This window comes from Pseudomonas sp. P4_D7 (assembly GCF_056401755.1).
This window is the reverse complement of the sequence record NZ_JBFUIR010000013.1, coordinates 1-109,483: the sequence shown is the minus strand read 5'-3', so window position 1 is coordinate 109,483 and position 109,483 is coordinate 1. Positions and strand designations below refer to the sequence as shown.

98 protein-coding genes, 4 tRNA genes and 1 riboswitch are annotated in these 109,483 nt (G+C 59.2%); of the genes, 62 read left to right on the top strand and 40 right to left on the bottom strand.

Annotation, left to right across the window (positions count from 1 at the left end):
* Positions 1 to 79: 79 nt before the first annotated feature.
* Positions 80 to 868: an MlaA family lipoprotein gene (locus AC1DVF_RS11250; protein ID WP_034151542.1), complete on the bottom strand. Its 789-nt coding sequence runs from the start codon at positions 866 to 868 to the stop codon at positions 80 to 82.
* Positions 861 to 2,159: a serine/threonine protein kinase gene (locus tag AC1DVF_RS11245; RefSeq protein ID WP_099758388.1), complete on the bottom strand. Its 1,299-nt coding sequence runs from the start codon at positions 2,157 to 2,159 to the stop codon at positions 861 to 863. Before AC1DVF_RS11245 ends, AC1DVF_RS11250 begins: the two co-directional genes overlap by 8 nt.
* A gap of 224 nt (positions 2,160 to 2,383) precedes the next feature.
* Between AC1DVF_RS11245 and AC1DVF_RS11240 the strand changes: the two genes are divergently transcribed.
* Entirely contained in the window at positions 2,384 to 2,752 is a 369-nt protein-coding gene (locus AC1DVF_RS11240) for a hypothetical protein (RefSeq protein WP_257357719.1), read from the top strand.
* A 97-nt stretch (positions 2,753 to 2,849) separates the two neighbouring features.
* Here AC1DVF_RS11240 and AC1DVF_RS11235 read toward each other — a convergent pair whose 3' ends face one another.
* Positions 2,850 to 4,445, bottom strand: a complete 1,596-nt coding sequence (locus tag AC1DVF_RS11235; protein WP_477782462.1) for a glycoside hydrolase family 17 protein — start codon at positions 4,443 to 4,445, stop codon at positions 2,850 to 2,852.
* A gap of 286 nt (positions 4,446 to 4,731) precedes the next feature.
* Here AC1DVF_RS11235 and AC1DVF_RS11230 point away from each other — a divergent pair, with 286 nt between their 5' ends.
* The 3 genes from AC1DVF_RS11230 (at position 4,732) to AC1DVF_RS11220 (ending at position 7,790) form a co-directional block, all read left to right on the top strand.
* Positions 4,732 to 5,583 carry a glycine betaine ABC transporter substrate-binding protein gene (locus AC1DVF_RS11230; protein ID WP_093439901.1) on the top strand — a complete coding sequence of 284 codons (852 nt, stop codon included), beginning with the start codon at positions 4,732 to 4,734 and terminating at the stop codon, positions 5,581 to 5,583.
* 240 nt (positions 5,584 to 5,823) lie between these two features.
* Positions 5,824 to 6,135, top strand: a complete 312-nt coding sequence (locus AC1DVF_RS11225; protein ID WP_093439905.1) for a DUF485 domain-containing protein — start codon at positions 5,824 to 5,826, stop codon at positions 6,133 to 6,135.
* Positions 6,132 to 7,790 (top strand): cation acetate symporter, encoded by a 1,659-nt coding sequence (locus AC1DVF_RS11220; RefSeq protein WP_093439909.1) that lies wholly within the window; start codon positions 6,132 to 6,134, stop codon positions 7,788 to 7,790. The genes AC1DVF_RS11225 and AC1DVF_RS11220 overlap by 4 nt, the downstream gene beginning before the upstream one ends.
* A 1,036-nt stretch (positions 7,791 to 8,826) precedes the next feature.
* Here AC1DVF_RS11220 and gltA read toward each other — a convergent pair.
* Positions 8,827 to 10,116 (bottom strand): citrate synthase, encoded by a 1,290-nt coding sequence (gltA, locus tag AC1DVF_RS11215; RefSeq protein WP_039763648.1) that lies wholly within the window; start codon positions 10,114 to 10,116, stop codon positions 8,827 to 8,829.
* Positions 10,117 to 10,479: 363 nt separating this feature from the next.
* Here gltA and sdhC point away from each other — a divergent pair, with 363 nt between their 5' ends.
* From sdhC to AC1DVF_RS11155, 12 genes are all read left to right on the top strand, one after another.
* Positions 10,480 to 10,854: a succinate dehydrogenase, cytochrome b556 subunit gene (gene sdhC / locus AC1DVF_RS11210; RefSeq protein WP_016773673.1), complete on the top strand. Its 375-nt coding sequence runs from the start codon at positions 10,480 to 10,482 to the stop codon at positions 10,852 to 10,854.
* A complete protein-coding gene (gene sdhD / locus AC1DVF_RS11205) occupies positions 10,848 to 11,216 on the top strand; it encodes a succinate dehydrogenase, hydrophobic membrane anchor protein (RefSeq protein ID WP_003222999.1) in 369 nt (122 codons plus the stop codon). Before sdhC ends, sdhD begins: the two co-directional genes overlap by 7 nt.
* A gap of 3 nt (positions 11,217 to 11,219) precedes the next feature.
* Positions 11,220 to 12,992 carry a succinate dehydrogenase flavoprotein subunit gene (sdhA, locus tag AC1DVF_RS11200; protein WP_093439913.1) on the top strand — a complete coding sequence of 591 codons (1,773 nt, stop codon included), beginning with the start codon at positions 11,220 to 11,222 and terminating at the stop codon, positions 12,990 to 12,992.
* Between the two features lie 11 nt (positions 12,993 to 13,003).
* Positions 13,004 to 13,708, top strand: a complete 705-nt coding sequence (locus AC1DVF_RS11195; RefSeq protein WP_093440161.1) for a succinate dehydrogenase iron-sulfur subunit — start codon at positions 13,004 to 13,006, stop codon at positions 13,706 to 13,708.
* Between the two features lie 251 nt (positions 13,709 to 13,959).
* On the top strand, positions 13,960 to 16,791 hold the full coding sequence (locus AC1DVF_RS11190) for a 2-oxoglutarate dehydrogenase E1 component (RefSeq protein WP_093439917.1): 2,832 nt from the start codon (positions 13,960 to 13,962) through the stop codon (positions 16,789 to 16,791).
* Between the two features lie 42 nt (positions 16,792 to 16,833).
* A complete protein-coding gene (gene odhB / locus AC1DVF_RS11185; protein WP_099758392.1) occupies positions 16,834 to 18,054 on the top strand; it encodes a 2-oxoglutarate dehydrogenase complex dihydrolipoyllysine-residue succinyltransferase in 1,221 nt (406 codons plus the stop codon).
* A gap of 94 nt (positions 18,055 to 18,148) precedes the next feature.
* Entirely contained in the window at positions 18,149 to 19,585 is a 1,437-nt protein-coding gene (gene lpdA / locus AC1DVF_RS11180) for a dihydrolipoyl dehydrogenase (protein WP_007919881.1), read from the top strand.
* Between the two features lie 182 nt (positions 19,586 to 19,767).
* Positions 19,768 to 20,934 carry an ADP-forming succinate--CoA ligase subunit beta gene (sucC, locus tag AC1DVF_RS11175; protein WP_038363950.1) on the top strand — a complete coding sequence of 389 codons (1,167 nt, stop codon included), beginning with the start codon at positions 19,768 to 19,770 and terminating at the stop codon, positions 20,932 to 20,934.
* Positions 20,934 to 21,815, top strand: coding sequence for a succinate--CoA ligase subunit alpha (gene sucD, locus AC1DVF_RS11170; protein WP_038363951.1), 882 nt, complete (start codon positions 20,934 to 20,936; stop codon positions 21,813 to 21,815). Before sucC ends, sucD begins: the two co-directional genes overlap by 1 nt.
* Positions 21,816 to 22,135: 320 nt before the next feature.
* A complete protein-coding gene (brnQ, locus tag AC1DVF_RS11165) occupies positions 22,136 to 23,449 on the top strand; it encodes a branched-chain amino acid transport system II carrier protein (RefSeq protein WP_093439927.1) in 1,314 nt (437 codons plus the stop codon).
* Between the two features lie 195 nt (positions 23,450 to 23,644).
* Positions 23,645 to 24,382, top strand: a complete 738-nt coding sequence (locus tag AC1DVF_RS11160; RefSeq protein WP_095050220.1) for a DUF599 domain-containing protein — start codon at positions 23,645 to 23,647, stop codon at positions 24,380 to 24,382.
* Complete coding sequence (locus AC1DVF_RS11155; RefSeq protein WP_320337233.1) at positions 24,382 to 24,783, top strand: MAPEG family protein; 402 nt, start codon at positions 24,382 to 24,384, stop codon at positions 24,781 to 24,783. The genes AC1DVF_RS11160 and AC1DVF_RS11155 overlap by 1 nt, the downstream gene beginning before the upstream one ends.
* Positions 24,784 to 24,861: 78 nt before the next feature.
* On the opposite strand, the gene AC1DVF_RS11150 is transcribed toward AC1DVF_RS11155, so the two are convergent.
* Positions 24,862 to 25,098, bottom strand: coding sequence for a hypothetical protein (locus AC1DVF_RS11150; RefSeq protein ID WP_007919867.1), 237 nt, complete (start codon positions 25,096 to 25,098; stop codon positions 24,862 to 24,864).
* Between the two features lie 158 nt (positions 25,099 to 25,256).
* Here AC1DVF_RS11150 and AC1DVF_RS11145 point away from each other — a divergent pair, with 158 nt between their 5' ends.
* The 4 genes from AC1DVF_RS11145 to AC1DVF_RS11130 all read left to right on the top strand — a co-directional run bounded on the left by AC1DVF_RS11145 (position 25,257) and on the right by AC1DVF_RS11130 (position 28,966).
* Entirely contained in the window at positions 25,257 to 25,733 is a 477-nt protein-coding gene (locus AC1DVF_RS11145) for a PaaI family thioesterase (protein WP_093439939.1), read from the top strand.
* The gene (locus tag AC1DVF_RS11140; RefSeq protein WP_093439944.1) at positions 25,730 to 26,182 is read left to right on the top strand and encodes a PaaI family thioesterase; all 453 of its coding nucleotides are present in this window, start codon (positions 25,730 to 25,732) and stop codon (positions 26,180 to 26,182) included. The genes AC1DVF_RS11145 and AC1DVF_RS11140 overlap by 4 nt, the downstream gene beginning before the upstream one ends.
* Positions 26,183 to 26,264: 82 nt before the next feature.
* The gene (gene htpG / locus AC1DVF_RS11135) at positions 26,265 to 28,169 is read left to right on the top strand and encodes a molecular chaperone HtpG (RefSeq protein ID WP_026000821.1); all 1,905 of its coding nucleotides are present in this window, start codon (positions 26,265 to 26,267) and stop codon (positions 28,167 to 28,169) included.
* Positions 28,170 to 28,237: 68 nt separating this feature from the next.
* A complete protein-coding gene (locus AC1DVF_RS11130) occupies positions 28,238 to 28,966 on the top strand; it encodes a dienelactone hydrolase family protein (protein WP_093439949.1) in 729 nt (242 codons plus the stop codon).
* Between the two features lie 356 nt (positions 28,967 to 29,322).
* Here the strand turns inward: AC1DVF_RS11130 and AC1DVF_RS11125 are convergent, their stop codons facing one another.
* On the bottom strand, positions 29,323 to 30,189 hold the full coding sequence (locus AC1DVF_RS11125; protein ID WP_477782461.1) for a pirin family protein: 867 nt from the start codon (positions 30,187 to 30,189) through the stop codon (positions 29,323 to 29,325).
* Positions 30,190 to 30,250: 61 nt separating this feature from the next.
* Entirely contained in the window at positions 30,251 to 30,667 is a 417-nt protein-coding gene (locus tag AC1DVF_RS11120) for an OsmC family protein (protein WP_099758394.1), read from the bottom strand.
* Between the two features lie 128 nt (positions 30,668 to 30,795).
* Here AC1DVF_RS11120 and AC1DVF_RS11115 point away from each other — a divergent pair, with 128 nt between their 5' ends.
* Together AC1DVF_RS11115 and AC1DVF_RS11110 are read left to right on the top strand one after the other, a co-directional pair.
* Entirely contained in the window at positions 30,796 to 31,851 is a 1,056-nt protein-coding gene (locus AC1DVF_RS11115; protein WP_099758395.1) for an amidohydrolase family protein, read from the top strand.
* 130 nt (positions 31,852 to 31,981) lie between these two features.
* The gene (locus AC1DVF_RS11110) at positions 31,982 to 33,607 is read left to right on the top strand and encodes a methyl-accepting chemotaxis protein (protein ID WP_460090212.1); all 1,626 of its coding nucleotides are present in this window, start codon (positions 31,982 to 31,984) and stop codon (positions 33,605 to 33,607) included.
* A 265-nt stretch (positions 33,608 to 33,872) separates the two neighbouring features.
* On the opposite strand, the gene AC1DVF_RS11105 is transcribed toward AC1DVF_RS11110, so the two are convergent.
* The 3 genes from AC1DVF_RS11105 to purM are packed head-to-tail and all read right to left on the bottom strand — an operon-like array spanning position 33,873 to position 36,303.
* Entirely contained in the window at positions 33,873 to 34,586 is a 714-nt protein-coding gene (locus tag AC1DVF_RS11105) for a DUF3108 domain-containing protein (RefSeq protein ID WP_093439984.1), read from the bottom strand.
* An 8-nt stretch (positions 34,587 to 34,594) separates the two neighbouring features.
* A complete protein-coding gene (gene purN / locus AC1DVF_RS11100) occupies positions 34,595 to 35,245 on the bottom strand; it encodes a phosphoribosylglycinamide formyltransferase (RefSeq protein ID WP_093439988.1) in 651 nt (216 codons plus the stop codon).
* Positions 35,245 to 36,303, bottom strand: coding sequence for a phosphoribosylformylglycinamidine cyclo-ligase (gene purM / locus AC1DVF_RS11095; RefSeq protein WP_099758397.1), 1,059 nt, complete (start codon positions 36,301 to 36,303; stop codon positions 35,245 to 35,247). Before purM ends, purN begins: the two co-directional genes overlap by 1 nt.
* Positions 36,304 to 36,676: 373 nt before the next feature.
* Here purM and AC1DVF_RS11090 point away from each other — a divergent pair, with 373 nt between their 5' ends.
* The 5 genes from AC1DVF_RS11090 (at position 36,677) to AC1DVF_RS11070 (ending at position 41,342) form a co-directional block, all read left to right on the top strand.
* Positions 36,677 to 37,735, top strand: a complete 1,059-nt coding sequence (locus AC1DVF_RS11090) for a DUF2066 domain-containing protein (RefSeq protein ID WP_414926774.1) — start codon at positions 36,677 to 36,679, stop codon at positions 37,733 to 37,735.
* 34 nt (positions 37,736 to 37,769) lie between these two features.
* Entirely contained in the window at positions 37,770 to 38,843 is a 1,074-nt protein-coding gene (locus tag AC1DVF_RS11085; RefSeq protein ID WP_093440003.1) for an AI-2E family transporter, read from the top strand.
* 206 nt (positions 38,844 to 39,049) lie between these two features.
* Positions 39,050 to 39,754, top strand: coding sequence for a DnaA regulatory inactivator Hda (hda, locus tag AC1DVF_RS11080; RefSeq protein ID WP_007919828.1), 705 nt, complete (start codon positions 39,050 to 39,052; stop codon positions 39,752 to 39,754).
* A gap of 214 nt (positions 39,755 to 39,968) precedes the next feature.
* Positions 39,969 to 40,586: a C40 family peptidase gene (locus tag AC1DVF_RS11075; RefSeq protein ID WP_460127553.1), complete on the top strand. Its 618-nt coding sequence runs from the start codon at positions 39,969 to 39,971 to the stop codon at positions 40,584 to 40,586.
* Between the two features lie 219 nt (positions 40,587 to 40,805).
* Positions 40,806 to 41,342 carry a C40 family peptidase gene (locus tag AC1DVF_RS11070; protein ID WP_477782460.1) on the top strand — a complete coding sequence of 179 codons (537 nt, stop codon included), beginning with the start codon at positions 40,806 to 40,808 and terminating at the stop codon, positions 41,340 to 41,342.
* Positions 41,343 to 41,476: 134 nt separating this feature from the next.
* Here AC1DVF_RS11070 and AC1DVF_RS11065 read toward each other — a convergent pair whose 3' ends face one another.
* Positions 41,477 to 42,790 carry a PQQ-dependent sugar dehydrogenase gene (locus AC1DVF_RS11065; RefSeq protein ID WP_093440013.1) on the bottom strand — a complete coding sequence of 438 codons (1,314 nt, stop codon included), beginning with the start codon at positions 42,788 to 42,790 and terminating at the stop codon, positions 41,477 to 41,479.
* 66 nt (positions 42,791 to 42,856) lie between these two features.
* Positions 42,857 to 43,441, bottom strand: coding sequence for a hypothetical protein (locus tag AC1DVF_RS11060; RefSeq protein WP_122597294.1), 585 nt, complete (start codon positions 43,439 to 43,441; stop codon positions 42,857 to 42,859).
* A gap of 163 nt (positions 43,442 to 43,604) precedes the next feature.
* A riboswitch (cobalamin riboswitch) is annotated at positions 43,605 to 43,834 on the top strand.
* Positions 43,835 to 43,915: 81 nt separating this feature from the next.
* Between AC1DVF_RS11060 and cobO the strand changes: the two genes are divergently transcribed.
* The 14 genes from cobO to AC1DVF_RS10990 all read left to right on the top strand — a co-directional run bounded on the left by cobO (position 43,916) and on the right by AC1DVF_RS10990 (position 55,496).
* Positions 43,916 to 44,527, top strand: a complete 612-nt coding sequence (gene cobO, locus AC1DVF_RS11055; protein ID WP_003223053.1) for a cob(I)yrinic acid a,c-diamide adenosyltransferase — start codon at positions 43,916 to 43,918, stop codon at positions 44,525 to 44,527.
* Positions 44,524 to 45,906, top strand: a complete 1,383-nt coding sequence (locus AC1DVF_RS11050) for a cobyrinic acid a,c-diamide synthase CobB (RefSeq protein WP_460127559.1) — start codon at positions 44,524 to 44,526, stop codon at positions 45,904 to 45,906. The genes cobO and AC1DVF_RS11050 overlap by 4 nt, the downstream gene beginning before the upstream one ends.
* Positions 45,903 to 46,553: a 5,6-dimethylbenzimidazole synthase gene (gene bluB, locus AC1DVF_RS11045; RefSeq protein WP_460127561.1), complete on the top strand. Its 651-nt coding sequence runs from the start codon at positions 45,903 to 45,905 to the stop codon at positions 46,551 to 46,553. Before AC1DVF_RS11050 ends, bluB begins: the two co-directional genes overlap by 4 nt.
* Entirely contained in the window at positions 46,550 to 47,458 is a 909-nt protein-coding gene (gene cbiB, locus AC1DVF_RS11040) for an adenosylcobinamide-phosphate synthase CbiB (protein WP_093440029.1), read from the top strand. The genes bluB and cbiB overlap by 4 nt, the downstream gene beginning before the upstream one ends.
* On the top strand, positions 47,451 to 48,443 hold the full coding sequence (gene cobD, locus AC1DVF_RS11035; RefSeq protein WP_194934467.1) for a threonine-phosphate decarboxylase CobD: 993 nt from the start codon (positions 47,451 to 47,453) through the stop codon (positions 48,441 to 48,443). The genes cbiB and cobD overlap by 8 nt, the downstream gene beginning before the upstream one ends.
* On the top strand, positions 48,440 to 49,891 hold the full coding sequence (locus AC1DVF_RS11030; protein WP_460090220.1) for a cobyric acid synthase: 1,452 nt from the start codon (positions 48,440 to 48,442) through the stop codon (positions 49,889 to 49,891). The genes cobD and AC1DVF_RS11030 overlap by 4 nt, the downstream gene beginning before the upstream one ends.
* Positions 49,892 to 50,040: 149 nt before the next feature.
* Positions 50,041 to 50,562, top strand: a complete 522-nt coding sequence (gene cobU, locus AC1DVF_RS11025; protein ID WP_477782459.1) for a bifunctional adenosylcobinamide kinase/adenosylcobinamide-phosphate guanylyltransferase — start codon at positions 50,041 to 50,043, stop codon at positions 50,560 to 50,562.
* Positions 50,559 to 51,614 carry a nicotinate-nucleotide--dimethylbenzimidazole phosphoribosyltransferase gene (gene cobT, locus AC1DVF_RS11020; protein WP_477782458.1) on the top strand — a complete coding sequence of 352 codons (1,056 nt, stop codon included), beginning with the start codon at positions 50,559 to 50,561 and terminating at the stop codon, positions 51,612 to 51,614. Before cobU ends, cobT begins: the two co-directional genes overlap by 4 nt.
* On the top strand, positions 51,611 to 52,186 hold the full coding sequence (cobC, locus tag AC1DVF_RS11015) for an alpha-ribazole phosphatase family protein (protein ID WP_460090224.1): 576 nt from the start codon (positions 51,611 to 51,613) through the stop codon (positions 52,184 to 52,186). Before cobT ends, cobC begins: the two co-directional genes overlap by 4 nt.
* 1 nt (position 52,187) lies before the next feature.
* Positions 52,188 to 52,919 carry an adenosylcobinamide-GDP ribazoletransferase gene (locus AC1DVF_RS11010; RefSeq protein ID WP_477782457.1) on the top strand — a complete coding sequence of 244 codons (732 nt, stop codon included), beginning with the start codon at positions 52,188 to 52,190 and terminating at the stop codon, positions 52,917 to 52,919.
* A gap of 175 nt (positions 52,920 to 53,094) precedes the next feature.
* Positions 53,095 to 53,499: a MarR family winged helix-turn-helix transcriptional regulator gene (locus AC1DVF_RS11005; RefSeq protein WP_007919794.1), complete on the top strand. Its 405-nt coding sequence runs from the start codon at positions 53,095 to 53,097 to the stop codon at positions 53,497 to 53,499.
* Positions 53,500 to 53,552: 53 nt separating this feature from the next.
* A complete protein-coding gene (locus AC1DVF_RS11000) occupies positions 53,553 to 54,761 on the top strand; it encodes an MFS transporter (protein WP_093440060.1) in 1,209 nt (402 codons plus the stop codon).
* Positions 54,758 to 54,880, top strand: a complete 123-nt coding sequence (locus AC1DVF_RS10995) for a hypothetical protein (RefSeq protein WP_256573964.1) — start codon at positions 54,758 to 54,760, stop codon at positions 54,878 to 54,880. The genes AC1DVF_RS11000 and AC1DVF_RS10995 overlap by 4 nt, the downstream gene beginning before the upstream one ends.
* 55 nt (positions 54,881 to 54,935) lie before the next feature.
* Positions 54,936 to 55,496: a glutathione peroxidase gene (locus AC1DVF_RS10990; protein ID WP_414926784.1), complete on the top strand. Its 561-nt coding sequence runs from the start codon at positions 54,936 to 54,938 to the stop codon at positions 55,494 to 55,496.
* A 132-nt stretch (positions 55,497 to 55,628) separates the two neighbouring features.
* Here AC1DVF_RS10990 and AC1DVF_RS10985 read toward each other — a convergent pair whose 3' ends face one another.
* From AC1DVF_RS10985 to AC1DVF_RS10975, 3 genes are all read right to left on the bottom strand, one after another.
* The gene (locus AC1DVF_RS10985) at positions 55,629 to 56,900 is read right to left on the bottom strand and encodes an OmpP1/FadL family transporter (protein ID WP_034156220.1); all 1,272 of its coding nucleotides are present in this window, start codon (positions 56,898 to 56,900) and stop codon (positions 55,629 to 55,631) included.
* 147 nt (positions 56,901 to 57,047) lie between these two features.
* On the bottom strand, positions 57,048 to 57,530 hold the full coding sequence (locus tag AC1DVF_RS10980; protein WP_093440074.1) for a hypothetical protein: 483 nt from the start codon (positions 57,528 to 57,530) through the stop codon (positions 57,048 to 57,050).
* Between the two features lie 275 nt (positions 57,531 to 57,805).
* The gene (locus AC1DVF_RS10975; protein WP_034156218.1) at positions 57,806 to 58,030 is read right to left on the bottom strand and encodes a hypothetical protein; all 225 of its coding nucleotides are present in this window, start codon (positions 58,028 to 58,030) and stop codon (positions 57,806 to 57,808) included.
* Positions 58,031 to 58,992: 962 nt separating this feature from the next.
* On the opposite strand from AC1DVF_RS10975, the gene AC1DVF_RS10970 reads away from it, so the two are divergent.
* Positions 58,993 to 59,316 (top strand): SEL1-like repeat protein, encoded by a 324-nt coding sequence (locus AC1DVF_RS10970; protein WP_093440078.1) that lies wholly within the window; start codon positions 58,993 to 58,995, stop codon positions 59,314 to 59,316.
* A gap of 175 nt (positions 59,317 to 59,491) precedes the next feature.
* Entirely contained in the window at positions 59,492 to 60,856 is a 1,365-nt protein-coding gene (locus tag AC1DVF_RS10965) for a DNA recombination protein RmuC (protein WP_176470067.1), read from the top strand.
* 84 nt (positions 60,857 to 60,940) lie between these two features.
* On the opposite strand, the gene AC1DVF_RS10960 is transcribed toward AC1DVF_RS10965, so the two are convergent.
* Positions 60,941 to 64,411, bottom strand: coding sequence for a hybrid sensor histidine kinase/response regulator (locus tag AC1DVF_RS10960; RefSeq protein ID WP_477782456.1), 3,471 nt, complete (start codon positions 64,409 to 64,411; stop codon positions 60,941 to 60,943).
* A 222-nt stretch (positions 64,412 to 64,633) separates the two neighbouring features.
* Positions 64,634 to 65,176, bottom strand: coding sequence for a TetR/AcrR family transcriptional regulator (locus AC1DVF_RS10955; RefSeq protein WP_460090230.1), 543 nt, complete (start codon positions 65,174 to 65,176; stop codon positions 64,634 to 64,636).
* A 91-nt stretch (positions 65,177 to 65,267) separates the two neighbouring features.
* On the opposite strand from AC1DVF_RS10955, the gene AC1DVF_RS10950 reads away from it, so the two are divergent.
* From AC1DVF_RS10950 to AC1DVF_RS10935, 4 genes are all read left to right on the top strand, one after another.
* Positions 65,268 to 66,455, top strand: coding sequence for an MFS transporter (locus AC1DVF_RS10950; protein WP_477782455.1), 1,188 nt, complete (start codon positions 65,268 to 65,270; stop codon positions 66,453 to 66,455).
* 51 nt (positions 66,456 to 66,506) lie between these two features.
* Complete coding sequence (locus AC1DVF_RS10945; RefSeq protein ID WP_095051094.1) at positions 66,507 to 66,818, top strand: cupin domain-containing protein; 312 nt, start codon at positions 66,507 to 66,509, stop codon at positions 66,816 to 66,818.
* Positions 66,819 to 66,923: 105 nt separating this feature from the next.
* Positions 66,924 to 68,075 (top strand): TDT family transporter, encoded by a 1,152-nt coding sequence (locus AC1DVF_RS10940; protein WP_477782463.1) that lies wholly within the window; start codon positions 66,924 to 66,926, stop codon positions 68,073 to 68,075.
* Between the two features lie 99 nt (positions 68,076 to 68,174).
* Complete coding sequence (locus AC1DVF_RS10935) at positions 68,175 to 70,049, top strand: MFS transporter (RefSeq protein WP_477782454.1); 1,875 nt, start codon at positions 68,175 to 68,177, stop codon at positions 70,047 to 70,049.
* A gap of 112 nt (positions 70,050 to 70,161) precedes the next feature.
* Here AC1DVF_RS10935 and sugE read toward each other — a convergent pair whose 3' ends face one another.
* The 3 genes from sugE to rdgC all read right to left on the bottom strand — a co-directional run bounded on the left by sugE (position 70,162) and on the right by rdgC (position 72,630).
* Positions 70,162 to 70,476: a quaternary ammonium compound efflux SMR transporter SugE gene (gene sugE, locus AC1DVF_RS10930; protein WP_003223093.1), complete on the bottom strand. Its 315-nt coding sequence runs from the start codon at positions 70,474 to 70,476 to the stop codon at positions 70,162 to 70,164.
* Positions 70,477 to 70,595: 119 nt separating this feature from the next.
* Positions 70,596 to 71,561 carry a bile acid:sodium symporter family protein gene (locus AC1DVF_RS10925; protein ID WP_477782453.1) on the bottom strand — a complete coding sequence of 322 codons (966 nt, stop codon included), beginning with the start codon at positions 71,559 to 71,561 and terminating at the stop codon, positions 70,596 to 70,598.
* Positions 71,562 to 71,709: 148 nt separating this feature from the next.
* A complete protein-coding gene (rdgC, locus tag AC1DVF_RS10920; protein ID WP_064390914.1) occupies positions 71,710 to 72,630 on the bottom strand; it encodes a recombination-associated protein RdgC in 921 nt (306 codons plus the stop codon).
* 159 nt (positions 72,631 to 72,789) lie between these two features.
* Between rdgC and AC1DVF_RS10915 the strand changes: the two genes are divergently transcribed.
* The 4 genes from AC1DVF_RS10915 (at position 72,790) to AC1DVF_RS10900 (ending at position 73,324) form a co-directional block, all read left to right on the top strand.
* Positions 72,790 to 72,865, top strand: a tRNA-Val gene (locus AC1DVF_RS10915).
* A gap of 19 nt (positions 72,866 to 72,884) precedes the next feature.
* Positions 72,885 to 72,961, top strand: a tRNA-Asp gene (locus tag AC1DVF_RS10910).
* 191 nt (positions 72,962 to 73,152) lie between these two features.
* A tRNA-Val gene (locus AC1DVF_RS10905) sits at positions 73,153 to 73,228 on the top strand.
* 19 nt (positions 73,229 to 73,247) lie between these two features.
* Positions 73,248 to 73,324: transfer RNA gene (locus AC1DVF_RS10900), tRNA-Asp, on the top strand.
* Positions 73,325 to 73,438: 114 nt separating this feature from the next.
* On the opposite strand, the gene AC1DVF_RS10895 is transcribed toward AC1DVF_RS10900, so the two are convergent.
* The gene (locus tag AC1DVF_RS10895; RefSeq protein WP_460090233.1) at positions 73,439 to 74,605 is read right to left on the bottom strand and encodes a catalase family protein; all 1,167 of its coding nucleotides are present in this window, start codon (positions 74,603 to 74,605) and stop codon (positions 73,439 to 73,441) included.
* A complete protein-coding gene (locus tag AC1DVF_RS10890; protein ID WP_477782452.1) occupies positions 74,602 to 76,410 on the bottom strand; it encodes a di-heme-cytochrome C peroxidase in 1,809 nt (602 codons plus the stop codon). Before AC1DVF_RS10890 ends, AC1DVF_RS10895 begins: the two co-directional genes overlap by 4 nt.
* Positions 76,411 to 76,680: 270 nt before the next feature.
* Between AC1DVF_RS10890 and AC1DVF_RS10885 the strand changes: the two genes are divergently transcribed.
* The 7 genes from AC1DVF_RS10885 (at position 76,681) to AC1DVF_RS10855 (ending at position 84,762) form a co-directional block, all read left to right on the top strand.
* Positions 76,681 to 77,397 (top strand): FKBP-type peptidyl-prolyl cis-trans isomerase, encoded by a 717-nt coding sequence (locus tag AC1DVF_RS10885; protein WP_007919751.1) that lies wholly within the window; start codon positions 76,681 to 76,683, stop codon positions 77,395 to 77,397.
* A gap of 294 nt (positions 77,398 to 77,691) precedes the next feature.
* Complete coding sequence (locus AC1DVF_RS10880; RefSeq protein WP_007919749.1) at positions 77,692 to 78,147, top strand: YkvA family protein; 456 nt, start codon at positions 77,692 to 77,694, stop codon at positions 78,145 to 78,147.
* A gap of 112 nt (positions 78,148 to 78,259) precedes the next feature.
* Positions 78,260 to 78,601, top strand: a complete 342-nt coding sequence (locus tag AC1DVF_RS10875) for a helix-turn-helix domain-containing protein (RefSeq protein WP_093440125.1) — start codon at positions 78,260 to 78,262, stop codon at positions 78,599 to 78,601.
* Positions 78,598 to 78,969: a hypothetical protein gene (locus AC1DVF_RS10870; RefSeq protein ID WP_003223109.1), complete on the top strand. Its 372-nt coding sequence runs from the start codon at positions 78,598 to 78,600 to the stop codon at positions 78,967 to 78,969. The genes AC1DVF_RS10875 and AC1DVF_RS10870 overlap by 4 nt, the downstream gene beginning before the upstream one ends.
* Positions 78,970 to 79,377, top strand: a complete 408-nt coding sequence (locus AC1DVF_RS10865) for an SEL1-like repeat protein (protein WP_477782451.1) — start codon at positions 78,970 to 78,972, stop codon at positions 79,375 to 79,377.
* Between the two features lie 241 nt (positions 79,378 to 79,618).
* Positions 79,619 to 84,388 carry an RHS repeat-associated core domain-containing protein gene (locus tag AC1DVF_RS10860; RefSeq protein ID WP_477782450.1) on the top strand — a complete coding sequence of 1,590 codons (4,770 nt, stop codon included), beginning with the start codon at positions 79,619 to 79,621 and terminating at the stop codon, positions 84,386 to 84,388.
* Positions 84,385 to 84,762, top strand: a complete 378-nt coding sequence (locus tag AC1DVF_RS10855; RefSeq protein WP_093441580.1) for a hypothetical protein — start codon at positions 84,385 to 84,387, stop codon at positions 84,760 to 84,762. Before AC1DVF_RS10860 ends, AC1DVF_RS10855 begins: the two co-directional genes overlap by 4 nt.
* A gap of 43 nt (positions 84,763 to 84,805) precedes the next feature.
* Here AC1DVF_RS10855 and AC1DVF_RS10850 read toward each other — a convergent pair whose 3' ends face one another.
* Both AC1DVF_RS10850 and AC1DVF_RS10845 read right to left on the bottom strand, forming a co-directional pair.
* On the bottom strand, positions 84,806 to 86,596 hold the full coding sequence (locus AC1DVF_RS10850) for a bifunctional diguanylate cyclase/phosphodiesterase (protein WP_477782449.1): 1,791 nt from the start codon (positions 86,594 to 86,596) through the stop codon (positions 84,806 to 84,808).
* A gap of 134 nt (positions 86,597 to 86,730) precedes the next feature.
* Positions 86,731 to 88,815 carry a carboxy terminal-processing peptidase gene (locus AC1DVF_RS10845; protein WP_175559678.1) on the bottom strand — a complete coding sequence of 695 codons (2,085 nt, stop codon included), beginning with the start codon at positions 88,813 to 88,815 and terminating at the stop codon, positions 86,731 to 86,733.
* Positions 88,816 to 88,953: 138 nt separating this feature from the next.
* Between AC1DVF_RS10845 and AC1DVF_RS10840 the strand changes: the two genes are divergently transcribed.
* Positions 88,954 to 89,916 carry a zinc-binding dehydrogenase gene (locus AC1DVF_RS10840; protein ID WP_477782448.1) on the top strand — a complete coding sequence of 321 codons (963 nt, stop codon included), beginning with the start codon at positions 88,954 to 88,956 and terminating at the stop codon, positions 89,914 to 89,916.
* Positions 89,917 to 90,061: 145 nt separating this feature from the next.
* Here the strand turns inward: AC1DVF_RS10840 and AC1DVF_RS10835 are convergent, their stop codons facing one another.
* The 6 genes from AC1DVF_RS10835 to AC1DVF_RS10810 all read right to left on the bottom strand — a co-directional run bounded on the left by AC1DVF_RS10835 (position 90,062) and on the right by AC1DVF_RS10810 (position 95,419).
* Positions 90,062 to 90,715, bottom strand: coding sequence for an HAD family hydrolase (locus AC1DVF_RS10835; RefSeq protein WP_460098181.1), 654 nt, complete (start codon positions 90,713 to 90,715; stop codon positions 90,062 to 90,064).
* Positions 90,716 to 90,749: 34 nt separating this feature from the next.
* Positions 90,750 to 91,739 carry an ABC transporter ATP-binding protein gene (locus tag AC1DVF_RS10830; RefSeq protein ID WP_099758418.1) on the bottom strand — a complete coding sequence of 330 codons (990 nt, stop codon included), beginning with the start codon at positions 91,737 to 91,739 and terminating at the stop codon, positions 90,750 to 90,752.
* On the bottom strand, positions 91,736 to 92,536 hold the full coding sequence (locus tag AC1DVF_RS10825; protein ID WP_007916333.1) for an ABC transporter permease: 801 nt from the start codon (positions 92,534 to 92,536) through the stop codon (positions 91,736 to 91,738). The genes AC1DVF_RS10830 and AC1DVF_RS10825 overlap by 4 nt, the downstream gene beginning before the upstream one ends.
* A complete protein-coding gene (locus AC1DVF_RS10820) occupies positions 92,523 to 93,359 on the bottom strand; it encodes an ABC transporter permease (RefSeq protein ID WP_178087434.1) in 837 nt (278 codons plus the stop codon). Before AC1DVF_RS10820 ends, AC1DVF_RS10825 begins: the two co-directional genes overlap by 14 nt.
* Positions 93,360 to 93,364: 5 nt before the next feature.
* A complete protein-coding gene (locus AC1DVF_RS10815; RefSeq protein ID WP_477782447.1) occupies positions 93,365 to 94,171 on the bottom strand; it encodes an alkaline phosphatase family protein in 807 nt (268 codons plus the stop codon).
* Positions 94,172 to 94,351: 180 nt separating this feature from the next.
* On the bottom strand, positions 94,352 to 95,419 hold the full coding sequence (locus AC1DVF_RS10810) for an ABC transporter substrate-binding protein (protein ID WP_093441622.1): 1,068 nt from the start codon (positions 95,417 to 95,419) through the stop codon (positions 94,352 to 94,354).
* Between the two features lie 351 nt (positions 95,420 to 95,770).
* Here AC1DVF_RS10810 and AC1DVF_RS10805 point away from each other — a divergent pair, with 351 nt between their 5' ends.
* Complete coding sequence (locus tag AC1DVF_RS10805; RefSeq protein ID WP_064121017.1) at positions 95,771 to 96,484, top strand: UTRA domain-containing protein; 714 nt, start codon at positions 95,771 to 95,773, stop codon at positions 96,482 to 96,484.
* 483 nt (positions 96,485 to 96,967) lie between these two features.
* Here AC1DVF_RS10805 and AC1DVF_RS10800 read toward each other — a convergent pair whose 3' ends face one another.
* From AC1DVF_RS10800 to minC, 8 genes are all read right to left on the bottom strand, one after another.
* Positions 96,968 to 98,302 (bottom strand): amidohydrolase, encoded by a 1,335-nt coding sequence (locus tag AC1DVF_RS10800; RefSeq protein WP_477782446.1) that lies wholly within the window; start codon positions 98,300 to 98,302, stop codon positions 96,968 to 96,970.
* A 64-nt stretch (positions 98,303 to 98,366) separates the two neighbouring features.
* Positions 98,367 to 100,520, bottom strand: a complete 2,154-nt coding sequence (locus AC1DVF_RS10795) for a mechanosensitive ion channel family protein (protein ID WP_477782445.1) — start codon at positions 100,518 to 100,520, stop codon at positions 98,367 to 98,369.
* Between the two features lie 77 nt (positions 100,521 to 100,597).
* Positions 100,598 to 100,774 carry a hypothetical protein gene (locus AC1DVF_RS10790; protein ID WP_016982863.1) on the bottom strand — a complete coding sequence of 59 codons (177 nt, stop codon included), beginning with the start codon at positions 100,772 to 100,774 and terminating at the stop codon, positions 100,598 to 100,600.
* Between the two features lie 212 nt (positions 100,775 to 100,986).
* Positions 100,987 to 102,276, bottom strand: a complete 1,290-nt coding sequence (locus AC1DVF_RS10785) for a M18 family aminopeptidase (protein WP_007919200.1) — start codon at positions 102,274 to 102,276, stop codon at positions 100,987 to 100,989.
* 116 nt (positions 102,277 to 102,392) lie between these two features.
* The gene (locus tag AC1DVF_RS10780; RefSeq protein ID WP_007960625.1) at positions 102,393 to 103,028 is read right to left on the bottom strand and encodes an RluA family pseudouridine synthase; all 636 of its coding nucleotides are present in this window, start codon (positions 103,026 to 103,028) and stop codon (positions 102,393 to 102,395) included.
* A 90-nt stretch (positions 103,029 to 103,118) separates the two neighbouring features.
* Positions 103,119 to 103,373: a cell division topological specificity factor MinE gene (gene minE / locus AC1DVF_RS10775; protein ID WP_003223146.1), complete on the bottom strand. Its 255-nt coding sequence runs from the start codon at positions 103,371 to 103,373 to the stop codon at positions 103,119 to 103,121.
* A complete protein-coding gene (minD, locus tag AC1DVF_RS10770; protein ID WP_007913953.1) occupies positions 103,373 to 104,185 on the bottom strand; it encodes a septum site-determining protein MinD in 813 nt (270 codons plus the stop codon). Before minD ends, minE begins: the two co-directional genes overlap by 1 nt.
* Positions 104,186 to 104,354: 169 nt before the next feature.
* Positions 104,355 to 105,092 carry a septum site-determining protein MinC gene (gene minC / locus AC1DVF_RS10765; protein WP_026000431.1) on the bottom strand — a complete coding sequence of 246 codons (738 nt, stop codon included), beginning with the start codon at positions 105,090 to 105,092 and terminating at the stop codon, positions 104,355 to 104,357.
* Positions 105,093 to 105,209: 117 nt separating this feature from the next.
* On the opposite strand from minC, the gene AC1DVF_RS10760 reads away from it, so the two are divergent.
* Both AC1DVF_RS10760 and AC1DVF_RS10755 read left to right on the top strand, forming a co-directional pair.
* Complete coding sequence (locus AC1DVF_RS10760) at positions 105,210 to 106,142, top strand: lipid A biosynthesis lauroyl acyltransferase (RefSeq protein ID WP_093441635.1); 933 nt, start codon at positions 105,210 to 105,212, stop codon at positions 106,140 to 106,142.
* Between the two features lie 35 nt (positions 106,143 to 106,177).
* Positions 106,178 to 107,362, top strand: coding sequence for a patatin-like phospholipase family protein (locus AC1DVF_RS10755; RefSeq protein ID WP_093441640.1), 1,185 nt, complete (start codon positions 106,178 to 106,180; stop codon positions 107,360 to 107,362).
* 121 nt (positions 107,363 to 107,483) lie between these two features.
* Here the strand turns inward: AC1DVF_RS10755 and AC1DVF_RS10750 are convergent, their stop codons facing one another.
* Positions 107,484 to 108,269 (bottom strand): outer membrane protein OmpK, encoded by a 786-nt coding sequence (locus AC1DVF_RS10750; RefSeq protein WP_093441644.1) that lies wholly within the window; start codon positions 108,267 to 108,269, stop codon positions 107,484 to 107,486.
* 373 nt (positions 108,270 to 108,642) lie between these two features.
* Positions 108,643 to 109,428, bottom strand: a complete 786-nt coding sequence (locus AC1DVF_RS10745) for an outer membrane protein OmpK (RefSeq protein WP_099758422.1) — start codon at positions 109,426 to 109,428, stop codon at positions 108,643 to 108,645.
* Positions 109,429 to 109,483: the final 55 nt, after the last annotated feature.

Genomic DNA, 109,483 nt, shown 5'->3' with positions numbered 1-109,483 from the left:
CCCACATTGGATTCAGCTGATGCCATGAAAAAGGGCCATTCGACTCGCATCGAATGGCCCTTTTTTGTGCCTGCCGTTTTTACTCGGCGATCTGCAACTTACGCGCTTCGGTATACACGTAACGCACCTTCTCGTACTCGAACGGCGAGTTCATCTGGCCGTAGCGGAAGCTGGTCTGGTAGCGCTTGTCGACCGCGCGCAGGGCCCAGATTTCCGGGTGGTTGGAGCTGACTTCCGAGACGTTGAGGAAGTTGATCGCTGATTCGGCGGTGTAATCCACAGCAAGACCGGCGGTGTCGCGGATGTTCGACGGGCCGAGGATTGGCAACACGAAGTAGGCGCCGCCCGGTACACCGTAGAAGCCCAGGGTCTGGCCGAAGTCTTCGCTCTGGCGCGGCAGGCCCATGGCGGTCGCTGGGTCCCAAAGGCCGGCAATGCCGATGGTGGTGTTGAGCAGCAGGCGCGCGGTGGTTTCCATCGAGCGCTGACCTTTGAACTGCAACAGGCTGTTGACCAGGTTCGGCACGTCACCGAGGTTGTTGAAGAAGTTGCTTACCCCGGTACGCACAAAACTCGGCGTGATGTAGCGATAGCCATCGACCACCGGCAGGAACACCCATTGGTCGAAGCGGTAGTTGAAGTGATAAACCCGGCGGTTCCACGACTCCAGCGGGTCGTAGACGTTCAGCGCGTTGAGCGTCGAACGCTCGAACTCGCGCTGATCCAGCCCCGGGTTGAACTTGAGTTTGGACAGCGGCTCTTTGAAGCCGTCGCTGTCGACGACGACCGGCGCGTTGGCTTTACTGTTGTCGGCCTGGGCCACGCCTGCGCAGAGGAGCGCTGCCATCAGCAGGAGATATTTAGCCACGGAAGAACTCCAGCATGGCGTCGCTGTTGACGCGGTAGTTAAGGTTGCCGCAATGGCCGCCCAGTGGATAAACGGTCAGACGATCACCGAACGTTTTACGCAGGAAACCGAGATCGCCCGGGCCGAGGATCACGTCGTCGGCGTTGTGCATCACGGCGATTTTCGGGCTGTCATGCAGGTAATCCTTCAGCGCATACAGACTGACCTGATCGATCAGTTGCAGCAGGCTGCCGCCGTCAGTGCGCGCACGCCACATCGGGATCACCTGTTCGGTCAGGTAGCAGTCGAAGTCGCACTGCAGCGCACGCTTGAGGAACGGCGTGAGGCTGGTGCCTTCTGTGATCGGGAACTTCGGCGGGGTGATCAGGCCGCGACGGTTGATCAGATCCGAGGTGAAGGCAATGTCGGCCGCCGAGAAGCGGAACGAGGTGCCGATCAGCATCGCCATCTGTTCGTTGGTCAGGTGCTGCTTGGACTGCTGGAAGTCGTAGAGCAGTGCATCGTTGAGGTCGATGTAGCCTTTCTGCTGGAAGTAGCGGGTCAACTTCGACAGCACCAGTTCATAGAACGTGGTGCTGTTGTTGATGCCTTTCACCTCGGTTTGCACCAACTTGTCGAGGTTGGTCACCGAGGTGTAGAGGTTGACCGGCGGATTGAGCAGCAGGACTTTCTTGAAGTTGAAGCTGCGGCGCGTCTCGTCCAGATGCGCTACGAAGGCGGCATCAAGGGCGCCGAGGCTGTAACCGGTCAGGTAGTACTCGGTCACCGGCAGTTTCGGGTTCTGCGCGCGCACGGCCTGCATCACCCGATACATGTCTTCGGCGTCTTCCTTGGTCACGCCCGGGGTCGCGAAGCGCGAGGCGGCGCTGATGAAGTCGAAACTGGTCGGCGACGACAATTGCACGACGTGGTAGCCGGCCTTGTAGTAGAGCTTTTTCAGGTATTCGTTGAGGGTGCTGTCATAACGCGCGCCGGTGCCGGCGATCAGGAAGATCAGCGGTGCCGGTTTGTCCTGGGTGGCGATGCGATAGGTGAGTTTTTTCACCGCCCAGAAGTTATCCGGCAGGATGAACTCTCGCTCCGGGCGCAACGTCAGGCTGCGGTCCGACTGATTGATGTCGTCGTCCAGCGGCAATTCCGGGCGCAAGTCCGGCGGCGTCGTGGCGATGGTCGCCTCGAACGGGTTGGTCAGGGGGTAGCCATAACTGGCGGCATCGATATCCACCGCCAGTGCGGACGCACTCAAAATAAGGCCGCTGAACAGCGCGGCGAAGCGCAAGGAACGGAGCATGACTAGATCCCTTAGAGGAAGGTGCCGAATGAAGTTCGCAGGCTATGACCACCGGGGTTGCGCCAAAGTGCCATGCTGCGGCACCAAACAGGCAGAATTCGGAGTAATAGTAGCTGGACGATACACTTTGCACGCCCTGAATGAACAGTTAACAGTTGTTAGTTCTTGCACACGGCTGGCGGCAGATTAAGCTGGCCGCCGATTTCCAAAGATTGGAGTGTTTCATGTCCCGCCGTTTGCCCGTGATTTTGCTGCTCATTCTGTTGCCGTTGTGGCTGGCCGCCAGTTATGGCGCGCGTTATGGCTTTATGGAAGACGGAAAGTGGGTGGGCATCTGCGTGGATGAGGCCAGTCGCTGGGAATGTCAGGTGCGCTCGAACCTTGGGTTGATGATTCACTTCAAGGTGCTGGGCTGGACGGCGTTGGGTGCGGCGTTGATCGGTTTTGTCTTGCCGGGGCGGGCAGGGTGGTGGCTGGCGGTGCTGGCGCTGGTGTTTGGGGCGCCGGCGCTGGCGTTGTACAACACCACGTTGGCGGTGTTTGCGCTGGTGATTGCCGGGTTGCGTCTGGTCCGGGAGTCCCGCAGCGCCTGACAGTCAGTCTTCGCGAGCAAGCTCGCTCCCACATTTGGAATGCATTCTCCTGTGGGAGCGAGCTTGCTCGCGAAGAGGTCTTTAGCCTCGCTGAAAATCAGACCTTGCGAACGCGAAGGCAGCGCCACAAAGCAGCCACCATCAACACACTCACCAACGCCCAACCCCACGCCTGCTGATTCTGCAGGCCTTCCTGATACAACTGCGGCGCAATCCCCGCGCCGACAATAAACGTCAGCAGGGCAATTTCCCGACGCGGCACGCTCACCGGCCGGCACAGATAAACCAGCGCCGGCAGCACGAACGCCATGCTCGCAAAGCTGCGATAACGCGGATCGAAGACCATCTCCAGCATCATCACCGCTGCGGCAAAGCCTGCTGCCGCGACCAGCCAGCCGGCGCGGCGCTCCAGTAGATTGAACGCCCGCTCACGCCAGCCGGCACGCGCGCTCAGCGTCAGCGCAGCGTGCGCCAACACCAACAGGTTCAAAGCGGTCAGCAAGCCGACCCACAACCACTCACTGGCAAACCGCGTGGTTACCCGTGCGAGATCACCCCAGGCGCCAATCGAGCAAGCGGCGAGGGCGCCCAGCAGCGGCAACACCAACGCCGAGCGCGTAGTGCGGACGCGACCGCCAAGGATCAGCGTGCCAAGAAAAATCAAACCACCGACCGCCAGCCATTCCTTCCAATAGGGGACGTTGGTCACCGGCCCGGCCAGCACGCCCTTGTCGTGACGGTCGGCATCGAACAAGCCCCAATAGCCACCGACTGCGCCTTCACTGCCGCGCTTCCACGGCTGGTCGAAGGCTTCGATCAGGTTGTAATGCCAGCCTTCCTTCTCGGCCATCGCGACAAAACCACGAATGAATTTGGCCTCATTGACCCGACTCGGCAGGGCGGTTTCGCGCTGACGGCCTTCGCTCGGCCAGCCGGTTTCGCCGATCATCACGTCTTTCGGTGCGAATTTATTACCGAACACCTGGCGCACATCCGCCACATGCTGCAGGGCGACATCGATGTTCGACGGATCATCTTCCCAGTACGGCAGCAAATGAATTGTCAGAAAGTCCACCGCTGGCGCGACTTCAGGATGCTTGAGCCAGAACTCCCAGACATCGGCGTACGTGACCGGTTGCTTGACCTGACTTTTGACCTTGTTGATCAATCGGGCCAGTTGCGCGCCGGTGACTTCCTTGCGCAGCAGCGCCTCGTTGCCGACGATCACTGCACTGACCACATCCGCGTTGGCGTTGGCCGATTTGATCAGCAGGTCGACTTCCTTTTCGGTGTCCACCGGGTTGCTGTTGACCCACGCGCCGATCATCAATTTCAAGCCGTGTTTGCGCGCCAGATCCGGCAGCGCCTCAAGGCCCGTCATCGAGTAAGTGCGTATGCACTCAAAGCGTGTCGCCAGCAATGCGAGGTCGGCGTCCATGCGCTCCGGGCGCAGTTTGAACGGCACGTCGAACGGCGATTGGTCTTTATCGAACGGGGTGTAGGAGGCGCACTGCAATTTATGCGTCGGGGTCGCGGCGTCGGGCAGGATCACTGGTTGGCCGAGGCCGTACCAGAAGCCGCCGAGGGCAAACAGCCCGAGCAGGCAGGCGAAGAGATAAGGCAGAAAGGGGAAGCGGGAAGTCGCGGACATGGTCAGGCCGAGTGGCTGCAAAGCGAGGCATGTTACCTGCATTTATAGAGGGGTTGGTGACCGGCATGATTTGCACATGCAAAGTTCGGGCGGATTATTTGGCGTCATTTATATAGCCGCGATTAATGGCCTTCTGATGTCGTTTCTCGTTGCCTTGAGGTCGCTGACAGAGCAGGTCGCCTGCGGCGTCAGGTTGATGATCAAGGCATCAGTACTCCGCTGATGTTCGAGTTGGTTTGCGGTCAGGCGTGATGGGGGCGCTGTGCACCATAACAATACGTTGACGATGCCCGGCATCCGTCGGGCGCAGCATTTCGGGGAAGTAACGATGAAGATGCGACGACTTTTAGGCGCAGGTGCCGCTGTGGTGCTTGCGATGAGTTCCACTTTCGCCAGCGCAGAAAAACAGACCCTGAACATCGGTTACGTTGACGGCTGGTCCGACAGCGTTGCGACCACCCACGTAGCGGCTGAAGTGATCAAGCAGAAACTCGGCTACGACGTGAAACTGCAAGCCGTTGCCACCGGGATCATGTGGCAGGGCGTAGCCACCGGCAAACTCGACGCCATGCTTTCGGCCTGGCTGCCCGTGACCCACGGCGAATACTGGACGAAAAACAAGGATCTGGTCGTCGATTACGGCCCGAACTTCAAGGATGCGAAAATCGGCCTGATCGTGCCGGAGTATGTAAAAGCCAAGTCGATCGAAGACCTGAAAACCGACGACACCTTCAAAAACCGTATCGTCGGCATCGATGCCGGGTCAGGCGTAATGCTCAAGACTGATCAGGCGATCAAGGATTACGGCCTCGACAAATACAGCCTCAAAGCCAGTTCGGGCGCCGGCATGATTGCCGAGCTGACCCGTGCCGAGAAGAAAAACGAATCCATCGCCGTCACGGGTTGGGTGCCGCACTGGATGTTCGCCAAGTGGAAACTGCGCTTCCTCGACGACCCGAAAGGCGTGTATGGCGCAGCTGAAACCGTGAACAGCATCGGCAGCAAAGAGCTGGCAACCAAGGCGCCGGAAGTGGCCAAGTTCCTGAAGAACTTCCAGTGGGCGTCGAAAGACGAAATCGGCGAAGTCATGCTGGCGATTCAGGACGGTGCCAAACCTGAAGCCGCGGCCAAGGATTGGGTGGCCAAACACCCGGATCGCGTGGCTGACTGGACCAAATAACCGCCACACCGCCTAACCCTGTGGGAGCGAGCCTGCTCGCGAATGCGATCTGTCAGTTGATGCAAATATCGACTGATCCGACGCCTTCGCGAGCAAGCTCGCTCCCACAGTTGTTTTGTGTGTACCGGAAATTGGCAAAAGTGTCATGGCGTTCTACTACTAAGGTCGTCTGTTACCGCGCTCGCAGCCGCATACATTAGCTATGTTCCAACAATAATCTGTGCTGCGAGGATAAAAACAATGAACGACAGCATTTACCTCTCGATTCAAAACAGTCCCCGATTCAAGGAGCTGGTTCAGAAAAGGGAACGATTCGCCTGGATTCTCTCGGCAATCATGCTCGGGCTGTACTCCGCATTCATTCTGTTGATCGCTTACGGGCCGCAAGTGCTCGGGGCGAAACTCAGTCCTGAATCTTCGATTACCTGGGGCATTCCGATCGGTGTCGGTCTGATTGTCTCGGCCTTCGTCCTGACCGGTATCTATGTGCGCCGCGCCAATGGCGAGTTTGACGACCTGAACAATGCGATTCTCAAGGAGGCTCAGCAATGATCCGGCGTCTACTGGCTCTTCTGAGCATCTCGGCGTTCGCGCCTGCGGTCTGGGCCGCTGACGCCCTGACCGGTGAAGTTCACAAACAACCGCTCAATGTCGCGGCGATTGCCATGTTCGTGGTGTTCGTCGGTGCGACCCTGTGCATCACTTACTGGGCGTCCAAGCGTAACAAGTCGGCTGCCGACTACTACGCGGCGGGCGGCAAAATCACCGGTTTCCAGAACGGTCTGGCGATTGCCGGTGACTACATGTCCGCGGCKTCCTTCCTGGGGATTTCCGCSCTGGTGTTCACCTCCGGCTACGATGGCCTGATCTACTCGATCGGCTTCCTGGTGGGCTGGCCGATCATTCTGTTCCTGATCGCCGAGCGTCTGCGTAACCTGGGGAAATACACCTTTGCCGACGTGGCGTCCTACCGCCTCGGGCAAACCCAGATCCGCACGCTATCGGCCTGCGGCTCGCTGGTGGTGGTGGCGTTCTACCTGATCGCGCAAATGGTTGGTGCCGGCAAGCTGATCCAGCTGCTGTTCGGTCTCGACTACTACGTGGCGGTGATTCTGGTCGGTATCCTGATGTGCATGTACGTGCTGTTCGGCGGCATGCTGGCGACCACCTGGGTGCAGATCATCAAGGCGGTGCTGCTGCTGTCCGGTGCCTCGTTCATGGCGCTGATGGTGATGAAGCACGTCAACTTCGACTTCAACATGCTGTTCTCCGAGGCGATCAAGGTTCACCCGAAAGGTGAGGCGATCATGAGCCCGGGCGGTTTGGTGAAAGATCCGGTATCGGCGTTCTCCCTCGGCCTGGCACTGATGTTCGGTACCGCTGGCCTGCCGCACATTCTGATGCGTTTCTTCACCGTGAGTGACGCCAAAGAAGCGCGTAAGAGCGTGCTCTACGCCACTGGCTTCATTGGTTACTTCTACATCCTGACGTTCATCATCGGCTTCGGCGCGATCCTGCTGGTCAGCACCAACCCGGCCTTCAAAGATGCGGCGGGCGCTCTGCTCGGCGGCAATAACATGGCGGCGGTGCACCTGGCTGACGCGGTGGGCGGCAGTATTTTCCTGGGCTTTATCTCGGCTGTAGCGTTTGCGACCATTCTGGCGGTAGTGGCGGGTCTGACCCTGGCCGGTGCTTCGGCGGTCTCTCACGATCTGTATGCCAGCGTGATCAAGAAGGGCAAGGCTAACGACAAGGATGAGATTCGCGTTTCGAAGATCACCACGGTTGCGCTGGGTATTCTGGCTATTGGCTTGGGTATCTTGTTCGAAAGCCAGAACATTGCGTTCATGGTGGGCTTGGCGTTCTCGATCGCTGCCAGCTGTAACTTCCCGGTGCTGTTGCTTTCGATGTACTGGAAGAAGCTGACCACTCGGGGCGCGATGATTGGTGGCTGGTTGGGTCTGGTGAGTGCGGTGGGCTTGATGATCCTTGGCCCGACCATCTGGGTGCAGATTCTGCATCATGAGAAGGCAATCTTCCCTTACGAGTATCCGGCGTTGTTTTCGATGATCATTGCTTTTGTCGGGATCTGGTTCTTCTCGATTACTGACAAGTCGACGGCTGCGGATAACGAGCGGGCGCTGTTCTTCCCGCAGTTTGTGCGTTCGCAGACTGGGTTGGGGGCGAGTGGGGCGGTTTCGCATTGATGGTTTGATGGTTTTGTAATGTTGTGCTGAATGCCCCGGTTGAGAGATCGGGGCATTTTTATTGGGCGGTTATCGGCTAGAGCTGTGTACATATCCGTTGCTGCGGTAACGGCTGATTAGGGTTTCGCCCTTACGGCGACTCACTTTTTTTACAAACGCCTAAAAAAAGTAAGAAAAAAAACGCTTGCTCCTACGTGCGGCCCGCTCGCCGGGGCTCGGGGTTCCTTCGCTGCGGGATCGATCCGGGCGCAGCGCCTACGGTTTGCTTCGCTGCACCTCCTCTCGCTGTGTTTGGCTGCGCCAAACGGTCGCTGCGCTCCCCCGTCCGGATCAATCCCTCCACTCAGCCTTCCGACGTCGCCTTACAGATCAAGAGCTGCGGCCTAGCTAACGCTCATCCTGTTGAGTGGTGAAGAACACAGCGCGGTCGGCTGTGGTTTTGTGTTGGATTCGCCCCTCACCCCAGCCCTCTCCCGAGGGAGAGGGAGCCGATGGTGAGCTTTTCAAAATTTGTGTTCAACGCGGTATTGCACGTCGGCGTACCTCTCCCAAACACCTCGGTCAGTCCCCTCTCCCTCCGGGAGAGGGCCAGGGTGAGGGGCTCTTGATCTGGCTTGTGATCTTGCTTTGGCTTTGGCTTTGGTTTTTGATCTTTTGCCCCATCGGCAGGCCGAGCGTAGGTGTTCATCCGGGGGTTAGGCGCGCAGCGCCGTGCGGCGAAGCCGCATACATCGAGAGGAGGTGCAGCGAAGCAAACTGTAGGCGATGCCCCCGGATGGACACCGTAGCGAGGGAACACTGAGCCTCAGCGAAGTGCCGTACGCCAGGGGCAAAGCCTTTTGGGTTACCTTTTCGGCGTTTGGAAAAGGTGACTCGCTGTAAGAGCGAAACCGCCAGCGGCAACACCCGCAGCAACGGATATGCCCCCAATCCCAATCCCAATCCCAAAGCCCCAAATCCCAGACAAACAAAAACGGCCCCTATATAAATAGAGGCCGTTCCCGATACAACTTAAGACGTTATCGCAAGACAAATCTTATTTGCGGTCTTCCAGCTTGGTAATGTCACGCGACTCGTAGCCGGTGTACAACTGGCGCGGACGGCCAATCTTGTACGGGCTGGAGAGCATTTCTTTCCAGTGGGAGATCCAGCCAACAGTACGCGCCAGCGCGAAAATCACAGTGAACATGCTGGTCGGAATGCCGATCGCCTTGAGGATGATCCCCGAATAGAAGTCGACGTTCGGGTACAGCGAGCGCTCGATGAAGTACGGGTCAGTCAGCGCGATCTCTTCCAGGCGCATGGCCAGTTCGAGTTGCGGATCGTTGTTGATGCCCAGTTCCTTCAGTACTTCGTCGCAGGTCTGCTTCATTACAGTCGCGCGAGGGTCGCGGTTCTTGTAAACGCGGTGACCGAAGCCCATCAGTTTGAACGAATCGTTCTTATCCTTGGCCTTGGCGATGAACTTGTCGATGTTCGAAACATCGCCAATCTCGTCAAGCATGGTCAGAACAGCTTCGTTCGCACCGCCGTGGGCAGGGCCCCACAGTGCGGCGATACCGGCGGCGATACAAGCGAACGGGTTGGCACCCGAAGAACCTGCCAGACGCACGGTGGAGGTCGAAGCGTTCTGCTCGTGGTCGGCGTGGAGGATGAAGATCCGGTCCATGGCCTTGGCGAGCACCGGGCTGATCGGTTTGATCTCGCACGGGGTGTTGAACATCATGTGCAGGAAGTTTTCCGCGTACGTCAGGTCGTTGCGCGGGTACATCATGGGCTGTCCCATGGAGTACTTGTAAACCATCGCTGCCAGGGTCGGCATCTTGGCAACCAGACGGATCGCGGAAATTTCGCGATGCTGCGGGTTATTGATGTCCAGGGAGTCGTGGTAGAAGGCCGAGAGGGCGCCGACTACACCGCACATGACGGCCATCGGGTGGGCGTCGCGACGGAAACCGTTGAAGAAGGTTTTCAACTGCTCGTGAACCATCGTGTGGTTTTTCACGGTGCTGACGAACTGGGCCTTCTGTTCTGCGGTCGGCAGTTCGCCGTTGAGCAGCAGGTAGCAGGTTTCCAGGTAGTCCGACTTTTCAGCCAGTTGTTCGATCGGGTAGCCGCGGTGCAACAGAATGCCGTTGTCGCCGTCGATATAGGTGATCTTCGACTCGCACGAGGCGGTCGACATGAAGCCTGGGTCGAAAGTGAAGCGGCCCGTGGCCGTCAGGCCCCGAACATCGATTACATCGGGACCAACGGTGCCGGTTAAAATGGGCAGCTCGACGGGGGCTGCGCCCTCGATGATCAACTGCGCTTTTTTGTCAGCCATGTGGCCTCCTATTTATGCTTGAACCATCAGACAGACCCCCCACGCAGGGCCCGCACCACTATAGTGAGATAAATTCGAATGTCAATTTGCCTAAAGTCTTGCTCCAGAAGGCTTTAAGCGCACTTTTTCCTCGAAATTGACTGCCATTTACGCCTTTTATACGACTTGTGCAATCAGCTATTTGGGGTAGGTGATTGCGTTGTCATTAGTAGCCTAACTGTCTATACTCGGCCACCGACCGCCAAGGGCTTTTGGGCTTGCTTTCATTGGGGGTCGCATCCCTGGGTGGTGGTTACCTGACCAGTGCACTCCCCAACAACTTTGCCCTGATTGTTAGGGGCTCTTCAGTGTGAAAAAAAAGCCGTGAAAAGCCAACGACCTGTAAACCTAGACCTAAGGACCATCAAACTCCCAGTCACTGCTTACACGTCCATTCTTCACCGTATCTCCGGTGTCATCCTCTTCGTGTGCCTTGCCATCATGCTTTATGCATTGGACAAGTCGCTCAGTTCCGAGGAAGGCTTCGGTCAGGTGAAAGCGTGTCTGACCAGTCCGCTAGCCAAGCTAGTGATTTGGGGCATCCTGTCCGCTCTGCTGTATCACCTGGTAGCCGGTGTGCGCCATTTGATCATGGACATGGGCATCGGTGAGACGCTGGAAGGCGGCAAGCTGGGCTCGAAAATCGTTATCGCCGTTTCCGTGGTGGTAATCGTTCTGGCAGGAGTTTGGATATGGTAACTAACGTCACGAACCTGTCGCGTTCGGGCCTCTATGACTGGATGGCGCAACGTGTGTCTGCGGTCGTTCTCGCGGCTTACTTCATCTTTCTGATCGGATACGTCGTGGCCCACCCTGGCCTCGAGTATGCCCAGTGGCATGAACTGTTCGCCCACAACGGGATGCGTATTTTCAGCCTCCTGGCCCTTGTTGCTCTCGGCGCTCACGCCTGGGTTGGCATGTGGACCATCGCGACTGACTACCTGACGCCGATGGCGTTCGGCAAGTCCGCAACGGCGATACGTTTCCTTTTCCAGGCAGTATGCGGCGTTGCGATGTTCGCTTACTTCGTCTGGGGTGTGCAGATTCTCTGGGGTATCTGAGTCATGGCTAACATTCCAACGATTTCTTTCGACGCCATCATTATTGGTGGTGGCGGTGCCGGCATGCGCGCTGCGCTGCAACTGGCACAGGGCGGTCACAAGACTGCCGTGATCACCAAGGTTTTCCCGACCCGTTCGCACACTGTATCCGCTCAGGGCGGCATCACGTGCGCGATCGCGTCTGCTGACCCGAACGATGACTGGCGCTGGCACATGTACGATACCGTCAAGGGCTCCGACTACATCGGTGACCAGGACGCTATCGAATACATGTGTCAGGAAGGCCCGGCCGCGGTTTTCGAGCTGGACCACATGGGTCTGCCGTTCTCGCGTACCGAACAAGGCCGTATCTACCAGCGTCCGTTCGGTGGTCAGTCCAAGGACTACGGTAAAGGCGGCCAGGCTGCGCGTACTTGCGCAGCTTCCGACCGTACCGGTCACGCCCTGCTGCACACCCTTTATCAGGGCAACCTGAAAGCCGGTACCACGTTCCTGAACGAGTACTACGCTGTCGACCTGGTGAAAAACCAGGAAGGCGATTTCGTCGGTGTGATCGCGATCTGCATCGAAACTGGCGAAACTTCCTACATCCGCGCCAAAGCCACCGTATTGGCTACCGGCGGTGCAGGTCGTATCTACGCTTCCACTACCAACGCCCTGATCAACACCGGTGACGGCGTCGGCATGGCTCTGCGTGCTGGCGTACCGGTACAAGACATCGAAATGTGGCAGTTCCACCCGACCGGCATCGCCGGTGCCGGTGTACTGGTTACAGAAGGTTGCCGTGGTGAAGGTGGTTACCTGATCAACAAGCACGGCGAGCGTTTCATGGAGCGTTATGCTCCGAACGCCAAAGACCTTGCCGGTCGTGACGTGGTTGCTCGCTCGATGGTTAAAGAAATCATCGCTGGCAACGGTTGCGGTCCGAATGGCGACCACGTGATGCTCAAGCTCGACCACCTGGGCGAGGAAGTGCTGCACAGCCGTCTGCCAGGCATCTGCGAACTGTCGAAGACTTTCGCCCACGTTGACCCGGTTGTTGCGCCGGTTCCGGTTGTTCCGACTTGCCACTATATGATGGGCGGCGTTGCCACCAACATCCATGGCCAGGCGATCACCCAGAACGCCGATGGCGTGGATCAGATCATTCCTGGTCTGTTCGCGGTAGGTGAAGTGGCTTGCGTATCGGTTCACGGTGCCAACCGTCTGGGCGGCAACTCGCTGCTCGACCTGGTGGTATTCGGCCGCGCTGCCGGCCTGCACCTGGAAAAAGCCCTGACCGACGGCATCGAATACGACGACGCTACCGAAGCCGACATCGAAGCTGCCCTGTCGCGCCTGAACGCACTGAACAACCGTACTGACGGCGAAGACGTCGCTACCCTGCGTCGCGAGCTGCAGAGCTGCATGCAGAACTACTTCGGTGTATTCCGTACTGGCGAATACATGCAGAAGGGTATTGCTCAGCTGGCCGATCTGCGCAAGCGTATCGCCAACGTGAAGATCAACGATAAGTCGCAGGCGTTCAACACTGCACGTATCGAAGCGCTGGAACTGCAAAACCTGCTAGAAGTGGCTGAAGCTACCGCCATCGCGGCCGAAGTACGTAAAGAGTCCCGCGGTGCTCACGCCCGTGAAGACTTTGAAGATCGTGATGACGAAAACTGGCTGTGCCACACCCTATACTTCCCGGGTGACAAGCGCGTCACCAAGCGTGCCGTGAACTTCTCGCCGAAGACTGTTCCGACTTTCGAACCTAAAGTCCGGACTTATTAAGGGTGACCGCCATGTTGAATGTCAGTGTTTATCGCTACAACCCTGATCAGGACGCTGCGCCGTTCATGCAGGAATTCCAGGTCGATACCGGTGGTAAAGACCTGATGGTGCTGGACGTGCTGGCTCTGATCAAAGAGCAGGACGAGGGTTTCTCCTATCGTCGCTCTTGCCGTGAAGGCGTCTGCGGCTCCGACGGCATGAACATCAACGGTAAAAACGGTCTGGCGTGCATCACGCCGCTGTCCGCCGTTGTAAAAGGTAACAAGCTGATCGTTCGTCCGCTGCCAGGTTTGCCGGTTATCCGTGACCTGGTCGTCGATATGAGCATCTTCTACAAGCAATACGAGAAGGTGAAGCCTTACCTGCAGAACGACACGCCGGCTCCGGCCATCGAGCGTCTGCAGTCGCCAGAAGAGCGTGAAAAACTCGACGGTCTGTACGAGTGCATCCTGTGCGCTTGCTGCTCGACCTCTTGCCCGTCCTTCTGGTGGAACCCGGACAAGTTCCTGGGTCCAGCTGCGCTGCTGCAAGCTTATCGCTTCCTGGCAGACAGCCGTGACACCAAGACATCCGAGCGTCTGGCTTCGCTCGATGACCCGTTCAGCGTCTTCCGCTGCCGGGGCATCATGAACTGCGTCAACGTATGTCCGAAAGGCCTGAACCCGACTAAGGCCATCGGTCACATCCGTAACATGCTGCTTTCGAGCGGCGTGTGATTCAGCTGCTGTAACCGCTGTACCGTAGAGGCTGTGGCGCGGGCTTCAACCCGCGTCATGGCTATAACCAGAGCAGTAGCCACAAGCTGCCGCTCTTATTTTGAAGAAATGAGACAAGCAGGGGCATCCGGGCTGGTACCCGGACTATCAGTGTGATCCTAAGTGGCTTGTTTTAGTCGCTGCATTCGGACTTCTGCAAGTTTGCTCGGTGTCGACATCGATGGTGTTCCCCTAACCGAGGGTGACCAAGCATGCAAGAAAGCGTGATGCAGCGCATGTGGAACAGCGCCTACCTTTCAGGTGGAAACGCTGCCTATGTGGAAGAGCTTTATGAGCTCTACCTGCACGACCCTAACGCTGTGCCAGAAGAGTGGCGCACCTACTTTCAGAAGTTGCCTGCCGACGGCAACTCTGCCACTGATGTTTCGCACTCCACGATTCGCGATCATTTCGTGCTGCTGGCAAAGAACCAGCGCCGCGCCCAACCGGTTTCCGCCGGCAGCGTGAGCAGTGAGCACGAGAAGAAGCAAGTTGAAGTGTTGCGATTGATCCAGGCCTACCGTATGCGTGGCCACCAGGCAGCCCAGCTTGACCCGCTGGGGCTGTGGCAGCGTCCTGCACCTGCAGACCTGTCGATCAATCATTACGGCTTGACCAATGCCGATCTTGATACGACCTTCCGTGCCGGCGACCTGTTCATCGGCAAAGAGGAAGCGAGCCTACGCGAAATTCACGAAGCGTTGCAGCAGACATATTGCCGCACCATCGGCGCTGAATTTACGCACATCACCGATTCCGAGCAGCGCCAGTGGTTCCAGCAGCGTCTGGAAAGCGTGCGTGGTCGTCCGACGTACTCCGCCGACATCAAGAGCCACCTGCTTGAGCGCGTAACCGCCGGTGAAGGCCTGGAAAAATACCTGGGCACCAAATACCCGGGCACCAAGCGTTTCGGTCTGGAAGGCGGCGAAAGCCTGATTCCGATGCTCGACGAACTGATCCAGCGTTCCGGTTCCTACGGCACCAAGGAAGTCGTCATCGGCATGGCCCACCGTGGCCGTCTGAACGTGCTGGTCAACACCTTCGGCAAGAACCCGCGCGAGCTGTTCGACGAGTTCGAAGGCAAGAAGAAGGTCGAGCTGGGTTCCGGTGACGTTAAGTATCACCAGGGCTTCTCGTCCAACGTGATGACCGCCGGCGGTGAAGTTCACCTGGCCATGGCGTTCAACCCGTCCCACCTGGAAATCGTTTCCCCGGTGGTCGAAGGTTCGGTGCGCGCCCGTCAGGATCGTCGTAATGACGCCACTGGCGAGAAGGTTCTGCCGATCTCCATCCACGGTGACGCTGCATTCGCAGGTCAGGGCGTGGTCATGGAAACCTTCCAGATGTCGCAGACCCGCGGTTTCAAGACCGGCGGTACCGTGCACATCGTGATCAACAACCAGGTCGGTTTCACCATCAGCAACCCGCTGGACTCGCGCTCCACCGAGTACGCCACCGACGTCGCGAAGATGATCCAGGCGCCGATCCTCCATGTGAATGGTGATGATCCGGAAGCCGTATTGTTCGTGACCCAGCTGGCCATCGACTACCGCATGCAGTTCAAGCGTGACGTGGTGATCGACCTGGTCTGCTACCGTCGTCGCGGCCACAACGAAGCTGACGAGCCTAGCGGCACCCAGCCTCTGATGTATCAGCAGATCACCAAACAGCGCACCACCCGTGAGCTGTACGCTGATCGTCTGACCCAGGGCGGTGTGCTGGACGCAGAGCGTGTTCAGGCGAAAGTCGATGAATACCGCAACGCGCTGGACAACGGTCTGCACGTAGTGAAATCGCTGGTCAAAGAGCCGAACAAAGAGCTGTTCGTGGACTGGCGTCCGTATCTGGGCCACGCCTGGACTGCGCGTCACGACACTCGCTTTGATCTGAAGACCCTGCAAGAACTGTCCGCCAAGCTGCTGGAAATTCCGGAAGGCTTCGTGGTTCAGCGTCAGGTCTCGAAGATCTACGAAGACCGTCAGAAGATGCAAGCCGGCGGCCTGCCGATCAACTGGGGTTACGCCGAAACCATGGCGTACGCGACCCTGGCGTTCGAAGGTCACCCGATCCGTATGACCGGTCAGGACATCGGCCGCGGTACGTTCTCGCACCGTCACGCTGTGCTGCACAATCAGAAAGACGCGGGTACCTACATTCCGCTGCAGCACCTGTACGACGGTCAGCCACGCTTTGACCTGTACGACTCGTTCCTGTCGGAAGAAGCGGTACTGGCCTTCGAATACGGTTACTCGACCACCACGCCGGATGCGCTGGTGATCTGGGAAGCCCAGTTCGGCGACTTCGCCAACGGTGCACAGGTTGTAATCGACCAGTTCATCACCAGCGGCGAGCACAAGTGGGGCCGTCTCTGCGGTCTGACCATGTTGCTGCCACACGGTTACGAAGGTCAGGGTCCTGAGCACAGCTCGGCACGTCTTGAGCGTTACCTGCAATTGTGCGCCGAGCACAACATTCAGGTTGCCGTACCGACTACGCCAGCACAGATCTACCACTTGCTGCGTCGTCAGGTGATTCGTCCGCTGCGCAAGCCGTTGATCGTGCTGACGCCGAAGTCGCTGCTGCGCCACAAGCTGGCCATCTCGACCCTGGAAGATCTGGCCGAAGGTTCGTTCCAGACCGTGATCCCGGAAATCGATGCTCTGGACCCGAAAAAGGTCGAGCGCGTTGTTCTGTGTAGCGGCAAGGTCTACTACGACCTGCTGGAAAAACGCCGTGCCGAAGGCCGTGAAGATATCGCCATCGTGCGTATCGAGCAGCTGTATCCATTCCCTGAGGACGACTTGAAAGAAGTCCTGGCTCCATACACCAACGTCAAAAATGCCGTTTGGTGTCAGGAAGAGCCGATGAACCAGGGCGCCTGGTACTGCAGCCAGCACCACTTGCGTCGCAGCATCGGTAACCTCGACAAGTCTCTCGTACTTGAGTACGCGGGCCGTGAGGCTTCTGCTGCCCCAGCTTGTGGTTACGCATCGATGCACGCCGAGCAGCAGGAAAAACTCCTGCAAGACGCGTTTACCATTTAACGCCTTCGCGCACCTGAAACCGAATTTAAGGAACCACAGATAATGGCTATCGAGATCAAAGCCCCCACTTTCCCGGAATCGGTTGCCGATGGCACCGTTGCCACCTGGCACAAACAACCGGGCGACGCTGTCAAGCGCGACGACCTGATCGTCGACATCGAAACCGACAAAGTCGTACTGGAAGTTCTGGCTACCGCTGATGGCGTGCTGGGCGCAATCGTCAAGAACGAAGGCGACACCGTTCTGTCCGACGAAGTGCTGGGCTCCATCGAAGCGGGCGGCGCTGCTGCCGCTGCCCCAGCCGCCGCTGCTGCTCCGGCCGCTGCCGCTGCTCCAGCTGCTGCCGAAGGCGAAGACGATCCTGTTGCTGCTCCTGCTGCGCGCAAGCTGGCTGAAGAAAACGGCATCAACATCGCTTCCGTTGCCGGCACCGGCAAGGGCGGTCGTGTGACCAAGGAAGACGTGGTTGCTGCTGTTGCTGCCAAGAAAGCCGCTCCGGCTGCCGCACCTGCCAAGGCTGCTGCTCCTTCGGCTGCTGCTCCTGTGTTCGCCGCTGGCGACCGCATCGAGAAGCGCGTACCGATGACCCGCGTTCGTGCCACCGTGGCCAAGCGTCTGGTTGAAGCACAGTCGAACATGGCGATGCTGACCACTTTCAACGAAGTCGACATGACTGAAGTCATGGCCCTGCGTTCGAAGTACAAGGATCTGTTCGAGAAGTCCCACAACGGCGTACGCCTGGGCTTCATGTCGTTCTTCGTGAAAGCGGCCACCGAAGCGCTGAAACGCTTCCCGGCTGTCAACGCGTCGATCGACGGCGGCGACATCGTTTACCACGGCTACGCGGACATCGGCGTTGCCGTTTCCAGCGATCGCGGTCTGGTGGTTCCGGTTCTGCGTAACGCCGAACTGATGAGCCTGGCTGAAATCGAAGGCGGCATCGCCACCTTCGGCAAGAAAGCCCGTGACGGCAAACTGTCGATGGACGAGATGACCGGTGGTACCTTCACCATCACCAACGGTGGTACCTTCGGTTCGATGATGTCGACCCCGATCGTCAACCCGCCGCAGGCAGCGATTCTGGGCATGCACAACATCATCCAGCGTCCTATGGCCATCAATGGTCAGGTCGTTATCCGTCCGATGATGTACCTGGCACTGTCCTACGATCACCGTCTGATCGATGGCAAAGAAGCTGTGACTTTCCTGGTGACCATCAAGAACCTGCTGGAAGATCCGGCTCGTCTGTTGCTGGATATCTGATAGAAGCAGTCGCGGGCTGTGGGGGTATCGCCGGAAACGGTGGTACAGCCTGCAGCGCGCGGCTTGAAGCTTTTCGCTAAAGAGGATTTTTTGAATGTCGCAGAAATTTGACGTAGTAGTGATCGGTGCTGGCCCTGGTGGCTACGTGGCTGCCATCAAGGCGGCGCAGCTGGGTCTGACCACTGCCTGCATCGAGAAGTACACCGACGCTGAAGGCAAGCAAGCCCTGGGCGGCACCTGCCTGAACGTGGGCTGCATTCCTTCCAAGGCGCTGCTCGACAGTTCCTGGAAATACAAGGAAGCGAAAGAAAGCTTCAACGTTCACGGTATCTCGACTGGCGAGGTCAAAATGGACGTCGCTGCGATGGTTGGCCGCAAGGCTGGCATCGTCAAGAACCTGACCGGCGGCGTTGCCACCCTGTTCAAGGCCAACGGCGTTACTTCGATCCAGGGCCACGGCAAACTGCTGGCTGGCAAGAAAGTCGAAGTCACCAAGCCAGACGGCTCGGTTGAAGTCATCGAAGCTGAAAACGTCATTCTGGCTCCAGGCTCGCGTCCGATCGACATTCCACCGGCTCCGGTTGATCAGAAAGTCATCGTTGATTCGACTGGCGCTCTGGAATTCCAGTCCGTACCTAAGCGTCTGGGCGTGATCGGCGCTGGCGTGATCGGTCTGGAACTGGGTTCGGTCTGGTCGCGTCTGGGCTCCGAAGTCGTTGTTCTGGAAGCACTGGACACCTTCCTGATGGCAGCGGACACCGCTGTTTCCAAGGAAGCGCTGAAAACCCTGACCAAACAAGGTCTGGACATCAAACTGGGCGCTCGCGTAACCGGCTCGAAAGTGAACGGCGACGAAGTCGTTGTGAACTACACCGATGCCAACGGCGAACAGACCATCACTTTCGACAAGCTGATCGTAGCCGTTGGTCGCCGTCCGGTGACCACTGATCTGCTGGCTGCCGACAGCGGCGTGACCCTCGACGAGCGCGGTTTCGTGCACGTTGACGATCACTGCGCGACCACCGTACCGGGCGTTTTCGCCATCGGTGACGTGGTTCGCGGCATGATGCTGGCTCACAAAGCTTCGGAAGAAGGCATCATGGTTGTCGAGCGCATCAAGGGCCACAAAGCCCAGATGAACTATGACCTGATCCCTTCGGTTATTTATACTCACCCGGAAATCGCGTGGGTTGGCAAAACCGAGCAGGCCTTGAAAGCTGAAGGCGTTGAAGTTAACGTCGGCACCTTCCCGTTCGCCGCTTCCGGCCGTGCCATGGCCGCCAACGATACCGGTGGTTTCGTCAAGGTCATCGCTGATGCCAAGACTGACCGCGTATTGGGCGTGCACGTGATTGGCCCGAGCGCTGCAGAACTGGTTCAGCAGGGCGCGATCGGTATGGAATTCGGCACCAGCGCTGAAGACCTGGGCATGATGGTTTTCTCCCATCCGACCCTGTCTGAAGCCTTGCACGAAGCTGCTCTGGCTGTGAATGGCGGTGCCATCCACATTGCCAACCGCAAGAAGCGTTAAGACACAATAAGAAACCACGGCGGTAACGGCCCGTCGTGAGCCTTGCGAGCAAGTCTCACCGCGGAATGTCCGCTGGACGCAGTCTTGCGTAGCTCAGCTACGCAAGCAGCAGTCACAGGTGGCGCGGCACTCAAACGAGCGCAGCGCCGAATGCGCAGTACCTAACGAAGACGGTAAAAAGCATGAATCTTCACGAGTATCAGGGTAAGCAGCTGTTCGCTGAATACGGCCTGCCAGTTTCCACTGGTTACGCAGTAGACACCCCGGAAGCAGCAGCAGAAGCTTGCGACAAAATCGGCGGCAGCGAGTGGGTTGTCAAAGCCCAGGTCCACGCCGGTGGTCGCGGTAAAGCGGGCGGCGTCAAGCTGGTTCGCAGCAAAGAAGACGCCAAAGCCTTCGCACAGCAGTGGCTGGGCAAGCGTCTGGTGACTTACCAGACTGATGCCAATGGCCAGCCAGTCACCAAGATCCTGGTTGAATCGTGCACTGATATCGCTAAAGAGCTGTACCTGGGCGCTGTCGTTGACCGTTCGAGCCGTCGCATCGTGTTCATGGCTTCCACCGAAGGTGGCGTGGACATCGAGAAAATCGCTCACGACACTCCAGAAAAAATTCTCAAGGCCACTATCGATCCACTGGTTGGCGCTCTGCCATGCCAGGGTCGCGAGCTGGCATTCCAGCTGGGTCTGGAAGGCAAGCAGGTCAATCAGTTCGCCAAGATCTTCGTTGGTCTGGCCAAGCTGTTCAAGGATCACGACCTGGCTCTGCTGGAAGTGAACCCGCTGGTGATCAAGGCTGACGGCGATCTGCACTGCCTGGACGCCAAGATCAACATCGACGCCAACGCCATGTACCGTCAGCCTAAGCTGAAGGCTTTCCACGATCCGTCGCAGGACGATCCGCGCGAAGCGCACGCTGCCAAGTTCGAACTGAACTACGTAGCACTGGAAGGCAACATCGGCTGCATGGTCAACGGTGCTGGCCTGGCCATGGGTACCATGGACATCGTCAACCTGCATGGCGGCAAGCCAGCCAACTTCCTCGACGTAGGTGGTGGCGCTACCAAGGAACGCGTAACTGAAGCGTTCAAGATCATTCTGTCCGACACCAACGTCGCTGCAGTACTGGTCAACATCTTCGGCGGCATCGTTCGCTGCGACATGATTGCCGAAGGCATCATCGGCGCTGTGAAAGAAGTCGGCGTGAAAATCCCGGTTGTTGTTCGCCTTGAAGGCAACAACGCTGAGCTGGGCGCTAAAGTACTGGCAGAAAGCGGTTTGAACATCATCGCTGCTACCAGCCTGACCGACGCTGCTCAACAAGTTGTCAAAGCTGCGGAGGGCAAATAATGAGCGTCCTGATCAATAAAGACACCAAAGTTATCTGCCAGGGTATTACCGGTTCGCAAGGTAGTTTCCACACCCAGCAAGCCATCGAATACGGCACCAAGATGGTGGGTGGCGTAACTCCTGGCAAAGGCGGCACCGAGCACCTGGGTCTGCCAGTGTTCAACACCGTTAAAGACGCAGTTGCAGCCACTGGCGCTACCGCCAGCGTGATCTACGTTCCGGCTCCTTTCTGCAAAGACTCGATCCTGGAAGCGGCATTCGGCGGCATCAAGCTGATCGTCTGCATCACCGAAGGCATTCCAACCCTGGATATGCTGGACGCCAAAGTTACGTGCGACGAGCTGGGCGTAGTCCTGATCGGCCCTAACTGCCCAGGCGTTATCACTCCGGGCGAGTGCAAGATCGGCATCATGCCAGGTCACATTCACTTGCCAGGCAAGGTCGGTATCGTTTCGCGTTCCGGCACCCTGACCTACGAAGCTGTCAAGCAGACTACTGACGCCGGTTTCGGTCAGTCGACTTGCGTCGGCATCGGTGGTGACCCGATCCCGGGTTCGAACTTCATCGACATCCTGAAGCTGTTCCAGGAAGACCCGAAGACCGAAGCGATCGTCATGATCGGTGAGATCGGCGGTTCGGCTGAAGAAGAAGCGGCTGCCTACATCAAGGCACACGTGACCAAGCCGGTTGTTTCCTACATCGCTGGTGTGACTGCTCCTCCGGGCAAGCGCATGGGCCATGCTGGCGCAATCATCTCTGGCGGCAAAGGCACTGCAGACGAGAAATTCGCTGCACTGCAAGACGCAGGCGTGAAAACCGTGCGTTCGCTGGCAGACATCGGCAAGGCCCTGGCCGAGCTGACTGGTTGGGCTGTCAAGTAAGCCTCGCGCTTAACTGACGCTTTACCAAACAAAGGCCACCTTCGGGTGGCCTTTGTCGTTTCTGACATTCGCTGATTTATAGGCTTGCCCCCAATTACATGCAAAAACGCGACACGGAAACGTCGCGTATCGGATAGTTCGCCCTCTAACAGTGCGTTCGCACGACAAATTCGTTAGGCTAGCAGCCATTTTTGCGTCTGCCGCCCACAAGGCATGCAACGCGCTTTAAGGGTCAGTCCCATACGGATCGACAGCATTTCCCTAATTACACAGGGCAATCCCCCTCTAAATTCCGATTTCAGTAGTGTGGTATTACCTTAATGAAAGTTTTGAAAGGTCAGGACATCCTGGCACTTGGCTTTATGACATTTGCCCTGTTCGTTGGGGCTGGCAACATCATCTTCCCGCCGATCGTGGGCTTGCAGGCCGGACCTCACGTCTGGATGGCCGCGCTGGGCTTCCTGATCACTGCGGTGGGTCTGCCGGTGATCACCGTCGTTGCACTGGCCAAGGTCGGTGGGGCGATGGATACGCTGAGCAGCCCGATCGGCAAGATAGCAGGCGGCATTCTCGCGGCTGCCTGCTACCTGGCAGTCGGCCCGTTGTTCGCCACGCCGCGTACCGCGACCGTATCCTTTGAAGTAGGCTTGGCGCCGCTGACCGGCGAAAGCCCGTTGGCACTGTTCCTCTACAGTTCGGTGTACTTCCTGCTGGTGTTCTTCATCTCGCTCTACCCTGGGCGTTTGCTGGACACCGTTGGCCGTTTCCTCGCGCCGCTGAAGATCATCGCACTGGCGGTGCTCGGTATCGCCGCATTCGCCTTGCCGGCGGGTGACATCGGCCAAGGTACGCCGGAATACGTGGCGGCACCGTTCTCTCAGGGTTTCATCAATGGTTACCTGACCATGGATACCCTGGGGGCGCTGGTGTTCGGCATCGTCATCGTTAACGCGATCCGCTCCCGTGGCGTCGAGTCGCCCGCGCTGATCACCCGTTACGCGATCATCGCCGGGCTGATTGCCGGTGTCGGTCTGGCGCTGGTGTATGTCAGCCTGTTCCGCCTCGGTTCCGGCAGCCACGAAGTGGCGGTGGGCGCGACCAACGGCGCCGCGGTATTGCACGCCTATGTGCAACACACCTTCGGTTCGCTGGGCAGCGGTTTCCTCGCGGTGCTGATCTCGCTGGCGTGCCTGGTGACAGCGGTCGGCCTGACCTGTGCTTGCGCTGAGTACTTCAGCCGTGTGCTGCCACTGTCCTACAAGACCCTGGTGATCATTCTGGCGGCGTTCTCGCTGTTGGTGTCCAACCTAGGTCTGACCAAGCTGATTGCCTTCTCGATCCCGGTGCTGACCGCGATCTACCCGCCGTGCATCGTGCTGGTGGCGCTGAGCTTCTGCAAAGATTTCTGGCATGAGCACGGCCGCATTCTTGGTCCGGTGATGCTGGTATCGTTCGTGTTCGGCACCATCGACGCGCTGAAAGGCGCCGGTCTGGCCGACTGGATGCCATCGCAGTTGTCCCACCTGCCGCTGAGCGAGCAGGGTTTGGCATGGCTGGTGCCCTGTGTGATGACCCTGGTGGTCGCAGTGGTTTGCGATCGCATGCTGGGCAAGCGCAGCGAAGCGGTTGCCTGACGTTGCCTGACCCGCCATAAGCGGGTCTTCAACGCTTAAACAGAAATGCCCCGTATCAATCGATACGGGGCATTTTTTATGCGCCTCAGGCAGTGTCTTTTTCCCTAGGCTAACGTCGAAGGGTTGCCGAAGTCCTAACGTGGGAGCGAGCAGCCTCGCTCCCACAGGTAGCATCCATACTCCACAGGGAATTGCATGTCGTTCATCCAAGCCAACCTGATCCACCTGCTCGCCGCCGTCTGGTTTGTCATCTGCTGGGGCGGTTACACCCGTTATGCCGGCTGGAAAGCCCGCGACACAGCATGTCTGGCCAGTGTGCTGCACCTGTACCGCGAGGACTGGATGCGCCGTATGTTGCTGCGTGACAACCGCATCGCCGACGCCAGCGTGATTGGCAATCTTGAACGCAACGCCTCGTTCTTCGCCTCAAGCACATTGATTATTCTCGCCGGCATTCTCACCGTGCTTGGCGCGTCAGAGCGGGCGGTTTCGTTGCTGGCGGACATCCCGATGGTGCAACAGGCGTCGCAGGGCATGTCGGAGATCAAGTTGCTGTGTCTGGCGATGGTGTTCGTTTACGCCTTTTTCACCTTTAGCTGGTGTATGCGCCAGTACAACTTTGCCGCCGTTCTGGTGGGGTCGGCGCCGATGATTGGCGAGCGGCAGGTGTCGGAGCAGGAGCGTAAAGCCTTCGCCTTACGGGCGGCGCGAGTGATTTCGATGGCTGCCAACCAGTTCAACTTCGGCTTGCGTTCCTACTACTTCGGCATGAGCATGCTGGCCTGGTTTGTCAGTCCATGGCTGTTCATGCTGATGAGTGCCGGCGTCGTGGTGGTTCTGTATCGCCGGGAGTTTCATTCCGACGTTCTCGATGTCATGGTCTATACCCCTACAGAAGCCCCCCTTCCCGAAACAAACAGAGAGGTCGCTTGATGAGTATTCCGTTCTGGTGTGTGTTTATCAGTGCGCTGTTGATCTATATCGCGCGTATGCCGGTAGGCAAAGCGATGAAAGAGCAGGGTGGTTACAACAATCACCTGCCGCGTCAGCAACAGGCGCAATTGACCGGTTACGGCGCGAGGGCGCTGGCGGCGCATCAGAACAGCATCGAAGCGTTCATGTTGTTCGCAGTCGGTGTGTTGATGGCGCACACCACGCAAACGGCAGGATGGTTGATCGACACATTTGCGATCGTCTTCGTGATCGCGCGACTCTTCTACTTGTGGTTCTACCTGGCCGATCTTCCCAAGCTGCGCAGTCTGGCCTGGATAGTTGGCGTATTGTGTTCGCTGTTGCTAATGATTAGTCCGACTTTTAGAACTGTCTTGCTCTAAGGCGGCTCTGGCGTTAATTCCCAGACAAAAGAAAACCCGCACTTGGCGGGTTTTCTTTTTTCTGCAGCAAAAAGCGAATTATTGCTTCTTGGCAGCTTCTTCTTGCGCAGCAGCGTTCGATTCAGCCTGAGCTTTGGCAGCTTCGGCGTTTTCTTTCGCAGCGTCGTTCACTTTATCCTGAGCTTTGTTCATGTCCTGCTGAGCTTGTTCAGCATGTTGGTTGGCATCTTGAGCTTTGTCCTCGGATTTTTTATCGCAGGCAGCGAGACCGAGGGAAGCGGTCAACATCAAGGCAATAGCAAAAGTCTTACGCATGGGGTGTTTCTCCTTATGGAAAATAACTACTGGCCTTAAGAACTCGGCGCTACAGGTTAAGTTCCTCATTTCTTTCAGATATATAAGTTTGTTTTTACACGGAACTTTTGCTGGTTTGCACACTACTGGCAAAAGGCTCTAACGAGAGTAATTATCATATGGCCGAAAATCCCGTTTTTGAGCGTGCGACGCGATTTCTCTCCGCGCTGCGCCACTGTCAGGTACTCGGTTTGCAGGTGCACAGCGCCTCGGCCGAAGGGCTTACGGTGATCTTGCCGTACAGCGAAAAAATCGTCGGCAATCCCCGGACGGGAGTCATTCACGGCGGGGCGATTACTTCATTGATGGACACCGCCTGCGGGATGTCGACCCTGTGCGTGTTGCCGGAGTTCGAGGTGTGTCCAACCCTCGATCTGCGCATCGACTACATGCACGCCGCCGAGCCGAACAAGGATGTGTATGGCTTTGCCCAGTGCTACCGAGTGACCACCGATGTGATATTCGCCCGAGGCTTCGCTTATCAGGATGATCCCGAACAGCCCATCGCCCATGTGGTTGGCACCTTCATGCGCATGGGCAAGGGCCTTAAAGGCACCAAAGGTTTCGGCGGCGCGATCAAGGGAGAAAATCAGTGATCGACGACCTCAAGAAACAATTGCAGCAGGCCCATGCAGAGGGTGATTACGCGCCGTTGCTGGAGCTGATCCCGTACGCCGGGCTGATCGGTATCGAGTGTTCGCGAGTCGGCGATGAACTGTTGTTCAAGCTGCCGGCGAACAAGGACAACATTGGTAACCCTTTATTGCCGGCGATTCACGGCGGGGTGATTGCCGGATTCATGGAGCTGGCCGCCGCCCTGCATCTGTTGATTTTCACCGGTGCGCCTGGCGTGCCGAAGATTATCGACTTCTCCCTCGATTACCTGCGCGCCGGGCAGTTCCGCGATACCTGGGCCAAATGTCAGGTCTGCCGTCAGGGCCGGCGCGTCGCCAACGTTGCGATCACAGCCTGGCAAAGCACTGAAAGCGAACCGATTGCCACCGCGCGTGCGCACTTCAAAATCGAGGAGCCCTTGAAATCCTGAACAGCGCCCCAAACTCACAAGACAACCCGCCGCCGACCATTTCGGGTCGCGGCCACTGCCATCTGATTGGAGTTTGATGACCATGAGTGTGGAAACTCAAAAGGAAACCCTGGGCTTCCAGACCGAGGTAAAGCAGCTGCTGCACCTCATGATCCATTCGCTGTATTCCAACAAGGAAATTTTCCTTCGCGAATTGATCTCGAACGCCTCTGACGCTGTCGACAAGCTGCGCTTCGAAGCCCTGGCCAAGCCAGAGTTGCTCGAAGGTGGCGCTGATCTGAAAATCCGTGTGAGCTTCGACAAGGACGCCAAGACCGTAACCCTCGAAGACAACGGTATCGGCATGAACCGTGACGATGTGATCACCCACCTGGGGACCATCGCCAAATCCGGCACTGCCGATTTCATGAAGAACCTCTCGGGCGATCAGAAGAAAGATTCGCACCTGATCGGCCAGTTCGGTGTGGGCTTCTACTCCGCCTTCATCGTTGCTGACCAGGTTGATGTGTACTCCCGTCGCGCCGGCACCCCGGCCAGCGAAGGCGTGCACTGGTCGTCGAAAGGTGAGGGCGAGTTCGAAGTCGCCACCATCGAAAAACCAGAGCGCGGCACCCGCATTGTCCTGCACCTGAAAGCCGCTGAAGACGAGTTCGCCGATGGCTGGCGTCTGCGCAACATCATCAAGAAGTACTCCGACCACATCGCTTTGCCGATCGAGCTGCCGAAAGAAGCGGCAGCAGCAGAAGGCGAAGAAGCACCAGCCGTTGAATGGGAAACCGTCAACCGCGCCAGTGCTCTGTGGACCCGTCCGCGCACTGAAGTGAAGGATGAGGAATACCAGGAGTTCTACAAGCACATCGCTCACGACTTTGAAAACCCGCTGGCCTGGAGCCACAACAAAGTCGAAGGCAAGCTCGAATACAGCTCGCTGCTGTACGTGCCGGCCCGTGCACCGTTCGACCTGTACCAGCGTGAAGCGCCGAAAGGCCTGAAGCTCTACGTGCAACGCGTGTTCGTCATGGATCAGGCCGAGTCGTTCCTGCCGCTGTACCTGCGCTTCATCAAAGGCGTGGTCGATTCCAACGACCTGTCGCTGAACGTGTCGCGGGAAATCCTGCAGAAAGACCCGATCATCGATTCGATGAAGACCGCGCTGACCAAGCGTGTGCTCGACATGCTGGAAAAACTGGCGAAAAACGAGCCTGAGCAATACAAAGGCTTCTGGAAGAACTTCGGTCAGGTCATGAAAGAAGGCCCGGCAGAAGACTTTGCCAACAAAGAGAAAATCGCCGGCCTGCTGCGTTTTGCATCGACCAATGGCGACGACGGTGAGCAGATCGTCGGTCTGGCCGACTACCTGGCCCGTGCCAAGGAAGGTCAGGACAAAATCTACTACCTCACCGGCGAAACCTACGCGCAGGTCAAGAACAGCCCGCACCTGGAGGTCTTCCGCAAGAAAGGCATCGAAGTGCTGCTGCTGACCGACCGCATCGACGAGTGGCTGATGAGCTACCTCAGCGAGTTCGACGGCAAGACTTTTGTCGACGTGGCGCGCGGTGACCTCGATCTGGGCAATCTGGACTCGGAAGAGGACAAGAAAGCTGCAGAAGAAGTCGCCAAGTCGAAAGAAGGTCTGGTTGAGCGTCTGAAAACCGCGCTGGGCGATTCCGTGGCTGAAGTCCGCGTATCGCATCGTCTGACCGACTCGCCGGCCATTCTGGCCATCGGCGAGCAGGATCTGGGTCTGCAAATGCGCCAGATCCTCGAAGCCAGCGGGCAAAAAGTGCCGGATTCGAAGCCAATCTTCGAATTCAACCCAAGCCACCCGCTGATCGAGAAACTCGATGGCGAGCAGAGCGAAGAGCGGTTCGGCGACCTGTCGCACATCCTCTTCGATCAGGCAGCCCTGGCTGCCGGCGACAGCTTGAAAGATCCGGCCGCTTATGTGCGCCGCCTGAACAAGCTGCTGGTTGAACTGTCGGTTTAACCAAGTCGTAGAAAAACCCGCTTCGGCGGGTTTTTTCATTCTGGTGTTTAGCAAATCAGGAGTCAGAAATGAGCGAAGTCACTGTACGTTCCGTGGTCTACCAGATCGACGGCCAGCCTTATGAAGGTCGTCTGGCGTTCGACGCCGAGCACAAAGGCGCGCGGCCGGGTTTGTTGATGGCGCCGAACTGGATGGGCGTCAGCGCCGGTGCCGAAGAGATCGCCAAATCGGTGGCGGCCAAGGGCTACGTGGTGTTGATCGCTGACGTTTACGGTCAGGCTGTGCGTCCGCAGAATGCTGATCAGGCCGGCGCGGCGATGATGCCGCTGAAGGATGATCGCGCGCTGCTGCGCAAGCGTATGCAAGCGGCGTTCGAGCAGTTGCAGAAGCAGGGCGAAGCGGCGGTGGATACTTCGAAACTGGCGGTGTTCGGTTTCTGCTTCGGCGGTTGCTGTGCGCTGGATCTGGCGCGCACCGGCGCGCCGGTGAAAGCGGCGGTGTCGTTCCACGGCACACTGGATTCACCGAATCCGGGCGACGCGCAGAACATTAAAGGTTCGGTGCTGGTGCTGCACGGTGCTGCAGACCCGTTGGTGCCGAAAGAGCAATTGCCGGCGTTTGAGGATGAAATGAACGCGGCGAAAGTCGATTGGCAGTTGCTGAGCTATGGCGGTGCGGTGCACTCGTTCACTGATCCGCATGCCAATGTGCCGGGCAAGATGATGTACGACGCGAAGACCGCGAAGCGCGCGTTCAAGTCGATGCATGATTTGCTGGATGAAGTGTTCAAGGGCTGAAGCCTGAAAAGCAAAAGCCCCTCATCGGAACGCCGCCCGCCTAACCCTCTCCCAAAGGGAGAGGGGACTGATTGGGGGATGCTGAAGGACTACGCAGACCTGAAAGGGCAGTGCTGAATCCATAATCGCCAAGACTTTTCAGGTCGGCGTATAACCTGAGACATCTCGGTCGGCTCCCTCTCCCTCTGGGAGAGGGCTGGGGTGAGGGTACTGATGGTGGGTGCTCAACCAACGCGTCGACCTGAAAGTGTCTTGGTGAATCCATAATCGCMAAGATTTTTCAGGTCGATGTATGACGCAAGACATTTCGGTCGGCTCCCTCTCCCTAAGGGAGAGGGCTGGGGTGAGGGTGCTTTTCAGCGCGGCAACTCGATCCGCTCAACTTCCCCCGGCACCGTCGGCCAGTCCCCGGTCGCCCATTTGCGCCGCGCCTCATCAATCGCCGCCGGATCGCTCGCGACAAAATTCCAGTTGATCCGCCGAGGCCCATCCAACGGCGCGCCGCCAAAAACCACCGCGTGCACATCACTTTCGGCAAACAGACTTATCTCTTCCCCGGCCGGCAATACCGCCAGCGCATGCGGTTCAAGCGCTTCACCGTTCAGTTGCGCATCCCCACTCAGTACATAAACCGCCCGCTCTTGATGCTCGGTCGGAATCAGCAGGGTGGTCGCCGTTTGCATGTTCACTTCCGCATACAACGTAGGAGAAAGCACCGGCACCGGCGATTCCAGGCAAAAGCCTGACCCGGCAATCATGCGGATCTGTACACCCAGGTTGTCGCTGACCGGCAAGGTCGCCGCCGGGTGATGGCTGTAATGCCCGGGACCTTGCTCGTGCTCCTTGGGCGAGGCCAGCCAGATTTGCAAACCGTGCATCGTGAAGCTCTGCTCCCGCAACGGCTCAGGCGTGCGTTCAACGTGAGCAATCGCGCTGCCAGCGGTCATCCAGCTGACGTCGCCAGCGCTGACCACCTGGTCCGAGCCAAGGCTGTCCTTGTGCTGGATCTGACCTTCGAACAGATACGTGAGCGTCGACAGACCGATGTGCGGATGCTGTCGGATGTTCATGCCTTTGCCCGTCGGATAAACCGTCTCGAGCATGTGGTCAAAAAACACGAATGGCCCGACACTGCGGCATTTGGCTGACGGCAGCGGACGCAGAATCGGCTGGCCTTCGACGTCTTCGGCGCGCGGGCGGATGATCAGAGGTTGCGTGTCCATGGTGCATTCCAGACTGAGCGGGTGATGCCAGAAGCATAACCCGCCGCTGGCATCAGGAGGGTTACTGGCTATCGAAGCCTTGCGGGGCGTGGGTTTCGATCGTCACGTCGCTGGTGGTCATCAGTTTGTGAATCGGGCAACGGTCGGCAACCCGCAGCAGTTCCTCACGCTGGGCATCGGTGAGTACACCTTTGAGGGTGAGGGTGACGTGCAGCACGTATTTGCCTTTCTGCTCTTCACTGTTGTCGCGTTTGACCTCGACTCCGACACCGGTCAGCGGGATGTCTTTTTTCTTCGCGTACATCTTTAGAGTCAACGCTTTGCAGGCGCCGAGGGCCGCATCGAAGTAGTCGTGCGGCTCAGGCGCCGTGCCTTCGCCGCCGGCGGATTTCGGCACGTCGGCAAACAGTTCGTGGTCATCAATCTGTACGGTGTGACGAAAACCTTCAGCGGAGACGGTATTGACGGTAACGGTCATGGGAACCTCACTGGCAGTAGGAAAAGTCGTTCGATCAAAAAAGACCTTGCAGTTATAGAGCATTCCCACCGGTACGCGTTCCACTTTCCTGCGGGATGAACCCTTGTCGTCAGGGCGGGGTCTAGGCTATGCCTACTTCCCGGAGATTACTTGTGTCCCTGTATCGTCTGAGTCTTGCCTGTCTTCTTCTGGTTGCCGGCAGCGCCAGCGCCCGCGATTACACCTACAGCGATGCGCACCTGCATTACGTTGATTTTTTCCAGGAAAGCGCGGGCATGGCGAAATTGCTGACAGCCATGCAGGACAATTCCATCGAGCATGTGATGATTTCCGGTATTCCGGTGGCGAAGAAATGGCACGAAGACGAACCCAAGCGTCCGCGCTATTACGCGGGTGACGACGCTGACGCCTACTGGTACAGCGCAACCGATGTGATCGTTGCTGATGCCGTGCAAAAACTCAGTGCCGAGCAGCGCCCGTACTTTCATCCGTTCCTGTCCGGCTTCAACCCCAACGACAAGAACTCCGCCGCACATATCCAGCGCATGCTCGACCTTTACCCAGGGCTTTGGCAGGGCATCGGCGAAGTGTTTACCCGGCATGACGATCTCACGGCGCTGACCTCCGGCGACACGCCGCGGGCCAACAATGAAGCGATGACCAAGATCTATCATCTGGCCGCCGAGAACGATCTGCCGGTGATGCTGCATTCCAACATCACTTCCAAGCGTGAGAAAAATCCGCTGTACCTGAAGGAAATCGAAGAGCCGCTGCGTAATCACCCGCACACGCGATTCATTTGGGCGCACGCCGGCACGAGTGCAGAAATTCATCGGCATCAGACACAACTGAAGTTCTTGCTGCCCACGCTGACGCGCATGCTCGAGGCGTATCCCAACCTGTTTATCGACTTGTCCTGGAGCATGCTCACGCCGTACCTGCTGGACGAACAGGGCACGCCGCGCGTGGAGTGGCTGGCGCTGGTCAGGAAATATCCGGAACGTTTCATGCTCGGCTCTGACGTGGTCGGGCGTTTCAATAAGCTCGGTGAAGAAATGCGCAGTTTCAAACCGTTCCTTGATGCGCTGCCGGAAGACGTTGCGCAAAAAGTCGCTCGGGATAACTTCCTGGCAATCTTGCCGCGAACGGTGCTCAAGTCCGGCAAAAGCACGCTGAATCGTTAATGCCAACGGTTCGAAGGATCAAGGCCTTTTGATATCGCCTTTTCGTCTTACGCAAATTTTCGCCGGGCCGATACCTTCTTAAGCAACCAGCTGCAGGGTTGATGCAGCGCTTTTGGAAGGAACCAGAGCAATGAGTATCCGTAGTCTCAATATTGCCCCGCGCGCCGGCCTCGGTTTTGGCTTGTTGGCGCTGATGGTGTTTGCTCTTGGCGCGTTCGCTTTGCTGCAAATGTCGAACATGCGCGCGCAGTCCGACGAGGTCGATAACAATTGGTTGCCGAGCGTGATGGCGGTCGGCGAGATGAGTCAGGACATGCTGCGCCTGCGAGCGTTGACCATGCGTCTGTTGCTCAATCGTGATCCGCAGGCGCTCGAACAGAACGTTGCCAAACTCAATGAATTGCGCGGTGTGCTCAGTGAGGCGCAGCAGCGTTATGACGTGCTGATCGTGTTGCCCGAGGAGCGCAAGCTGTTCGATCGCTTCAAGGTTGCCGAACACCAGTATCTTGAGTTTCAGGCACAGGTCATGCAGTTGTCTGCGCAGAATCGGGTCGCGGAGGCTGCGACCATTCTCAACGGTCAGATGAGTCCTTTGGCCGACGAAATCGCAGTGCTTTTGCGCGAACTGGTTGAGCTGAATAAACACAATGCCAATCTCGCCACTGAAGCTGCGCGGTTGGTGTTCATGAATTCGCGGGTGTGGGTCGGGGTGATGATTGGCGTGACCACGCTGATCACCATCGGCCTGGCCCTGTTGCTGACCCGCAGCATCGTGTTGCCGCTGGCGCAGTCGTTGGGCGTGGCCGAGGTGGTGGCGGGTGGCGATCTGACCGGCGACATCAACATCAGCGGCAAGGACGAGCCGGCGCGGCTGTTGCAGGCGCTCAAGAGCATGCAGCACAACTTGCGCGAGACGATTCGGCAGATCTCGGAGTCCTCCAGCCAATTGGCCTCGGCGTCAGAGGAGCTGAGTTGCGTCACGGAAGACGCTACGCGCGGTTTGCACCAGCAGAGCCTGGAAATTGAACAGGCGGCCACGGCGGTCAATCAGATGACTGCTGCAGTGGAGGAGGTTGCCAGCAATGCCGTGGCAACGTCAGAAGCGTCGCGGGAATCCGATCGTATTGCCCAGCATGGTCGTGAACAGGTGCATCAAACGGTGTTGTCCATCGAATCGCTTGCCGATGATGTGACGGCCAATGCCAGCCAAGTAGAAGATCTGGCGCAGAAGGTCTATAGCATCAGCAAAGTGCTGGACGTGATCCGTTCGATTGCCGAGCAGACCAATTTGCTGGCGCTGAACGCTGCGATCGAGGCGGCGCGGGCCGGTGATGCCGGGCGTGGGTTTGCTGTGGTGGCGGACGAGGTGCGGGCCTTGGCGCATCGCACCCAGCAGTCGACGCAAGAGATTGAGCAGATGATTGGCGGGATTCAGCAGGGTACCGATTCGGCGGTCAGTTCAATGCAGCAAAGCAATGTACGTGCGCGTTCGACGTTGGAGCTGGCCAAGGCTGCCGGGACTGCACTTGAAGAGATCGCCTCGGCATTCACGCTGATCAACGAGCGCAATCTGGTGATCGCCAGTGCCTCGGAAGAGCAGGCGGCGGTGGCGCGGGAAGTGGATCGCAATCTGATGAATATTCGTGATCTGGCGATGCAGACATCGGCTGGGGCCAATCAAACGAGCGCTGCGAGTCAGGAGCTGTCGCGGTTGGCGGTGGATTTGAACAGCATGGTGGCGAAGTTTTCGGTTTGATTGTGTGGTGAACCTGAGGCTGCCCTCACCCTAGCCCTCTCCCAGAGGGAGAGGGGACTGACCGTGGGACATTAGAGAATTACGCCGACCTGATCTAATCCATAATCGACTCGGTCTTTCAGGTCGATGTAGCTGGTCAGACATCTCGGTCGGCTTCCTCTCCCTCGGGAGAGGGCTGGGGTGAGGGGCAAGGGTGGCGCAAGTCCCCAATCCAGCAGGCAAAAAAAGCCCCGCATTTCGCGAGGCTCTTTGCTGTAACGGCAGATCAGCTGCCTTTAACGGCTTTGCCGTTGACGGTGCCGTCCTGGAGCATGATGTTGTACTCCTTGCCGTCGGTTTCAACCTGTTGCAGGCGAACCAGCAGGTAATCCCAATCCTTGGCGAACCAGAGGACGGTGGTGCGCTTGCTTTGTGTCGGGTCGCGCACACGCTCGACCTTGATCGCATCGATCTTGCCAGCCTTGGTCTCGACTTTTTCCGAACCCAGCACGCGGAAGTCATAGGTATCGACTTCACCGTCATCGACCACTTGATAGCTCATGGTCTTCTTGCCGGCAGCTACGTCATGTTGCAGTGCCAACTGGTAAGTGGACTTGTCGACCATGCCGCGATTCAGTGGAATCTTCACCGCGTCGCCACGGTCGGTACCGGTGACCATTTTGCTGTTCCAGTCGAAATCCAGATCAGCCTTTTTCGCTTTTCCCAGACCGCCACGTTCAAAGTGGTAGGACTGCGGCAGCAGGGTGTCCTTGTCCAGGGTCAGGGTGCTTTCTTCAGTCAGGCTGGCGATCATCATCGAAGCCTTGAAGCTGAGCTTCCAGACGCCGTTGGCTTCCTTGACCAGACTGCGCTCGGCGGTGCCGCTCATGGGCAACTGCTTCCAGTCGGCGGTGTAGCTGGCGGAGAACGGTTGAAGGTCCGCTGCCTGCGCGAAGGGCAGGGCGAGCAGAGCGCAAGCGAAGAGCAGGGCGCGACGCATAAAATCTCCTAGTTTCGAATCAAGTGGCCGCTGGCCGCGAGTAACTGCCCGTCCAGTAAAGCACCGTGTTCACCGAGTGCCAGTCTGCCTTCTGCAAACCAGCGCACTGCCATCGGATAAATCAGGTGTTCCTGAACGTGGACTCGCTGCGCCAGACTCTGCGGCGTGTCGTGCAACTCTACCGGTAATACTGCCTGTACGACCAGTGGTCCGCCATCGAGTTCCTCGGTGACGAAGTGCACGGAGCAGCCGTGCTCAGTGTCACCGGCCTCCAGCGCGCGCTGATGAGTGTGTAACCCTTTGTATTTGGGCAGCAGCGACGGGTGGATGTTGAGCAGGCGACCCTGATAGTGGCGAACGAAATCAGCGCTGAGAATGCGCATGAAGCCGGCCAGCACCACAAGTTTCGGTTTGAATTCGTCGATCAGTTCGATCAGGGCAGCATCGAAGGCCTCGCGACCTTCGAATGCCTTGTGATCCAGCGCGCGGGTGGCGATACCCGCAGCACTGGCGCGTTGCAGGCCGTAGGCATCGGCGCGATTGGAAATCACTGCAGCGATGCGGACCGGGCTGTCGCCGGTCCGCGTGCTGTCGATCAGAGCCTGCAAGTTACTGCCGGTGCCGGACAACAGCACCACGACATCACAGGTTGCGGACATTAATGAGCCTTAAGGTTCTGCAGATCAACCTGGGCAGCGCCTTCGGCAGCAGCAGCGATCTGACCAATGACCCAAGGCTGTTCGCCGGCGTCACGCAGGGTTTTCAGGGCTACTTCAACGTGCTCTTGAGCCACGCAGATGACCATGCCAACGCCGCAGTTCAGCACGCGGTGCATCTCGGTTTCGTCAACGTTGCCTTTTTCCTGCAGCCAGTCGAACACGGCAGGGCGAGTCCAGCTAGCCACGTCAACCACCGCCTGAGCGCCTTTTGGCAGTACGCGCGGGATGTTGTCGAGCAGGCCGCCACCGGTGATGTGGGCCATGGCTTTGACGGCGCCGGTGTCTTTGATCAGCTTGAGCAGCGGCTTCACGTAGATGCGGGTCGGGGCCATCAGCAGATCGGTCAGCGGTTTGCCGTCGAGCTGGATGTTTTCGATGTCGGCACCGGAGACTTCGATGATCTTGCGGATCAGCGAGTAGCCGTTGGAGTGCGGGCCGGACGATGGCAGAGCGATCAGCGCATCACCAGTGGCGACTTTCGAGCCGTCGATGATTTCCGATTTTTCCACGACGCCGACGCAGAAGCCGGCCAGGTCGTAGTCTTCGCCTTCGTACATGCCTGGCATTTCAGCGGTTTCGCCGCCAACCAGCGAGCAACCCGACAGTTCGCAGCCAGCGCCGATGCCGGTTACCACCTGGGCAGCGGTGTCGACATTCAATTTGCCGGTGGCGTAGTAGTCGAGGAAGAACAGTGGCTCAGCGCCGCAAACGACGAGGTCGTTGACGCACATGGCAACCAGGTCGATACCGATGCTGTCGTGCTTGTTCAGGTTCAGCGCCAGACGCAGCTTGGTGCCGACGCCGTCGGTGCCGGAAACCAGTACTGGCTGCTTGTAGCCGGCCGGGATTTCGCAGAGGGCGCCGAAACCGCCCAGGCCGCCCATGACTTCCGGGCGCGCAGTGCGCTTGGCGACGCTCTTGATGCGTTCGACCAATGCTTCACCGGCGTCGATGTCTACACCGGCGTCCTTGTAGCTCAGGGAGGGTTGCTTGCTCATGATCCAGGCCTTTAGGGGAGGGGATTCAGGGGTAACGACCGAGTTCAGCGGGAACTTCGAAATCGACGGGGCGATGGCCTCACGCGAGTTTCGAGGTGCCCGGCTGTTGCCGGTCTGCGAAGGCGCGCGATTTTATCAGGCTTGAGGGGCAGCGGCCATCCTCGCACCGACGGGCAGGGCCATATCAGCGGAAATTTTTTGCAATTGAGCCGTATGAACGCCTGTATAAGGTGTGGCGATTAACCGTCTATCGTTATCACTGTGCAAAAACTTACCGCTACCGTGTGAATGTTTTGCGATGGCAGATTGTCACAGCCTTGCTTAACCGGTTCACGCGGCCTGTTCCAGCCGCTCCTGTCGACGGGAATTTTCCATGCGTTTTTGTAAATTGTTGTTTGTGGGTTGTTTGTCTCTGCTCAGCCTGGCGAGTCACGCCGAAAATCTCAAAGGCCTTTATCAAGTGCGTGAGCCGGTCAATGGCCAGGCGCCGGAAGAACGTGATCGCGCCACGCAGGCGGCGCTCGACACGTTGGTGCTGCGTTTGACGGGCGATCCGAAAGCTGCGCAAAACCCGGGGCTGGCGGCGATTCGCAAGGATCCGCAGCAAATTATCAGTCAGTTCGGTTTCGATGCCGGGCCGCCGGAGGTGCTGAAGGTCGATTTCGATCCGGCGACCACCGAGCAGGCGCTGCGTCGGGCCGGCCTGTCGTTGTGGGGCGCCAGTCGGCCGTCGATTCTGAGCTGGTGGCTGAATGATTCGGCCGAAGGTTCTAGCCTGGTCGGTGACGGTCAGGCCGCTGCCGCGCCGTTGCGTACCGCCGCTCAGCATCGCGGCTTGCCATTGCGTTTGCCGTTGGCGGACTTGAGCGAGCAACTGGTTGCCACGGCGCCAGCGCTGGAAGGCACCGATCCGGCACCGTTGCGCGGCGCCTCCGAGCGCTACAACGCTGACGCCTTGCTGGCGGTGCATGCCCGCGAAGAAGGCGGGCAATGGCAGGCCAAGTGGCACTTGTGGCTGGGCGACCAGAAAGAGGCGGGCAGTGTGCAGGGTGCCGATCAGGCCGCTGTCGCTGATGCGGTGATGCTGGCGGTGGCTGAACGTCTGGCGCCACGATTTGTGGCCAAGCCCGGCGCTTCGGGTCAGCAGACCCTGGAAGTCCAAGGCATGAATCTTGAACATTACGCGGCGCTGTTGCGGTTACTCGAGCCGTTTGGCGTGCGTCTGCAAAGTGTTGATGGTGATCGCATCGTTTATCGGGTCAATGGCAGCGCCGATCAAATGCGCGCGCAGTTGTCGCTGGCGAAGTTGCAGGAGTTGCCCGCCGAAGCCCCGGTTCCAGTGGCGGCGCCACAGCCAGTGGCTGGTGGTGCAGCACCTGTCGCGGCGCCAGCCCCGACCCCGGCAGCACCGTCGTTGCGGTTTCGCTGGTAAGTCTTTCCTTATATAGAAGCAACAGGAGTGGTACATGGCCGATACGCGGCGTTGGTTCTGGCTCGGTGGGGTAGTCCTGCTTTGCGCGTTTGTGTGGTTGCTGCACCCGATCCTCACGCCGTTTCTGGTGGCGCTGCTACTGGCTTATCTGTTCGATCCGTTGGTGGATCGACTGGAAAAACTCGGGCTGTCGCGAACCTGGGGCGTGATCGCGGTGTTTGCGTTGTTCACGCTGATCGTCACCGCACTGATGCTGGTGCTGGTGCCGATGCTCGCCAAGCAGTTGCTGCGTCTGTACGAACTGGCACCGCAGATGCTCGACTGGTTGCAGCACACAGCTGTGCCGTGGGCGCAGTCGAAGCTGGGGTTGTCGGACGGTTTCTGGAAGTTCGATAAGGTCAAGGCCGCGATCAGCGAGCACATGGGTCAGACCACCGACATTGTCGGCGTGGTGCTGAGTCAGGCAACGGCCTCCAGTCTGGCGCTGATCGGCTGGCTGGCCAATCTGGTGCTGATCCCGGTGGTGAGTTTCTACCTGCTGCGCGACTGGGACGTGATGATGGCCAAGATCCGCAGCCTGTTGCCGCGTGATCGTGAAGAGCGTGTAGTCGCTCTGGCTGGCGAATGTCATGAGGTGCTGGGCGCGTTCGTTCGTGGTCAGTTGCTGGTGATGCTGGCGCTGGGTGTGATTTATGCGGCAGGCCTGATGATTGTCGGTCTGGAACTGGGGCTGTTGATCGGCCTGATCGCGGGGCTGGCGGCGATCGTGCCGTACATGGGCTTCGTGATCGGCATTGGCGCAGCGCTGATTGCCGGGTTGTTCCAGTTCGGTGGTGATCTGTACCCGATGGTCGGGATCGTCGCGGTGTTCATGGTTGGTCAGGCGCTTGAGGGCATGGTGTTGACCCCGTTGCTGGTGGGTGATCGTATTGGTCTGCACCCGGTGGCGGTGATCTTCGCGATTCTGGCTGGCGGCGAGCTGTTCGGTTTCACCGGTGTGCTGTTGGCCTTGCCGGTGGCGGCGGTGATCATGGTGCTGGTGCGTCATGTGCACGACTTGTACAAGGATTCCGAGATCTATAGCGGTGTGGACGAGCCGGAGTTGTAATGGTGCAGGGCGGCCCGGCGATTAGCCGGGTTGGCCCGTGTCCTGCAGGCGCTGGCGCCAAAGAATCTGTCATAAAACCAGCGTGTTAACGCAAACCTTTGATTTTGCTTGGACTCTGTCGCATTGTGCGCTCAGCTTCACGGGTATAAACTTCGCAAACTTTACACAGAGGCCACTAACGGTTCCTTGAGAACTGTTCAGTCAGCATGAAACCGATTCAGCTGCCCCTAGGTGTGCGTCTGCGTGACGACGCCACCTTCATCAACTACTACCCAGGCGCCAATGCCGCTGCACTCGGCTATGTCGAGCGTCTATGCGAAGCCGACGCCGGCTGGACAGAAAGCCTGATCTACCTGTGGGGCAAACACGGCGTAGGGCGGACGCATCTGTTGCAGGCCGCATGCTTGCGCTTCGAGCAGATGGGTGAGCCGGCTGTGTATTTGCCGTTGGCCGAGTTGATGGACCGCGGCGTTGAAATCCTCGACAACCTTGAACAGTACGAGTTGGTTTGCCTGGACGACTTGCAAGTGATTGCCGGCAAGGCTGACTGGGAAGAGGCGATGTTTCATCTGTTCAATCGTCTGCGTGACAGCGGTCGGCGCTTGCTGATTGCCGCCTCCACCTCTCCGCGTGAATTGCCGGTCAAACTGGCTGACTTGAAATCCCGCCTGACCCTGGCGCTGATTTTTCAGATGCGTCCGCTCTCCGATGAAGACAAATTGCGCGCCTTGCAATTGCGCGCGTCGCGTCGCGGTCTGCACCTGACTGACGAAGTCGGGCATTTTATTTTGACTCGCGGCACTCGCAGCATGAGTGCGCTGTTTGACTTGCTTGAACAGCTCGATCAGGCCTCGTTGCAGGCTCAACGCAAGCTGACCATTCCCTTCCTGAAAGAAACGCTAGGCTGGTAACGGCGCGGCTTTCAGCGTGTTTCGGCATATTTCAGGCGCCAGAAAATCCGCTTTCCTGCGAGGTGCGCAGGCCGCGTATCGGTTCAAATGGGCTTAAGCGCTTAGATGTAAACGAGAAACCGGGAAGTCACAAAAAGATCGATTGAATTTGCAAATGAGGCTGATAGCGGGCATAGTCTCGGCTTCTTTACAACTATCAGCCACGGTCGTGCCCATGCTAAAGCGCTTCGCACCCCTCGTGCCTCTCGCACTCGTCACCCTGTTGTACGGTTGCGCTGCTCATTCTCCAGTTCAAGAGCAGCCTCAACAGGTTAAAAGTTCTGCCACGGCTCAGTCTTCCGTTATTTACCAGGAAGAGCTGGACACCGAAAAAGAGCTCAACGAATTCAATGGCAAGAAGCCTTATCAGCTTCCTGTTCTGGCCGACAGCATCCTTGAACGCGGCATGTCCCTGATCGGTACCCGTTACCGTTTCGGTGGTACCTCTGAAGCCGGTTTCGATTGCAGCGGTTTCATCGGCTATCTGTTCCGCGAAGAAGCTGGCATGAACCTGCCGCGCTCGACCCGCGAAATGATCAACGTCGATGCGCCGCTGGTCTCGCGCAGCAACCTTGAGCCGGGCGATCTGCTGTTCTTCGCCACCAACGGTCGTCGCGGTCGTGTCAGTCACGCCGGGATCTACCTCGGTGACAACCAGTTCATCCACTCCAGCAGTCGTCGCAGCGGCGGTGTTCGCATCGACAGCCTGGGTGACAGCTACTGGAGCAAGACCTTCATCGAAGCGAAACGCGCTCTGGCCAACGCTCCGACTGTAGTCACTGCTCGCAAGTAATCCACTGTTGTCGCTGCGTTCGCGGCGACAATCAGGCTTCCGGTAACGGAGTAGACGTAGACTTTACAAGGTGAAGTTAAAGTCTTACTTGAAGTTTGCCGCGTAGCCGCTAGAATCCTGTATCTATATTGATGGCAAACCGCCTGCGTGCTCACGCAGGCGGTTTTGTTTTCTGTCCATCGGCAGAAAAAGCCGCAGCCAGATCAGGATGTTCTGCTTATGACGATGTCGGCCCGCCTCACGTTGATGTTCTTCGCAGCGCTGCTCAGCGCCTGCGCCAGTCGTACGCCGCCACCTGCTCCGGTGGTTCGCGCTCCGGTCGTATTCGGTCCTTCGCAAGCTTTCTCGCCGGCTGCTGAAGACGTGTTGTTTCGCGCGCTCGGCCTGGTGGGTACGCCGTATCGCTGGGGCGGCAACACGCCGGATTCGGGATTTGATTGCAGCGGGTTGATCGGTTTTGTCTATCGTGATGCGGCGGGGATTTCGCTGCCGCGCTCCACGCGCGAGATGATCGTCATGCAGGCGCCGAATGTCGGCAAGGAAGGCTTGCAGACCGGCGACCTGATCTTCTTCGCCACCAATGGCGGCTCGCAGGTCAGTCATGCAGGGATTTACGTCGGGGAAGGGCGCTTCGTGCATGCGCCGGCCACGGGCGGCACGGTGAAGCTGGACAGCCTGTCGAAGACGTACTGGCAGAAAGCTTATCTGAGTGCCAAGCGGGTATTGCAGCCGGAGCATCTGGCGCATAACCCGTAATTCAAGTTGCCTAAAAGCTAATGTGTAGGAGTGAGCCTGCTCGCGATGACGGTGTCACATTCAACATCAATGTTGAATGWTMGACCGCTATCGCGAGCAGGCTCACTCCTACAGTTGTTTGTGCATGGCGAAAATTATTTGCTGGCCGACACTCGCCACACCTTATTGCCAACATCATCCGCCACCAGCAAACCACCTTGCTGATCGATCACCACGCCTACCGGCCGACCCAAAGCATTCTCGTCCTTGTCGAGGAACCCGGTCAGCACATCCATCGGTTTGCCGCTCGGCTTGCCGCCGGTAAACGGCACGAAAATCACTTTGTAGCCACTGTGCGGTTTGCGATTCCATGAGCCGTGCTGACCAATAAACGCGCCTTCCTTGAACTGCGCCGGCAGCGTGTTGCCCTCGGCGAAGCTCAGGCCCAGTGAGGCGGTGTGCGGCCCGACCGCGTAATCCGGGGCGATGGCTTTGGCCACCAGGTCCGGGTTCTGCGGCGTAACACGCACATCGACATGCTGACCGTAATAACTGAAAGGCCAGCCATAAAACCCACCGTCTTTCACGGAAGTGATGTAGTCCGGCACCAGATCACTGCCGATCTCGTCGCGCTCATTCACCGCTGTCCACAGTGCGCCGCTGGTGGGCTCCCACGCCAGGCCATTGGGGTTGCGGATGCCTGAGGCAAAAATGCGGTGATTGCCGGTCGCCCGATCAACTTCCCAGATCGCCGCGCGACCTTCTTCCTTGTCCAGGCCGTTTTCGCCGACGTTGCTGTTCGAACCTACGGTGACGTACAGCTTGCTGCCGTCCTTGCTGGCAATGACGTTTTTGGTCCAGTGGTGATTCAGTGTCCCGCCCGGCAGATCGGCTACCTTGATTGGCTGCGATTTGATCTCGGTCGCGCCGGGTTCGTAGTTGAAGCGCAGCAGGCGATCGGTATCGGCGACGTACAGATCGTTGCCGACCAGGGTCATGCCGAACGGCGAGTTGAGGTTCTGCAGAAACACCGTGCGGGTCTCGGCGACGCCATCATGATCGGCGTCACGCAGCAAGGTGATGCGGTTCGGACTCGGCACGCCAGCGCCGGCCTTGCCCATGACCTTCTTCATTACCCAGCCACGAATGCCACTGCTGTCATCAGGCTTCGGCGGGGCATTGGTTTCCGCCACGAGCACATCGCCGTTGGGCAGCACATAGAGCCAGCGCGGATGATCGAGGCCTTCGGCAAATGCCGCGACCTGGGTGCCAGCCGCCGCAGTCGGTTTGCCGCCCTCGGGCCAGCCGATTGCCGGGGCGATGTTCACCGTCGGGATCAGGGTCTTGTTCGGTTCGGGCAGCTTGGGTGACGGGCCGGTGCCGTCGGTGACTTGCAGGCTGGAGGATTCACCGCAGGCGGCGAGCCCTCCGGCGAAGGCGATGACAAAAACGAGCTGGGGCTTGCGCATTGCTGATCTTCCCTATGAATGCATTCCTAATCATAGAGGAGGGAGCAAGCCCGATGGTTCCACTGCTCAGCCGCGGGCTTCCTTGAACAGCACGGCGATGCCCGGGTGATAGTTGCCGGCTTCGCTGCGCAATTTGCGGTAGGCGTAGGGGAAATACCAGGCGACCGCGCAGGTGTGTTCCTTTTGCAGGTCGTCGACCATGTCCTGCAGTTCTTCGGGGCTGGCGCTGTGCTGGGCTTTTTGTGGCGCGACAAACAGGCAGCCGAGCTTGAGGTCGCTGGCGTAGCTGATGCGTTTGGCGTCGTTGGTGATGTCCAGCAGGGCTTGAGTCAGATTCAGGTTGGTAACCTTTGGCCAGCGCTGAGTGGCCTGGATAAAGGCGCGGTCTTCGGCGCCGGCGAGAAACAGATCGGCGCGGGCATTGCGCTCGCCTTCTTCGTTCTGCTTGCGCGTGGCAGTCTCGTTCAAAGTGACCAGCTCAGCCATCCAAGCTGCGGCCGAGAGCAATCCGAGATTGGCTTTCTCGTCATGCCAGTAAGGGGTGTCGCTGTCGCCGCGCACGGCGTTGTAGCGGTCGATACAGTCAAACCAGCGTTCAAGCACCGGGCGCAGGAATTCCAGGCGCGGGTTGCTGATGATCATGCCTTGCATCGTCATCATCCTTTATTGTTGTAGTGGGCTTTTCGAGAAAAGCATGGCTCTTTGATATCATTTGTATCAGTGTGGCACAAGATTGGCGGCAGATAAGTGATCGGCGGCAGTTATTCGCCCGATGGCCGCCTCTTTAATTGACGCTCCACCCCCAACCCTCTAACCTTCGCGGCTTGTTTCAGGTGCTCTGTGACCTGCGTCGACAGAGTGAAACAGGGAAGCCGGTGAGGGTTGTCTTCGCACGAAGAACCACCACGATCCCGGCGCTGCCCCCGCAACGGTAAATGAGTGAAAACTGCGCCTTGAGCCACTGCCTCGAAAGAAGCGGGAAGGCGCGCAGTCAGGCATGCGCCGCTCATGAGCCCGGAGACCGGCCTGATCCATCCAGCGGCATCACGGTGGGCGATGCCAGGCTTTTTGCCGTCTATTCTTGTGCCTGCCCGCCGTTATCCAGCCTCAACGGAGAGCTCCCCCATGACTGATTCCCCCGAGCGCGACGAACGCCATCTGGCGCGTATGCAGCGCAAAAAAGCCGTGATCGACGAACGCATCGCCAACTCGCCTGACGAGTGTGGCCTGGTGCTGGTGCTGACCGGCAACGGCAAAGGCAAAAGCAGCTCGGCGTTCGGCATGCTCGCCCGTGCCATGGGCCACGGCATGCAGTGCGGCGTGGTGCAGTTCATCAAGGGCCGTAACAGCACCGGTGAGGAGTTGTTCTTCCGACGCTTCCCCGAGCAAGTGCGCTTCCACGTGATGGGCGAAGGTTTCACTTGGGAAACCCAGGATCGTCAGCGTGACATCGCCGCCGCCGAAGCCGCGTGGGCGGTCTCCCGCGAATTGCTGCGTGATCCGTCGATCGGTCTGGTGGTGCTCGACGAATTGAACATCGCCCTCAAGCACGGCTACCTCGATCTCGATCAGGTGCTCAGCGATCTGCAGGCGCGTCCGCCGATGCAGCATGTGATCGTCACCGGTCGCGCGGCCAAGCCGGAAATGATTGAGATGGGCGACACGGTCACCGAAATGGGCATGCTCAAACATGCCTTCCAGGCCGGCATCAAAGCGCAGAAAGGCGTCGAACTTTGAATCAACCACGTCACTGCCCGGCGGTACTCATCGCCGCGCCGGCCTCCGGTCAGGGCAAGACCACCGTCACCGCCGCGCTCGCCCGTTTGCATCGCAATCAGGGGCGCAAGGTGCGCGTGTTCAAATGCGGGCCGGACTTTCTCGATCCGATGATTCTCGAGCGCGCCAGCGGTGCGCCGGTGTATCAACTGGACATGTGGATGGTCGGCGAGCAGGAAAGTCGTCGTCTGTTGTGGGAAGCCGCCGCCGAGGCGGATCTGATTCTGATTGAAGGCGTGATGGGCCTGTTCGACGGCACGCCGTCCAGCGCCGATCTGGCGCGGCACTTCGGCGTGCCGGTGCTCGGGGTGATTGATGGGACGGCGATGGCGCAGACCTTTGGTGCGCTGGCGCTCGGCTTGGCCAAGTATCAGCCAGATCTGCCGTTTGCCGGTGTGTTGGCCAACCGCGTTGGCACCTTGCGCCATGCGCAATTGCTCGAAGGCAGCCTCACCGAAGGTCTGCGCTGGTACGGCGCGTTGTCCCGAGAAACTGGCATCGAATTGCCGAGCCGCCATCTCGGTCTGGTCCAGGCCAGTGAATTGAATGACCTCGATGTGCGTCTCGACGCCGCCGCCGACGCATTGGCCAGCAGTTGCGAGGTAGCGCTGCCACCGGCGGTGGAGTTTGCCGCACCGGACGTGATCGCTGTCGAGCCGTTGCTGAAGAATATGCGAATTGCCGTCGCCCGTGATGAAGCGTTTGCTTTCACCTACGGCGCGAGTCTCGATCTGTTGCGGGCGATGGGCGCCGAGTTGAGTTTCTTCTCGCCGATCCGCGACTCGCAATTGCCTGAAGCGGACAGCCTGTATTTGCCCGGTGGGTATCCGGAACTGCACCACGTTGCGTTGTCGCAGAACACCGCGATGTGTGAGGCGATTCGCGCGCATCACGCGGCGGGTAAGCCGTTGCTCGCCGAGTGTGGTGGGATGCTGTACCTGCTCGATTCGTTGACTGACGTTGAAGGCACCCGCGCTGAATTGGTCGGGCTGCTTAAGGGCGATGCGGTGATGCAGAAGCGTCTGGCGGCGTTGGCGTTGCAAGCGGTGGATCTGCCGGAAGGTTCGTTGCGCGGGCACACATATCATCATTCGTTGACGACTACCGAACTGGCGCCGATTGCGCGGGGTTTGAGCCCGAATGGTGGGCGTGGCGCCGAGGCGGTTTATCGGGAAGGGCGGATGACGGCGTCTTATGTGCACTTCTATTTCCCGTCGAATCCGAGTGCGATTGCCGCATTGTTTGCACCAGACCGTGAGGCCGCTCCCACAGTTGAAACGGTGGTGACTGAAGCAATGCAATCCCCTGTGGGAGCGAGCTTGCTCGCGAAGAGGCCATGACCGACAACACATTCTCCGAAGCCGAGCGCCAATCGGTTTACCGTGTCATTGCCGAACGCCGCGACATGCGCCACTTCACCGGCGGCAGCGTCGAACCGGAGCTGTTGCGCCGACTACTGGAAGCCGCCCACCAGGCCCCAAGCGTCGGCCTGATGCAGCCCTGGCGTTTCATCCGCATCAGCGACCGCAGCCTGCGCGGGCAGATCCAGAATCTGGTGGAAGAAGAACGCATCCGCACAGCCGAAGCCCTCGGCGAGCGCAGTGACGAGTTCATGAAGCTCAAGGTCGAAGGCATCAATGATTGCGCCGAAGTGCTGGTCGCCGCGTTGATGGATAATCGCGAAAAGCACATTTTCGGTCGCCGTACATTGCCGGAAATGGACATGGCCTCGCTGTCCTGCGCGATCCAGAATCTGTGGCTGGCCTCGCGCGCCGAAGGCCTGGGCATGGGCTGGGTCTCGCTGTTCGAGCCGCAAGCGTTGGCGGATCTGCTGAAGCTGCCCGAGGGTGCCAAGCCACTGGCGGTTTTATGCCTGGGGCCGGTCAAGGAATTCTATCCGGCGCCGATGCTGGTACTCGAAGGGTGGGCGCAGGCGCGGCCGCTCAATGAGTTGCTGTACGAAAATTATTGGGGAGTGAGTCAATGAGTGTGGCGTTGTTGAGTGTCGCCGCAGTGGCGCTGGATGCGCTGTTGGGTGAACCGAAACGCTGGCATCCGCTGGTGGCGTTCGGCAATTTCGCCGGGCGCATCGAGCAACGCTTCAACGCTGGTGGCCGGGGTTGGCGCAGCCATGGGGTCACTGCGTGGGTGATCGCGGTGCTGCCGCTGACCTTGCTCGCCACGGCGTTTTCCTGGGCGCCATACGTGGGCTGGGTCGTCGAGATTCTCGCGCTGTATTGCGCCCTCGGCATGCGCAGCCTCGGTGAACATGTCGCGCCGGTCGCCGCCGCGTTGCGCGCGGATGATCTGGACGAGGCGCGCAAGCGTGTCGGCTATCTGGTCAGCCGCCAGACCGATGAACTCGACAGCACCGCCGTCGCCCGCGCCGCCACCGAGTCGGTGCTGGAAAACGGCAGCGATGCGGTGTTTGCCGCGCTGTTCTGGTTTGTCGTGGCGGGTGCGCCGGGCGTGGTCCTCTATCGCTTGAGCAACACGCTCGATGCGATGTGGGGCTATCGCAACGAACGCTTTGAGCGTTTCGGTTGGGCAGCGGCAAAAATCGACGACGTGTTGAACTACATTCCTGCGCGTCTGGTGGCATTAACCTACGCGCTGCTGGGTAAAACCCGACTCGCGCTGAAGTGCTGGCGCGCGCAGGCGCCGAAGTGGGACAGCCCCAACGCTGGCCCGGTAATGGCTGCCGGGGCCGGTGCCTTGGGCGTGGAGCTGGGCGGCCCGGCGATCTATCACGGCGAACTTCACGACCGTCCGCAACTCGGCGAAGGCGCTCCAGCGGATGCCGATTCCATCGACCGTGGCTGGCAATTGGTCCAGCGCGGGGTATGGTTATGGCTGCTGATTCTCTGCGTGGGGGCTGAATTCTATGCTTGAGCACGGTGGCCGGCTGCGCAAGGCTGCACACGATTACGGCATTGCCGAGGCGGACTGGCTCGACCTGTCCAGCGGCCTCGCGCCGTGGCCATTTCCGATCCCGGAAATCCCGCTGCGCGCCTGGGCGCGCTTGCCGGAAACCGATGACGGTCTGGAGCAAGCCGCGTGCGATTACTACGGTGCCGCGCAAGTGCTGCCGGTGGCCGGTTCGCAGATGGCCATCCAGTTGCTGCCGCGTTTGCGCCGGGCCGGCAAGGTCGGCGTGTTGTCGCCGTGTTATGCCGAACACGCCGAAGCGTGGCGGCGCAGTGGTTACATCGTGCGCGAAGTGCTGGAGCAGGAAGTCGAATTCTTTCTCGACAGCCTCGACGTGCTGGTGGTGGTCAACCCTAACAATCCGACCGGCTTGAGCCTGACCCCGGCACGATTGCTCGACTGGCACGCGCGGCTCGCCCGGCGCGGTGGCTGGCTGGTGGTCGATGAAGCCTTCATGGACAACACGCCGCAGTTGAGCCTGGCCCCGCATGCGCATCAAGTCGGGCTGATCGTGTTGCGTTCGTTCGGCAAGTTTTTCGGTCTGGCCGGGGTGCGTCTGGGCTTTGTCCTGGCCGAACGCAAGTTGCTCAAACTGCTCGCCGAACAGGTCGGGCCTTGGGCCGTGAGCGGGCCAACCCGAGTGCTTGGCCAGGCGTGCCTGCAAGACACCGAAGGTCACACCCGCCAACGCATTCGCAGCGATGAGGCCAGCGAACGATTGGCAACGCTGCTTGAGCGCTACGGCTTCAAGCCCCAGGGCGGTTGCGCGCTGTTCCAGTGGCTGATCACCGAGCATGCCGAAACGCTGCACGCATTCATGGCCCGTCGCGGCATCCTCCTGCGCATATTTACCCACAACAGCAGTCTGCGTTTTGGTCTGCCCGCCGATGCGACTGAAGAGACGCGCCTCGAACAGGCTTTGATAGCCTTCACCAAGGACCACCCATGACCACCCTGATGGTGCAAGGCACCACTTCCGACGCCGGCAAAAGCACACTGGTGACGGCGTTGTGCCGCTGGGCAACTCGTCAGGGCGTGGCGGTCGTACCATTCAAGCCGCAGAACATGGCGCTCAACAGTGCCGTGACCGCTGATGGCGGTGAGATTGGCCGTGCGCAAGCGGTGCAGGCGCAAGCTGCTCATCTCGAACCGCACACTGACATGAACCCGGTGCTGCTCAAGCCGAACAGCGACACTGGCGCGCAAGTGATCATCCATGGTCGTGCCGTCACCACGATGAACGCGGTTGCCTACCACGACTACAAAGCCATCGCGATGCAAGCCGTGCTGGCCTCGCATGAACGACTCAGTGCCGCGTATCCGCTGGTGATGGTCGAAGGCGCGGGCTCACCGGCCGAGATCAATCTGCGTGCCGGTGATATCGCCAACATGGGTTTTGCCGAAGCGGTGGATTGCCCGGTGTTGCTGATTGCCGACATCAATCGCGGCGGGGTTTTTGCCCATCTGGTTGGCACCCTTGAGCTGCTGTCGCCGAGCGAACAGGCACGGATCAAAGGTTTCATCATCAACCGTTTTCGCGGCGACATCGCTTTGCTGCAACCGGGCCTTGACTGGCTGGAACAGCGCACCGGCAAACCGGTGGTCGGCGTGTTGCCCTACGTGATGGATCTGCATCTGGAGGCCGAGGACGGCATCGATCAGCGCCAGACCGACAAGGCCGAACAAGTGCTGAAAGTGGTGGTGCCGGTGCTGCCGCGCATCAGCAATCACACTGACTTCGATCCGTTGCGCTTGCATCCGCAGGTTGATCTGCAATTCGTCGGCCCGGGGCAGGCGATCCCTGCTGCCGATCTGATCATCCTGCCGGGCTCGAAAAGCGTGCGCAGCGATCTGGCCTATCTGCGTGCCAATGGCTGGGATACCGCGATCAATCGGCATCTGCGTTACGGCGGCAAAGTGCTGGGGATTTGCGGTGGTCTGCAGATGCTCGGTGAGCAGGTGCATGATCCGCTCGGCCTCGAAGGTGCGCCGGGTACGAGTGCCGGTTTGGGTTTGCTGGCGTTCGACACCACGCTTGAAGCCGAGAAGCAGTTGCGCAATGTGCGTGGGCGGCTGGCGCTGGAAAATGCCGAAGTCAGTGGCTATGAAATTCATGCGGGCGTGACCACGGGAGCGGCGCTGGAGAACGCAGCGGTGCATCTTGAAGACGGCCGTTGCGACGGTGCGCAGAGCGCTGATGGGCAGGTGTTTGGCACGTATCTACATGGCTTGTTTGAATCGCCGACGGCGAGTGCAGCGTTGCTGCGCTGGGCCGGGTTGAGCGATGTGCAGCAGGTGGATTATCACGGCTTGCGCGAGCGTGATATCGAGCGCTTGGCGGATCTGGTGGAGAAGCATCTGGATACCGGCTTGTTGCGTCAGCTCTGTGGGATTTAAGGTGCTTGTGCTGGCCTCTTCGCGAGCAAGCTCGCTCCCACAGTGAATGCGGTTAACCATACATTTTGAGTACAACTCATAACCCTTTGGGAGCGAGCTTGCTCGCGAAGGGGCCAGTTGCCTCAACCCATAATTCTGTGGATAAAACCATGCTCCAACTGATCCTCGGCGGCGCCCGCTCCGGCAAAAGTCGTCTGGCCGAAAAACTCGCCAGCGATAGCGGCCTGGCGGTGACCTATATCGCCACCAGCCAGCCCCTCGATGGCGAGATGAGCGACCGCGTCGCCCACCACCGCGCGCGCCGTCCCATCGAATGGGCGCTGATCGAAGAGCCGCTCGAATTGGCCCGCGTCCTGCGCGAATCCGCCAGCGCCGAGCGTTGCCTGCTGGTCGATTGCCTGACCCTGTGGCTGACCAATCTGCTGATGCTCGATGACGCCGAACGTCTCGCCGCTGAGCGCGAAGCCCTGCTCGACTGCCTGGCCTTGCTGCCGGGGGAAATCATTTTTGTCAGCAACGAGACCGGAATGGGTGTCGTGCCGCTGGGCGAATTGACTCGCCGCTACGTCGATGAAGCCGGTTGGCTGCATCAAGCTCTGGCTGAGCGCTGTCAGCGTGTTGTCCTGACCGTCGCCGGCCTGCCCCTGACTCTGAAAGGACCTGCGTTATGACTCAAACCTGGTGGCTGAACCCGTGCAAACCGGTCGATCTGAACGTCGTTGAACAAGCGACGGCGCGGCAACAGCAACTGACCAAACCGGCAGGTTCGCTGGGGCGTCTGGAATCGGTCGCGGTGCAACTGGCCGGTCTGCAAGGCCAGGTCAAACCGACGCTGGCGCAGGTCTGGATTGCGATTTTTGCCGGTGATCACGGCGTAGTCGCTGAAGGTGTTTCGGCGTTCCCTCAGGAAGTCACCGGGCAGATGCTGCTCAACTTTGTCAGCGGCGGTGCGGCGATCAGTGTGTTGGCGCGGCAGCTCGGTGCGCAGCTGGAAGTGGTTGATCTGGGCACGGTGAATCCAGCGCTGAACCTGGCGGGTGTGCGCCACTTGAATATCGGCCCGGGCACGGCCAACTTCGTGCGGGGCGCGGCGATGACTCAGGCTCAAGGCGAGCTGGCGTTGCAGGCCGGTCGCGACAGTCTGATGCGGGCGAAAGCCGCAGGCGCACAGTTGTTCATCGGTGGCGAAATGGGCATCGGCAACACCACCGCCGCCAGCGCCTTGGCCTGTGCCTTGCTCGATTGCCCGGTGGCACATCTGACCGGTCCCGGCACCGGGCTGAATGCCGAAGGTGTCAGCCATAAAGCGCAAGTGATCGAGCGCGCATTGGCGTTGCACGTCGCGCAACCTGGCGATGCCTTGCAGACCCTGTTCAATCTTGGTGGTTTTGAAATTGCGGCGCTGGTCGGCGCGTATCTGGCGGCGGCTCAAGAAGGCGTTGCAGTATTGGTCGACGGCTTTATCTGCACGGTCGCTGCGCTGGTTGCGGTGCGCTTGAATCCGGACTGCCGCGAGTGGTTGTTGTTCGGTCACCGGGGCGCCGAGCCGGGCCATCGCCATGTGCTGGAAACGCTGAAAGCTGAGCCGTTGCTGGAACTCGGTCTGCGTCTGGGTGAGGGCAGTGGCGCCGCGTTGGCGGTGCCGTTGTTGCGTCTTGCCTGCGATCTGCACGGGCAGATGGCGACGTTCGCCGAAGCGGCGGTGGCGGATCGTCCGGCATGACCCTGCAACTGGATCTGTTGCGTCATGGTGAAACTGAACTCGGCGGTGGTTTGCGCGGCAGCCTCGACGATGCGCTGACCGAACAGGGTTGGGCGCAGATGCGTGCGGCGGTAGTCGAAGGCGGGCCGTGGCAGCGGATTGTCAGTTCGCCGTTGCAGCGTTGTGCGCGCTTCGCCGCCGAACTGGGCGAACAGCTGAGTCTTCCGGTGCAGCTGGACAAGAATCTGCAGGAGCTGCATTTCGGCGCATGGGAAGGGCAGAGCGCAGCGGCGTTGATGGAAACGGACGCCGAGGCCTTGGGGCTGTTCTGGGCTGATCCGTATTCCTTTACGCCACCGCAAGGTGAGCCGGTCAGCGCGTTTGCGGCTCGGGTGTTGGCAGCGGTTGCGCGCCTGCACACTGCGTACGCCGGTGAGCGGATTTTGCTGATCAGTCATGGCGGCGTGATGCGTCTGCTGTTGGCGCAAGCGCGAGGGTTGCCACGCGAACAACTGCTCAATGTCGAGGTCGGGCATGGCGCAATGTTTGCGCTGACGGTCGAGGTTGACGGTTCACTCAAGGAAGGTCACTGACATGTTGCCGCTGTGGATCGCCCTGCAATTTCTCAGCAGCCTGCCGATTCGCCTGTCGGGGATGCCCGAGCCGGAACAGCTTGGGCGATCGTTGCTGTTTTATCCGCTGGTGGGGCTGTTGTTCGGGCTGATCCTGTGGGTGCTGAATCTTGCCTTGAGCGGCGCGCCGTTGCTGCTGCATGCGGCGTTGCTGCTGACGGTTTGGGTGGTGCTCAGCGGCGCACTTCACCTGGATGGTCTGGCCGACAGCGCTGATGCCTGGCTCGGCGGTTTTGGTGATCGCGAGCGTACGTTGACGATCATGAAAGACCCGCGCAGCGGGCCGATTGCGGTAGTGACGCTGGTGCTGGTGTTGCTGCTCAAGTTTGCTGCACTGCTGGCGCTGATCGAGCAAGGGCATGGGCTGGTGTTGATCATTGTGCCGCTGCTCGGGCGGGCGGCGCTGTTGGGGTTGTTTCTGACGACGCCGTATGTACGTGCGGGTGGGTTGGGGCAAGCGTTGGCGGATCATTTGCCGCGCAAGGCCGGGTGGCGGGTACTGGGCTTCAGCGCATTAGTCTGCGTGCTGATTGCCGGATTCAGTGCCGTCGTTGCGCTGATGATCGCTGTCGGTGTGTTTGTCTGGTTGCGGCAGGTGATGATGCGGCGGTTGGGCGGGACGACGGGCGATACGGCGGGGGCGTTGCTGGAATTGCTGGAGATGGTGGTGTTGGTTGGATTGGTTTTGATCTGACAGTTTTGGATTGTCTGTGCTGGCCTCTTCGCGAGCAGGCTCGCTCCCACAGGGGATCGCATTGCAAATGTAGGAGTGAGCCTGCTCGCGAAGGCGGTTTGTCAGGCAGCACAAATGTTATGGGTAAACTCATCTGTAACTTGATTTAACATAGTCGCGGGTATATACACGCATCATGCTTCCTTCTCAGTGTTTGTGCACCAACCTGCGTCGCGCCGCTCGTGGCGTCAGCAGGCATTACGACGGCGCTCTCGACGGCTTCGGGATCAACGTTGCCCAGTATTCTTTGCTGTGCAATCTGCAGCGTCTGGATCAACCGAGCATTTCCGAACTCGCCGAGGCGATGGGCCTGGATCGCAGCACCCTCGGGCGCAATCTGCGGGTATTGGAAGGCGAGGGGCTGGTGGCGCTGGCCGAAGGCGAGGACATGCGCAACCGTATCGTCAAACTCACCGAGACCGGCGTGCAACGCCTGGCAGCGGCACTGCCGGCCTGGGAAGCAGCGCAGCAGCGGTTGATTGACCGACTGGGCGCCGAGAAGCGTGAAACCTTGCTCAGATTGCTGGATGAACTGGCCTGAGGCCGGTTTTTTCCAAACTCAAGCGGGTATATACCCGCAAGCGGAGAATAACAATGACATCGATGTGGCGTACGTGCGGTTGGGTGTTGCTGGGGAGTGCGCTGATCCTGGCGCTGTCATTGGGCGTGCGGCACGGCTTCGGGTTGTTCCTGTCACCGATGAGTGCGCAATTCGGCTGGGGACGTGAGGTGTTTGCTTTCGCGATCGCCCTGCAGAACCTGATCTGGGGTCTGGCGCAACCGTTTACCGGTGCATTGGCTGACCGCTTCGGCGCGGCAAAAGTGGTGCTCGTCGGTGGGGTGCTCTACGCGGTGGGTCTGGTGTGCATGGGCCTGTCTGATTCGGCGGTAACGCTATCACTGAGCGCCGGCCTGCTGATCGGCATTGGTCTGTCCGGCACCTCGTTCTCGGTGATCCTCGGCGTCGTCGGCCGCGCGGTGCCGCCGGAAAAACGCAGCATGGGCATGGGTATCGCCAGCGCCGCCGGTTCTTTCGGCCAGTTCGCCATGTTGCCGGGTACCCTCGGCTTGATTGGCTGGCTCGGCTGGTCGGCGGCGTTGTTGGTATTGGGCTTGCTGGTGGCGCTGATCGTGCCGCTGGTGAGCATGCTCAAGGACAAGCCGCTGCCGGTGCTTGGCCATGAACAAACCCTGTCCGAAGCGTTGCGCGAAGCTTGCTCGCATTCCGGGTTCTGGCTGCTGGCGTTTGGTTTTTTCGTTTGCGGTTTTCAGGTGGTGTTCATCGGTGTGCACTTGCCGGCCTATCTGGTCGATCAGCATCTGCCGGCCAGTGTCGGCACCACGGTGCTGGCGTTGATCGGGCTGTTCAATATCTTCGGCACCTACACCGCCGGCTGGCTTGGCGGACGCATGTCCAAGCCGCGCTTGCTCACCGCGTTGTATCTGCTGCGCGCAGTGGTGATCGTGTTGTTCCTGTGGCTGCCGGTGACGACCACGTCGGCGTACCTGTTTGGCATGGCCATGGGTTTCCTGTGGCTGTCGACGGTGCCGTTGACCAACGGTACGGTGGCGACCTTGTTCGGAGTGCGAAACCTGTCCATGCTCGGTGGCATCGTGTTCCTCTTCCATCAGTTGGGATCGTTTCTTGGCGGCTGGCTGGGCGGGGTGGTGTATGACCGAACCGGGAGTTATGACTTGATCTGGCAAGTGGCGGTTCTGCTGAGCCTGCTGGCAGCCGCGCTGAACTGGCCGGTGCGTGAGCGTCCGGTCGCACGCCTGCAAGCCGCAGCGAGCGCCGCATGAGCCGATTCTGGCGACGATTGGCCATCACGGCACTCGGCGCCGCTGTGCTGGCGCTGGTGTGGTGGGGCTGGCAGCAGGGCGGCCTGGCCTTGATGCAGTTGGGCATGAGCATTTGCTAGAAGCGGGCATGACGAGTAACGTCGAATCCTGAACGACTGCTCAAGGATGCTCGACATGCTGATGCGCTGGTGTGCTGTTCCCGCGTTGCTGATGGCGTTGACTGGTCTGGCCCAGGCTGCCGACTGTCCCGAATTGCTGCAAGGCTCGCTACCCAAGTTGCGAGCCAAGGAATCCATTGATCTGTGCCAGCAATACGCCGACAAGCCGCTGGTGGTGGTCAACACTGCCAGTTTCTGCGGTTTTGCGCCGCAGTTCGAAGGTCTTGAGGCGCTGCATAAGCGCTACGAAGGGCAAGGTTTGCAAATGCTCGGGGTGCCTTCCAACGACTTCAAACAGGAGTCCAAGGACAGCGCCGAGACTGCCAAGGTCTGCTACGCCAACTATGGCGTGACGTTCAATATGACCGAGCCACAAAAGGTTCGTGGTGATGACGCTACGCATCTGTTCCAAGTGCTGGCAGCACAGAGCAGTGCGCCGAAATGGAATTTCTATAAATATGTGGTTGATCGCCAAGGCAAGGTGATCGCCAATTTTTCCAGTCTGACCAAGCCGGATGATCCGGAGTTTATCGCCGCGATCGAGAAGGCTATCGCCTCGAAACCGCTGAAACCTTAGCGCTGTTTTTTGTGGGAGCGAGCCTGGGAAGTGTGTTGTGGTGGTGAGTAAACTCAAGGCAATAAAAAGCCCCGCTTTCTGCAAAGAGAGCGGGGCTTTTTTGTCGGCGAGGGTTAGCCTCGCCGTGCAGCATCAGAAGCGGTAGGTCGCGCCGACACCGAAACCGTTTGCCGAGTTTTCATACTTGGCGTCGTAGGTCTGACCACGATCGTTTTCGTTGCGGATCTTCACCGACTCTTCCTTCAGGTACGAGTAGGCAACGTCGATGGTCAGGTCTTCAGTCGGGCTCCAGCCGGCACCGATGCTGAAGATGGTCCGGTCGCCGGTCGGGATGCGTGGCGAACGGTCGACGTTGTTGGTCGGCGACTGGTCGAAGGTCAGACCGGTACGCAGTACCCATTCCTTGTTCAACTGATACGAAGTACCCACGGCGTACGCCCAGGAGTCGTGCCAGTTCTGGTCTTCGGTGATCTCACCGAACTGACCGGCGAGCAAAGGCTGCACACCAGAGTTCTTGACGGTGATTTTTTCCAGCTGGCTCCAGCGGGTCCAGGTCGAACCGGCATACACGTTCCAGCGATCGTTGATCGCCTGGGTGACCGAGAAGTCGATGGATTCAGGCGTGGTGATCTTCAGCGAAGCATCGTACTTCTGGTTGGCGCCCAGACCGATCGCACCGAGCACACCGTAGTTGACCTTGGTGTTGCCTTCGAGCTTGTAGTCGACTTTCGAGTGGTAAGTCAGACCCAGACGCGTGGTGTCAGTGGCTTGTACCAGCACACCGATGTTGTAGCCCAGCGCGGTGTCGTCACCCTTGATCTTGACCTTGCCATCCGGCGCGGCCTGAGTGATCGACAGGTTGGATTCCAGCGTACCGTCGATGCGGTTGATGGTTGGACCAAAACCGATCGACACCTTGTCGTTGAAGGCGTAACTGACGGTTGGCTGGAAGGTGATCACTTGTACTTCGGACTTGCTACCGAAGTAACGGCCGGCAAAGCCTTTTTCATAGTCGGTAATCAGGCCAAACGGCACGTAGACGCCGAGGCCGAATGCCCAATGATCATCGATCGGTTTGACGTAGAAGCCCATAGGTACGGAGGTGAAGGGCACCATGTCGCCTTTGTTGCTGCCGCCGTTAGGGCTGGAGCTGGCATCGCTGATATCGGTTTTTGCATCAAGGAATGCAACACCGCCAGTGACTTGTTCGCGCTTGAGGCGCGACATGCCGGCAGGGTTGCCATAAACAGTGCTTGCGTCGTCGGCAGAAGAAGATCGTCCAGCGTAACCGGTGCCCATCCCGCTGATACTGTGTTCGTTGATGGCAAAGCCAGCTGCGAAGATCTGTGTGGATGCCATGGTAACGGCGAGGCTAAGGGTGGTTTTGAGCATGACTTTTTTCATTATTAGAACTCCTGATGATCACCGGGGCGAAAATTACCAACATTTTCGTCCCAGCGCTATAGTCCGTATGCCTTGAGTTAGAGCGGTTTTGTAGGACAATCCGACCAGATTCGCGACCTGTTGGCCGATCTTCTGAAACCGGACGGATCAGCAAGCGATCTGATTCACCGTTGAAACACAGGTGTGCCAAGCGTAAGTGAAGTCGCGCAGACGACCTTGGGGTTGAAAGGTCTGACGCCAGATACGCGCCATTCCCAGCAAATCGTTGGAGTCGGGGAGGGTGGGGTTTTGTTCTTCTACCAGCAGCCAGGCAATGGCCGTGGCGTAGCGCAGATTGACCGTCAGTTCCAGGTGCGGGCCGGTCAGAAAAGCATGCTGACTGGCGAGGCCGCGAACCAGGCTGGCACGTTCCGGATCGAGCGCCAGATAGTCATCCCAAAGGGCCTGATGGCGATGCTCGGCGATACGGTAGAGGCCGTGGCCACGGCGGTCATGGAGGGCGGAACCCAGGGCAGACTGGCTGGCGGCGATACCCAGCAGCAGAGATTCGGCAGTTGCGCTGTGGCGTCCCAGATAAATCAGCGTAGGACGGATCACGTAGCGGCACAGTTCGCTGGCAGCGATACCCATAACACCCTCGGTTCTTGTTATTAATGGCGAGTCCTGAAGGGGGGGCTTGGCAGCTGTGGATCGGTTCAGGCTCGCCGCAAGCGGATCACGCCGCTTGAGTTGAAGTGTAGTGTCATATTCGCGACGTAAAGGACTGTTTTTAAAATATTTCCCGCTGCGGGGAATATCCGTTATATCCGATGGTGCTTAGCCACTGAGGGGTAAAAGCGAAACATCAGGCAATAAAAAGCCCCGCATTGTGTGCGGGGCTTTTGCTTTTGCAGCCTTTTCGGCTCTCAGGCAATCAGTGCCTGACGGGTACGATCGATCACGGCCTGCAGCGGTTCAGCGCTGGAGTACTGATCGGGGTACAGACGCTCGCTGTGGCGGGCGATACCGTGTTCGTTGACCAGTGTGAAGCTGAAGCAGCCTTTGCGAGCGGCCATGATCAGGCAGTTCATTGGTGCAAAAGCGTTGGTTAGGGTGCGAATGGCATCCTGAGTATGGATTTGAGTAGACATAGTTATTAGGTGTTCCTACAAATGACACGGATAAGAACCGTGCAACGTTAAAACGTTCCAGTAACGTCGACCACCATTGGTCGAACGAAGAACCCGACTGGAACAAAGCAGCCAGTTTGAAGCGCTATTAAGTTGGCGCGCTTGGGCTGGCAGGTAGGTACTTAGGAGGGCAGGCATCACAACGAGGGCAAAGGTTCTGGGCCCGGGGTGAAGATCCTGATCAATTTGCAGGTTGGTTCGGTCAGAGTAAGTGTTCTTCGCAACACCCTTCACGTCATTGGAAGGCTGTGTTGTCGCAAGATTTACCTGGAAACCATCGAGGGGTCGTTCCCGCTTTTTTCGGTAGGGCTTCTTGGAAGAAGGCAGACCGTGGGGATGTGTTCGACCGGAATTGACTTTCAGCTTGGTACTAACGCCGCGGATACTAACGGATCGAAACGGGTAAAGCAAACTTCGAGTAGAAAAACATTGCAGAGGCCGATTGAGTCTGCTTTGGGGGGCGCAGAATTGCCCGCATTTGGCGCAGCGCTTGACCGTCGGTCGGTGAAGATTTGTTCATCAAGCCGCGTGCCAGGCCGGTTTATCCCCAGACCGGTTAGCAAAACGACCCGAAAAAGCGCATCGATATAACCGGGTAACAGGTACTTGTGCACATTAGTTGCGCAAGCTGTAACGGCACTGTCATACCAATCCTGACTCCACTGGCTGCCTGCATCGAAAGTTTAAGTCAATGAAAAACATCGCTTTTTTTTGTTGGTGAAAAAATCGTCAGTTTGACTGCGAGCCCCATTCCATAAGGCTTTGCGGCGGTTGGAGGGCGGTTGTCCACTGAGTTATCCACAGCTTCTGTGGATTGTCCCGAGCGCTTGCTCTAGGACGGGCGTGCCGGGTTGTTTTTCGACTTTACCTGTAAGAAAAAGAGAGTAGAGTGGCGCGCCTTCCGATTCGTCCCACAGTGCTTTATGAAGTTTCGCTCAGTATCAGACTCTGTTACCTCACAACCTTCTCCTGTTACCCCGCCCAAGCGATTTTCCGTTCGCGTCGCAGAATGGCTGCTCGACAGCCCGCGCCTGAGCGACAGTCATAATGCCAAGCACATCGCAGGGCGCCTGCTCAAACAACCGGCGCGTGAAGGCGTGGTGGCTGCGCAAAGCCGTCTCGGTCAGTTGATGTGCCGTGAGTGCGGTAACGCCCGGGATCGTCGCATCGGTCAGGATCTGCTGCGTCAGGCCGCTCGTGCCGGTGACCGTCGTGCGCAACAGGAACTCGGTCTGCTCGAAGACTGAGCTGTCCAAGACCTGACACCTTGGTTAACCTTCAGGCTTTATAAGATCGGCGGGAGTGGCTATGGCGATGGACTTGACCAGCGTATTGCTGGGGCTTGCAGGGGCGGGATTGCCACTGCTGGCGCTGGCCTGGCAACTGCAACGCCGGGCGAGTAACGGCCAGGCCGAGGTCGCCTTGCTCGAAGAGCGGCTGGCCATGGCGCAACTGGCGCAGGACGGACTCAACGCGCAGCTCGACGCCAGTCGCGATGAAGTCGCCGATCTCGGCCAGGCCAACGCCGCCAAGCAAGCTGATCTGGCAGCGCTGCGCCGGGAAGTCGAGCTGCTGCAGATCGAGCGTGATGACGCCCGCGATGCCTCCCACGCCTGGAACCTCGAGCGCGCGAACAAGGAAGCTGAGCTGCGCCGCCTCGACGCACAAGCCGCTTCACTGAACGCCGAACTGCGCGAGCAACAGGAAAGCCACCAGCAACGCCTCAGCGACCTGCAAGGCTCGCGCGATGAACTGCGTGCGCAGTTTGCCGAACTGGCCGGGAAGATTTTCGATGAGCGCGAGCAGCGCTTTGCCGAGACCAGTCAGCAGCGGCTCGGGCAGTTGCTTGATCCGCTCAAGGAGCGCATCCAGTCCTTCGAAAAACGGGTGGAAGAAAGTTATCAGGCCGAGGCCCGCGAGCGCTTCTCGCTGGCCAAGGAACTGGAACGCTTGCAGGCGCTCAATCTGCGCCTGAGYGACGAAGCCACCAACCTCACCCGCGCCCTCAAAGGCCAGAAAACCCAAGGCAACTGGGGCGAGCTGATTCTTGAGCGCGTGCTCGAACACGCCGGTCTGGAGAAGGGCCGCGAATACCAGACCCAGGTCAACCTCAAAGGCCCGGATGGCGAGCGCTTCCAGCCTGACGTGATCATTTACCTGCCCGGCGACAAGCAAGTCGTGGTGGACTCCAAGGTGAGTCTCACCGCCTATCAGCAGTACGTTGCAGCCGACGACGACAGCCTCGGGCAGATCGCGATCAAGCAGCATGTATTGTCGTTGCGCAATCACGTCAAAGGCCTGGCCGGCAAGGATTACAAACGTCTTGAAGGCCTGCACAGCCTCGATTTCGTTTTGCTCTTCGTGCCGATCGAGGCCGCATTTTCGGCAGCCTTGCAGGCTGAGCCATCGCTGTTTCAGGAAGCCTTCGACCGCAACATCGTGATCGTCAGCCCGACCACCTTGTTGGCGACGTTGCGGGTGATTGACAGTCTGTGGAAGCAGGAGCGCCAGAGCCAGAACGCCCGGGAAATCGCCGAGCGCGCCGGGTGGCTGTACGACAAGTTCGTGCTGTTCATTCAGGATCTGGATGAGGTCGGCAATCGCCTGCAGCAGCTGGACAAAGCCTACAGCTCAGCGCGCAACAAGCTGACAGAAGGACGCGGTAATCTGGTCAGTCGCAGTGAGCAGCTGAAATTGCTCGGCGCCCGGGCGAGCAAGAGCTTGCCGGCGGATTTGCTGGAGCGGGCGATGACCGATGTCGATGGTCTCGTCGAACTCCCTGAATAAAGATCAAAAGATCGCAGCCTCCGGCAGCTCCCACAGGATGTACGCCATACCAATGCAGGAGCCGGAGGCTGCGATTTTTTGCTTCTACAGCGGTAAATACCGACTCAACAACGCCCGCAACGCCGCCGGCTTCACCGGTTTGGCCAGATAATCCAGCCCCGCCGCATGCACCTGGGCGACCATCTCCGGTCGCCCGTCAGCGCTGATCACCACCCCCGGCACCGGCTCACCTAGGCTCGTGCGCAACCACGCCATCAGCTCAGTGCCGGTATCGCCGTGGTCAAGGTGATAGTCGACCAACGCCAGTTGCGGTCGCACGCCGTCATTTAACAGTGCTGCACATTCTTCGCGATTGCGCGCTGTCCACACCTGACATCCCCAGCGACTGAGCAGGCTGTTCATGCCGATCAGAATGCTGTCTTCATTGTCGATGCACAGCACCCGCGCGCCGCTTGGCAACCTGCCATTTATTTCGGCTGCAGCGCTTGCCGGTTGGGCCTGCGAGTGAGTGAGCGGCACGCTGACGCTGAACACACTGCCGCGACCCGGCCACGAGCGCACCCGCAAGGTGTGACCGAGCACCCGGCACAAACCATCGGCAATTGCCAAACCCAGGCCGAGGCCTTTTTCAGCGCGGGTCTGATGACTGTCGAGGCGTTTGAACTCTTCGAAAATCACTTGCTGTTTATCTTCCGGAATCCCCGGCCCGCGATCCCACACCTCCAGGCACAGTTCGCCGCCACGTCGACGCACACCGAGCAACACCGGACCCTTGGCATAACGGAAGGCGTTGGTGAGGAAGTTCTGCAGAATCCGCCGTAGCAATTTGATGTCGCTGTCGATGCGCAGATGGCTGCCGCGCACCCGGAACTTCAAACCCTGTTCCTGCGCCAGTGCCTTGAATTCCGCGCCGAGGGTGTCAAACAGTTCATTGACCGCAAACGGCTTGCGATCGGGGTTGATCTTGCCGTTTTCCAGGCGGGAAATATCCAGCAGATCGCTGATCAGGTCCTCGGCCGAACGCAGTGAGCTGTCGAGGTGCTGCACCAGTTTCTGCGCCTCGCTGCTCAAGCCGTCGTCCTGATGGGAGAGGGCGGCGGAGAACAGCCGAGCGGCGTTCAGCGGTTGCATCAAGTCATGGCTGACCGCCGCGAGAAAGCGGGTTTTCGACTGATTGGCGGCTTCGGCGGTGCCCTTCGCCTCGGTCAGCGCGACGTTGAGTTGCGACAGCTCCTGGGTGCGTTCGCTGACCCGTTGTTCCAGCCCTTCATTGGCTTCGGTCAGTGCCTGCTCGGCTTCGCGGAACGCGGTGATGTCGGTGAAACTCATGACGAAACCGCCCCCCGGCATCGGGTTGCCGATCAGCTCGATCACCCGGCCGTTGGGGAACAGCCGTTCAGAGGTGTGCGCGCGGCCCTGACGCATCCAGTGCAAGCGGCGGGCAACGTGGACTTCCGCTTCGCCGGGGCCGCACAGGCCGCGCTCGGCGTTGTAGCGAATGATGTCAGCAATCGGCCGACCGACGCTGATCAAGCCGTCGGGGTAGTTGAACAGCTCCAGATAACGACGGTTCCAGGCCACCAGTTTCAGTGACTGGTCGACCACGCTGATGCCTTGGGTGATGTTCTCGATCGCACCCTGCAGCAAGGCACGGTTGAACTGCAGCACCTCGGAGGCTTCGTCGGCGATGCGGACGACGTCCTCCAGCTGCATTTCCCGACCTTCGATGGCGGCTTTTACCACTGCGCGCGTCGACGAAGCGCCGAGTACACCGGCCAGCAAGCGCTCGGTATGGGCGATCCATTCGCCGTCGGCATTCTGGTTGGGGTTGAAGCCTTTGCCTTGGCGATAGGCGAAGCGAATGAAGCTCTGGCGCGCACGTTCCTCACCGACAAAACGCGCGGCCAATTGCAGCAAGTCGTCGATTTGCACCGCCAGCATCGAGCGTGCGCTCGGCCGCGCACTGATCTCCTGACCGATGAAACGTCCGGCCTGCCAGTGTTCCGATACGCGGGTACGCGACAGCACCGAAACCCAGGCGAACAGGGTGAAGTTGCCGGCCAGCGACAGCACTACGCCTTGGGTCAGCGGGCTAATTGGCAGGTTCAGCGGATTGCTGTGCAACCATGCCAGCCCTGGAAAACTGCTTAACGACCAGCCGAGGCTGTGCGCGGCGATCGGCAGGATCAAGGTGTAGAACCACAGGAAAGTACCGGCCGCCAAACCGGCGAAAACGCCGCGCCGGTTGGCCTGTTTCCAGTACAGCGCGCCGAGCATGGCGGGCGCCAGTTGAGTCACGGCGGCGAACGCGATCTGCCCGATGGTCGCCAGGCTTGCCGTCGAGCCGAGCAAGCGGTAGCTGACATAGGCGAGCAACAGAATCACCACGATGCTGACGCGGCGTACCGAGAGCATCCATTGGCGGAACACCTCGAACGGGCGCTCGGCGTTGTTGCGCCGCAGCAACCACGGCAACAGCATGTCGTTGGAGACCATGGTCGACAACGCCACGCTGGCGACAATCACCATGCCGGTCGCCGCCGACGCGCCACCGATAAAGGCCAGCATCGCCAGCGCCGGATGGGCCTGCGCCAGTGGCAGGCTGATCACGAAGGAGTCGGGCAGCACATCGCGCGGCAACAGCATCTGACCAGCGAGCGCGATCGGCACGACAAACAGTGCGGCCAAAGCCAGATAGGCCGGAAATACCCATTTGGCCAGGCGCAGATCCTGCGGGTCGATGTTCTCCACCACGGTGACGTGGAACTGCCGGGGCAGGCAGATGATCGCCATCATCGCCACGCCGGTCTGCACCACCATCGAGGGCCAATTGATGGTTTCTTTCCAGTATTCCTCGAGGCGCGGTGCGAGCATGGCCTGGTTTAACAGATCATCGAAACCGTCATACAGGCCATAAGTGACGAAGGCGCCGACGGCGAGAAAGGCGAACAGTTTGACCAGCGATTCGAAAGCAATCGCCAGCACCATGCCACGGTGGTGTTCGGTGGCATCGAGGTTGCGCGTGCCGAAGACGATGGTGAACAGCGCCAGCACCAGCGACACGATCAGCGCGGTGTCCTGGGCGCGGGTGCCCATGGCGTCGGCACCGGCGCCGATCAGCAGGTTCACGCCGAGGACGATGCCTTTGAGTTGCAGGGCGATGTAGGGGAGGACGCCGACCAGACAGATCAGCGCGACGACCACCGCCAGCGATTGCGATTTGCCGTAGCGCGCGGCGATAAAGTCAGCGATGGAGGTGATGTTCTCCTGTTTGCTGATCATCACCATTTTCTGCAGGACCCACGGCGCGCCGACAAGAAGCAGGATCGGCCCGAGGTAAATCGGCAGGAATGACCACAATTGCTCGGCGGCTTGACCGACAGCGCCGAAGAACGTCCAGCTGGTGCAATAAACCGCCAGCGACAGGCTGTACACCCAGGCACGCACGCGCGGCGGCAACGGCGCGCTGCGGCGATCGCCGTAGAAGGCGATGGCGAACATGATGGCCATATAGGCCAGGGCGACGGCGGCGATCAGCCCGGTGGACAGCGACATGCAACACTCCCGACAAAAGACTCCCCGGCACTCCTGCCCGGGCGGACAGTCTCGCATGCGCGGGGCGGTTAGTCAGTGTCGACCAAGGTCGTGGCGTGGTGGGGTGTCGCAGGCGGGGAACCCCTCGGTTTCTGGGGTGATCGGGTGGGCCCCTTCGCGAGCAGGCTCGCTCCCATATTTGCGATGCATTCCACTGTGGGAGCGAGCCTGCTCGCGAAGGCGTCAGTCCTGACGCAGCGCAATATCGATCAGCCGATGCAGTTCAGCCACCTCCAGCGCCGCCGCCGAAAACAGAATCCGGAACACCACCGGCGCAACCACCAGGTTGATCAACCGATCAACACTCGGCGCCATTTCATCCGGATACCGCTCAACGATCGTCTGCAATTGCGCACTAATGATCGTCACGCAATAGCCCGGCGTAGCACTGGCCTGCACGTCGCGCATCATGTTGCGCCCAGGCTCCGAACTCATCTCGTCGAGGTATTGCTCAGCCCACGCACGAATATCACTGCGCAAGCTGCCGGTTTGCGCCGGTTCGCTGTCCGGACGCATGCGGGCGAGGGCGACGTCGGCCAACAATGCCGACAGGTCACCCCAGCGCCGGTAAATCGTCGACGGTGTAACGCCTGCCCGCGCGGCGATCTGCGGGACGGTCACGCTCGAGCGCTCCTGTTCTTGCAGGAGCGCACGGACTGCCGAATGAATTGCATCTTGCACCCGGGCACTGCGGCCGCCGGGGCGTAAACCTTCTTTAATAGCCATGCGGCAGACCTTAACACAAAGAATTTGCTTTAAGCGCAAGGCAGTAGCACACTCCGCAAAAGCAAAAAATTAGCTTTTGCGGAGTGTGCCCATGACCAGCCTTGCTTCCAATCGATCCAGCCTGTGGTTTCTGGCGATTACTTTACTGAGTTTTCTCGCAGCATCCACGGCGCCAACGCCGCTGTATCACCTGTATCAGGATCAACTGCACTTCTCGGCTGCAGTGCTGACGCTGATCTTCGGTGTCTACGCCCTCAGCCTGTTGGCGGCGCTATTAACCGTCGGCTCGCTGTCCGATCACCTCGGACGCAAACCGGTGATCTTCACCGCCGTGTTGCTCAACGCGTTGGCGATGCTGCTGTTTATCTACGCCGACAGCGTGGCGTGGCTGATCAGCGCGCGTGTTCTGCAAGGGTTTGCCACCGGCATGGCCACCGCTGTTTTAAGCGCAACGCTGCTCGACACGGATCGTCAGCAGGGGCCGTTGATCAACAGTGTCGCGCCGTTGCTCGGCATGGCCTTGGGCGGCATGGGTTGCGGTTTGTTGGCGGAGTTTGCGCCGGCGCCGTTGCAACTGACCTATTGGCTGCTGCTCGCACTGTTTGTATTGCAAGGCATTTATGTCTGGCGCTTATCGGAAAGCGTCACTCCGCAAGCCGGGGCGTGGGCCTCGTTGCGGCCGACACTGCACGTGCCGACTCAAGCGCGAGCCACTTTGTGGCGAGTGTTGCCGCTGAACACGGCAACCTGGGCGCTCGGCGGCTTTTATGCATCGCTGGCACCGTCATTGGTGCGCACCGCCACTGGCTCGGACTCGAATCTGATCGGCGGCGCCACCGTTGCGGCCCTGACCGTGACTGGTGCGCTGATGATTTTCACGATGCGCAATCGTCCTGCCGTCCGGGCCTTGCAGTTGGGCGCGAGCCTGCTGCCGATCGGTCTGGTATTGATTCTGCTGGGCGTGCACAGCGCCAGCCTGTCGCTGTTTTTCCTCGGCACGCTGGTGGCCGGTTGCGGCTTTGGCTCGGGATTCCTCGGCGCCGTGCGCAGCCTGGTGCCGCTGGCCTTGCCCCATGAGCGGGCAGGATTGATGGCGGCCTATTACGTGCTCAGTTATCTGGCGTTCTGTCTGCCGGCGTTGCTCGCCGGGCACTTGTCGCGTAGCTACGGTTTGCTGGCAACCACCGATGGTTACGGGGTGGTGTTGATCGTGTTGGCCATTGGCGCGCTGCTGCTCAGCCTGCGCCCAGCCGCAGCCAAAGTGTGCCGCGCTCCATAACCCCCTCGATTTCGGTTAGCCTTGCCCAGCCTTCTTCTCACGGATCGACTCATGAAGATTATTCGCAGCAAGACCTTCACCGCCGAGCGCGCCTGGGGCGCGCTGGACATTGCCAACATGAACGGCATCACCACGCGCCTGCACTGGACGGATCAGCCGTACAAATGGCACATCAACGACGGCGAGGAAGTGTTTGTGGTGCTGGATGGTCAAGTGCTGATGCATTACCGCGATCTGGGCGAAGAAAAACAGGTGCAGCTTGAGGTCGGTGACATCTTCTATGCGAGTGTCGGCACCGAGCATGTCGCCCATCCGCAAGGTGCAGCGCGGATTCTGGTGATCGAGAGCGAAGGCAGCGTCTGACTGCTTATTGGTAAAACAGATAACAGTTAGAGAAATTACCCGTTATATAGATATTCGATTCGGTTCTACCATGGACTCAACCTCACCAGAGGAGAGGACTCCATGATGACTTGCCCCAACAGCGCCAAACCCGGCATCAAACCGTTCAGCCAGCTTCAGCATCCGCGTGAAGTGATCCGCCAGTTCACCCCCAACTGGTTCGCAGCGACCATGGGCACTGGTGTGCTGGCGTTGGCGTTGGCGCAACTGCCATTGGCCATTCCAGGCCTGCACGCCATTGCTGAAGGTTTGTGGTTGTTCAACATTCTGTTATTCAGCCTGTTTACCGTTGCCTACGCCGCACGCTGGATGCTGTTCTTTGATGAAGCGCGGCGGATTTTCGGCCACTCCACTGTATCGATGTTCTTCGGCACGATTCCCATGGGCCTGGCGACGATCATCAACGGCTTTCTGCTGTTTGGCCTGCCGCGCTGGGGTGACGGCGTGATTCACCTCGCCGAAGTGCTGTGGTGGATCGATGTGGCCATGTCGCTGGCTTGCGGCGTGTTGATCCCTTACATGATGTTTACCCGTCAGGAACACAGCATTGATCAGATGACCGCCGTCTGGTTGCTGCCGGTCGTGGCGGCAGAGGTGGCGGCGGCCAGCGGTGGTTTGCTCGCGCCGCATCTCACCGATGCCCATTCACAACTGGTGGTACTGACGACAAGCTACGTGCTCTGGGCCTTTTCCCTACCGGTAGCGTTCAGCATTCTGACCATCCTGCTGCTGCGTATGGCCCTGCACAAACTGCCCCACGAAAACATGGCAGCCTCGAGCTGGCTGGCCCTCGGCCCGATCGGCACCGGTGCGCTGGGCATGTTGCTGTTGGGCGGTGATGCGCCGGCGATATTCGCGGCGAACGGTCTGCCCGGTATCGGTGAAATCGCCTCGGGTGTGGGGCTTATTGCCGGGATAACCCTGTGGGGCTTCGGGCTGTGGTGGATGCTGATGGCGCTGCTGATCACCGTGCGCTACTTGCGTGACGGCATCCCGTTCAACCTCGGCTGGTGGGGCTTCACCTTCCCGTTGGGCGTGTATTCGCTGGCAACCCTGAAACTGGCGAGCACCCTGAACCTGACGTTTTTCAGTGTCGTCGGCACGCTGTTGGTGATGTTGCTGGCGCTGATGTGGCTGATCGTCGGCAAACGTACCGTGCAAGGCGCCTGGCGGGGCGAGCTGTTTGTCTCGCCGTGCATCGCAGGTTTGAAGAAATAACCAGAAAAGTTTAGGTAAGGTGTGGCCTGGATCGCTGTTCGAGAATCCAATAAGCAGTACCCAGGCCTCTCTACCTTAAACATCAGGGAAACACGGAAGATGAGTCACCCCTCACAGTTCAACCTGCTGCGCACCCGGCGCTTCCTGCCATTCTTCATCACGCAGTCGCTCGGCGCGTTCAACGACAACGTGTTCAAACAGTCGCTGATCCTCGCCATTCTCTATCGGCTGACCATCGAGGGTGACCGTTCGATCTGGGTCAACCTGTGTGCGTTGCTGTTTATCCTGCCGTTTTTCCTGTTCTCGGCACTGGCCGGGCAGTTCGGGGAAAAATTCGCCAAGGACGCGCTGATCCGTCTGATCAAGCTCGCGGAAATCGCGATCATGGCCGTAGGATCGGTCGGTTTTCTCTTCGATCACTTGTCGCTGATGCTGGTGGCGCTGTTCGCCATGGGTACCCATTCGGCGCTGTTCGGGCCGGTGAAGTATTCCATCCTGCCGCAGGCCTTGCGCGAGGATGAGCTGGTGGGCGGCAACGGCCTGGTGGAAATGGGCACGTTTCTGGCGATTCTCGCCGGGACGATTGGTGCCGGGGTCATCATGTCTTCTTCGCACTATGCACCGTTGGTGTCCTGCGCCATCGTCGGGATCGCCGTGCTGGGTTATCTGGCCAGTCGCAGCATTCCGCGCGCGGCGGCATCCTCCCCGGAGATGCGCCTGAACTGGAACATCTTCAGTCAATCCTGGGCCACGCTGAAACTCGGTCTGGGCCAGACGCCAGCAGTGTCGCGCTCGATTGTCGGCAATTCGTGGTTCTGGTTTGTCGGGGCGATTTACCTGACGCAGATTCCCGCCTACGCCAAGGAATGGATGCACGGCGATGAGACCGTGGTCACCCTGATTCTCACCGTGTTCTCGGTCGGGATTGCGCTGGGTTCGATGCTTTGCGAGAAGCTGTCCGGGCGCAAGGTCGAGATCGGTCTGGTGCCGTTCGGTTCGTTCGGTCTGACCGTATTCGGTTTGCTGCTGTGGTGGCATTCCGGCGGGATTCCCGACAGTGTCAGCGGCCACAGCTGGATTGAAGTGCTGGGCTTCGTGCACACCTGGGCGGTGTTGGTCGACATCCTCGGTCTCGGCATTTTCGGTGGTTTCTACATCGTGCCGCTGTATGCCTTGATCCAGTCGCGCACCGCCGAGAACGAGCGGGCAAGGGTGATTGCCGCCAACAACATTCTCAACGCACTGTTTATGGTGGTCTCGGCCATCGTCTCGATTGTGCTGCTGAGCGTGGTCAAACTGTCGATCCCGCAGTTGTTCCTGGTGGTGTCGCTGCTGAATATTGGCGTCAATGCCTACATCTTCAAAATCGTCCCCGAGTTCAGCATGCGCTTCATGATCTGGCTGCTCAGCCATTCCATGTACCGCGTCGAACATCGCAACCTTGAGGCGATTCCGGATGAAGGCGCGGCACTGCTGGTGTGCAACCACGTGTCGTTTGTCGATGCCTTGCTGATTGGTGGCGCAGTGCGTCGGCCGATTCGCTTTGTCATGTACTACAAGATCTACAACCTGCCGGTGCTGAACTTTATCTTCCGCACGGCGGGGGCGATTCCGATTGCCGGACGGAATGAAGACATCCAGATTTACGAAAAGGCCTTCACGCGAATTGCTCACTATTTGAAGGACGGTGAGCTGGTGTGCATTTTCCCGGAAGGCAAGCTGACGGCGGATGGCGAGATGAATGAGTTCCGGGGCGGTTTGACGCGGATTCTTGAAGAGACGCCGGTGCCGGTGATTCCGCTGGCGTTGCAAGGGCTGTGGGGGAGTTTCTTCAGCCGCGATCCGAACAAAGGGTTTTTTCACCGATTGTGGTCGCGGGTAACGTTGGTGGCAGGAGCGCCGGTGGGCGTTGATGCTGCTGAGCCGGCGAAGTTGCAGGGGTTGGTCGGGGAGTTGCGCGGGGCAGTCAGATAGCCGGCGATTTTAAGAGCCTCTTCGCGAGCAGGCTCGCACACATTCGATCGCGTTCCGTCAGAGGAATACGATCAACTGTGGGAGCGAGCCTGCTCGCGAAAGCGGTAGTGGCTTAAGCGCTGACCTTAAGCCCAATCAACCCGGTAATGATCAACGCCACACTGGCCAGCCGAATCAACGCCATCGACTCGCCAAACAGGATGATTCCGGCAATCACCGTGCCCACCGCACCGACGCCGGTCCAGATCGCATAGGCGGTGCCCAACGGCAATTCCTTCATCGCAAGACCGAGCAGGCCAAGGCTGATGGCCATGGCCGCAACGGTCAGAACGGTGGGGAGCGGGCGGGTGAAACCGTCGGTGTATTTCAGGCCGACGGCCCAGCCGACTTCAAACAGGCCGGCGAAAAACAGAATGATCCAGGACATGAAAGACCTCCATCGATAGACGGGGTCGTCCCCAGATTAATAACTCGATCGAGCCGCAGGGTCGTCCCCGCGTTGCGCAGTAGTGTGACGAGCATTAACCCGGGGATCAAGTTTGCGCCTCAGTCGGCCGCCTGTTGCGCCAGTGCCTCGCGATCTTCCTTTTCACTCATGCGCCGGAAGTACGTCGACAGCAGTGCCCCGGAAATATTGTGCCAAACGCTGAACAGCGCGCTCGGCACCGCCGCCAATGGCGAAAAATGCGCACTGGCCAGCGCGGCGCCCAATCCGGAATTCTGCATGCCGACTTCCAGCGCCAGCGATTTGCGCTGGGCCAACGGCAACTTGAACAAACGCCCAGTGAAATAGCCCAGCAGATAACCGAAGCTGTTGTGCAGCATCACCACGGCCATGATCAACAGGCCGGATTCGGCGATTTTCGCCTGACTGGCGGCCACCACGGCAGTGACAATGATCACGATGCTGATCACCGATACCAGCGGCAACACGTCCACTGCGTGGCGCACTCGGTCACCAAGCACACGCTGGGCAACCACGCCGAGAATGATCGGCAGCAGCACCACTTGCAGGATCGACCAGAACAGCTCCATGAACGATACCGGCAACCACGCCGAAGCCAGCAGCCAGATCAGTGCCGGGGTCAGCAGCGGGGCGAGGAGGGTGGTCACGGCAGCAATGGCCACCGACAATGCCAGATCACCTCGGGCCAGCCAGGTCATCACGTTGGACGAGGTGCCGCTCGGGCAGCAACCGACCAGAATCACCCCGACGGCGATTTCCGGCGGCAGGTGAAACACTTGGCAGAGCAACCACGCCACACCGGGCATGATCACGAAATGTGCAACCACGCCCAGCGCTACGCGCCATGGATGGCGGGCGACAGCAGCGAAGTCGTCGAGTTTGAGGGTCAGGCCCATGCCGAACATCACCAGCCCGAGCAGCGGCACGATCGCGCTTTTCAGGCCGAGGAACCACGCCGGTTGCAGGAACGCAATCACCGCGAAAAGCAGAACCCAGTAAGCGAAGGTATTGCCGACAAAGCGGCTGAGTGCAGCCAGTGCGCGCATGGCCTGTTCCTTATTATTAAATGAACACCACAAAACAAATGTAGGAGTGAGCCTGCTCGCGATAGCGGTCTTTCAATCAACACATTAGTTGAATGTCAGTCCCTCATCGCGAGCAGGCTCACTCCTACAGTTTTGACATCACAAGGCTTTAGATGCCTTGAGGAGTCTCTTCCCCACCCAACGCTTCAACCAGCGCTGGCAGGAAATCACCGAAGGTCAGCATCATCAGCGTGAAGCTGGCATCCAGCTGACCCAGTGCCTCGTCGCCACCGTCCTGCTCCGCCTGATCCTGCAACAGATCTTCGAACTTCAGACGTTTGACCGTCATCTTGTCGTCGAGCATGAACGACAGTTTGTCCTGCCAGGCCAACGACAATTGAGTGACGACTTTGCCAGTGCTCAGGTGCAGCTGGATTTCTTCGCTGGTCAGGTCCTGACGCTTGCAACGCACGATACCGCCATCTTCGTGGGTGTCGCGCAGTTCGCACTCGTCCAGTACATAGAAGTCATCAGCGGCTTTTTGCGTGGTGACCCAGTCAGTCATGACCGCAGTCGGTGCCATTTTCACGGTCAACGGACGGACGGGCAGGGTGCCGATCACTTCACGCAGGGTCGACAGCAGGTCTTCGGCACGTTTCGGGCTGGCCGAGTTGACCAGGATCAGGCCCTGTTTCGGCGCGATAGCGGCAAAGGTCGACGAGCGACGGATGAAGGCGCGCGGCAGGAACGCCTGGATGATTTCATCCTTGATCTGATCGCGTTCCTTCTTATAGACCTTGCGCATCTGTTCGGCTTCGATCTCTTCGACCTTTTCCTTGACCGCGTCGCGCACGACGCTGCCCGGCAGAATGCGTTCCTCTTTACGCGCGGAAATCAGCAGGAAGTCACCGCTGACGTGCACCAGTGGAGCATCTTCGCCTTTTCCGAACGGCGCGACGAAACCGTAGGTGGTCAACTCCTGGCTTGCACATGGACGCGCCAGTTTGGTGGCCAGTGCAGTTTCCAGCGCCTCGGCATCGACAGGCAGGTCTTGGGTCAGGCGATAGATAAGCAGGTTTTTGAACCACATGGGGTGAGTCTCTCCTTTATACAAAGGGGGGCATTATTGTCTTCGCCGTCCCATAGGCCAACCCTTCTCTAAGCCTTTGGAAGGCCTGAGAAAATTATTTAAAAAAGTGCTTGCCAGAGGTTGGGTCGCTCCGTAGAATGCGCGCCACACCGAAGCGAAGGGTGATTAGCTCAGCTGGGAGAGCGTCTGCCTTACAAGCAGAATGTCGGCGGTTCGATCCCGTCATCACCCACCATTCGTTTCAAGTGTTTAGCGCAGCGGTAGTTCAGTCGGTTAGAATACCGGCCTGTCACGCCGGGGGTCGCGGGTTCGAGTCCCGTCCGCTGCGCCATATTCGGTAACCTGGACCACTGAACGCCAGGTCACCACGGAAAAACCCGCCAAGGCGGGTTTTTTTCTGCTCCAAGGTTGTACCCGCGGGATGTGTCGTTTTACTGGTTTTCGGATTTATTTGAAAAAAACTTCAATTAAATCAACACTTTACGAAAACTTGTGGCATAATGCGTCCCGTAACGAAGCGAAGGGTGATTAGCTCAGCTGGGAGAGCGTCTGCCTTACAAGCAGAATGTCGGCGGTTCGATCCCGTCATCACCCACCATTCGTTTCAAGCGTTTCGCGCAGCGGTAGTTCAGTCGGTTAGAATACCGGCCTGTCACGCCGGGGGTCGCGGGTTCGAGTCCCGTCCGCTGCGCCATATTCGGAATCTGGAACACTGAACGCCAGATTCCACAGAAAGCCCGCCTAGTGCGGGCTTTTTGCTGTCCGGGATTTATTGATCCCATGTCCTCAAAGGTGCTTTGACACCGTTCTACTGCGCGGCATTCTGGCTGTGCCGATAGTCGCTCACCGCCTCATACACCGCTTTACGCAAGCGGTTGATCCCGCCAATCGGCCGATGCGCCTCAATCCCGAACCACGGATTGAACGAAAGATTGTCACACGCCAGATTCAGCGCCGGTGTATCGAAGTCCTGCGGTGGCAGAGTGATCCGCGCCACGGTTTCAAACGGCGATTCCTGCTCGCGCCATTCGATGCTGGTGTCTTCGATCGGCATGTACTTGTTGGCATCCTGACGCTGGATCTGCAGGACGAAACACGCCGGTATCCGGTCCGTCGACAGTTGCTGGTTTAAGGCGCTGCGCAGGAAATTCGGCAAATCATGATTCTGTTTTGGCAGTGTGTAGTCCGGGCAGTTGTCCGGGGCCGGCGCCACCCGAAACTTTGCATTGGCTTCACCAAATTTGTACGGCGATACCGAAAAATAAGTGGTCGCGGTCGGACTGTCCGGTGGCGGTGACAGGGTTGCCAGTGCAATAAACAAATGGCGGACCTGCCATGTACGCGGGTCCCATCCCGGAAAAAATGCCATGACCTTTTTGCCGTCAGCCTGCGCCGATACGTTCTGACGATACTCGGCGACGTCACTGACAAAAAAGTTCGGGTGGCTGAACATCACAAAATCCTGCTCGCGCTGCTCCTGGCGGTCACGCAGCAAGGATTTTCCCGGCACATCGAGCAGTTTGATCGCCATCCCCCGGGCGTCGCGCAGACTGTCGAACTGTGGATAGGCATTGCCATTGGACAGGCGAATCATCGCTTGCCAGGTTTTTCCGGGCTCACTGAACACGCCCTGTCGCAGCGGTTGCGCCAGTTCCGGCAGCACTTGCACCTGCGCCTTCACGCAGCCATGGGCCTTGGCATGGGCGTCGCGCAGATAACGGGTGCTTTCTCGGTGTTGATCGACGATGCGTACGGCGGTCTGGATCACGTCCTGGGTCATCGCCGCTTCGCCGCTGGGAATCTGCTCCTGCGCCGACACCGGGCCACGGTGTTGCCAGGCAAACCAGACCGTAGCGATGGCCCAGCCGAACAGGCCGATGACGAGCGCTATCAACAGAACCTTGCCCAGTACACGACCCAGCCACAACCAGATTCTGGCCAGCAGCGACTGTTCTTTCTTGAAGGTTGAGATCATGGCAGTTGCGCCTCCAGTGGGCCGCCGAGGACTTTCAGGTACTCAAGAAGTGCCCAGCGTTCTTCGGGCTGCAATAGCCGGCCAATAACGCCGTTGCCACGTTCGCCGGCACGGAATTCATGGCCGCTGTTGTGGTTGCCGGTGATGCGCGTGTCGAACAGGAAGCCATTGGTAAACGCTTCGGTGCGATACCCCAAATGTCGCGGATCGTATTCGAAGGTGCCTTTGAAAAAGGTCGTGACGCGTTCATCCTGCGGCGACAACAACTGATAAATACTCGGCACCGAGCCGTTGTGCAGAAACGGCGCGGTGGCCCAGACACCCGCCAGCGGGCGCGCCTTGTAGGCGAGTTTTTCGCGCACGCCGATGGGCAGGCCGAAGCCGTCCAGGCGTGGTTTTTCCTGCGGCGTGACGTTGGCTTCGCGATAGGCGCGGTCTTCGACGAAGGCGGTGACGTAAGCCAAGCCCTTGGCCACCGACATTTGGCTCAGGTCCAGTGGCGCCTTGGGTGTCGGATGCAGTTTGACGTCCATTTTTTCCAGCTCTTTCAGATCCCACTGCAGAGCGGTCAGGTCGAAACGGTGGCTGGCGATATTGTTGGCGGCGGTCGGGTCGGTGCCGATGACAGCGACCGGCAGCATGTGCAAAAGCTGCACCCAGCGCTCACCTTCCTGGGTCTGGCGCGGGACATGGCAACCGGCGCAATTCTCGGTAAACAGCGTGCGCCCCTTGGCTGCCAGGGGTTTGTCGATGGCGCCAAACAGATCCGCTGGCCAAGTGGGGGGCTTGAGCTTTTGCAGGGTTTCTTCGATTTTGTGCAGATCACGCACACGCACGCTGGAGGCATAGCGTGCTTCGCCTTGCAGTGGCTGGCCGTTGTCATCGAAAAAATTCAGGGTGGCGCCGACGCCCAACGCTTCACCGATATTGCGTGCCATCGGCTGCTGCGCCGAGCCGTTCCACTGCACCCAGTCGAATGACCACATATCCCAGAGCTGCGGATAATCCACCGGGGCATTGGCCACGCGGTAGTTGGCGGGGGAAATCGCATCGCCAAACGTCGCGTTGGCAATGCGTCCGAAGGCATCGGCGCGGCCGGGGCCTTCTTCGGTCGGGTAGAGGCCGCGATGGGTATCGTTCCAGGCGACTTTGAGGAATGTATTCAGTGAGGTTTTGAAGTCTTTGCGCAATTGCTCGTGACGCGCGTCGTATTCGTCGCCCAGCACGGTTCTGGCGAAACGTTCGAATTTCCATGGGTTGTAGTAAGTCGCGGTCAGACTTGCCACCAATGCCTGTCCGAAACTGCCGCCGCGCAAAGTAGGCACACTGGACGGCAGCACATGTTGCGCGGTACCCCCGTCAATTCGCACGGCCTGACCTTTGAAACGCAATTCGCCGGTGTGGCAAGCGGCGCAAGTGATGTCCAGATATTGTTCGGTGCTGCCGGGGTTCTGATGTCGGGCAAAACCGACGGGGAGGTTGCCGGGGTTGGTCGTCGTGGCTTTCTGCTGCGGGTCGATCAGAAAACCGAAACGCGCCAGGTAATCAGGCGAGGCGAAACGTTGCGCCGAGAAGGGCAGTTCCAGCGCCTGGAACCACTCATAGCGCAGGCCTTTGACCTGCGTACCCTGAGGCGTGAAATAGTAGGTTTGCCGGTCTTCGTCACTCCACTGATCGAGGTAATGCACCTGCTCGGCGGGGGTGTAGAAGGGCAGTTTCGGATTGGCGACGTAATACAGGACCACGGCGAGAACCAGTCCCAGCAGCACGACGATCAGGGTCAGCACACGGAATAAGAGGCGCAAGATAAACATCCTTGTCGATTTGTTCCGCTGTTATGCCTGAGCCTGGCCCTGTGCGGCAAGTGGCCATTACGCCAGATGATGCAAGAAGAAACGACGCCGATTGCCGGGACGAGATGACAGAAGCTTCATCGTCGCTTCGCGCCAATGCGTTTTAATCCCTGAACTTATCGGAAGATTCCTGCTCTCATGCCGGTAGCCATTGGTCGTGGCGGCCTGATAAGCTCGCGGCTTTACTCGATTGCCCTTTCGGCGCATGAACAAGGAAATAGCATGAAACAGCATCGGTTGGCGGCGGCGGTTGCCCTGGTTAGCCTGGTCCTCGCGGGTTGTGATTCGCAGACCAGCGTAGAGCTGAAAACCCCGGCGCAAAAAGCTTCCTACGGTATCGGCCTGAACATGGGCAAGAGCCTGGCTCAGGAAGGCATGGATGATCTGGACTCCAAAGCGGTAGCCCAGGGCATCGAAGATGCCGTCGGCAAGAAAGAACAGAAGCTGAAAGATGAAGAACTGGTCGAAGCCTTCGCCGCGCTGCAGAAGCGTGCTGAAGAGCGTATGGCCAAGATGAGCGAAGAGTCGGCAGCCGCCGGCAAGAAATTCCTCGAAGAAAATGGCAAGAAAGCTGGTGTGACAACCACCGCTTCCGGCCTGCAGTATGAAGTCGTCAAGAAAGCTGATGGCCCACAGCCTAAGCCGACTGACGTAGTGACCGTTCACTACACCGGCAAGCTGACCAACGGCACCGTCTTCGACAGCTCCGTCGAGCGCGGCAGCCCGATCGATCTGCCGGTGAGCGGCGTGATCCCGGGTTGGGTTGAAGGTCTGCAACTGATGCACGTTGGCGAGAAGTACAAACTGTACATCCCTAGCGATCTGGCTTACGGCGCACAGTCGCCAAGCCCGGCAATCCCGGCCAACTCGGTTCTGGTCTTCGACCTGGAACTGCTGGCCATCAAGGATCCAGCCAAAGAAGCCGCTGCTGCCAAGTAATCGGTAACGGGTCTGTCAACAACGCCTCGCTTATGCGGGGCGTTGTTGCATCTGGACCTTGGCAAGGGTAAACAGAGCGAACCGATGGCGGTCGGGAGAGTCATAGCCAATGAGACTGCCATCGCTAGCCGCCCTGAGCAGCCAAGTCAATGAAATATTGGGGTTTTTTATGTGAGTAAAAAACGCCCGATCTGAGCGCAGCCCTTATGAAACGGGGCTTTCAGCGCTGAAATGCAGCTCTGTTCACAAGGTTATCCACAATTTGTGTGGATAACATTTCAACGGGAGGAATAGATGAAAGCTCCGTGGAATTTCGCTCGATTCCTGCCCTTGGCCGGCCGTCTGCTGGCGCGTGGCCGTTTACCGACCTTACTGTTTGCGGTTGCCAGCAAAGGCGCCGCGCAAGGCAATCGTCTCGGTAAACTCAAGGACGATTTACGCTTGCTTCAGGCATTGTGCCTGGCCTACTGGCGCGGCGAGTACCGCGCTATCAGTGGCAAAGCCCTGGTGTCGGTGGTGGCGGGTTTGATGTACTTCCTCAGCCCGGTGGACGCGATTCCGGATTTCATTCCCGTGTTTGGCATGCTCGACGACATCGCCGTCCTCGCCTGGCTGATGAAAACCCTCGACGATGAACTCAATGCGTTTCGCCTGTGGCGCAACCGTCAGCAACCGGAAAAACTGGCAGTCGTCGAACGCCTGCCGGATACCCCCGAGCAACTGCAACTGCAGGGGCCGAAAAAAACCTGATTCTCAGCACCCACCTACAGATAGATACCCCCCGCGACCTTGGCCGCTGTTAGGATTACACTTCTAGGGAAAAGTGCCGACTCGCTAAGTGTTGTTGTCCTACGGGGTAGTCATGGATATTCAGATAATTGCACGCGATGGCGAACCCGAATACGCGGTTCTGCCGTGGGCTCAGTATCAGGCTCTACTAAAAGCAGCAGGCATCAACGAAACACCGTCGCGTCCGGCAGCCACGCCGCTCGCGGCCTCACCAGACGCGATTCTTCCAGGTCTGGATCAACTACGCAGTTTGCGCGAAGGGAAGGGCATCGCCATTGAGGCGCTGGCCCGCACGGTAGGCATCAGCCCGTCTTATCTGGCCATGATCGAAAGTGGCGAGCGTCAGCCCGACGCCGCGATTCGCCGCAGCCTGGCCTGGGAATTGACGGTGCCAGGGTGGAGGGATGAATCGTGAGCGTACGCATCAGCCGTCAACATTGGGACGGATTGCTCGGGGAACTTGATCAGGCGCGTCGCCAGCGCCATCTGCTGACTTATCGGGCCTTGCTCGAGCGGTTGCAATTGCCGACGCCGGCCATGCAAACCCTGACGGCCGCGCTTGAACATCTGGCCGCGCTGGATGCCAAGGCCGAACAACCGTTGCGCAGTTCGCTGGTGATCAGCCAGGGCGCGAGTCGCCTGCCGCGCACGGGTTTCTTTGAATGCGTTGAACGTCTGGGGCGTTTTTCCGGGCCATCCGACGGCGTTGCCGCGGCTTCCTGGCATGCCTCGGAAGTGGTCAGGGTCTTCGAGTACGAGTACCCGGAATCGGCAGAGGCCTGAGTGTTTTTACGACTCAAGGCGCGGGCCAGTTACTGGCTGGCGCGCAGGCTGTTTCACTGGTCGTGGTTTGTCCGCCAACCGCGAGGTTGGCGCTGGCTCGAAGGTCAGTTTGCGCGCATGGCTAACCTTGGCTATGTCGGTGCACAAAGCTTCTACGGGCACATCCTGACCTTTCGTGGTGTCGGCCTGGGTGCACGTGAAGAAGGAGTGCGCCTGTTGCGGCTGGCCGCGCTCGCGGGTGATGGCAAAGCGGCTTATCAGGTCGGCGTGATCAGTTTGGCCGGAACGCCGAGCAAACCGCCGGATCCTGCCGAAGCCGCACGCTGGTGGGGCATGGCGGCCAAAGCCGGGCACCCGTTGGCGGAGCTCAAATTGAAAGAGCTGAGTACTCGCGACTCAACACTGTAAATCCATTTATGTCTGCCCGAACAAACGCGGCGTGAGGTTTTCCTCACGCCGCGTTTGCGTTTTTGCGCGGTTGTTTATCTGTGAGTTGTTTTTTACAGACAAGTCCTACAGTCATCGCCTACTTGCCTGACTTCTTTCCCGATTGATCCCCCGCACAGTTCCCGCGCCTAATTTTTTTGCGCGAGGGAACGCCCATGTTTGATCCGCTTATCCAGCCCACTTCGCCCACCCGCGTGCGTTGATGGACGCCGTCACCCGCATCGAGCAAGCACTCGACAGCTTTCCCGACACCCTCAGCGTTTACCGCGAACAGCTCAAGCATTGGGCCAGTCGCGCGGCGGACGAGGTCAGCCACGCGGCGGATCTGCCGTCACTGGTGGGCATGGAGCGGATCATTCGCTTCGGCTCCGATAGCACTGCCGTCAGCAGCACCGACAACGCGTTTTTCTCCGGTGTCGTCCAGTGCCCGAAGAGTGGCCCGATGCTGATCGAAAGCAAATTCGAGTCGGTCTACGACATTCCGCTGGGCAATATCGTGGTCGATGTGATCGCCATGGACAGTGGCGAAACCACCCCCATCACCCTTGATGCGCAAGGCAAGGGCTCATTCAAAGGAATACCTGGCAAATTCTACCGGGTGCAGGTGCACAGCGCTGTCACTTCGGGTCAGGTCGAGGACCTGTTCAAAGCCTATGACGGCCTGACTGCTGAGCTGGATGGCTGGCTGCGCAGTGAATGGCAGGGTTTCAAGCCACAGTGGTCGCAGTCGGTGGCGACGGCGGCGGGCAACGGCATGCTGGCCGGGAGTTGGGCGGCGATCGAGGGCGTGTGGGACAGCATTGGCTTGCTCTCGGACATTCTCAAGGATCCCGGTCAGTTTGCTGAGCGCTTGGGCAGTGGTGCGGCGGATCTGATCGAGCTGGCGAAAACCGCGCCCGAGGTCATGGAGAAGCTGCAACTGCTGATCAGTGACGAGGCGGCGCTGTGTCTATTGCTGCGCACTGCCAGCCTTTGGCTGGAGATGCTGCCACCCAGTGAAATCGGCGGCAAAACTGCTGAAGCGGCGTCGATGATGATGGTGCAGTTGCTCATCGATGTGCTGATCAGCGTCGTCTTGACGTTCGTCAGTGGTGGCGCAGGCATCGCTTATCTGACGCTGCGTCTGGCGGACCGCGCCGTGCAATTGCTGTCGGCGGTAAAGCGTTTGGTGAAGGCGATGTTTGGCATCGTCGAAGGGTTCATCAAATACGTCGATCAATACAAAACCGTTGCCGCCCGTGGCATCGCCGCCGGGGTGAAAAAAGGCCGGATGCAATTGCGCTGGAATGCGCAGCGCAACACCTTGTTGAAGAAAGACGAGCATCACGACGACTCACCGGACCAGGCGAAAAACCCCAACGGCGACAGCGCCGATTGCGTGCCGCGCACCTGCACCAACGGTTGTCCGGTGTCGATGGTTACTGGCGAAGAACTGCTGACCCTGAACGATGCGCTGCTCGATGGCGTGTTGCCGTTTGAGTTCACGCGCTTGTATCGCTCCAGCGCCGCCGAAATCGATGTTGGGTTGGGCTTTGGCTGGAGTCATTCGCTGGCGCATCGGCTGGCGTTTGAAGGCGAATTTGTGGTCTGGGTCGACCACGAAAACCGCCGCACCCGTTTTCCGTTGCCGAGCGTTGAACGACCGGCAATTCACAACAGCCTGTCGCGGGCGGCGATTTTCCTTGGCGATGAACCGGAGGAACTGATCCTGGCGCTGGCCGGCGACACGGCGCGCTTTTATCACTTTCGTGCAGGACGGCTGACGGCGATCAGCGATGCCTATGGCAATCGTCTGACGGTGCAACGCGATCGCTCTGACCGGGTGCAGCGCCTGGACAATGGCGCCGGGCGCTCACTGCTGTTGCGCTATGAGCAGGCGCAGTTGCTGGGTGTTGATTATCAGGTGTTTCGCGAGGGTGCCTGGAGTACCGAACAGGCGCTGGTCAGTTACCGCTACGACGCGTACCGGCATCTGATCGAAGCGAGCAACGCCGTCGGTGAAAGCGAGCGTTACGACTACGACGACGCTCACGTGATCCTGCAGCGGCAACTGGCCGGCGGCGCGAGCTTCTTCTGGGAGTGGGAGCGGTCGGGCAAGGCTTCTCGCTGTGTCAGGCATTGGGCATCGTTCTCGCAGATGGACACGCGCTACGTCTGGAACGATGACGGCAGTGTCGCGGTGCATTACGTCGATGGCACCGAAGAGACCTACGTCCACGACGAGCGTGCGCGGCTGGTGCGTCAAGTCTCGGCGGATGGTGGCGAGCAGCTCAAGGCCTATGACGCCTCGGGGCGGCTGATCGCCGAGCAGGATGCGTTAGGCGCTGTCACCGAATACCGCTACGACGAAGTCGGACGGCTGATCGCGCTGATTCCACCGGATGAGGCGCCCACGTCCTACGAGTATCGCAACGGTTTCCTGTACCGGCGTTCACGCGGCGAGGCGGTGTGGATCTACCGGCGCAATGCCGAGGGCGATGTCACCGAAGCGGTCGACCCCGACGGTCAGGTCACCCATTACTACTACGACACCCGGGGGCAGTTGCTGTCGATCCGTTATCCGGACAGCAGCCGGCATCGTTTGGTCTGGAACAGCCTTGGCCAGTTGACCGAGGAAACCCTGCCCGAAGGTAGCGTGCGGCGCTTTTCCTACGATGCACTGGGGCGGCGGACCACGACTGCGGACGAACACGGTGCGGTCACCCGGCAACATTGGGATGCCGTTGGCCGACTGATTCAGACGACATTTCCTGGCGGCAGCACCCGCGCTTACAGCTACGGCGCCTACGGTCAGGTCACCGCCGAGCGCGATGAGCTCGGGCGCATCACCCGCTACGAATACGACGACGATCTGCACCTGGTTTCGCGGCGGATCAACCCCGACGGCACGCGGGTGCAATACCGCTATGACCATGCGCAACTGCTGCTCACCGAGATTGAAAACGAGTCCGGGGAAAAGTATCGGCTGGATTACACGCCGACCGGGCTGATTCGTCAGGAAAGCGGTTTTGATGGTCGGCGTGCCGCGTACGCCTATGACCTCAACGGGCATCTGCTGGAAAAGACCGAGTTCGGTGATGATGGCTCTTGTTTGCTCACCGCTTATGAGCGCGATGCTGCCGGGCGTCTGCTGGTCAAAACCCTGCCCGACGGCATCAAGATCACTTACCAATACGACCGCCTCGGTCGTTTGATTGGGGTCGATGACGGCCAGCAACATCCTTTGGCCTTCGAGTACGACCGTCAGGACCGGCTGATCACCGAGCATCAGGGCTGGGGCACCCTGCGTTACCGCTACGACGCCTGCGGCCAGCTCAAACGCATGCGTCTGCCGGACAACAGCGTGCTCGACTACCGCCACGCCAAGGGCGGCGCGCTGAACGGGATTGACCTCAACGGCACGCCGCTGACCCGCCATGTCTACCAGTCCGGTCGCGAACTGCAACGCCAACAAGGTCTGCTGCTCAGCGAATATTCCTACGACGATCARGGACGATTACTCGCCCACGCCGTAGGCCATCAGCGCGATGCGTTGTACCGCCGCGATTATGCCTACAGCGCCAACGGCAATCTCGCGCACATCGCCGACAGCCGCCACGGCCAGCGCACCTACGGCTACGACGCCCTCGACCGGCTGATCCGCGTACGACACTCGCGCGACGAACTGCCGGAATCCTTCGCCCACGACCCGGCCGGCAACCTGCTGATGCAGGACCGCCCCGGCCCCAGCCAGATCCAGGGCAATCGCTTGCTGATGCAAGGCGATCGTCATTACGACTACGACGCCTTCGGCAACCTGATCCGCGAACGTCGCGGCCGCGCGCAGACACTCGTCACTGAATACCGCTACGACTGCCAGCACCGCCTGATCGGCCTGACCCGCCCCGACGGCCAGACTGCCAGTTACCAATACGACGCCTTCGGCCGACGCATCTGCAAAACCGTCAACGGCGAGACCACCGAATTCTTCTGGCAAGGCGATCACCTCGTCGCCGAAAGCAGCGAACACGAATACCGCAGCTACGTCTACGAACCCGGCACCTTCCGCCCGCTGGCGCTGCTCGACGGCAAAGGCCCGAAAAAAGCCTGTCCCTTCTACTACCAACTCGACCACCTCGGCACCCCGCAGGAACTCACCGACTACAGCGGCGACATCGTTTGGTCCGCGCAATACGACGCCTACGGCAAAGTCGCCACGCTGACACTGGCCGGCGAGGACTACCTGAACCAGCCGCTGCGCTTTCAGGGGCAGTACTTCGACGGGGAAAGCGGGCTGCATTACAACCGGCATCGGTATTACGACCCCCGGCTGGGGCGGTATCTGACGCCGGATCCGATCAAGTTGGCGGGTGGGTTGAATCAGTACCAGTACGTGCCGAATCCGACGGGGTGGGTGGATCCGTTGGGGTTGACGTCGAACTGCCCGCCGCCGAATAAGCCGGGTTGCGAGGTGCCCGGCGGTATTGGTGGGGCTAAGGTTGACGAGGGTGAGCCCGCGCTACCGAAGATGACGGCGCAGGAGCGTAGAGCGAGGATTGATGACTTGGCGGAGGCAAATGCTTTTAGGCGTTTGGATGAAATGGAGAAAGCCACACCAGGCGCACACTTCGTAGAAAAACATGGCAAACAAACCACATTGGCCTCTCAGCAAGAACGTTCAGTGACGGGAAGAAATCCATCGACCGGAGTCATAGAGCTTTACACCAACGGAAGGCGAGCAGGGCAGCCAAAAATTCCCAGTGCAGCCACTCACTTTTTTAGTAATCGAGACCAACTGAACGCCATACATCGTGCCCAGCTTATTTTTAGGCGGAACGGACAAATCGCGTCGAAGGAGCCAATGAATATGGGCAAAATTGTAGGTGAAGGATACAAGAGGGGGGGAGTCATTTACGGACAGCAAACACATGCGGTAGTAATTCTTGATAGAGCCGGCAAGCCGATAACCTCTTATACGGATTTTATGGAATGAAACGTAAACCTGAGTATTTTGTTTTGCGTGGTCTGCTGTTTCTATTTGATATAGAAAATACTGACGACGACGCTCGTGAAAAAATCATTGTTTCAAAGAACGTGAATGATAAGAAGGAGCTTGCCGAGCTATTCGATATTCTTATGAAACCTGAGTTTCTCTCTTATAGCGTTGAAGAGCGCGAGTGGTGTGTTGAAACGTTGAAACACTATTTGGACGTCGATGATGACTTTGATGCGGTATTCACGAAAATCACCACCTATTTCGATGATGATGTAGAGGATCAACGGCAGTTTATGCAGGTTTTGTTGAGTTGTTTATTGAGGTATCAAATCGAAAATCTAAAGGTTGACCCAGTAAACAAATTTGATTGAGCTGCCTCTTCGCGCGGCCTGAGGGTTTGACAGCTTTCAGGAGTCAACATTGGCCAATTAGCTGCGATTGGCGCAGGTCGGGCGCGGCAAGACTGTCAATCACATGCACGCTGTACCCCGGAATATTCTTCGCATGATGCTTCGCCTGGGAAGCCATTTCCGCGAGTTGACTGGCATCGAGTTGTGCGCAGGCTTCGGGGTGTAGGTGCACCACACCGATGGATAGCGACAACAGCGGAAACTCCTGCCGCACCCCTTGGCGATTCGGTGCGATGAAGCAGCCAGCTTCAAGGTGTTCAGGGCGATAGAAGCGTCGGCACTGGCTCTGGAAGTCATCAAGCAGTTGATTGACACGTTTGCGCCAGTCTTCCGGGCCGAGGACGAGCAGGAAGTCGTCGCCGCCAATATGGCCCACGAAGTCGCGGCTCGGGTCGACGCGCTCGTTGAGGCATTGCGCCAGACACAGCAGGACTTCATCGCCGCGCCCGTAGCCATAAATGTCATTGAAGGGTTTGAAACTGTCGATGTCGACGTAGCAGATGACCGACTCGCGACCCTGCTGTAACAGGCGAGTCAGGCATTGTTGAATCGGCACATTACCCGGCAGCAAGGTTAGCGGGTTAGCGTAACGCGCCTGTTGGATCTTCAGTTCGGTGATCAGTTTGAGTACGTCGATCACCCGGCCAAGACCCAGGTAGCCGCCGTTAAGAGTAATGATGAAGTCTTCTTCGATGCGTTGCCGCGCGCGGCTAGTGATCAGGCGGCTGACCTGTTGCAGTGACTGGCTCATTTCCACGGCGAGGAAATCGTCGTTCATCAGGCGGCTGATCGGTTTACGCGCGAACAGGTCGGTGGCGAACGGTTTGAGCAGGGCATCCGACAACGAGTGGCGGTGGACGATGCCGCAGGGTTGGCCTTGTTCGTCGAGTACCGCCAGTGAGTTGAGGTTGGCCTGGCGGCGGAAGGCCTCCAGCACGTTGGCGGTGGGTGTGTCGCGGTGCACGGCCGGTTGGTCGTTGAGCAGGGCGCTGAGGTCGCTGCCTTCGTCGTTCAGCGCAACGCTGCTGCTGTCGTGTTTGGGCATCAAGGCGCGGGCGTCGCGGGGCGGATGTTCCTGAGGACGTCCGAGCAAGTAACCCTGCACCAGATCGACACCCATTTCCGTCAGCACCGCGAGCTCTTCCGGCAGCTCGATGCCTTCGGCGATGACTAGCGCGCGAGAGGCTTTGGCGATTTGCAGAATCGAGCCGACGAACTCACGCTTCAATGCGTCCTGATGAATGCCATCGATGAAGTGTCTATCGATCTTCACGTAGTCCGGGCGCAATTCCGACCACAGACGCAAGCTTGAATAGCCGGCACCGAGATCATCCAGTGCAATGGAAAAACCCATGGCTCGGTAGTGATGCAAGGCGGTTTGCAGCAACTGGAAATCGTCGATGGGCGTCTGTTCGGTCAGTTCGATGACCACCTGACTGGGCGGAATGCCGAAATCCTGCAGCAACTGCAATGTGCGCCCCGGTTGGTGGGCGGCTTCAAGCAAGGATTCCGGCGAGACGTTGAGGAACAGTTTGCCCGGCAGTTGTTGCTCGTTGAAGCGACGGCAAGCGCTTTGGCGGCAGGCGATTTCCAGCTCGCTCAAACGCCCGGCCTGACGGGCCACGGCGAACAGCGCGATCGGCGAGTGAAGAGGGCTGTTGGAAGGGCCGCGCGTGAGCGCTTCGTAGCCGAGAATGCGCCGTTCCGAGAGACAAATGATCGGTTGGAACAGGCTGTGTAAACCGCTTTGAGTCAGGATCGAGCTCAAGGCACTCAGCTGTTCGGTCGTGGTCATGGCAATCTCTGGCGATAAAAAAAGGACTGGGAGCGTTCTCGATGAAGAGAATGGCTCCCAGTCCTTTATTGCACGACAGAATGATGACTGTTTGATGACGATCCGGGGATCGTCAGCACTAAATTGCCATCACCTTACTTCTTGGCCACCTGATTGCTCAGCTTCAGGTAATCCAGCAGCACGCGCCCGGTTTCGCTCAGGTAGGCATCGTCTTCCGGTTTGACCTTGTCCGGGTCAGCGGCCGCAAGGGCGTCTTCGTCTTCCTTCTTCAACTCTTTGAGCGGCTCTTCGCCTTTGGCCTTGCGACGGATGTTTTCCATCGTCAGCTGTTTGGCGTCGATATCGGCGTGCTGGGCACGGCGCTCGGCTTCGTTGAGGCTGACGGTTTTTTCTTCCATCAGTTTCTGCGCCAGGGCGAGCTTGTCACGGATGAACACGAACTCGGCATCCTTGGCGGTGCGCGTGTCATGCTCGGACTTGAGCTGCGCCAGGAACGGCTTGAACGGATCGGCCGCCGGTTTGATCGCTGCGCGGATGGTGTCCCACGGCATGGCTTCCGGCAGTGCGCTCTCGCCGATTTCCTTGGTGTCGATCAGCGACGGGTAGTCGATGTCCGGCAACACGCCCTGATGCTGGGTGCTCTGACCGGAAACCCGGTAGAACTTGGCCAGAGTCAGCTTCAGTTCGCCATGGTTCAGCGGCTGAATGGTCTGCACGGTGCCTTTACCGAAGGTCTGGCCACCGATGATCAGCGCGCGGTGGTAGTCCTGCATGGCGCCGGCGAAGATCTCCGAAGCCGAGGCGGACAAGCGGTTGACCAGCAACGCCATTGGGCCTTTGTAGAACGCGCCCGGGTTTTCATCTTCGAGTACGTCGACACGGCCATCGGCATTACGCACGAGGACGGTCGGACCCTTGTCGATAAACAGACTGGTCAGCTCGGTGGCTTCCTGCAGGGAACCGCCGCCGTTGTTGCGCAGGTCGATGACCACGCCGTCGACTTTGTCTTTCTGCAGTTCGGTCAGCAGTTTCTTGACGTCGCGAGTGGTGCTCTTGTAGTCCGGATCACCAGCGCGGAACGCCTTGAAGTCGAGGTAGAAGGCTGGAATCTCGATCACGCCGAGTTTGTAGTCCTTGCCGTCCTGTTTCAGGTTGAGCACGGACTTCTTCACGGCCTGGTCTTCAAGCTTCACCGCTTCCCGGGTGATCGGCACGATCTTGGTGGTCTGGTCGTTCGGCGCATTGCTCGCCGGAATCACTTCCAGACGCACCACGGTGCCTTTCGGACCACGGATCAGTTTGACCACTTCGTCCAGACGCCAGCCGACCACGTCGACCATCTCTTTGTTGCCTTGGGCAACACCGATGATCTTGTCGGCCGGGGCAACCTGTTTGGTCTTGTCAGCCGGGCCTGCCGGCACCAGACGCACGACTTTCACCTGGTCGTTGTCGCTTTGCAACACGGCCCCGATGCCCTCGAGGGACAGGCTCATGTTGATGTCGAAGTTTTCCGCGTTATCCGGCGACAGATAGTTGGTGTGCGGATCGTACGACATGGCGAAGGTGTTGATGTACGCCTGGAAGATGTCTTCCGGACGGGTCTGGTCCAGGCGCGCCAACTGGTTCTTGTAGCGCTTGGTCAGGGTTTCCTGGATCTGCTTCGGCTCTTTGCCGGCGATCTTCATCCGCAGCACTTCGTCCTTGACGCGTTTGCGCCACAGGTCGTCGAGTTCAGCGGTGGATTTGAGCCAAGGTGCGTCCTTGCGATCGATCAGCAAGGTCTCCTTGGTGGTGAAGTCCATCTTGTCGACGCCTTTGTTCAGCTCGGCAAGGGCGAAGTCCAGACGCGCCTTGACGCGGTCCAGATAGCGCTTGTAGATGGTGAACCCGGCGTTGAGGTCGCCGCTTTTGAGGAAGTCGTCGAACTGGGTCTTCCACTTGTCGAATTCGGTGATGTCGCTGGCCATGAAGTAGCTGCGCGACGGATCCAGCAGCTTGAGGTAGCTGTCGTAGATGATCACCGAGCGCGCATCGTCGAGCGGCGGCTTGCTGTAGTGGTGACGCTTGAGCAACTCGACGACGTTCAGGCTGGCGATGACTTCATCGCGATCAGGCTGCAACTTGTCCCAGCTGTTGGCTGCGAATGTAGTGCCCGACACCGGCAACAAACCGATACCGATGAAAAGAGCGAGGGCGGTGCTGGGGAGCAAATGCTTCATGCTGATTCGACGCGGGGACAATTGATAACGCATATTAGGCCGTCTTTGAAGTCGCCGGTTCTACGAGAGCCGGTCGCATAATGCAAAAAGCCCGGCGCTACAGCTTCGGGCTCAGTCCAGACTCACTATGGAGGCACTGTGAAGGCATTGCAAGGCGTTGACGGTCAAGTGGCATGGGTTGAAGAGCCGAGTCCTACGTGCGATGTAGGACAAGTCCGCATCCGAGTGGCGGCAGCGGGCCTCAATCGCGCCGATTTATTACAGAAAGCAGGGCTTTATCCGCCCCCACCAGGTGCCAGCCAAGTGCTCGGTCTTGAGTGCTCCGGGGTGATCAGCGAGGTCGGCGCGGGGAGTGCGTGGCAGGTCGGTGATCGGGTTTGCGCCTTGTTGGCCGGGGGCGGGATGGCCGAAGAGGTGGTCGTCGACGGGCGGCACGTGCTGCCGGTTCCCGAAGGCGTCTCGCTGATCGAGGCCGCCGCATTGCCTGAGGTTTATGCAACAGTCTGGCTGAATGTGTTTCAACTTGCGGCGCTCAAACCAGGTGAGAAAGTTCTCCTGCATGCCGGCGCAAGTGGAATCGGTTCAGCCGCCATTCAGTTGTGCAAGGCGTTCGGCAATCTGTGCTGGGTCAGCGTCGGTTCGGCCGAGCGTCTGGCTTACTGCGAAGCACTCGGCGCGCAGGGCGGGGTGGTGCGCACCGATGATCTGGAGAGCCTGCGTGATTTCGGGCCGTTCAATGTGATTCTCGATCCGGTCGGCGGTAATTATTCGGCGCTGAACCTGAAGCTGATGGCGCTCGATGGGCGCTGGGTGTTGATCGGTTTGATGGGCGGCCGTGAGGCCAAACTGGATCTGGCGCAGGTCTTGGCCAAGCGTGTGCAACTGCTGGGCTCGACGTTGCGCAGTCGTGACGATCAGTTCAAGGCGGATCTGTTGAGTGATCTGGGTCAGCAGGTGTGGCCGTTGTTTGCGGAAGGGCGGTTGAGTCCGCAGTTGGCCAAGGCGTTTGCGGTGAWGGATGCCGAGGCGGCGTTTACGGAGCTGGCGAGCAACAAGGTGGCTGGCAAACTGGTGTTGGTGATTGACGAAAGTCTGAGCTGAGACCAAGGCAAAAAGCCCCTCACCCTAACCCTCTCCCAAAGGGAGAGGGGACTGACTGAGTTGTTCTGTCGAGGTACATCRACCTGACACATGGTGTCGAACTCGGGTTCGGAATGTCAGCCTGCAATTGCAGATTAAATCTTTGTCATTTCCAGAGGTGGATTGGCCAGTTGGCCTTTTCGGCGTGTTCCAGCAGCACTGGGTCCGGATTGACCACGTGTGGGAAATCCACCTTCAGCAACAGCGGCAGATCATTGCGCGAGTCGGAATAGAAACTCGCACCTTCCAGATTTTCTTCCTCGGCATCCAGCCATTCCAGCAAGCGTGTGATCTTGCCTTCGCGGTAGGTCAGGGTGCCGACGGTATGGCCGCTGTAAACGCCATGGGCGACTTCCAGTTCGATCCCCAGAATTTCATCGATGCCCAGTCGATCGGCAATCGGTTTGACCAGATGCGTGCCCGACGCCGAGATCACCAGAATCCGGTCGCCTGCCTTGCGGTGGGCGGCGATGGTCTTGGTCGCGTCGCTGAAGATGATCGGTTCGATAAAGTCTTCAACCCATGGCCCGACCAAGTGCTCGACTTCTTCCGGCGTGCGCCCGATGAGCGGTTCAAGGCTGAACTCCATGTACTCTTCCATGCGCAATTTGCCATGGCTGTAGGCGTCCATCAGCTCGTTGTTCTTGCGCATGAACGATTCGGGATCGACCCAGCCCAGGCGCCCCATCTGCTCGCTCCAGAGGGTGGCGCAGTCGCCGTGGATCAACGTTTCGTCCAGATCAAAAATTGCCAGGGCCATCAGTGCAGTTCTCTCTTCAACGTCAGCAAAGTCATCAGGCTACCTCACACAGGGCCGTTGGATCGATGGAAAGTGCCAGTCGCTGACCGTCGGGATGCAGATCGGCCGCCGAGCGGTTGAGCACATCCACCACCAGTTCGACACCGCGCGCTTCGATCCGGTAGCGGATGACATTGCCGAGCAGGCTGTGGCTGCGAATCTGCGCGTCGAGTTCGCCGTCAAGGCTCAGTTCGATGGCTTCCGGGCGAATGGCGATGCGGTGGTTGATCGGGCGCTGCAACAGCTTTGATGCATCGTCGGCATCAAGCAGGTTGTAGTTGCCGATGAAGCCGGCGGCGAACACATCGACCGGTGCGGTGTAGAGGGTTTCGGCATCGCCGCTCTGGACGATTTTTCCCTGATTCATCAGGAAAATCCGGTCAGACATGGTCAGCGCTTCTTCCTGATCATGGGTGACGAAAATCGTCGTCAGGCCGAGTTCGCGTTGAATCTGCCGGATCTGTTCACGCAAGTGTTTACGAATCCGCGCATCGAGCGCCGACAGCGGCTCGTCCAGCAGCAACAAACGCGGACGTGTGACTAGCGAGCGGGCGAGGGCCACGCGCTGGCATTGGCCACCGGACAGTTGATGCGGATAGCGGCTGGCGAAGTCGTTCAGTTCAACCAGTTTCAACACCTCGGAAACGCGTTTATGGCTGTCGTCGGCATTGACCTTTTGCATGCGCAAACCGAAGGCAACGTTCTGCTCGACGGTCATGTTGGGGAACAGCGCGTAGCTCTGGAACACCATGCCGATCCCGCGTTTCTGCGGACTCAACGGCACGATATCGACACCATCGAGCAGGATCTTGCCGCCATCGACTGGCGTCAGTCCGGCGATGCAACGTAGCAGGGTGGACTTGCCGCAACCGGACGGGCCGAGCAGGGTGACGAACTCGCCCTTGTTGATCTCGCAATTGATGTCGCTGAACACGGTCGTGCCAGCGTAGTTTTTCTGCAGGTGTTGGACGCTGACATAGCTCATTCGCTTTTGTCCTTGTTCAAGATGTTGGCGATCCAGGTCAGGACCAGCACGAAAAAGAAATACGAGATAACCAGCGCACTGGTGAAGTGGCCGCTGCTGTTGCGCATGTTGTTCAGGTACACCTGCAGGGTTTCGTAGCGCGTGCCGACCAGAATGTTGGCAAACACGAACTCACCGAACAGGAACGAGAACGACAGCAGCAACGCGACCATCAGGCCTTTGCGCAGGTTCGGCAGTACCACCAGAAACGCCGCTTGAAAGGTGCTGGCGCCGAGCAGTTGTGCGGCGTCCATCAGGTCGCGCAGGTTGATCGCTTGCAGGTTGTTGGTGATCGCCCGGTACATGAACGGCAGTGCCACGGTGAAGTAGCAGCCAATCAGGATCCACGGCGTGCCGACCATGGCCATCGGCCCGGAGCCGTAGAGTTGCAACAGTCCCACCGACGACACCACCGGCGGCACCGCGAAGGGCAGCAGGATGAGGATGTTCATCAGCGCATCGAGTTTCGGGAAGTGGTAATGCACCACGAACAGCAGCGGCAGGATCAGCACCACTGAAAGCACCAGTGCGCCGACGCAGACCAGCAACGATTGACCGAAGGCGTGAAGGAAGCGTGGATCGCTCCACAACTGGATGTACCACTTGAAGGTGAAACCGCTGGGCAGGATGGTCGCTGACCAACTGCTGGCGATCGAATAAACCAGCGTGCCCACGAGTGGCAGCAAGAGGATGGCGAACAACAGATAAACCACGACGCGGTGGTAGAGGCCGGCCGGGCCGGATTCAGCGCGAGACATGGTAGCTCCTCTTCAACAGCAGTTGATGCACGACAGTGACGATGGTCATCAGCGCCACCAGCACCACGGCCAGAGCGCTGGCCAGATTCGGGTCGAGGGAAATATCGCCGGAGACCATCGCTGCAATACGGATCGGCAGCACGTTGAAGTTGCCCGTCGTCAGCGCGTACACCGTAGCGTAGGCGCCTAGGGCGTTAGCCAGCAGGATCACGAACGTACCGAGCAACGCCGGGGTCAGCACGGGCAAACCGATGTGCCGCCAGAACTGCCAGCCGTTGGCGCCAAGCAGCGCAGCGGACTCGCGCCAGTCTTCACGCAAGGCGTCAAAGGCTGGGTAGAGCAGCAGCACGCCGAGGGGAATCTGGAAGTAGGTATAGAGGATGATCAGGCCGGTTTTCGAGTACAGGTTGAAGTCCTGAATGATCCCCGACTGCTTCAACATGATGGTGATGCTGCCGTTGAAACCGAGCAGGATGATGAACGCGAACGCCAAAGGCACACCGGCGAAGTTGCTGGTCATGTTGGCGAAGGCATTCACGAAGTTGCGCAATTTCGAATCGACCCGACGCAGGGAGTAGGCACCGAGAACGGCGATGACGATACCGAACACGCTCGACCAGAAACTGATTTCGAGGCTGTACTGGATCGCTTGCAAATAGAACTTCGAGCTGAAGATCTTGCTGAAGTTGGCCAAACCCCAGCCGAACTCTTCCGATTGCAAGCTGTTGATCATCACCCAGACCAGCGGGGCGATTTCAAAGACGATAAAGAACAGCGCGAAGGGCACCAGGCACAGCGCCGCCAGCCATTTGCCGCGAGTCATCGAGTTCACTTGAGCAACCCCCGGCACACAGGTTTGTCGTGGGGCACGCCGAGCAATTCGCAGACGGTGCCGCAGATTTCGGTCTGCTTGGGTGCGGCGCCAGCGTCGAGGCTGAACACGTCACCGAGGACAAACAGCGGCACCTGGCGTTCTTCCGGCAACAGGCCGTTGTGCGAGCGATCGTTGTTCATGCCGTGATCGGCGGTCACCAATACCTGATAGCCCGCGTCGAGCCAACTCTGCAAGTAGTCGGCGAGGATAATGTCGGCCGAGCGGGCGCTGTTGCGGTATTGCGAGCTGTCGAGGCCGTGCTTGTGCCCGGCGTCGTCGATGTTCATCGGGTGGATCAGCAGGAAATTCGGATCGTGGCGCAGGCGCAGGTTTTCCGCGTCGGCGAACAGGTGCGAATCCGGATAGTGATCGCTCCAGTAGAAATGCCCGTGCTGGATCGGCAGCGACAGATTGTCGGTGTGGCGGTCGCGTGCTGCCACGAACGGCGAACGGTTGTACAACTCGCTGACCCAGTGATACGCCGCCGCAGCCGTTTTCAGACCTGCATCGCGGGCGTAGTGATAAATGCTGCGCTGATTGGACAGGCGCGCGACGTTGTTGTGGACGATGCCGCTGTCGATCGGCGGCACGCCGGTGAGGATGCATTCATAAAGCGGTCGGGACAGGGCCGGCAGTTCGCACTCCAACTGATAGAGCGCGGCGCGTCCTGCGCCAACATAAGCCTGCAGATGCCCCATGGCGTGACGTGCGACCTCGTAGTTGAGACCGTCGAGCACGACAAGGATGACGTTGTGCTTCATAGGGGCAAAAACTCCGCGAAATTCAAATATTCCGAAATCAACTCAATCCCTTGTGGGAGCGAGCTTGCTCGCGAAGGCGTCATGTCAGCCAACATCAATGCTGAATGAATAACCGCATTCGCGAGCAAGCTCGCTCCCACATTTGGAACTCCAGCGGATCCCGAAGAGGGATCTACAGGCTTATTTCATCTCTACGATGACTTCTTCGTTCCACGCCTGTGGCAGGGCTTTGGAGGTCTTTTCCCACGCATCGGCGTCTTTGATCGGGGTGACCTTTTTGTACTGTTCGTTCGGCAGCAGTTTGGCCTTCACGTCTTCCGGCAGTTGCAGGTGTTCGGCGCGGATCGGACGGGCGTTGCCGCGCGCGAGGTTGGTCTGGCCGGCGTCGCTGAAGATGTATTCGCGGGTCAGCTTGGCGGCGTTCGGGTTTTTCGCGTACTTGTTGATGATCGTGGTGTAGCCGGAAATCACCGAACCGTCGGATGGGATCAGCACCACATAGTCATCCGGGTTGGCCATTTTGGCTTTGTAGCTCAGGCCGTTGAAGTCCCAGACCACGCCGACTTCGATCTCGCCTTTTTCCATGGTGGCGATGGTTGGGTTGGCCATCGACAGGCGACCTTGCTTGGCGATGTCGGCGAACAGCAGCAGCGCAGGCTTGATGTTTTTCTCGTCGCCACCGTTGGCCAGTGCCGCAGCCAGAACGCCGTTGGCGGCTTGGGCGGCGGTGCTCACGTCACCGATGGACACCTTGTATTTGCCGCCCTTGAGGTCAGCCCATTTGGTTGGCACTTCGGAGCCGTGCAGCAGCTTTTTGTTGACGATGAAGGCGATGGTGCCGGTGTAGGCCAGCGCCCAGTTGCCGTCCTTGTCCTTGGCCCAGTCCGGGACTTGATCCCAGGTGCTTGGCTTGTACGGTTGCACCACGCCTTGCTTGACCGCGATCGGGCCGAAGGCCGCACCGACGTCGCCGATGTCAGCAGTGGCGTTGTCTTTTTCGGCGGCAAACTTGGCGATTTCCTGGGCCGAGCTCATGTCGGTGTCGATGTGCTTCAGGCCGTAGGTCTTGGCCAGGTCTTCCCAGGTGCCTTTCCAGTTGGCCCAGTCATCGGGCATGCCGACGCTGTTGACGGCGCCTTCCGCTTTCGCAGCGGCTTCGAGGGTTTTCAGATCGGTGCCGGCCGCCATGGCGGAGGTGCACATTGCAATGGTCGAGCCTAACAGTGTTGCCAGGAAAAGCTGTTTCATTCCGAAGCTCCTTGGTCGTGTTCAACGCTGCGATTGCGGTGTGTGTTGGTCTAGGTCAGCAATACCTGAGCCAATTTAAGGGGGCTGGATGACACTTTGATGTCGGCGGCCTTGTGTCAGGCCTTTTATTTGCCTGGTATTGGCGGCCGCCAGATAAGCGTAGACCATGCCCAAAGGCCCGCAGAGCAAGGGACTTGGCCGATGTATTGCAAGTCGTGAAGACGACCGTTCGGTAGTTTTGTCATCTCTTGGTCATCTGCACTGCCTAGGCTTGCAACATCAGGAAACGGCTTGATCGCCGTGCAGTTTTGCCCCGAAACAGTGCTGGTCTAGTCCAGATAGGTAACGTTGATGCGCGATGAGGCAACAAAAGCGGTGACAGCGATTGGCCAGGTGCTGCAAGAGCAGCTCGATCACGGGTTGCTGGCGGCGGGCAGCAAGTTGCCGGCCGAGCGCAAACTCAGTGAGTTGTTCGGTACGACGCGGATTACTGTGCGAGAGGCGTTGCTGCAACTGGAGGCGCAGGGGCAGATTTATCGTGAGGAGCGCCGTGGCTGGTTCGTCTCGCCGCCGCGTCTGGCCTATAACCTGATGCAGCGCAGTCACTTTCACGCGATGGTCAGTGCGCAGGGGCGGGTGCCGTCGACCGAGGTGATTTCGGCGCGGTTGCAGCCGGCTTCGGCTGCGGTGTGTGCGTGGTTGCAGTTGCCGGCGTTGTCGAGCGTGATTCAGATTTGCCGGTCGCGGCGGATTGATGGGCGGTTGGTGTTGTATGTGGAGCATTATTTGAATCCGCAGTTTTTTCCGGGGATTCTTGAGTTTGATTTGAATCAGTCGATCACCGAGTTGTATGCGCGGCATTACGATTTGCACTATGGGCGGGTGCGCTTTGAGATTGTGCCTACGTCATTGTCGGTGGATGCGGCGGCGGCTTTGCGGGTGTCGGTGGGGAGTCCGGGGTTGCGGATTGCTCGGGTCAATTACGATCAGCATGAGCGGTTGATTGATTGTGATCTGGAGTTTTGGCGGCATGATGCGATTCACGTTGGGGTTGATGTTGTTTGATCGTTTTGGGGGCATATCCGTTGCTGCGGTAACGGCGGCTTAGGGTTTCGCCCTTACGGCGACTCACTTTTTTTACAAACGCCTAAAAAAAGTAAGCAAAAAAACGCTTGCTCCTGCGTGCGGCCCGCTCGCTGGGGCTCGGGGTTCCTTCGCTGCGGGATCGATCCGGGCGCAGCGTCTACGGTTTGCTTCGCTGCACCTCCTCTCGCTGTGTTTGGCTGCGCCAAACGGTCGCTGCGCTCCCACGCCCGGATCAATCCCTCCACTCAGCCTTCCGACGTCGCCCGTGGATCAAGATCAAAAGCGGTACTCGAGCTTGCGCTCATTGTGTCGAGTGGGGCGGCTTTGCCGCATGGGTGTTCGCAAATTAAAACTGTGGGCGCTGCGGTGCGACGGTTCGACCTGCCAGCGATGACAGGCTGTACACGGTCCAAATGTGGGAGCGAGCTTGCTCGCGAAGGCGCCCCCACAATCACCTCATCCCTATTTGCCTGCCCCCGCATTGGCATACAGATAATCCGTCGCCAACGAGGCCAATGTTCTCACGCCTACCACCAGCGCCGACTCATCGACAAAGAACCCCGGATTGTGATTCGGCGCTGCCTTGCTCATGTCCTGGTCTCTTGGCGTCACGCCGAGAAACACAAAAAGTCCCGGCACTTCCTTGGCAAAGAACGAGAAGTCTTCCGCGCCACCCACCAGCGGTGCATTCACCACATCATCCTTGGCCGCCCACTTCAACGTCGGCAGCATTTTTTCCGTCAGTGCCGGGTTGTTGATGGTCGGGTCGTATTTTTCGATGATGGTGACGTCGGCTTTGGCGCCGCCGCTTTCGGCGATTTTTTCCACGGTCTGGCGGACGTCGGCATGCAGTTTCTGGCGGATGCCGTAGTCGTAGGAGCGGATCGTGCCGGTCATGTCGACGGATTCGGGAATGATGTTGTAGCGCGTCCCGCCGTTGATGGTGCCGATGCTGACCACTGACGGATAAGACGAGATATCGGTGCGGCGGCTGACCACGGTTTGCAGGCCGACGATGGTTTGCGCGCCGACGGTGATCGGGTCGATGCCGTCCCATGGGCGGCCGGCGTGGGTCTGTTTGCCGAGGATTTTGATGCGCAGGTCGTCGGAGCTGGCCAGGGTGGCGCCTGGGCGGAAGGCGATCTGGCCGGCGGGAACGCCGGCCCAGACGTGCAGGCCGAAGACCGCATCGGGTTTTGGTGATTTCATCACGCCTTCCTCGACCATCATTTTTGCGCCCCAGGTGTTATTGCCGTCGGGGATGAAGTCGCTGGGGCCTTCTTCGGCGGGTTGGAAGTAGAACACCACGGTGCCGGGCAGGGTGTCGCGCATGCCCGTGAGAATTTTCGCCGTGCTCAGCAGGATGGCGGTGTGCGCATCGTGGCCGCAGGCATGCATGACGTCGACTTCTTTGTCGAGGTAGGTGCCTTTGGCTTTTGAGGCGAACGGCAGGTCGGCGACTTCCTTGACCGGCAGCGCGTCCATGTCGGCGCGCAGAGCCACGGTCGGGCCGGGCAGGGCGCCTTTGAGCACGGCCACTACACCGGTGCGGGCGACGCCGGTTTTGACGTCCAGGCCCAGGGCTTTGAGTTGATTGGCGACCAGCTCGGCGGTGCGTTTTTCCGTGTTGCCGAGTTCCGGGTGGGCGTGGATGTCGCGGCGGGTTTCCAGCAGTTCGGGCTCGAGCTTTTGCGCTTGTTCGGCGATCGTTGTGCGGGTGCTTTCCAGCGTCGCGGCGCCAGCGTTGCTGGCGAACAGGCTGAGTAGAACGGCTTGGGCAATGCGCGTCAGTTGCATCGGGTTCTCCTTGATTATTGTTGTCGGGCTTCCCTGCCTGTGACTGCAACCGCGCGCCTGAGTGCTATTCCTTCGGCTGACCGCCACCGGCAGTGATCACTTGCACGCTCATGCGCGGCGTTGCCAGATCGAGTCCGGCTTCATCGAGATGGCGTTTGAGCGACAGGTTGAAGGCTCGAGACACTTCCCATTGTTTGATCGGCGCGGTCTTGAACCGGGCGCGCAGGATCGCGCTGCCGGACTCGAAACTTTCGACACCCTGAATCTCCAGCGGCGACCAGATGTTGCGCCGTTGCAGCGGATCGGTGCGCATCTTCTGGCCGACTTCGCGCATCAGTTTGATCGCGTCGTCGATTTCCATGTTGTACGGCACCGCCACGCGGAAGATTGCGTAGCCAAATTCCCGCGAGTAGTTCTTGATGCTTTTGATTTCGCTGAACGGGATGGTGTGGACGATGCCGTCGATATCGCGCAGGCGCACGGTGCGGATGGTCAGGCCTTCGACAGTGCCGAGGTGGCCGCCGACGTCGACGTAGTCATCGATGGCCAGCGAGTCTTCGATGATGATGAACAGACCGGTGATCAGGTCCGCGACCAGCGACTGCGCACCGAAACCGATGGCCAGACCGATCACACCGGCACCGGCCAGCAGTGGCGTGACGTTCATGCCCATGTTGGCCAGCGCGACGATCAGCGCAATGATGAAAATCGCCACGAACAGCACGTTGCGGATCAGCGGCATCATCGTTTGCGCACGCGCATTCGCCAGACCTTTGCGCGAGCGGGTGAGGGCGTGGTGCACGGCCGTGTCGGCGAGGATCCAGATCAGCCAGGAGAAAACCAGTGTGCCAATCAGGCTGAACAGTTTGACGCTGATGTCATGGCCTTCGCCTTCGGCAAAACCGATCAGCGACTGGCCCCAGACGCGCAGGCCGAGTTCGATAAAGACCAGCCAGACCAGCAGGTGCGCGAGGGTGTAAAAGAAGTTTTTCAGACGCTCGGAATACAGCGCGTGACGTTTCGGCCCGCGTTGCGGTTTCAAGGAATGCCGGCGCACGAGGCCGTTGATCACCATGCACAACACCAGCAGCACGGTGCAGATCAGCGACTGGCGCAAGGCGGTGCTGGTGTCGCCGGCGGAGACGAAGGTGGCGAATAGCGAGATGCCGACCAGCACCAGCGCCGGCACGTACCAAAAGGTGCCGAGGATTTCGATGGTATCGCTGAGGGCGCGGCGGGTCAGTCGTCGTGACAGCGGCTGATTGCGAATCAAGTGTGCGATCGGCCGGCGGAAACGCAGGATGAACAGACCGGTCGACAGTGCCGCGAGGACATTGGCGATGGTTGCAGCGGTGTGGGCCAGATGCACGCCGAGGCTTTCGATCAGGCGCGGATCGTTCAACGCTTCACCGAACGCGGCGAAGCTGCCGATCAGCCACAGCGGCCGGAACGCCTGATGACGCAGGATGTACAGCGCACGATGGCGGTGCGGGCCGTCGAGCAGGGAAAACGCGATCACGCAGATCGCCGAGAAACAGGTGCCGACCACCAGCGCATAGGCCAGCACCATCGCCAGGCTTTTGCCCAGTGACGACGGCAGCGCGTAGCTCATGTAGACGGTCATTACCAAAGCGATCAGCCACGGCCCGAGCTTGCGTAAAGCGAAGCGCAGCATGTCGAGAGCCTTGGGGTGTTGCGGCAGTTCTTCGGTGAGGCCGAAGCGCATGCGTACCCGGTGACTGAGCCAGATCAGCGCGGCGGCGAGCAGGCTCCAGACCATCAGGATCATGGCGAAACCGAAAATGATCGGCAGCCACTCGTTGGCCGGTAGCAGCATCGCGCTCAGTTCGTCCTTGGCCAGGTCGAACTCGTTGCCCCAGCGGTTGAGCGGGCTGTCGGCACCGGTGAATTGCTTTTCGAAGTTGGCGAGGGTCCCGCCGATCAGGCCGAGTACGCCTTCTTCGGGGCTGGCCTGGGCCTTTTTGGTGGCGTCGCGCAGCTTCTTCAGGTCGGTCAGCAGTTGCGCGCGTTGCTTGTCGTTTTCCAGCGACTTGATGACTTCGTCGAGGGACTGGCCGAGCGGTTCTTGGGCTTCGGGTTGAGCTTTGTTGGTGTTGAGCAGGCCCGGCAGACCGACCGCGTGGGCGGGCGCCATCGGCAGCAGTGTCATCAGGCAGACAAGGAACAGACTGGGCAAAGCAAAAAGACGAGCGAACACTAGGCGGTCAACCTCGCAAGGGGCGGATTCGCTGGAGTGTACGAGGCCCACCCATTCAATGCGAGCCGGGCGCGGATTTATTCGTTGAGTTTGGCGAGTATCTTGTAGACCACCGTGGCGAGGATCGTCAGCATGCCGACCCACATGGCAAATACCCCGGCGTTCTTGTCACGGAAGTTGAAACCGATCGCCAGCAGGATCATTCCGCACAGGATGGGAATGAGCATGGCGTGGAACGAAGACATCGAGATCATGGAGACTGCCTTGTCGAAATGAATGATGTAAGTCTAGGTCGGTTTTGCTTGAGCTGTTCTGATGTGTATCAGAGTTGAGCCGGTTTCAAGATGAAATTTGTGCTGCCTGAACTGACGCTTTCGCGAGCAGGCTCGCTCCCACATTGGAATGCATTTCAAACTGTGGGAGCGACGGTGCGACGATTCGACCTGCTCGCGAAGCTTTTAAGCTTTTAGGGCAATTCGCGGCAGGCGTAGAACGCGCTGAGTACTTTGACCAGATGTGCCAGGTCATGGCTGCCGCACAGTTCGCGGATCGAGTGCATGGCGAAGGTCGGCAGGCCGATGTCGACAGTGCGCACGCCGAGGTGGCTGGCGGTGATCGGGCCGATGGTCGAGCCGCAACCCATGTCGCTGCGCACCACGAAGCTCTGTACCGGCACTTCTTCGGCCATGCACAGATGGCGGAAGAACCCGGCGGTTTCGCTGTTGGTGGCGTAGCGCTGGTTGCTGTTGACCTTGATCACCGGGCCGGCGTTGAGTTTCGGGCCGTGGTTGGCATCGTGCTTTTCCGCGTAGTTGGGGTGCACGCCGTGGGCGTTGTCGGCCGAGACCAGCAGGGACTTCTGGATGGTGCGGACGAACTCGTCACCTTCCGGCAGCAGACGACGCAGGGTTTGTTCGAGCATCGGGCCATCGGCGCCGCAGGCCGAGCAGGAACCGACTTCTTCGTGGTCGTTGCACACCAGCACGCAGGTTTCGTCGGTTTCGGCGGTCAGCAAGGCTTGCAGGCCGGCGTAGCACGACAGCAGGTTGTCGAGGCGCGCGCCGGCTATGAAGTCGCCGTTGAGGCCGATCACTGCAGCGCTTTGCGTGTCGTAGAAACTCAACTCGTAATCGAGCACGACGTCGGCGTTCAAGCCATGTTCGCGGGCCAGTTGATCGGTGAGCACGGCGCGGAAGTCGACGCGCTCGTCACCGGCGAATTGCGCGAGGATCGGTGGCAGTTCGGTCTGCGCGTTGATCGCCCAGCCCTGATTGGCTTCACGGTTGAGGTGAATGGCCAGGTTGGGAATGATCGCGATTGGCGCCTTGAAGTCGATCAACTGGCTTTCGACTTTGCCGTCGCGGCGGAAGGTCACGCGGCCGGCCAGCGATAGATCACGGTCGAACCACGGCGCCAGGAGGGCACCGCCGTAGACTTCAACACCCAGTTGCCAGAAGCCCTGACGCTGCAGTTCCGGTTGCGGCTTGACCCGCAGGCACGGGCTGTCGGTGTGCGCGCCAACCAAGCGGATACCGCCGTGCAGTGGCGAGGTGCGGCCCATTTTGATCGCGACGATCGAGGAGTCGTTACGGGTGACGTAATAGCGGCCGTTCGGCTCGGTGGTCCAGGGCTCGCGCTCGTCGAGGCGCACGAAACCGGCAGCCTCCAGACGCTGCACCAGACTGGCGGTGGCGTGGAACGGGGTAGGGGAGGCCTTGAGAAAGTCGATCAGGCCTTGGTTCAACTCTTCGCGCATAAGAAACTCCAGACAGCAGTGGGCGGGAGTTTAACGCATCGGCCGGGGAATTGAATCTGCACCGAACCCATGTGGGAGCGAGCCTGCTCGCTCCCACATGGGTTCGGTGGTGCTTGTCAGAACGGCGCAGGGCACTCGAAACGCAGGCGTTCGCCGGTTTGCGGATGGGTGAAGCTGAGCATGCTCGCGTGCAGGCACAGGCGTGGCCATGCCGCCAGCGCCTGCTCGTGGGCGTAGAGGCCATCACCGAGCAGCGGATGCCCGATCGACAGCATGTGCACGCGCAACTGATGCGAGCGGCCGGTGATCGGTGTCAGCTCAACGCGGCACCAGTCGCCGCAACGCTCCAGCACACGCCAGAAGGTCAGCGCATGCTTGCCGAATTCGTGGTCGACGACATGGCGCGGTTTGGTCGGGGGGTCGTAACGCAAGGGCAAATCGATGCTGCCACTGTCCAGTTCCGGCTGACCCCAGGCCAGTGCGGTGTAGGCCTTTTCAGTTTCGCGGTCATGAAACTGCCGTGACAGTTCGCGATGCGTATCGGCATCACGCGCCAGCAAAATGATGCCGGAGGTTTCCCAGTCCAGGCGATGGACGATGCGCGCTTCGGGGTAGCCGTTTTCCTGCAGGCGGGTAATCAGGCAATCCTTGTTGTCGTCGGCGCGACCGGGCACCGAGAGCAGCAACGTCGGTTTGTCGACCACCAGCACGGCGGCGTCCTGATGGATGATGCGGATGTTGGACAGCGGCATTAAAACAGCCTCGTAACAAATGCCAACGGCGGTTCAGGGCCATCCCGCATGGGGATGGCCCTGAACCGCCGTCGTACCTGCCGGATCGACTCAGCGATCAGGCAGGGTGATGTTGAGTTCCAGAATCGAGCAACTGCCCTGGCTTTCCAGTGCAACATGTACGTCGTCGTTGCCGATGTTGACGTACTTGCGGATCACGTCGACCAGTTCCTTCTGCAAGGCTGGCAAGTAATCCGGCGTGCTGCGCTGGCCGCGCTCATGCGCCACGATGATCTGTAGACGCTCTTTCGCTACCGAGGCGGTACTTGGCTTTTTGTTGGCACGAAAGAAGTCAAAAAGGTTCATTACCTACCTCCAAACAGGCGCTCGAAGAATCCCTTCTTCTCGACATCGAGGAAACGGTGGGCTTTTTCTTTGCCCAGCAAACGGTCGACGGTATCGCTGTAGGCCTGACCGGCATCGCTCTGGTCGTCGAGAATCACCGGGACGCCCTGGTTGGATGCCTTGAGCACCGCCTGGGATTCCGGGATCACGCCGAGCAGGGTTACCGAGAGGATTTCCTTGACGTCTTCAACGCCCAGCATTTCGCCCTTTTCAACACGCTCTGGATGGTAGCGAGTGATCAGCAAGTGTTCCTTGATCGGGTCTTCGCCACGTTCGGCGCGGCGCGATTTGCTGGCCAGCAGGCCCAGCATGCGGTCCGAATCTCGTACCGAGGACACTTCCGGGTTGGTCACGACGATCGCTTCATCAGCGAAGTACATGGCCAGGTGAGCACCTTTCTCGATGCCCGCCGGGGAGTCGCAGACGACGAACTCGAATTGTTCCTTGAGCTCCATCAGGACTTTTTCCACGCCTTCGACAGTCAGCGCGTCTTTGTCGCGGGTCTGACTGGCGGCCAGTACGTAGAGGTTTTCCAGGCGCTTGTCTTTGATCAGCGCTTGTTGCAGGTTGGCTTCGCCGTTGACCACGTTGACGAAGTCATACACCACGCGGCGCTCGCAACCCATGATCAGGTCAAGGTTACGCAAGCCCACGTCGAAGTCGACGATCACTGTTTTGTGGCCGCGCAGAGCGAGGCCGGTACCGATAGCGGCGCTGGTGGTGGTCTTACCCACACCACCCTTGCCGGATGTAACCACGAGAATCTTGGCCAAGGTGTTTCACCCCTAAGGAAGAAGGACTTTTTAGCCCCTGAAAAACATCTCTTGAAAACTACTGCAGTCGGACAGCCTTGGCTGGAATTCGGCATTGAGCCTTTTTCCTACTTCGTTTGAGCCGTTTTCGCTACGTTTTAGAGATGCTTGGAAAATGCGGCAGTATCCGTTAAAGCCGAATGATGTTCAACACGTCGCCCGACAGGCTGACCTGTACGCCCGAGCCCCACATAGGGTCGCGGCGCAAATCTTCGGAAACCTTGTAATGACCGGCGATGGAGATCAGTTCAGCGCTCAATTGCTGACAGAAAATCCGTGCCTTGGTGTCACCCTTCACGCCGGCCAGCGCCCGACCACGCATCGGGCCGTATACATGGATGTTGCCATCGGCGAGAAGTTCCGCCCCCGGACTGACCGAGGACACCACGACCAAATCGCCACCCTGGGCATATATCTGTTGGCCACCACGTACTGGCGTGGTGATGACGCGGGTCGGTTTGACCGTTGGCTCCGGCGGTTTTTCCGGCTTCTTTTTGACCTCGGCTTCGGGTGTTTCCAGCGGTCGTTCACGGGCGCCCGACGGCGGCAGCACCGGAATGTCGATAGCGATGGCGGCGGCGATGTCTTCGATGCGGCTGGCGCGAATCGCCAGGGTGCGCAGGCCATGTTGACGGCAGACGCGCATCAGGCCTGGCAGATCGACAGCGCCTTCGCTTGGCGGCAGTTTGTCCAGCGCCAGAACCAGCGGCGCGTTGCTGAAGAAGTTCGGCGCCTGGGCAACTTTGGCGGCCAATTGCCGATCGAGGCTTTCGAGGTCGTTACGGGCCAGTTCCAGCACAGTAATGGCCAGCATGCTGCCCTTGAGCTGGAATACGGGATCTTGGTCTAACGGTTCGGTTTGGCTCATGTCGGCATACAACGGCTTGTCACTAAAAGTGCCGAGACTTATAACGAGAACGCCCGCAGGCCGCAAGCCGGGTCGAACGATGTAGAATGCGCGGCCACTGCATTTACGGAAGCTTTAATGGATCGCCCGCGTTTTCGAACAGCCTTTTTATCGCCACGCTTCTGGCCGCTCTGGTGCGGTCTGGGGCTTTTGTGGCTGATCGTCCAGTTGCCGTATCCGGTCTTGCTGACCATCGGTCGTGTTTTGGGTGCGTTGATGTATCGCGTGGCCGGCGACCGGCGGCGCATCGCCAAGCGCAATCTTGAACTGTGCTTCCCGGAAAAATCCGCCGCTGAGCGCAAACGCCTGCTCAAGGAAAATTTCGCCTCCACCGGTATCGCCTTTTTTGAAATGGCCATGAGCTGGTGGTGGTCGCGCGAGCGTCTGGCCAAGCTGGCCCACGTTGAAGGCCTGGAGCATTTGCAAAAGGCCCAGCGCGAAGGCAAAGGCGTGATTCTGATGGCCGCGCATTTCACCACGCTGGAAATCGGCGCGGCCTTGCTCGGTCAGCAGCACACGATTGATGGCATGTACCGCGAACACAAAAACCCGCTGTTCGACTTCGTCCAGCGTCGCGGTCGCGAGCGGCACAATCTCGACTCGCTGGCCGTGGAGCGTGACGACGTGCGCGGCATGCTCAAGCTGCTGCGTTCCGGTCGCGCGATCTGGTATGCGCCGGATCAAGACTATGGCGCCAAGCAGAGCATTTTCGTGCCGCTGTTCGGCATTCAGGCGGCGACTGTGACAGCGACGACGAAATTTGCGCGTCTGGGCAAGGCGCTGGTGGTGCCGTTCACCCAGGAGCGTCTGGCCGACGGCAGCGGTTATCGGTTGGTGATTCATCCGCCGCTGGAAGATTTCCCCGGCGAAACCGAAGAAGCCGACTGCATCCGCATCAATCAGTGGGTCGAGAGTGCGTTGCGTGCCTGCCCCGAGCAGTACCTGTGGGCGCATCGACGCTTCAAGAGCCGGCCACCGGGCGAGCCGAAGCTGTACGCCAAACGCGGTTGATTCCCCCATCCTTTCAAGCACCATGGAGTGTTGCGATGAGCCCAGCTGAACCGGTCACAGGTTTGATTCTTTCCGGCGGCGGGGCTCGGGCGGCGTATCAGGTGGGCGTGTTGGCGGCGATTGCCGAATTGCTGCCGCTGGGTGCGGACAATCCGTTTCCGGTGATCGTCGGCACCTCGGCCGGGGCGATCAACGCCGTCAGCCTCGCCAGTGGCGCTAGCGACTTTCGCGCCGCCATCGAACGCCTGACCTTGTTCTGGCAGGGCTTTCGCAGCGATCGCGTGCTGCGCAGTGACTGGCCCGGGGTTATCCGTCAGGCCAGCCGTTTTGTCAGCCACAGCCTGCTCGGCCTCGGTCGGCAACTGCCGGTGGCGCTGCTCAACAGTTCGCCGCTGCGCGCTCTGCTAAATGAAAAACTGCACATGCCCGGTATCGCCGAATCGATCGCGCGCAAGCAATTGCATGCGGTGGCGGTGACGGCGTTCGGCTACGAATCCGGGCAAGCGGTGACGTTCTATCAGGGCGGCGGCAAGATCGATTCATGGCTGCGCCATCGGCGCATTGGCGTGCCGACGGAACTGACGGTGGAGCACCTGCTCGCCAGTTCGGCGATCCCGTTGCTGTTCGCGCCGGTCAAACTCGGCGATGAATATTTTGGCGACGGCGCGGTGCGGCAATCGGCACCGATCAGCCCGGCGCTGCACCTGGGCGCGAGCCGAGTGCTGGTGGTGGGCGTCAGTGGCAACCCGCGCGGCTTTGATCCGCAGCAGCCGCTGGAACGCGCTTATACGGGGCAACAGCCGACGCTGGCGCAGATTGGCGGGCACATGCTCAACAGCACGTTCATTGACAGCCTGGAGAGCGACATCGAGTTACTTCAGCGTCTCAACCAGTTCAGCCATTTGATGCCCGCCGGCACGCCGACCCGCGAGTTGGGTGTGGCGCCGGTGGAGGTGCTGGTGATCTCGCCGAGCCAGCCGATCGATGAAATCGCGGCACGGCATCGCCAGGAGTTGCCGGCGGCGTTGCGCTTGTTCTTGCGCGGACCGGGCGCGACCAAGACGAGTGGGGCAGGGGTGTTGAGTTATCTGTTGTTCGAGGCGGGGTATTGCAGCGAGTTGATTGATCTGGGGCGGCGGGATGCGTTGGCCAAGCGCGAGGAGCTGTGCCGGTTTCTCGGGATATCCGAAACGGTGGCGTCCGCCTCGAATCTTGTTTGAACCCATTCGCGAGCAAGCTCGCTCCCACAGGGTTCGGCGTCGTATGCGGAATTCGCCTTCAACATAGAACCACTGTGGGAGCGAGCTTGCTCGCGAAGGCGTCCTTGCGGACGCCGCCGGATCAGAAGTGGTACTTCACCAGGAAGCTGGTGTTGCTCTGATTGGTCTTGAACGCACCGGTATCGTCGATGCCGTACTTGTCTTTCCAGTAGTCGTATTCCACACCGACGTACAACTGCTTCTCGCCGAGACGCAGCGCTTTGCCCAGGTCATATTTGATCTGTGGGTTGAAGTGCAGGTTGGCGTGGTACTCGCCCTTTTTGTTGACGTCGTTGTCGCTGACCCAGTCCATGAAACCGTCGATCAGGATGTTCGAATTGCCGACCGGAATGGTGTACGACCACACCGGGGTGATCTGCCAGACGTTGTCGCCCGCACGTGGGCCTTCGGTGTGGCGCTGATAGAAGTTCAACTGGAAGTAGTCGAAGCCCGGGATGGCCAAGTCGAAACCAGGGCCGATCAGGTAAGACTCGACATCACCTTCACCGAACTCGTAGGTCATCGCCAGCAGCACGTCTTTGATCGGGCCGAATTCGATCTTCTGGTCGAGGATCTTGCCCAGCGACAGGCGCGGGCTGAACTCGCCGTAATACGTGTTGTTGCCGACGCCGCTGTCAGGCTTGCCGTTGTAGAAGATCTTGTCGACGAACAGGAAGTTGTCCCCGTACTTCCACGCATCGGCGTGCTCGAAGGTGACGGTCTGCTGGATGCGCGGGTTGACCTGGAAGTCCTTGCCATAGAGGTAGGTCAGGCTGTTGTTCTGCCACTGCAGCAGGCCTTCGGCCATGGCCTGGCCGCCGGCCAACATCGATCCCGCGAGCATCAGGCTGGTGCACATACGTTTCATTCGGTTGCTCCCAAAGTAGGTGTTCCACGTTATTTTTTTAAGATCGGCGCTCTGGTGTGGCGCCTTTTTTCGTTGCTGCAAAAACTCATCCGATCGGTCAGCTTCGTTGCTGTTAGCAAGAGCTGAGCCAAGGCTTTCGAAAAGCAAAAAAACACCCGCTCGGCTGCTGAAAAACAGTCGATTGAGTGTGTTTTCGGGATGCCTCGGTACTGACCGGGGCCGGGATATGTTGGCTTTTCGGTCAGGAATTAAATCCGGGCTTTTTTTTAGACCGAATTCAGAAGGCCGCGGAGAATACTGACTCCTCGGCCAGCTCTCAAGTGCCCCGCAACAGAGCACCGACGACAGGTATGGGGCACGGTTGCGGGCCATCTTAGAAATGCACCTTTACCAGCAGGCTGGCGGTGTTCTGATTGGTGTCGAAGTTGTGCGTGTTTTCGATGCCATATTTATTTTTCCAATAGCTGTATTCGGTGCCGACATACAGTTGCTTCTGGCTCCAGCCCAAAGCTTTGCCCAGGTCATATTTGATCTGCGGATTGATGTGCAGGTTGGCGTGGTAGGTGCCGCGTGAGTTCTCATCGTTGTCGACTACCCAATCGAGGTAGCCGTCGATCAGCACATCGGAATTGCCCAGGGGAAAGCTGTAGGACCAGCCGGGGGTGATCTGCCAGACGCCATCGCCGGGGCGCGGGCCTTCGGTCTGGCGGCGAAAGATGTTCAGGGTGACGTAGTTGAAACCGGGCACCTTGAGGTCGAAACCTGGGCCGATCAGGTAGGCCTCGCTGTCGCCTTCGCCGTACTCGTAAGTCATGGCGAGCAGGACGTCTTTGATCGGGCCGAACTCGAGCTTCTGGTCGAAGATCTTGCCGAACGAGAAGCGCGGGGTGAATTCACCGTAGAAGGCGTGCGGGCCTTTGTTCGCGTCTTCCTTGCCGTTGTAGAAGATTTTGTCGACGAACAGGAAGTTGTCGCCGTACTTCCATTTGTCGGCGTGCTCAAAGGTCAGCGTCTGCTGGATCGATGGGTTGATTGCGAAATTCTTGCCGTACAGATAGCTCAGGCTGTTGGTCTGCCACAGCAGTAAATCGCCGGCCATGGCCTGACTCGCGGCCAGCAGGCCGCCACTCAACAGAACGTTGGTTTGCGTGCGAATCATCTGTTGCTCCCTCTTGTTTTTATTGTTTGAGGCAGGGTGTTGCACAGTCCCTGTG

Excerpts from the sequence above, each read along its gene's own strand:
- AC1DVF_RS11245 (WP_099758388.1), bottom strand. The coding sequence starts at position 2,159 with ATGCTCCGTTCCTTGCGCTTCGCCGCGCTGTTCAGCGGCCTTATTTTG.
- AC1DVF_RS11240 (WP_257357719.1), top strand. The coding sequence starts at position 2,384 with ATGTCCCGCCGTTTGCCCGTGATTTTGCTGCTCATTCTGTTGCCGTTG.
- AC1DVF_RS11235 (WP_477782462.1), bottom strand. The coding sequence starts at position 4,445 with ATGCAGGTAACATGCCTCGCTTTGCAGCCACTCGGCCTGACCATGTCC.
- AC1DVF_RS11230 (WP_093439901.1), top strand. The coding sequence starts at position 4,732 with ATGAAGATGCGACGACTTTTAGGCGCAGGTGCCGCTGTGGTGCTTGCG.
- AC1DVF_RS11225 (WP_093439905.1), top strand. The coding sequence starts at position 5,824 with ATGAACGACAGCATTTACCTCTCGATTCAAAACAGTCCCCGATTCAAG.
- gltA (WP_039763648.1), bottom strand. The coding sequence starts at position 10,116 with ATGGCTGACAAAAAAGCGCAGTTGATCATCGAGGGCGCAGCCCCCGTC.
- sdhD (WP_003222999.1), top strand. The coding sequence starts at position 10,848 with ATGGTAACTAACGTCACGAACCTGTCGCGTTCGGGCCTCTATGACTGG.
- sdhA (WP_093439913.1), top strand. The coding sequence starts at position 11,220 with ATGGCTAACATTCCAACGATTTCTTTCGACGCCATCATTATTGGTGGT.
- AC1DVF_RS11195 (WP_093440161.1), top strand. The coding sequence starts at position 13,004 with ATGTTGAATGTCAGTGTTTATCGCTACAACCCTGATCAGGACGCTGCG.
- AC1DVF_RS11190 (WP_093439917.1), top strand. The coding sequence starts at position 13,960 with ATGCAAGAAAGCGTGATGCAGCGCATGTGGAACAGCGCCTACCTTTCA.
- odhB (WP_099758392.1), top strand. The coding sequence starts at position 16,834 with ATGGCTATCGAGATCAAAGCCCCCACTTTCCCGGAATCGGTTGCCGAT.
- lpdA (WP_007919881.1), top strand. The coding sequence starts at position 18,149 with ATGTCGCAGAAATTTGACGTAGTAGTGATCGGTGCTGGCCCTGGTGGC.
- sucC (WP_038363950.1), top strand. The coding sequence starts at position 19,768 with ATGAATCTTCACGAGTATCAGGGTAAGCAGCTGTTCGCTGAATACGGC.
- sucD (WP_038363951.1), top strand. The coding sequence starts at position 20,934 with ATGAGCGTCCTGATCAATAAAGACACCAAAGTTATCTGCCAGGGTATT.
- brnQ (WP_093439927.1), top strand. The coding sequence starts at position 22,136 with ATGAAAGTTTTGAAAGGTCAGGACATCCTGGCACTTGGCTTTATGACA.
- AC1DVF_RS11160 (WP_095050220.1), top strand. The coding sequence starts at position 23,645 with ATGTCGTTCATCCAAGCCAACCTGATCCACCTGCTCGCCGCCGTCTGG.
- AC1DVF_RS11155 (WP_320337233.1), top strand. The coding sequence starts at position 24,382 with ATGAGTATTCCGTTCTGGTGTGTGTTTATCAGTGCGCTGTTGATCTAT.
- AC1DVF_RS11150 (WP_007919867.1), bottom strand. The coding sequence starts at position 25,098 with ATGCGTAAGACTTTTGCTATTGCCTTGATGTTGACCGCTTCCCTCGGT.
- AC1DVF_RS11145 (WP_093439939.1), top strand. The coding sequence starts at position 25,257 with ATGGCCGAAAATCCCGTTTTTGAGCGTGCGACGCGATTTCTCTCCGCG.
- htpG (WP_026000821.1), top strand. The coding sequence starts at position 26,265 with ATGAGTGTGGAAACTCAAAAGGAAACCCTGGGCTTCCAGACCGAGGTA.
- AC1DVF_RS11130 (WP_093439949.1), top strand. The coding sequence starts at position 28,238 with ATGAGCGAAGTCACTGTACGTTCCGTGGTCTACCAGATCGACGGCCAG.
- AC1DVF_RS11125 (WP_477782461.1), bottom strand. The coding sequence starts at position 30,189 with ATGGACACGCAACCTCTGATCATCCGCCCGCGCGCCGAAGACGTCGAA.
- AC1DVF_RS11120 (WP_099758394.1), bottom strand. The coding sequence starts at position 30,667 with ATGACCGTTACCGTCAATACCGTCTCCGCTGAAGGTTTTCGTCACACC.
- AC1DVF_RS11115 (WP_099758395.1), top strand. The coding sequence starts at position 30,796 with ATGCCTACTTCCCGGAGATTACTTGTGTCCCTGTATCGTCTGAGTCTT.
- AC1DVF_RS11110 (WP_460090212.1), top strand. The coding sequence starts at position 31,982 with ATGAGTATCCGTAGTCTCAATATTGCCCCGCGCGCCGGCCTCGGTTTT.
- AC1DVF_RS11105 (WP_093439984.1), bottom strand. The coding sequence starts at position 34,586 with ATGCGTCGCGCCCTGCTCTTCGCTTGCGCTCTGCTCGCCCTGCCCTTC.
- purN (WP_093439988.1), bottom strand. The coding sequence starts at position 35,245 with ATGTCCGCAACCTGTGATGTCGTGGTGCTGTTGTCCGGCACCGGCAGT.
- purM (WP_099758397.1), bottom strand. The coding sequence starts at position 36,303 with ATGAGCAAGCAACCCTCCCTGAGCTACAAGGACGCCGGTGTAGACATC.
- AC1DVF_RS11090 (WP_414926774.1), top strand. The coding sequence starts at position 36,677 with ATGCGTTTTTGTAAATTGTTGTTTGTGGGTTGTTTGTCTCTGCTCAGC.
- AC1DVF_RS11085 (WP_093440003.1), top strand. The coding sequence starts at position 37,770 with ATGGCCGATACGCGGCGTTGGTTCTGGCTCGGTGGGGTAGTCCTGCTT.
- hda (WP_007919828.1), top strand. The coding sequence starts at position 39,050 with ATGAAACCGATTCAGCTGCCCCTAGGTGTGCGTCTGCGTGACGACGCC.
- AC1DVF_RS11075 (WP_460127553.1), top strand. The coding sequence starts at position 39,969 with ATGCTAAAGCGCTTCGCACCCCTCGTGCCTCTCGCACTCGTCACCCTG.
- AC1DVF_RS11070 (WP_477782460.1), top strand. The coding sequence starts at position 40,806 with ATGACGATGTCGGCCCGCCTCACGTTGATGTTCTTCGCAGCGCTGCTC.
- AC1DVF_RS11065 (WP_093440013.1), bottom strand. The coding sequence starts at position 42,790 with ATGCGCAAGCCCCAGCTCGTTTTTGTCATCGCCTTCGCCGGAGGGCTC.
- AC1DVF_RS11060 (WP_122597294.1), bottom strand. The coding sequence starts at position 43,441 with ATGCAAGGCATGATCATCAGCAACCCGCGCCTGGAATTCCTGCGCCCG.
- cobO (WP_003223053.1), top strand. The coding sequence starts at position 43,916 with ATGACTGATTCCCCCGAGCGCGACGAACGCCATCTGGCGCGTATGCAG.
- bluB (WP_460127561.1), top strand. The coding sequence starts at position 45,903 with ATGACCGACAACACATTCTCCGAAGCCGAGCGCCAATCGGTTTACCGT.
- cbiB (WP_093440029.1), top strand. The coding sequence starts at position 46,550 with ATGAGTGTGGCGTTGTTGAGTGTCGCCGCAGTGGCGCTGGATGCGCTG.
- cobD (WP_194934467.1), top strand. The coding sequence starts at position 47,451 with ATGCTTGAGCACGGTGGCCGGCTGCGCAAGGCTGCACACGATTACGGC.
- AC1DVF_RS11030 (WP_460090220.1), top strand. The coding sequence starts at position 48,440 with ATGACCACCCTGATGGTGCAAGGCACCACTTCCGACGCCGGCAAAAGC.
- cobU (WP_477782459.1), top strand. The coding sequence starts at position 50,041 with ATGCTCCAACTGATCCTCGGCGGCGCCCGCTCCGGCAAAAGTCGTCTG.
- cobT (WP_477782458.1), top strand. The coding sequence starts at position 50,559 with ATGACTCAAACCTGGTGGCTGAACCCGTGCAAACCGGTCGATCTGAAC.
- cobC (WP_460090224.1), top strand. The coding sequence starts at position 51,611 with ATGACCCTGCAACTGGATCTGTTGCGTCATGGTGAAACTGAACTCGGC.
- AC1DVF_RS11010 (WP_477782457.1), top strand. The coding sequence starts at position 52,188 with ATGTTGCCGCTGTGGATCGCCCTGCAATTTCTCAGCAGCCTGCCGATT.
- AC1DVF_RS11005 (WP_007919794.1), top strand. The coding sequence starts at position 53,095 with ATGCTTCCTTCTCAGTGTTTGTGCACCAACCTGCGTCGCGCCGCTCGT.
- AC1DVF_RS11000 (WP_093440060.1), top strand. The coding sequence starts at position 53,553 with ATGACATCGATGTGGCGTACGTGCGGTTGGGTGTTGCTGGGGAGTGCG.
- AC1DVF_RS10995 (WP_256573964.1), top strand. The coding sequence starts at position 54,758 with ATGAGCCGATTCTGGCGACGATTGGCCATCACGGCACTCGGCGCCGCT.
- AC1DVF_RS10990 (WP_414926784.1), top strand. The coding sequence starts at position 54,936 with ATGCTGATGCGCTGGTGTGCTGTTCCCGCGTTGCTGATGGCGTTGACT.
- AC1DVF_RS10985 (WP_034156220.1), bottom strand. The coding sequence starts at position 56,900 with ATGAAAAAAGTCATGCTCAAAACCACCCTTAGCCTCGCCGTTACCATG.
- AC1DVF_RS10980 (WP_093440074.1), bottom strand. The coding sequence starts at position 57,530 with ATGGGTATCGCTGCCAGCGAACTGTGCCGCTACGTGATCCGTCCTACG.
- AC1DVF_RS10975 (WP_034156218.1), bottom strand. The coding sequence starts at position 58,030 with ATGTCTACTCAAATCCATACTCAGGATGCCATTCGCACCCTAACCAAC.
- AC1DVF_RS10970 (WP_093440078.1), top strand. The coding sequence starts at position 58,993 with ATGAAGTTTCGCTCAGTATCAGACTCTGTTACCTCACAACCTTCTCCT.
- AC1DVF_RS10960 (WP_477782456.1), bottom strand. The coding sequence starts at position 64,411 with ATGTCGCTGTCCACCGGGCTGATCGCCGCCGTCGCCCTGGCCTATATG.
- AC1DVF_RS10955 (WP_460090230.1), bottom strand. The coding sequence starts at position 65,176 with ATGGCTATTAAAGAAGGTTTACGCCCCGGCGGCCGCAGTGCCCGGGTG.
- AC1DVF_RS10950 (WP_477782455.1), top strand. The coding sequence starts at position 65,268 with ATGACCAGCCTTGCTTCCAATCGATCCAGCCTGTGGTTTCTGGCGATT.
- AC1DVF_RS10945 (WP_095051094.1), top strand. The coding sequence starts at position 66,507 with ATGAAGATTATTCGCAGCAAGACCTTCACCGCCGAGCGCGCCTGGGGC.
- AC1DVF_RS10940 (WP_477782463.1), top strand. The coding sequence starts at position 66,924 with ATGACTTGCCCCAACAGCGCCAAACCCGGCATCAAACCGTTCAGCCAG.
- AC1DVF_RS10935 (WP_477782454.1), top strand. The coding sequence starts at position 68,175 with ATGAGTCACCCCTCACAGTTCAACCTGCTGCGCACCCGGCGCTTCCTG.
- sugE (WP_003223093.1), bottom strand. The coding sequence starts at position 70,476 with ATGTCCTGGATCATTCTGTTTTTCGCCGGCCTGTTTGAAGTCGGCTGG.
- AC1DVF_RS10925 (WP_477782453.1), bottom strand. The coding sequence starts at position 71,561 with ATGCGCGCACTGGCTGCACTCAGCCGCTTTGTCGGCAATACCTTCGCT.
- rdgC (WP_064390914.1), bottom strand. The coding sequence starts at position 72,630 with ATGTGGTTCAAAAACCTGCTTATCTATCGCCTGACCCAAGACCTGCCT.
- AC1DVF_RS10895 (WP_460090233.1), bottom strand. The coding sequence starts at position 74,605 with ATGATCTCAACCTTCAAGAAAGAACAGTCGCTGCTGGCCAGAATCTGG.
- AC1DVF_RS10885 (WP_007919751.1), top strand. The coding sequence starts at position 76,681 with ATGAAACAGCATCGGTTGGCGGCGGCGGTTGCCCTGGTTAGCCTGGTC.
- AC1DVF_RS10880 (WP_007919749.1), top strand. The coding sequence starts at position 77,692 with ATGAAAGCTCCGTGGAATTTCGCTCGATTCCTGCCCTTGGCCGGCCGT.
- AC1DVF_RS10875 (WP_093440125.1), top strand. The coding sequence starts at position 78,260 with ATGGATATTCAGATAATTGCACGCGATGGCGAACCCGAATACGCGGTT.
- AC1DVF_RS10855 (WP_093441580.1), top strand. The coding sequence starts at position 84,385 with ATGAAACGTAAACCTGAGTATTTTGTTTTGCGTGGTCTGCTGTTTCTA.
- AC1DVF_RS10850 (WP_477782449.1), bottom strand. The coding sequence starts at position 86,596 with ATGACCACGACCGAACAGCTGAGTGCCTTGAGCTCGATCCTGACTCAA.
- AC1DVF_RS10845 (WP_175559678.1), bottom strand. The coding sequence starts at position 88,815 with ATGAAGCATTTGCTCCCCAGCACCGCCCTCGCTCTTTTCATCGGTATC.
- AC1DVF_RS10835 (WP_460098181.1), bottom strand. The coding sequence starts at position 90,715 with ATGGCCCTGGCAATTTTTGATCTGGACGAAACGTTGATCCACGGCGAC.
- AC1DVF_RS10830 (WP_099758418.1), bottom strand. The coding sequence starts at position 91,739 with ATGAGCTATGTCAGCGTCCAACACCTGCAGAAAAACTACGCTGGCACG.
- AC1DVF_RS10825 (WP_007916333.1), bottom strand. The coding sequence starts at position 92,536 with ATGTCTCGCGCTGAATCCGGCCCGGCCGGCCTCTACCACCGCGTCGTG.
- AC1DVF_RS10820 (WP_178087434.1), bottom strand. The coding sequence starts at position 93,359 with ATGACTCGCGGCAAATGGCTGGCGGCGCTGTGCCTGGTGCCCTTCGCG.
- AC1DVF_RS10815 (WP_477782447.1), bottom strand. The coding sequence starts at position 94,171 with ATGAAGCACAACGTCATCCTTGTCGTGCTCGACGGTCTCAACTACGAG.
- AC1DVF_RS10810 (WP_093441622.1), bottom strand. The coding sequence starts at position 95,419 with ATGAAACAGCTTTTCCTGGCAACACTGTTAGGCTCGACCATTGCAATG.
- AC1DVF_RS10805 (WP_064121017.1), top strand. The coding sequence starts at position 95,771 with ATGCGCGATGAGGCAACAAAAGCGGTGACAGCGATTGGCCAGGTGCTG.
- AC1DVF_RS10800 (WP_477782446.1), bottom strand. The coding sequence starts at position 98,302 with ATGCAACTGACGCGCATTGCCCAAGCCGTTCTACTCAGCCTGTTCGCC.
- AC1DVF_RS10790 (WP_016982863.1), bottom strand. The coding sequence starts at position 100,774 with ATGATCTCGATGTCTTCGTTCCACGCCATGCTCATTCCCATCCTGTGC.
- AC1DVF_RS10785 (WP_007919200.1), bottom strand. The coding sequence starts at position 102,276 with ATGCGCGAAGAGTTGAACCAAGGCCTGATCGACTTTCTCAAGGCCTCC.
- AC1DVF_RS10780 (WP_007960625.1), bottom strand. The coding sequence starts at position 103,028 with ATGCCGCTGTCCAACATCCGCATCATCCATCAGGACGCCGCCGTGCTG.
- minE (WP_003223146.1), bottom strand. The coding sequence starts at position 103,373 with ATGAACCTTTTTGACTTCTTTCGTGCCAACAAAAAGCCAAGTACCGCC.
- minC (WP_026000431.1), bottom strand. The coding sequence starts at position 105,092 with ATGAGCCAAACCGAACCGTTAGACCAAGATCCCGTATTCCAGCTCAAG.
- AC1DVF_RS10760 (WP_093441635.1), top strand. The coding sequence starts at position 105,210 with ATGGATCGCCCGCGTTTTCGAACAGCCTTTTTATCGCCACGCTTCTGG.
- AC1DVF_RS10755 (WP_093441640.1), top strand. The coding sequence starts at position 106,178 with ATGAGCCCAGCTGAACCGGTCACAGGTTTGATTCTTTCCGGCGGCGGG.
- AC1DVF_RS10750 (WP_093441644.1), bottom strand. The coding sequence starts at position 108,269 with ATGAAACGTATGTGCACCAGCCTGATGCTCGCGGGATCGATGTTGGCC.
- AC1DVF_RS10745 (WP_099758422.1), bottom strand. The coding sequence starts at position 109,428 with ATGATTCGCACGCAAACCAACGTTCTGTTGAGTGGCGGCCTGCTGGCC.